The 89,134-nt window shown below is 40.2% G+C and carries 89 protein-coding genes and 3 pseudogenes (1 of these 92 cut by a window edge); all 92 read left to right on the forward strand.

Annotated elements, in window-relative coordinates; translation table 11 throughout:
• On the forward strand, nucleotides 1-1,141 hold the 3' portion of the coding sequence (locus tag K364_RS24045) for a DUF3846 domain-containing protein (protein ID WP_277995584.1). 6,197 nt of this gene lie to the left of the window's left edge; 1,141 of the gene's 7,338 nt are visible here — the last part of the coding sequence; its start codon lies off the left edge, out of view; the stop codon is at nucleotides 1,139-1,141.
• Between the two features lie 55 nt (nucleotides 1,142-1,196).
• Nucleotides 1,197-1,949: an Rpb4 family DNA-directed RNA polymerase subunit gene (locus K364_RS0112940; protein WP_028308368.1), complete on the forward strand. Its 753-nt coding sequence runs from the start codon at nucleotides 1,197-1,199 to the stop codon at nucleotides 1,947-1,949.
• 3 nt (nucleotides 1,950-1,952) lie between these two features.
• On the forward strand, nucleotides 1,953-3,017 hold the full coding sequence (locus K364_RS0112945) for a DUF3991 domain-containing protein (RefSeq protein ID WP_028308369.1): 1,065 nt from the start codon (nucleotides 1,953-1,955) through the stop codon (nucleotides 3,015-3,017).
• 206 nt (nucleotides 3,018-3,223) lie between these two features.
• Nucleotides 3,224-3,724, forward strand: coding sequence for a hypothetical protein (locus K364_RS0112950; protein WP_028308370.1), 501 nt, complete (start codon nucleotides 3,224-3,226; stop codon nucleotides 3,722-3,724).
• Nucleotides 3,705-4,940 (forward strand): MobP3 family relaxase, encoded by a 1,236-nt coding sequence (gene mobP3, locus K364_RS0112955; RefSeq protein WP_028308371.1) that lies wholly within the window; start codon nucleotides 3,705-3,707, stop codon nucleotides 4,938-4,940. Before K364_RS0112950 ends, mobP3 begins: the two co-directional genes overlap by 20 nt.
• A gap of 92 nt (nucleotides 4,941-5,032) precedes the next feature.
• The gene (locus K364_RS0112960; RefSeq protein WP_028308372.1) at nucleotides 5,033-5,716 is read left to right on the forward strand and encodes a hypothetical protein; all 684 of its coding nucleotides are present in this window, start codon (nucleotides 5,033-5,035) and stop codon (nucleotides 5,714-5,716) included.
• A gap of 62 nt (nucleotides 5,717-5,778) precedes the next feature.
• Complete coding sequence (locus tag K364_RS0112965; protein ID WP_156946478.1) at nucleotides 5,779-6,375, forward strand: hypothetical protein; 597 nt, start codon at nucleotides 5,779-5,781, stop codon at nucleotides 6,373-6,375.
• 26 nt (nucleotides 6,376-6,401) lie between these two features.
• Entirely contained in the window at nucleotides 6,402-10,682 is a 4,281-nt protein-coding gene (locus K364_RS0112970; RefSeq protein WP_028308374.1) for an S-layer homology domain-containing protein, read from the forward strand.
• Nucleotides 10,683-10,750: 68 nt separating this feature from the next.
• Entirely contained in the window at nucleotides 10,751-11,428 is a 678-nt protein-coding gene (locus K364_RS0112975; RefSeq protein ID WP_028308375.1) for a hypothetical protein, read from the forward strand.
• A 2-nt stretch (nucleotides 11,429-11,430) separates the two neighbouring features.
• Nucleotides 11,431-11,724 (forward strand): hypothetical protein, encoded by a 294-nt coding sequence (locus tag K364_RS0112980; RefSeq protein WP_028308376.1) that lies wholly within the window; start codon nucleotides 11,431-11,433, stop codon nucleotides 11,722-11,724.
• The gene (locus tag K364_RS0112985; protein WP_028308377.1) at nucleotides 11,705-12,067 is read left to right on the forward strand and encodes a hypothetical protein; all 363 of its coding nucleotides are present in this window, start codon (nucleotides 11,705-11,707) and stop codon (nucleotides 12,065-12,067) included. The genes K364_RS0112980 and K364_RS0112985 overlap by 20 nt, the downstream gene beginning before the upstream one ends.
• Nucleotides 12,068-12,073: 6 nt before the next feature.
• The gene (locus K364_RS25710) at nucleotides 12,074-12,760 is read left to right on the forward strand and encodes a DUF7768 domain-containing protein (RefSeq protein WP_050753488.1); all 687 of its coding nucleotides are present in this window, start codon (nucleotides 12,074-12,076) and stop codon (nucleotides 12,758-12,760) included.
• Entirely contained in the window at nucleotides 12,757-13,212 is a 456-nt protein-coding gene (locus K364_RS0112995) for a hypothetical protein (protein ID WP_028308378.1), read from the forward strand. The genes K364_RS25710 and K364_RS0112995 overlap by 4 nt, the downstream gene beginning before the upstream one ends.
• 77 nt (nucleotides 13,213-13,289) lie before the next feature.
• Nucleotides 13,290-14,819, forward strand: a complete 1,530-nt coding sequence (locus tag K364_RS24055; RefSeq protein ID WP_035269261.1) for a VirD4-like conjugal transfer protein, CD1115 family — start codon at nucleotides 13,290-13,292, stop codon at nucleotides 14,817-14,819.
• A gap of 78 nt (nucleotides 14,820-14,897) precedes the next feature.
• A complete protein-coding gene (locus tag K364_RS0113005; RefSeq protein ID WP_242841711.1) occupies nucleotides 14,898-15,194 on the forward strand; it encodes an Mbov_0395 family pilin-like conjugal transfer protein in 297 nt (98 codons plus the stop codon).
• 76 nt (nucleotides 15,195-15,270) lie between these two features.
• A complete protein-coding gene (locus K364_RS0113010) occupies nucleotides 15,271-15,528 on the forward strand; it encodes a DUF6133 family protein (RefSeq protein WP_028308380.1) in 258 nt (85 codons plus the stop codon).
• Between the two features lie 124 nt (nucleotides 15,529-15,652).
• Complete coding sequence (locus K364_RS0113015; protein ID WP_028308381.1) at nucleotides 15,653-15,883, forward strand: DUF6133 family protein; 231 nt, start codon at nucleotides 15,653-15,655, stop codon at nucleotides 15,881-15,883.
• Between the two features lie 90 nt (nucleotides 15,884-15,973).
• Nucleotides 15,974-17,140 (forward strand): tyrosine-type recombinase/integrase, encoded by a 1,167-nt coding sequence (locus tag K364_RS0113020; RefSeq protein WP_028308382.1) that lies wholly within the window; start codon nucleotides 15,974-15,976, stop codon nucleotides 17,138-17,140.
• Nucleotides 17,133-19,388 (forward strand): site-specific integrase, encoded by a 2,256-nt coding sequence (locus K364_RS0113025; RefSeq protein WP_028308383.1) that lies wholly within the window; start codon nucleotides 17,133-17,135, stop codon nucleotides 19,386-19,388. Before K364_RS0113020 ends, K364_RS0113025 begins: the two co-directional genes overlap by 8 nt.
• Nucleotides 19,385-20,920, forward strand: a complete 1,536-nt coding sequence (locus K364_RS24060) for a site-specific integrase (protein ID WP_035269415.1) — start codon at nucleotides 19,385-19,387, stop codon at nucleotides 20,918-20,920. Before K364_RS0113025 ends, K364_RS24060 begins: the two co-directional genes overlap by 4 nt.
• On the forward strand, nucleotides 20,913-21,308 hold the full coding sequence (locus tag K364_RS0113035; RefSeq protein ID WP_035269263.1) for a DUF6262 family protein: 396 nt from the start codon (nucleotides 20,913-20,915) through the stop codon (nucleotides 21,306-21,308). Before K364_RS24060 ends, K364_RS0113035 begins: the two co-directional genes overlap by 8 nt.
• A gap of 312 nt (nucleotides 21,309-21,620) precedes the next feature.
• Nucleotides 21,621-21,911 (forward strand): SpoVG family protein, encoded by a 291-nt coding sequence (locus K364_RS0113040; protein WP_081927265.1) that lies wholly within the window; start codon nucleotides 21,621-21,623, stop codon nucleotides 21,909-21,911.
• A 62-nt stretch (nucleotides 21,912-21,973) separates the two neighbouring features.
• Nucleotides 21,974-22,807 carry a conjugal transfer protein TrbL family protein gene (locus K364_RS0113045; RefSeq protein ID WP_028308386.1) on the forward strand — a complete coding sequence of 278 codons (834 nt, stop codon included), beginning with the start codon at nucleotides 21,974-21,976 and terminating at the stop codon, nucleotides 22,805-22,807.
• Between the two features lie 67 nt (nucleotides 22,808-22,874).
• Nucleotides 22,875-23,084: a hypothetical protein gene (locus K364_RS0113050; protein ID WP_028308387.1), complete on the forward strand. Its 210-nt coding sequence runs from the start codon at nucleotides 22,875-22,877 to the stop codon at nucleotides 23,082-23,084.
• 6 nt (nucleotides 23,085-23,090) lie between these two features.
• Nucleotides 23,091-23,417, forward strand: coding sequence for a hypothetical protein (locus K364_RS0113055; RefSeq protein WP_028308388.1), 327 nt, complete (start codon nucleotides 23,091-23,093; stop codon nucleotides 23,415-23,417).
• 37 nt (nucleotides 23,418-23,454) lie between these two features.
• Nucleotides 23,455-24,771: a DNA cytosine methyltransferase gene (locus K364_RS24065; protein ID WP_035269267.1), complete on the forward strand. Its 1,317-nt coding sequence runs from the start codon at nucleotides 23,455-23,457 to the stop codon at nucleotides 24,769-24,771.
• On the forward strand, nucleotides 24,761-25,483 hold the full coding sequence (locus K364_RS0113065; RefSeq protein WP_028308389.1) for a DUF3848 domain-containing protein: 723 nt from the start codon (nucleotides 24,761-24,763) through the stop codon (nucleotides 25,481-25,483). The genes K364_RS24065 and K364_RS0113065 overlap by 11 nt, the downstream gene beginning before the upstream one ends.
• On the forward strand, nucleotides 25,477-25,929 hold the full coding sequence (locus K364_RS0113070; protein WP_028308390.1) for a prepilin peptidase: 453 nt from the start codon (nucleotides 25,477-25,479) through the stop codon (nucleotides 25,927-25,929). Before K364_RS0113065 ends, K364_RS0113070 begins: the two co-directional genes overlap by 7 nt.
• Nucleotides 25,930-25,950: 21 nt before the next feature.
• Nucleotides 25,951-26,763: a Flp pilus assembly protein CpaB gene (gene cpaB, locus K364_RS24070; RefSeq protein WP_051534055.1), complete on the forward strand. Its 813-nt coding sequence runs from the start codon at nucleotides 25,951-25,953 to the stop codon at nucleotides 26,761-26,763.
• Entirely contained in the window at nucleotides 26,753-27,505 is a 753-nt protein-coding gene (locus tag K364_RS0113080) for a ParA family protein (protein WP_028308391.1), read from the forward strand. The genes cpaB and K364_RS0113080 overlap by 11 nt, the downstream gene beginning before the upstream one ends.
• Entirely contained in the window at nucleotides 27,498-28,850 is a 1,353-nt protein-coding gene (locus K364_RS0113085) for a CpaF/VirB11 family protein (protein ID WP_028308392.1), read from the forward strand. Before K364_RS0113080 ends, K364_RS0113085 begins: the two co-directional genes overlap by 8 nt.
• Nucleotides 28,847-29,776, forward strand: a complete 930-nt coding sequence (locus tag K364_RS0113090) for a membrane protein (RefSeq protein ID WP_028308393.1) — start codon at nucleotides 28,847-28,849, stop codon at nucleotides 29,774-29,776. Before K364_RS0113085 ends, K364_RS0113090 begins: the two co-directional genes overlap by 4 nt.
• Before the next feature lie 59 nt (nucleotides 29,777-29,835).
• Nucleotides 29,836-30,135: a hypothetical protein gene (locus tag K364_RS0113095; protein ID WP_028308394.1), complete on the forward strand. Its 300-nt coding sequence runs from the start codon at nucleotides 29,836-29,838 to the stop codon at nucleotides 30,133-30,135.
• Nucleotides 30,132-30,914: a JAB domain-containing protein gene (locus tag K364_RS0113100; RefSeq protein ID WP_028308395.1), complete on the forward strand. Its 783-nt coding sequence runs from the start codon at nucleotides 30,132-30,134 to the stop codon at nucleotides 30,912-30,914. The genes K364_RS0113095 and K364_RS0113100 overlap by 4 nt, the downstream gene beginning before the upstream one ends.
• Nucleotides 30,902-31,789: a type II secretion system F family protein gene (locus K364_RS0113105; RefSeq protein ID WP_028308396.1), complete on the forward strand. Its 888-nt coding sequence runs from the start codon at nucleotides 30,902-30,904 to the stop codon at nucleotides 31,787-31,789. The genes K364_RS0113100 and K364_RS0113105 overlap by 13 nt, the downstream gene beginning before the upstream one ends.
• Nucleotides 31,790-31,825: 36 nt before the next feature.
• Complete coding sequence (locus K364_RS0113110; RefSeq protein WP_028308397.1) at nucleotides 31,826-32,221, forward strand: DUF4320 family protein; 396 nt, start codon at nucleotides 31,826-31,828, stop codon at nucleotides 32,219-32,221.
• Entirely contained in the window at nucleotides 32,218-32,763 is a 546-nt protein-coding gene (locus tag K364_RS0113115) for a hypothetical protein (protein ID WP_028308398.1), read from the forward strand. The genes K364_RS0113110 and K364_RS0113115 overlap by 4 nt, the downstream gene beginning before the upstream one ends.
• Before the next feature lie 157 nt (nucleotides 32,764-32,920).
• Nucleotides 32,921-33,490 carry a DUF6550 family protein gene (locus K364_RS25715; protein ID WP_051534056.1) on the forward strand — a complete coding sequence of 190 codons (570 nt, stop codon included), beginning with the start codon at nucleotides 32,921-32,923 and terminating at the stop codon, nucleotides 33,488-33,490.
• A gap of 70 nt (nucleotides 33,491-33,560) precedes the next feature.
• Entirely contained in the window at nucleotides 33,561-35,282 is a 1,722-nt protein-coding gene (locus K364_RS0113125) for a DUF8193 domain-containing protein (protein WP_028308399.1), read from the forward strand.
• A gap of 13 nt (nucleotides 35,283-35,295) precedes the next feature.
• Nucleotides 35,296-35,739, forward strand: coding sequence for a DUF3846 domain-containing protein (locus K364_RS24080; protein ID WP_207640863.1), 444 nt, complete (start codon nucleotides 35,296-35,298; stop codon nucleotides 35,737-35,739).
• A 56-nt stretch (nucleotides 35,740-35,795) separates the two neighbouring features.
• The gene (locus K364_RS0113135; protein ID WP_028308400.1) at nucleotides 35,796-36,389 is read left to right on the forward strand and encodes a hypothetical protein; all 594 of its coding nucleotides are present in this window, start codon (nucleotides 35,796-35,798) and stop codon (nucleotides 36,387-36,389) included.
• On the forward strand, nucleotides 36,386-37,075 hold the full coding sequence (locus tag K364_RS0113140; protein ID WP_028308401.1) for a TraC-like domain-containing protein: 690 nt from the start codon (nucleotides 36,386-36,388) through the stop codon (nucleotides 37,073-37,075). Before K364_RS0113135 ends, K364_RS0113140 begins: the two co-directional genes overlap by 4 nt.
• On the forward strand, nucleotides 37,072-38,910 hold the full coding sequence (locus K364_RS0113145) for a VirB4 family type IV secretion system protein (protein ID WP_084295847.1): 1,839 nt from the start codon (nucleotides 37,072-37,074) through the stop codon (nucleotides 38,908-38,910). Before K364_RS0113140 ends, K364_RS0113145 begins: the two co-directional genes overlap by 4 nt.
• Before the next feature lie 64 nt (nucleotides 38,911-38,974).
• Nucleotides 38,975-39,823: a C39 family peptidase gene (locus K364_RS0113150; protein ID WP_028308403.1), complete on the forward strand. Its 849-nt coding sequence runs from the start codon at nucleotides 38,975-38,977 to the stop codon at nucleotides 39,821-39,823.
• A complete protein-coding gene (locus K364_RS26950) occupies nucleotides 39,820-39,972 on the forward strand; it encodes a hypothetical protein (protein WP_162838933.1) in 153 nt (50 codons plus the stop codon). Before K364_RS0113150 ends, K364_RS26950 begins: the two co-directional genes overlap by 4 nt.
• Nucleotides 39,950-41,014, forward strand: a complete 1,065-nt coding sequence (locus K364_RS0113160; RefSeq protein ID WP_028308404.1) for a hypothetical protein — start codon at nucleotides 39,950-39,952, stop codon at nucleotides 41,012-41,014. The genes K364_RS26950 and K364_RS0113160 overlap by 23 nt, the downstream gene beginning before the upstream one ends.
• 40 nt (nucleotides 41,015-41,054) lie before the next feature.
• Complete coding sequence (locus tag K364_RS26285) at nucleotides 41,055-41,570, forward strand: helix-turn-helix domain-containing protein (RefSeq protein WP_152966023.1); 516 nt, start codon at nucleotides 41,055-41,057, stop codon at nucleotides 41,568-41,570.
• Nucleotides 41,571-41,733: 163 nt separating this feature from the next.
• On the forward strand, nucleotides 41,734-41,943 hold the full coding sequence (locus K364_RS0113170) for a helix-turn-helix domain-containing protein (RefSeq protein ID WP_028308405.1): 210 nt from the start codon (nucleotides 41,734-41,736) through the stop codon (nucleotides 41,941-41,943).
• A gap of 84 nt (nucleotides 41,944-42,027) precedes the next feature.
• Nucleotides 42,028-43,743: a phosphoadenosine phosphosulfate reductase domain-containing protein gene (locus K364_RS0113175; RefSeq protein ID WP_028308406.1), complete on the forward strand. Its 1,716-nt coding sequence runs from the start codon at nucleotides 42,028-42,030 to the stop codon at nucleotides 43,741-43,743.
• Between the two features lie 17 nt (nucleotides 43,744-43,760).
• The gene (locus K364_RS0113180) at nucleotides 43,761-44,645 is read left to right on the forward strand and encodes a DUF4007 family protein (protein WP_028308407.1); all 885 of its coding nucleotides are present in this window, start codon (nucleotides 43,761-43,763) and stop codon (nucleotides 44,643-44,645) included.
• A 27-nt stretch (nucleotides 44,646-44,672) separates the two neighbouring features.
• Nucleotides 44,673-48,305 carry a DUF6079 family protein gene (locus K364_RS0113185; protein WP_035269272.1) on the forward strand — a complete coding sequence of 1,211 codons (3,633 nt, stop codon included), beginning with the start codon at nucleotides 44,673-44,675 and terminating at the stop codon, nucleotides 48,303-48,305.
• Nucleotides 48,306-48,317: 12 nt separating this feature from the next.
• Nucleotides 48,318-49,475 carry an aminotransferase class V-fold PLP-dependent enzyme gene (locus K364_RS0113190; protein WP_028308409.1) on the forward strand — a complete coding sequence of 386 codons (1,158 nt, stop codon included), beginning with the start codon at nucleotides 48,318-48,320 and terminating at the stop codon, nucleotides 49,473-49,475.
• 257 nt (nucleotides 49,476-49,732) lie between these two features.
• A complete protein-coding gene (locus K364_RS0113200) occupies nucleotides 49,733-51,037 on the forward strand; it encodes a transposase (RefSeq protein WP_200769820.1) in 1,305 nt (434 codons plus the stop codon).
• A gap of 195 nt (nucleotides 51,038-51,232) precedes the next feature.
• A pseudogene (gene floA / locus K364_RS24090) lies at nucleotides 51,233-52,048 on the forward strand (flotillin-like protein FloA); the annotation flags it as partial.
• Nucleotides 52,049-52,134: 86 nt separating this feature from the next.
• On the forward strand, nucleotides 52,135-52,638 hold the full coding sequence (locus K364_RS0113210) for a hypothetical protein (protein WP_028308410.1): 504 nt from the start codon (nucleotides 52,135-52,137) through the stop codon (nucleotides 52,636-52,638).
• Nucleotides 52,639-53,216: 578 nt separating this feature from the next.
• Complete coding sequence (locus K364_RS0113215; RefSeq protein WP_028308411.1) at nucleotides 53,217-53,792, forward strand: ANTAR domain-containing response regulator; 576 nt, start codon at nucleotides 53,217-53,219, stop codon at nucleotides 53,790-53,792.
• A 167-nt stretch (nucleotides 53,793-53,959) separates the two neighbouring features.
• Nucleotides 53,960-55,324 carry an ethanolamine ammonia-lyase subunit EutB gene (locus K364_RS0113220; protein ID WP_028308412.1) on the forward strand — a complete coding sequence of 455 codons (1,365 nt, stop codon included), beginning with the start codon at nucleotides 53,960-53,962 and terminating at the stop codon, nucleotides 55,322-55,324.
• A 129-nt stretch (nucleotides 55,325-55,453) separates the two neighbouring features.
• Nucleotides 55,454-56,887, forward strand: a complete 1,434-nt coding sequence (eutA, locus tag K364_RS0113225) for an ethanolamine ammonia-lyase reactivating factor EutA (protein WP_028308413.1) — start codon at nucleotides 55,454-55,456, stop codon at nucleotides 56,885-56,887.
• 214 nt (nucleotides 56,888-57,101) lie between these two features.
• A complete protein-coding gene (locus tag K364_RS0113230) occupies nucleotides 57,102-58,469 on the forward strand; it encodes an ethanolamine ammonia-lyase subunit EutB (protein ID WP_028308414.1) in 1,368 nt (455 codons plus the stop codon).
• A gap of 12 nt (nucleotides 58,470-58,481) precedes the next feature.
• Nucleotides 58,482-59,378: an ethanolamine ammonia-lyase subunit EutC gene (eutC, locus tag K364_RS0113235; protein ID WP_084295848.1), complete on the forward strand. Its 897-nt coding sequence runs from the start codon at nucleotides 58,482-58,484 to the stop codon at nucleotides 59,376-59,378.
• A gap of 105 nt (nucleotides 59,379-59,483) precedes the next feature.
• A complete protein-coding gene (gene eutL / locus K364_RS0113240; RefSeq protein ID WP_028308416.1) occupies nucleotides 59,484-60,137 on the forward strand; it encodes an ethanolamine utilization microcompartment protein EutL in 654 nt (217 codons plus the stop codon).
• A gap of 47 nt (nucleotides 60,138-60,184) precedes the next feature.
• Nucleotides 60,185-60,484 (forward strand): ethanolamine utilization microcompartment protein EutM, encoded by a 300-nt coding sequence (gene eutM / locus K364_RS0113245; RefSeq protein WP_156946479.1) that lies wholly within the window; start codon nucleotides 60,185-60,187, stop codon nucleotides 60,482-60,484.
• A 40-nt stretch (nucleotides 60,485-60,524) separates the two neighbouring features.
• Nucleotides 60,525-60,812, forward strand: coding sequence for a hypothetical protein (locus tag K364_RS0113250; protein ID WP_028308418.1), 288 nt, complete (start codon nucleotides 60,525-60,527; stop codon nucleotides 60,810-60,812).
• A 223-nt stretch (nucleotides 60,813-61,035) separates the two neighbouring features.
• Nucleotides 61,036-62,268 carry an ethanolamine utilization protein EutH gene (gene eutH / locus K364_RS0113255; protein WP_028308419.1) on the forward strand — a complete coding sequence of 411 codons (1,233 nt, stop codon included), beginning with the start codon at nucleotides 61,036-61,038 and terminating at the stop codon, nucleotides 62,266-62,268.
• Nucleotides 62,269-62,570: 302 nt separating this feature from the next.
• Nucleotides 62,571-64,004: a histidine kinase N-terminal domain-containing protein gene (locus K364_RS0113260; protein WP_028308420.1), complete on the forward strand. Its 1,434-nt coding sequence runs from the start codon at nucleotides 62,571-62,573 to the stop codon at nucleotides 64,002-64,004.
• Between the two features lie 56 nt (nucleotides 64,005-64,060).
• Nucleotides 64,061-64,261, forward strand: a pseudogene (gene eutH / locus K364_RS0113265) (ethanolamine utilization protein EutH); the annotation flags it as partial.
• Nucleotides 64,262-64,616: 355 nt separating this feature from the next.
• Nucleotides 64,617-64,913, forward strand: coding sequence for an ethanolamine utilization microcompartment protein EutM (gene eutM, locus K364_RS0113270; protein ID WP_028308422.1), 297 nt, complete (start codon nucleotides 64,617-64,619; stop codon nucleotides 64,911-64,913).
• Between the two features lie 290 nt (nucleotides 64,914-65,203).
• Entirely contained in the window at nucleotides 65,204-65,551 is a 348-nt protein-coding gene (eutS, locus tag K364_RS0113275) for an ethanolamine utilization microcompartment protein EutS (protein ID WP_028308423.1), read from the forward strand.
• Complete coding sequence (locus K364_RS0113280; RefSeq protein ID WP_028308424.1) at nucleotides 65,548-65,991, forward strand: EutP/PduV family microcompartment system protein; 444 nt, start codon at nucleotides 65,548-65,550, stop codon at nucleotides 65,989-65,991. The genes eutS and K364_RS0113280 overlap by 4 nt, the downstream gene beginning before the upstream one ends.
• Nucleotides 65,992-66,014: 23 nt before the next feature.
• Nucleotides 66,015-67,379, forward strand: a complete 1,365-nt coding sequence (locus K364_RS0113285; protein WP_028308425.1) for an ethanolamine ammonia-lyase subunit EutB — start codon at nucleotides 66,015-66,017, stop codon at nucleotides 67,377-67,379.
• A gap of 18 nt (nucleotides 67,380-67,397) precedes the next feature.
• Nucleotides 67,398-68,303: an ethanolamine ammonia-lyase subunit EutC gene (eutC, locus tag K364_RS0113290; protein WP_028308426.1), complete on the forward strand. Its 906-nt coding sequence runs from the start codon at nucleotides 67,398-67,400 to the stop codon at nucleotides 68,301-68,303.
• Nucleotides 68,304-68,336: 33 nt separating this feature from the next.
• Entirely contained in the window at nucleotides 68,337-69,812 is a 1,476-nt protein-coding gene (locus K364_RS0113295; RefSeq protein WP_028308427.1) for an ethanolamine ammonia-lyase reactivating factor EutA, read from the forward strand.
• A 26-nt stretch (nucleotides 69,813-69,838) separates the two neighbouring features.
• Nucleotides 69,839-70,501 carry an ethanolamine utilization microcompartment protein EutL gene (gene eutL / locus K364_RS0113300; RefSeq protein ID WP_028308428.1) on the forward strand — a complete coding sequence of 221 codons (663 nt, stop codon included), beginning with the start codon at nucleotides 69,839-69,841 and terminating at the stop codon, nucleotides 70,499-70,501.
• 40 nt (nucleotides 70,502-70,541) lie between these two features.
• Complete coding sequence (locus tag K364_RS0113305) at nucleotides 70,542-71,300, forward strand: hypothetical protein (RefSeq protein ID WP_028308429.1); 759 nt, start codon at nucleotides 70,542-70,544, stop codon at nucleotides 71,298-71,300.
• A gap of 19 nt (nucleotides 71,301-71,319) precedes the next feature.
• Nucleotides 71,320-72,156 (forward strand): ethanolamine utilization protein EutJ, encoded by an 837-nt coding sequence (eutJ, locus tag K364_RS0113310; RefSeq protein ID WP_028308430.1) that lies wholly within the window; start codon nucleotides 71,320-71,322, stop codon nucleotides 72,154-72,156.
• Between the two features lie 48 nt (nucleotides 72,157-72,204).
• The gene (locus K364_RS0113315) at nucleotides 72,205-72,465 is read left to right on the forward strand and encodes a BMC domain-containing protein (protein WP_051534087.1); all 261 of its coding nucleotides are present in this window, start codon (nucleotides 72,205-72,207) and stop codon (nucleotides 72,463-72,465) included.
• A 33-nt stretch (nucleotides 72,466-72,498) separates the two neighbouring features.
• Nucleotides 72,499-72,777: a EutN/CcmL family microcompartment protein gene (locus K364_RS0113320; RefSeq protein ID WP_028308432.1), complete on the forward strand. Its 279-nt coding sequence runs from the start codon at nucleotides 72,499-72,501 to the stop codon at nucleotides 72,775-72,777.
• Between the two features lie 4 nt (nucleotides 72,778-72,781).
• On the forward strand, nucleotides 72,782-74,122 hold the full coding sequence (locus K364_RS0113325) for a 4Fe-4S dicluster domain-containing protein (protein ID WP_028308433.1): 1,341 nt from the start codon (nucleotides 72,782-72,784) through the stop codon (nucleotides 74,120-74,122).
• Complete coding sequence (locus K364_RS0113330) at nucleotides 74,119-74,667, forward strand: BMC domain-containing protein (protein WP_035269279.1); 549 nt, start codon at nucleotides 74,119-74,121, stop codon at nucleotides 74,665-74,667. Before K364_RS0113325 ends, K364_RS0113330 begins: the two co-directional genes overlap by 4 nt.
• Nucleotides 74,668-74,807: 140 nt before the next feature.
• The gene (locus K364_RS0113335) at nucleotides 74,808-75,482 is read left to right on the forward strand and encodes a cupin domain-containing protein (protein ID WP_028308435.1); all 675 of its coding nucleotides are present in this window, start codon (nucleotides 74,808-74,810) and stop codon (nucleotides 75,480-75,482) included.
• 31 nt (nucleotides 75,483-75,513) lie between these two features.
• Nucleotides 75,514-75,810 carry an ethanolamine utilization microcompartment protein EutM gene (gene eutM, locus K364_RS0113340; RefSeq protein WP_028308436.1) on the forward strand — a complete coding sequence of 99 codons (297 nt, stop codon included), beginning with the start codon at nucleotides 75,514-75,516 and terminating at the stop codon, nucleotides 75,808-75,810.
• A 26-nt stretch (nucleotides 75,811-75,836) separates the two neighbouring features.
• Entirely contained in the window at nucleotides 75,837-76,481 is a 645-nt protein-coding gene (locus K364_RS27945; protein ID WP_028308437.1) for a BMC domain-containing protein, read from the forward strand.
• A 15-nt stretch (nucleotides 76,482-76,496) separates the two neighbouring features.
• Nucleotides 76,497-77,942 carry an acetaldehyde dehydrogenase (acetylating) gene (locus K364_RS24095; RefSeq protein ID WP_073158147.1) on the forward strand — a complete coding sequence of 482 codons (1,446 nt, stop codon included), beginning with the start codon at nucleotides 76,497-76,499 and terminating at the stop codon, nucleotides 77,940-77,942.
• Between the two features lie 88 nt (nucleotides 77,943-78,030).
• The gene (gene pduL, locus K364_RS0113355) at nucleotides 78,031-78,633 is read left to right on the forward strand and encodes a phosphate propanoyltransferase (RefSeq protein WP_051534088.1); all 603 of its coding nucleotides are present in this window, start codon (nucleotides 78,031-78,033) and stop codon (nucleotides 78,631-78,633) included.
• A gap of 28 nt (nucleotides 78,634-78,661) precedes the next feature.
• Nucleotides 78,662-78,868: pseudogene (locus K364_RS27950) on the forward strand (amino acid permease); the annotation flags it as partial.
• A gap of 126 nt (nucleotides 78,869-78,994) precedes the next feature.
• Nucleotides 78,995-80,299 (forward strand): transposase, encoded by a 1,305-nt coding sequence (locus K364_RS0113360; RefSeq protein ID WP_200769820.1) that lies wholly within the window; start codon nucleotides 78,995-78,997, stop codon nucleotides 80,297-80,299.
• A 387-nt stretch (nucleotides 80,300-80,686) separates the two neighbouring features.
• Nucleotides 80,687-82,882: a DEAD/DEAH box helicase family protein gene (locus tag K364_RS0113370; protein WP_028308439.1), complete on the forward strand. Its 2,196-nt coding sequence runs from the start codon at nucleotides 80,687-80,689 to the stop codon at nucleotides 82,880-82,882.
• Entirely contained in the window at nucleotides 82,872-83,051 is a 180-nt protein-coding gene (locus tag K364_RS0113375; RefSeq protein ID WP_028308440.1) for a hypothetical protein, read from the forward strand. The genes K364_RS0113370 and K364_RS0113375 overlap by 11 nt, the downstream gene beginning before the upstream one ends.
• Nucleotides 83,042-85,036: an AAA family ATPase gene (locus tag K364_RS0113380; RefSeq protein WP_028308441.1), complete on the forward strand. Its 1,995-nt coding sequence runs from the start codon at nucleotides 83,042-83,044 to the stop codon at nucleotides 85,034-85,036. Before K364_RS0113375 ends, K364_RS0113380 begins: the two co-directional genes overlap by 10 nt.
• 5 nt (nucleotides 85,037-85,041) lie before the next feature.
• On the forward strand, nucleotides 85,042-85,563 hold the full coding sequence (locus K364_RS0113385) for a hypothetical protein (protein ID WP_028308442.1): 522 nt from the start codon (nucleotides 85,042-85,044) through the stop codon (nucleotides 85,561-85,563).
• A 4-nt stretch (nucleotides 85,564-85,567) separates the two neighbouring features.
• Entirely contained in the window at nucleotides 85,568-86,668 is a 1,101-nt protein-coding gene (locus K364_RS0113390; RefSeq protein WP_028308443.1) for a sigma-70 family RNA polymerase sigma factor, read from the forward strand.
• 389 nt (nucleotides 86,669-87,057) lie between these two features.
• A complete protein-coding gene (locus K364_RS0113395; protein ID WP_028308444.1) occupies nucleotides 87,058-88,887 on the forward strand; it encodes a hypothetical protein in 1,830 nt (609 codons plus the stop codon).
• Nucleotides 88,888-89,134: the final 247 nt, after the last annotated feature.

Consider the following 89,134-nt stretch of genomic DNA (forward strand, 5'->3'; position numbering starts at 1 on the left):
AATAGCTTTCGTTCATGATGCTAAGACCGATGAACAACGTGAAGCACTGTTTGAAAAGGTACGTATGGGTGAGGTGAGAATCTTGCTTGGAAGCACATTAAAACTTGGAACAGGCACAAATGTTCAGGATAAGCTGATAGCTGTCCATCATCTGGACTGTCCTTGGCGCCCAAGTGATATTGAACAGCGCGATGGCCGAATACTGCGTCAAGGTAATGAGAATCCCGTGATAAGTATCTTTCGATATGTCACTAAAGGTACGTTTGATGCTTACTTGTGGCAAATCCAAGAGCAAAAACTGAAATATATCAGTCAAGTCATGACAGGCAAGAGCATTTCTCGTTCATGTGAGGATATGGACGAAACCGTTCTCTCTGCTGCTGAAGTAAAAGCCATAGCAACATCTAATCCACTTCTGGCAGAAAAAATGGAAGTTGATAATGAAGTAGCAAGATTGAAATTGCTCAAAGCTAACTGGAACAATGAAAGGATTATTTTAGAAAGAAACATCGAAAGTCATTATCCAAAAATGATTGCTCATTGTAAGGAAAAAATTGCAGCTCTGGAAAAAGATATTGAGCTGAAAAATCAATCAGTTGGGCAAGAGTTTTCAATGCTTGTTGACGGCAAGACCTTCGATGAAAGGGTAAAAGCCGGTGAAAGGCTTATCATGATGAGTAAGCTCCATGACATTTTTGTAAACGGGGAACCTTTGGAAGTTGGTGCTTATCGCGGGTTTAAACTTTTACTTGCCCGATCTGCATTTGACCAGTTAGAAGTGCAAATCAAAGGAGCATCAACCTATCGTGTTGAACTCGGTGATTCCGAGCTTGGAAGTGTTACAAGGATTGAAAATGCTGTAGAGAAAATCGACAGCATACTGGCACAGACAAAGCAAAAACTTGAGGATGCGATTGTACAACTTTCCGAAGCCAAAAAGGAAGTAGTAAAACCATTTGAATTTGAAGAGCGCTTAGCAGAGTATTCAGCACGTCAGGCAGAGATTAATACAAAATTGGAGTTTAAAGAACTCAGGCAGCAGGAGGAGGTTATTATTGATGAAAACGGACAGGAAAGCGATTCACGGTATTCATCTGATGACAGAGAGCCTGAACATGCAATTGCAGAACGGGATATCTAAGGATGTTATTTTAAAGCCATTTTAAATTACTTTATTTTGAAAGGATGTGATCATAATGCCGATGGTTGCGGTAAAACAGCCCTATGTTTTGTTCGTGGTAAATGATGATACGCCACAGCATCCCCGTGCGGAACAAGATAATCTCGGAACAATGATCTGCTTCCATAGCAGATATAATCTTGGTGACGAACACAGCTTTCATGAGCCGGACGATTTTTTGATGGATCTTTTGGAAAAAAAGCTGGGCGACTATGAAGAAGCCGAGGAAAAATTCGAGGAACTTACAGAGGAGATTGATATTTCTTTGTATCGAAATCGCTATGGTGCATACAGAAAAGCCATCCATGATAATATCTTGGATTATCTTTCGAGCAGTTTCGTTATCGAGCCTATTTATCTTTATGACCACAGTGGAATTACAATCAATACAACCGGTTTTTCCTGTCCTTGGGACAGTGGGCAGGTAGGCTGGATTTATGTTTCATACGATAACATACAAAAGGAATATGGTGTGGTCACTCCTGAAACTATTGAAAAGGCAAGACAGGTTTTAATCAGCGAAGTTAGGGAATATGATTATTACCTTACCGATCAGTGCTACGGATTTAAACTGTATGAAAGCAACGAGGAAATAGCAAGCTGCTGGGGCTTTATGGGTGAAATTCGTGATGTGCAGAATGAAATAAAAGAGTATTTGCCGGATGACTGCAAAGATATTGTTGAATCCCTGGAATATCGATATGACGATGCAGATATTGAAGATATTTTGGAGGAGATAAAGGAACTGGATGAAGAAATGGAGGTATAGCCTATGCAGACGCAAACCCGGAAGGCATATCGCCACTTTACGGAGGAAGAAATACAAAGAGCAAACTGCGTAAGCTTAATTGATCTTGCACGTCAGTATGGTTTTGAACTTGAGAATGGAGGAAGAAAAGCACTTCATGCAAAAAAATCGGGTGGGTTGTACATTTTTAAAGACAGCAACCGTTTTTATCACTGGACTGCCGATGAAAAAGGCGGTCCTATTGATTTTGTGATGAAATACGGCAATATAACCTATCCCGAAGCCGTTGCACAACTGCTTGGTGAACGTTATGAACCTTATATTCAAACTGTAGTACCTTATGAAAAAGAAGAGAAAGGCCCGCTGATTATTCCTGATAAGGCAGAAAATTTTAAAAGAACCTATTGGTATTTAATCTCCATCCGAGGTATTGAACCGGAAATTGTATCCGTACTGATGAATGAAAAGAAAGTTTATCAGGAAGCCCAATATGGAAACTGTGTGTTTGTCGGATACGATGAGAGCGGTATTCCTAAGTACTGTTCCATGCGCGGAACCTATACTGATAAGGCATTTAAAATGGATGCCGTTAATTCCGATAAGAGCTATCCCTTTGTGATCGGAGGGAAGAGCGATATGGTATTTGTTTGCGAAAGTCCCATTGATGCCATGAGCCATGCTACCTTTGCAAAACTCTATGGACATGATTGGAGGCAGGATAACCGCATCTCTCTCGGATGTACCTGGGATGGCGCCCTTGAACGATATTTGCAGTGGCATCCTGAAATCAAAAAAATAGTATTCGCCTTGGACAATGACTACCTTGCTAAAGATAAAGACGGATGTTATAGAAACTGGGGTCAGATGGCTGCAATGAAATGGTGTGATAAATACAGCGAAAAAGGCTACGAAGTAGCAATCCACAGACCGCATCTCAAAGACTTTAACCAGGATCTGATTGAAACCCGGAAAGGAAGAACTGTAGCTGAGCTTGACGCCATGCGTGAAGATGAACTGAAAGCCGAATTTGAAAAGGATGCCGTTGATGAGCCGAATGAGGAACTTGACATGGAGGAGGTTGAACCATGAACTTTCTTTTCATCAGTATGAAATCTTCCCTTTTGGGAAGCCCCGAACCTAAAGGGGAAAGGGTTTAATCCCTTCCCCTTTGAGGTAAGGCAGGAATAGTGGGGTTCCCACCCCACGAGAAAACAGCTTACCGGCAGTGCCGGTAACGAGGTTCTTGCAGCATTTTTAGTCATCCATTGGGGTGACAAGCGGAAAGGAGGGGTTTTGTGAAAGATAGGCCTAAAAGTAACACTCCAAAAACTCAAAAAAGGTCAGTGGTTTTTTCTACCGAAACCTTGGAACAGATTGAAAAGCTGGCAGTAAAGAAGAATGTGTTTGCTTCTGATATTATTAGAGAATTTGTGGAGAAAGGATTGGCTGTCAATGGATACGAAGAAAACATAGACACGATAACAGCCATCATACATCAGGAAATAGAAACTTCAATTAAATCATTGGCTAACCGTCTTGCAGGAATGATTAACAGACTTACAATTATTTCAGCCGCAGGATACTATGCAAATATCGCCATTATATCGGACTTGATTGATAAAGACAGATACTCTTCTTTTGAAAAAATCGAAAAGCTGGCAAGAAAACGTGCTTTAGTTTACGCCAATATGAAAAGTGCTGATGCAATCGCAGTCTTTATGGATGATGAAGAAATGAAGAAAGCAATTGCAGAAGTTAAGGGAGGAACAGCTGCTTATGTCGATTTTGATGTATAAGCAGAGATTTCGTCCTCCAAATTATAAAAAAACACCTAAATGCAATTATGCCCATATCCGATATATTGCTACTCGTCCTGGAGCATCAAAGAATGAGGGTATGCGTCACGGGTTGTTTGGCAAACTTTATCCCGGTAACTTGGTAGAGTTTGAAACCTGGCAAGAGGTAGCAAAAGAAGTGCGGGAGCTGTCATATAAAAAGGTTAATATATTTAGAAGTGTCATTTCATTCACGCCTCAAACAGCAGCCGAATTGCTTTTAAAAGATCATAAGGCATGGGAGGATTACATTGAGAAGCATATTGCGGTTCTTGCTCAAAAAAATGGAATCAGTCTTAAAAATCTGTCCTGGGCTTGTGCACATCACAATGAAGTCAGTCATCCTCATATCCATGTAGTCTTCTGGGACAAAAACCAAAAGACTATGAAGAATTTTGTTAAGCCGGAAGTAGCCGACAGCATTCGTATACAGCTTATAAAGGAAACCTTTGCAGATAAAATTGCGGATTATTGCAGAGCTAAGGAAAACAGTAAATCAGCACTGAAAGAAACTACAGATCAACTGGTAAAAGGCTTTGATGACTATATGAAATCCATTTACCCTAAGGAATATAAATACTTAAAAGAACTTGTAGGGAAAATTGATGAAGATGATTTAGCAGCCATTCCGCTTGATGGAGTATTGAACGGTATCAACCTATCTCCATTATCGGTCCGTCTGTTTCAGCTTAAAGACATAATGCCGAAAAAGGGAAGGCTTTATTATCAACTGCTTCCGGAAGAAGTTAAAGAGGCAATTGATGAACTGATAGCTGATTTAAAACAAAGTGTTCCCTACATTAAAGATTTAATAAATGAATATGCAGAGATAAAGTCAAAGCTTGCCATGCTTTATGATACAGACCCTGAAAACATCAACAAGCACAAAGATAAGGCAGTAGATGAAATGGACAAACTGATTGCCAATAAAGTGCTTGGTGTTGTCAAAACAATATTAAATAAGGAGCGTGAGCTTTCAAATGTAGAATTTACAGAAGCCAGAAAAATTTATTATACCGAACAGATGGTTTATGAAATCTTGATTATGCTGGAACAAAACACATCAGATTTAAACATGGACTATGATGATGCAGAAAAAGCAATGAGTACAGAACTGTCGAAAAGGGCGAAAAAAGAACTATATCTAAAAAACAGGGACAAGAGTATGGAGAAATAAGTTTTCCATATCCTTTTTGATTAACAGGAAAGGAAAATGATAAAATGCCTGACTAAAACAATATCAATATCCTGAATGAAAGGGTGATAATTTTGGTTTCAAAAAAGCAATTATACAGCGAACTTTTTAAGCGGTTAAAAAAGGTACAGCTAACTATTAAAGAACCTGAAATATCCGATGTAACAGCAGAAATTTTTAACGATACCGGAGGGCTGGTAGCCGTTATAACCGCAGATGACAGGCTGATATATAGTGGATGCCAATGTGAAAGTGCCAATATTATAGTGGAAATTGCTTCGGACTTAAAAAAGCAGTTTAATCTTTCCTCAGACTTGCCTGTTAAGCCGATAGGGAATCTGCCAAACGGGTATATGAAGCTTTATGAAGTTGGAGACATTGTAATGGGATGCCGGTTGTCCCCTCTGATTGGTTATGAGTATGCTACATGGAAAAAAGGAATGGACTATGACAAGTCGGAAGTCTATTACTATGCTCGGCAGTTTTTATGTTTTAAAGAAGCACAACAGGATTTTGCAGAAAGATGTGGCTTTATAGAAAAACAGCAAAAAGTCAAAAGGGATAACCTGTTTTCCAATGCCGAACTTTCACTTCTGCTATCTTGCTGTATCGAACGTGTAAAGTTAGATGCTGCACTTACATCAGAGGTAGAGAAAGCTATAGGCGATGTTATCTCCAAAATTGAGCAGATTTTGCCTGCCCCACCGACAGATAGTGAACAGGATGTTGAAAGCGAGAATGTGAGGTGCTTTCGATGAGAAAATTTAGTAACGAATTGTATCGGGCATTTTTAGGACGAGCGTACACACTTGGATATACTGTGGTTGAATTTGAAACTGTCGGCCAACCTGTGGAATTTTACAAAGGCAGAGAATATATTTGTTCTTTGATGCCGGATGGTGAAATTCATTATAAAGATAACACAGCAGTTCGTGATGATGTATTCCGATTATCAGAATTATTTTCTTCCATGAAACATGCTTACGATCTTTATGAAAAAGCTGAAAATCTGCCGTTTGATAGTGTGAAAAATTACAAGGTGCTTTGTGAGTTTGGAAATTTTCTTTTGGCAGCAATGATGGATAATAACGATCAGTTGAGGTTCGTAACGTGGAGGTATTCGTATAACCGTGACAGTGTAGCTTATGGACACTACTTTGACACCGACTATGACGGAGCAAGGCAGGATTTTGCAGTACGTGCCGGTTTGATTGATGAGAAAAAACTGTTCAAAGAAAATGAACTGGTAACTTTATATGAAGCATGTATTTTCAGGGGCAGAAATGACAGAGAAATCAGCTTTGATGATGAAAAGAGGTTGATGAATGTAATGAACAGGATTCAAGAAAATATTCCGAATTTGTCATTGGACTGCCATGAGCAAAATCATGAAGCAGAGAGCGAATTGGATAGATAAATTTAAATAAACGGAGGAAATTGAATATGAAAAATACATTAAAACGGGCGATGGCAATTGTTGCTGCTATCGCTCTTATTTTAACCCTTTTTGGCGGTGCTGCTTATGCTGCTTATGCTGCTTTTAAAGTATTCCCCGATGCAGCGAATCATTGGGCAAGAGAAACAATTGAAAAGCTATCACAGGAAGGCATTGTAAACGGATATCCTGACGGTACGGTTCGCCCGGATGCGACTATTACCCGCAGTGAATTTGTAAGTTTGCTGACATATAGCTTAAAGTTGGAGGGTTATACCCACACCGGCCCCGATACCTTTGATGATACGGACAAACATTGGGCAGAGAGTTTCATTGAAGCTCTTGTCAAAAACAAAGTAATCGCAAAAGAAGATTACGGAAAAGATTTTAAGCCTGACCAGCCTATCAGCCGTATGGAAATGGTCCGCATGATGGTACGTTCCATAGGCAAAGCAGATATGGCTAAGATCATGACAGGAGATACGCCTTTTGTTGATGACGGTCAAATTACTAAAGAAGATAAGGGATATATCAATGTAGCGGAAAAGTATGGTTTGTCCTATGGTTATCCCGATAAGACCGTGCGTCCGATGGCGTACAGTACCAGAGCGGAAGCCTTTGCGATGATTCTGCGTCGCTTTGCGGCTATGGAGCGTATCTCACAAGAACAGGCAGACAACAATAAAGAGCAGGAAAACACCAAGCCGGATGAGAAGTCAAATCGCAGTAATAGCGGTGGTGGCAGCGCAAGCTATCCGGCGGCAAAGGTAGAAATCTCACTGCCCAATTATAGCCATATCGATACACCGTTTGAGGTAAAGACAACTTTAAGCCATGTGAAAAATCTTGAGTGGACAATTCAAAAGAAAGATACAGAGTCACTTGCAACAGATGTTTTGGAAGGAACACTCAACAAGGATGGCGGTAAGATTTGCATTAAAGAGGCGGGAGATTATAAAATAACGGCTACCGCAACCAATTATGGCAATAAAAAATACACTTTCAGCAAGGAAATCAAAATCTATCCTGTACCAGATATAAGCATTGATCTTAACGGTAAGACGCATATCGATAAAGAGGTTGAAGTCAAAGTGGTGGTAAAAGATAACAAAACTGTAACATGGCGTCTTTTTAAGGACGGAAAGCAAGTAAAATGGGGTGAATATATTGAGGGCAATCTGAATAATGATGGAGGTTCTATCAGCTTCAAGGAAAGTGGCAGTTACTCCATTGTTGCAGTCGTCATTGATGAAACGAACCGTGAGTTCACAGGAAAAGCCGATATTCAGGTCTATCCTGTGCCACAGTTGACACTAAATATGATTAAAACAGCACATACCGATTCAACGGTAAACGTAACGGTAGAAAGCAAGGATTTAGGGAATCTGGATATTGTCTGGCAGCTTGTAAAGGATGAGGAACAGGTTAGCTTAAAGGACTGCATCAATGGAAATCTTACCAATGAAGGTGGCAATATTCAATTTAAAGAAAAAGGTTGGTATACTCTTAGAGCTGTTGTCATTGACATAACGGGCAGAAAATTTGAAGCTGCTGCGCAAATTACTGTTTACCCTGTGGCGAGCTTTACCTTTTCCCTGCCTGCAACAACCCATACCGACAAAGAGATTGCCCTAATGGTGACATCCTCCGAAATCGGGGATATGAAAGCAGTATGGAGCATTACCAAAAATGGTAAGGATGCGGCACTTTCAGACTGTATCGACGGATCGCTTTCCAATGAAGGAGGTACTATCCGTTTTAAAGAAAAGGGAGTCTATATCTTAAAAGCTGTGTTGGTTGACTCGACAGGCAGGGTATTTTCTGATGAGGCAAGTACAGTTGTATATCCGGTGGCAGTTACAGGCTTTTATTTGCCGGAAATTGCACATACCGATACCTTTGTAGAAGTCAAAACCTCATTCCTGGAAACACAGGGGCTTGAGGTTCACTGGAGTTTGACGAAAGATGGTAAAGAGATTAATTTGAACGACTGTATTGAAGGAACGCTTAACGATAACGGAGGTACTATCCGCTTTAAGGAAAAGGGGGACTACCATTTAAAGGCTGCGGTGATAGACAGCACCGGACGTAGTTTTGAATACACCTCACCAGTTATGGTTTATCCCGTGATCAACATGGACTTTACAATAGAAAAAACCACTCATACAGATAAGCCAGTCACAGTACAAACACAGCTTATTGAAGCAGGTAAGCTCCCTGTTGTATGGAGTGTTACAAAGGACGGAACGGAAGTTGCTGTTTCCGATTATATCGAAGGCAGTCTCGGAAATGATGGAGGAAATATCCGCTTTACTCAAAAAGGCAGTTATACGCTGACAGCTACTATTTCCGATGAAACGGGCAGAAGTTTCAAAAATAGTAATGAAATCAAGGTATATCCGATTCCGCAGCTTGTATTTACTTTGCCCAAAGCTGCTCATACCGATGATATTATTACCGTCAACATTACAACTGCCGATATGGACGGATTGACAGTTAAATGGTATGTGAACAATATGCAAGGTTTTCAGGATTGGGATACCTATATTGACGGCACACTTGTGAATAATGGTGGAGACATTCGTTTCAAACTTGCGGGAAACTATGGCATTGAAGCAAGTGTGACAGATGAAACCGGAAGAGTATTCCAATTCAATTGTGAAAATAAGATCGAGATTCTCCCTGTCCTCTCCATAGAATTTAATCTTCCTCAGATTGCCCATACAGATACGGATATTGATATTCGCACTACAGGCGATATGGGAGTGCTGCCGATTGAATGGAGTTTAATGAGAAACGGTCAGCCTGCTAAATGGGATGAGTCAGTCAATGGAACGATGAATGAACAAGGTGGAAAAATCCGTCTAATGCAGGAAGGTGAATACCTCCTTACCGCAACAATGACCGATGTTTTAGGCAGAATTTTCAGCTATAGCGCACAAATCAGCGTTTACCCATTGATAAATTGTGATTTCTCGATGCCGAGCAGTGTACGTACAGGAGTACCATTTGAAGTAACAGTCAGTCAGGCTGCAAATCCTGGTGGCAAAAATATTGTTTGGAGCCTTGAAAAAGACGGGCAATCTATACCGTTGGATGGCAATATACAGGGTAATTTGGGAAACCACGGCGGAACTGTGACAATCAGTACACCGGGAAACTATATTTTGAGTGCCACCGTTGTTGATGAGCTTGGCAGAACATTCACCTCAAAACAGAGCGTTGAAGTAATTAATACAGCTCCCGCAAAGCCGGTTGCAAACGCCAATGTAACCCGTACATTTAGTAGTGGTAAATTTCTTGTTGAGATTTATGCCAACAGCAGCGACCCCGATGGAGATGAAATTACTTATGAATATAGTGGAAAGGCTGAAGATAACTATTATACCGTTGGTAATCATACGGTAAGGGTAAGAGCAAAGGATAACTATGGCGATGTTTCCGACTGGACAGACGTAACCTTTACTATCAGCAATGCAGCACCGTCAAAGCCAACTATTGTGGCAAATGTTACACGAAACGCAAAAGACGGGAAATTTCTTGTCAATGTTTCTGTTAATAGTACCGATGCAGATGGTGATGAAATTATCTATGAATACGATGGAAAGGCTCAGGACAATTACTATCCTGTAGGTACTCATACGATAAAAGTAAGAGCAAAAGACAACTATGGCGGTATTTCCGAGTGGTCAGAAGTGACCTTTACTATCCAAAATTCTGCACCTACTGCACCTGTTATTACAAGGACACCAGCCGGCAACAGCGTTGCACCGGGTACACCTGTTAAAATCACAGCAACTTCCAATGATGCAGATGGAGATGCCATTACCTATGTTTGGGAAAACCGTCCTGCTGAAACTTATGTTTATCCACTGGGCAAAAATGTAGTGAAGGTTAAGGCAGTTGACAGTACCGGAGCTGAATCTTCATGGTCGGCTATTGTATTTTTCGTGGCAGATTCCACAAATGGCGGCGGTATGGTGCTTACTGGCCCGGATTCAGTTATCATGGAGAACGGGTTGGAGGGAGCTACTATTACGCAATACACCTTTACTGTACCGCCTGTCAGCGGACATAGCGGAAGTGATTTTGGACGAGTAAGGGGATATAACATTAAAACAAATTCATGGGATCAGCTTGACTATCAAACAACCAAAAATGGTATAACGTTCCAAAGAAATCTACCGACAGGTACTTATTCCAAGCTAGAGTTTTACTACTATACTAACCATGATTGCATGTATAACAAGTCTAACATTACTTATTCTGTAAATTACTATTTTGATTAGATAGAAACATGATGATAACCGCCTTGAAAAATATCAGGGCGGTTATTCTTCTTAATGGAGGTGTATTTATGCGGACTAAAATGGATTTCTACAGATGCTTTTTTGAGCAGCTTGCAAGGCGTGGCTTTGATGTGAAACGGTCAACTTCCTCCGATTATCTTGCTGATATTTATTATAAAAATCAGCTTATAGCATTCTATACCAAAGCTGATATGATCGAGCGAAACCCGTTTGTTTCAGTTAAGGAAAAAGTTTTTAATTTATTGGAGGAAACCGCCAAGAAAACGGCAGTTGAAGCCGGTATATGCACTGAGTGTCCTTATACAGAAAAGGATGAGAAACTCAAAAACGGTTCATATAAGCTGGCTGAATATAACGGTGTAGTTTTAGCCTGTAAGCTGCATCACCTGTTTGGTTATGTATTTTCAACCTATCGCATGGCTCCTGAGAGTGAACAGCCACTACAAAGACAATTTTTCTACAATAAAGAATCAGCCACACAGGATTTTGCCATCCGTTCCGGTTTGGTGGATGAAAAGGCTCTGTTTACCGAAACAGAGCTGATGATTCTTCATTCTAATCTTGTCAAGCTTACGATGCTTGATAATAACCTTTCCAATGACGATATGCTTTCTGTCGGTAGAATGATCGAGAAAATTGAAGACATTGTTCCCGAACTGCAAGGTAGGGATTATGACTTTGACTTTGAAGATGAATTCAGGCAGGACATGGAGATTGGAGGTTAAGCATGGGAAATAAGAGAAATCAAGTAATTGCTATAGCAAGGTTTCTGGCTTATAAGGCAGAGCTAAACAAGCAAATTGAAAATATGTCGGAAGAACAGTATATGCAAAACCCTGTCGGGCTGGATGTTGGGCAGTATGTGGAAGATATGATGAAATATTGTACAGAACATACAGTCGATACTGTATTAAAGAATCAGAATGAAATGATAGCAAGGCTCGGCATGGAATATTTGAGTGCCATTGCCTTTATGCCTTATATAGACGGAGGTGAAACATATGCCGGACAGCAGGCCTAATCCAAACATATGGGGAAACATCATTACCTGTGGAGAGATTGCTATCGGCATTTATGAGATTGTTGGTGAATACAAAAAGGGGCTGATGATGCCAAAGAAAATGGCAGAAGAAATCCTGCCTCAAACTGTTATTGATATGGCTCAGAAAGATGGTGAAAATCTCTGTTTTACTGATGAGCTTTCTTCTTCCATTGTCGCTGATGAACTCATAGAGCAAGGCATTGTAACCGATCCTGAATTTATTGCCAGACAGGAGGCTTTAAAGCAGCTTGATGATGCCGGGATGGACACAGGGTTTGAAACCTTTAATGAGATTGATTTTGAACTTGAGATTGAGAGGTGAAACGGCTTGAAACTGGTATATATCTGTTCCCCGTTAAGGGGAGCTATTGAAGAAAATATCAAAAAAGCGCACCGATACTGTGAGTATGCTGCCGGATGCGGTGTAATACCATTGGCTCCTCATACGATTTTTACAGCCTACCTGCAAGATACCATTCCAGAACAGAGGGCACAGGGCTTAAAAATGGGGTTGGAACTGTTAAAGCGCTGCGATGAAATTTGGGTGTGCGGGGATGAAATATCGCAGGGGATGCAGGGTGAAATTGATTTGGCAGCCAAACTGCATATCCCGACGATTTATGTTCTGGACCATCATTTTGAGGAGGGGTTAAAAATCAGACAGAGCAGCAAGGCACTTGGTATGGATGACTGTATTACTGGAAGTGACAGGGATGACTATGAAAATAAGATTTTGGTGCTGAATCCGGAAGCATTGATTAGTAACTGCCGGACAGCAGAAAATAGTTTGTGGGTTGCTTATAACGGTTTTGGCTGTACTTATGGGGCGAGAGGTCAGGCGGTATATGCCAAAAACCTTTTTGACGGACGGGAGGCACGCTGGGAACGAGCTGACTTCTTGGGCATAGTAAAGCCGGAAAGCCTTAAGAAGTGGCTGGAAAATACGCCGATCAAGAATGAGCTTGCAGAAATGCTTATATTGGAACAGGAGAAAAGTGAGGATTTGGAAAGATGAAAACAAAACCGAAGTTGATCATCTGTTCTATGATTTTCACGGCTGGAGGGTTTATTAACATCTTTTTTTCCACCGCTGTCCATATGTTACTATCAAGGCAGATGACTATATTGAAGCTATTGCCAATCAATGAATGTTTAAAAAGTATATTTATAAGCAGACAGCATTTGATGCTGTTTCTTTGTTTACAGGGATTTGCTTTGGTTATGGCTGTAATGTATTTCTTCACAAATTTACGGCCATACCAATCCGATTTAGTAGAGATAACACCGGATATAAAAACCCCAGTACCAGTCGGACAATATCAGCATGGGTCCGCAAGGTGGCTAAAAGATAAAGAAAAGGATAAAGCCTTTGACAGCTTTATCCTAGACCCGAGCCATCCTCAAATCGTGGAGTTGATTAAGACTGGTTATGATGGATTGGAGTTTATGAAAGAAAAAGAAGGCTAAGCGATTATATTAGTTCATGGATTTAATATAACTGTTTATTCTCAATGATTTGAGTTAGTTGAAAGGAGTTGATGCCTATGAGTGAAATTACCCAGCAAGGAGGTGTTGTCATCGGTGTAAAGAAAGAAGGCAACAAAGAACGCATCTATTTTGTCGGCGAGGACAGCCATCTGCTATGTATTGGTGCTACCCGTTCCGGTAAGTCTCGAAATCTGGTAGTTCAATCTATCTGTACCCTTGGACTTGCAGGGGAATCCATTGTAGTCAGCGATCCAAAGGCTGAGCTGTTTGACTATACATCTGAGTTCCTTAAGAAACTCGGATATGAGGTTCTGGTCTTAGATTTTAAAAATCCTTCGAAAAGCCAACGCTATAATCTACTACAGCCAATCATTAATGCTGTTAATGCAGGTGATGCCGATAAGGCTGAAATGCTCGCATGGGATTTGACAAATAATCTTGTTGGCAAACCGGAAGGTGAAAAGATCTGGACCAATGGTGAATGTTCCATTATTGCTGCATCTATACTCTGTGTGGTATGTGACAACAAGCATCGTCCGGAGTATCAGAACCTTACCAATGTTTATTGGTTTATTGCTGAAATGGTCAAGACAATCGGCAATAAAATGCCACTGCTTGAATATGTTAAAAAGCTTCCACCTGCTCATCCTGCCAAAGCTTTACTATCTATTTCTGATGTTGCACCAAGCAGGACGAGGGGAAGCTTTTATACTTCAGCTTTGACGACACTCCGATTGTTTACGAGTAAATCTATTTATGCCATAACCCACAAGAGCGATTTTCAGCTGCAGGACATCGGTCAGAAAAAGCAAGCACTATTTATTATTCTGCCTGATGAAAAAACCACTTTTTACCCGGTGGCTTCGCTGATAGTATCTCAGCAATATGAATTGCTTGCCAATTTAGCAGATATGAGAGGAGGTCGATTAAAGCAGCGTGTCAATTTCATTTTGGATGAATTCGGAAACTTTACAACCATCACTGATTTCACAAATAAGCTGACAGTCGGCGGTGGCAGGGGTATGCGCTTCAATCTGTTTATTCAGTCCTTTTCACAGCTAAAAGAGAAGTATGATGAAAATACCTCGGACACCATTAAAGCCAACTGCCAAACCTGGGTATATCTACAAGCAGATGATATGGATACTTTGCGTGAGATATCGGAAAAGCTTGGTACTTATACTGTTTCAAGTTATCAATTGTCGTCAAACCACACAAAATATTCCACTCCATCAAGTTCTCATAGTATCAGTTTAGTAGAACGGAAACTCTTGAATGTAGATGAGGTCAGGCGTATTATACGGCCTTATCAGATTGTCACTTCCCGTACGCATCCTGCTATCATGTATTCTCCGGACTTATCAGAGTGGTACTTTAACAGGATGTTAGGGCTTGGCGACAAGGAACACAACCGTAGACTTCGGGAGGAACGGGAGAAAAAGCGCCCTGCAATCACTAACACGAATGAGGAAATCGCATTATGGAATATCTGGATTTACTATCAGAAAGATATTATCAGGAAAATGCAATTACAAGCTCAAAAAGGTAATGGTGGATTTGCCAACAATGAAACTGATTTAGAATAATGAAAGGAGGACAAATTTGTGAACATCAAAACCGTAAAGAAAAAATGCAAAAACCTTTGGAAAACGGCAAGTGCAGGAATGGTTGCACTTGCTGTTTCTTTTATGAGCACAATGCCTGCTTATGCCGACGACATAAAAGACAGCCAGATTGTCAAAGGAACTGAAAAACTGATTGGAGATGTTACTACCTGGCTAATGGTTCTTGCTCCGGTAGTATCAGGACTTCTCATTATCTATTTCTTCATCCGCAGATCAGCTGCAGATGAGATGGATCAGAAAAAGTGGAATAACCGTATTGTCGTTGCTATTGTTTCCTGTATCGGTGCGGTACTCGGTTCGGCAACACTTAATCTCATCGTTGGATATTATAAGTAATTCTAAAAACGTTTTACAGACTGTATAAGAACAGTCTTATTTTTACTAATTCATATTTTAAAGGAGGATTTATTCAATGAAAAACATTCTAAGAAATGCGGAAATCAAAGCTATGGCAACTGTTGGCAATGTAAAATCAACAGTCAATCAAATCTTTGGCAGAGCCAAGAGAGCACTTGCAAATCGTGAAGGGCAGGGCACACTCGATGTTGCAATTACCGTCCTTATTTCCATTGTGCTTGGGGCACTCATTCTTGCCGGACTGTATCTTATTATAAACGGTACAGTGCTGTTTTCTTCACGGTATAAACACGATAGAAAGTGCTACGCTTAAACAGTCTCCTTTCCTTTTGGAAGGAGGGGGAGTTTGGGGGGAGGAAAACTTTTCTCAATAAGGTTTCCTCCCTCTCATCATATGCAAACCAAACCAAAATTCAAATACGAAAGGAAGATCATCCATGAAAAAATTAATCAATTCTATCAAGGGCAAATCCCTTGAGATGGCAGTAAGAACAAGGAGAATATTAATGGATAAACGCGGCGAAGGCTTTGTGGATACGGCAATTAAAATTTTAATTGCTGTTGTCATCGGCGCTCTGCTCCTCGCCGGGCTTTATGCGCTCTTTGGAGAAATGATTATGCCGGAATTACGCGACCGTATTCAAGACATGTTCAACTATGGCGGTTAAGAGCATCCTTTTCCTGTGAAAACACAGGGCATGCTATACTTTTTCTGACCAGGCAAAAAATAATCCGCCTGGTCAGAAAGGGGTCATGTCATGAAAAATGATAAGAAAAGGTTCAAGCTTGTGCGCTTTGCCTTTGAAACACAGTCCGACGGAATGGTTTACAGGTATATGATTACCGACTATCAGATTCCCATGTTTGAGATCAACCAATGGATCGAGAGCAGGAGCCTCCAAAATGCCAACACCGGAAAAGAGTATGCCAAAAAGCTGGTGGTGTACCTGAACTATCTCCATAGTATCGGCGTGGAGTACGATACCGCCACCAACAGGCATGTGAAAAGCTTTATTCACTATCTGCTTTATGGCGGTCTTGAGGAACTCAAGCTGAAATTCCTTGAAACGGAGATCGTCTGCGCCACAGCCGGCAGGTACCTGACAGCCATAACGGAGCTGTACAAATGGCTTGCCAACAATTATGAAACCAACATCACGTTTCAAACAAAAACAGATACATACAGGGCGAGGAAATCCTTCCTGTATGGCCAAATTTATTCCTGCGACTACCAGTACATCCTTGACAGCAGCCTGCCGCGGCAAAAGTCCCGCCGGGAATATATCAAGTGGTATTCGGAGGCGGAAAAGGATGCGCTGTGCAGCCATTTTGAAACGCTGCGGGATGAGGCGGTATTCCGCATTACGCTGGAGGGTTTCCGGATCGATGAAGTGCTGAGTATGCAGCTCCAGCACTATGATCCGGTGGAACAAACCATCCGGCCCTCACGTTCCAAGGGGAAACAAAGCGCCCGGTCAGGCCGGGACAATCCCCTTAGAGTGGTTGCGCTGCCCTCAGAGCTTTGCGAGCTGCTCAACCGGTACATCCAGACCGAGAGAATGATTGCGGAAAACGAGAGCGGCGTCATCAGCGATTTTCTTTTCATCAACCTGCAGCGGGACAGTACACAGGGGAAGCCGCTTCGCTACGGCAATTACTATGCCATCCTGAAAAGATGCGCCCAAAGGGCAGGCCTTGACCCTGAGAAAATACGAACGCACAGCGGACGCAGTACAAAGGTGATGGAGTATCTGGAGCGTCAGGCACTCCATCCGGAGGATGGCATCACCGATGCCGTCATTATGGAGAGCTTCGGCTGGCGCTCTGCCGATTCCATCGTCCACTACCGGAACCACAACAATCAGGTCATAGCCAAAGCGGTTATGGAAAAGCTGCACCGGAAGAAAGGTGGCGCCAATGATTAAACTGCTTGAGATTAAGACTTGTACCGCCTTTTGGGACATAGATGGGACTGTCCTGCGTTTTCAGAGGCGAAAGCGCGTCGATGACGAGCTGACGGGCCGGACGATAGAGCGGTACCGGGAACTGCTGCTGAATGAAACCTACAAAAGCTGCCCGCAAATGCTCCGCGACATTGCCTGCATCTTAACGGACAACATTCTGGCACGAATCGGCATTGAGGTGTATCAAAAGCAATTTTTGAAAATGTTTGAGCACTATTCAAAGCTCTATGTCGAGCAATGGGAACAAGCCGGAAGATGCTTTGTTTCCAACAAAACGGCCATGTTTCCTGTTTTTGAGTTCATGTTCCGAAACAGGCTGGTTGAACAGCCGGATAGTCCGATTACGATCTTGAGAGACATCCCCTGTGACAGCAAGATCTTTTTGAATATCTTTGAGGAATGCTTTTCATCCTTCTGGGCAGACAAGATCAGGGAGAAGGTTCTGAAACAAGAAACACTTGCCCCCATCCGGGAACGGATTGGGCCTCTGAGAACGACACAATACCTTTGTCTTCTGCCGGAGACTGTCATCACAGATTACCTCAAAACCATTGCAGGAAGATTTACGCAGCAGCGCAGGCTCATCACTACGCAAAGCTTCTGCCTCGAACTGCTTGGCAGCGATACATCCATTTCCGGCCCGCGTTTTCATCCAAGGTTTGTAACACTGGTTGCTGCCGCAGTTAGCCGCGAGTTTGAAATCCAGTGCCAAAAATTCATTGCTGAAAACCACCTGCAGTTTGATATGTCCAGTGACAAGTGGACGCTCTTCCATAGGCACGGACCCTCCCTGCACCGGGAAACCATTGATTTTACAGGAATTCATTCACCTTCCCTGCGGCTTGAAATCAAATATTTCATGAAGCACAGATATTACAGCATCACCGCCGACAAAGACCGTTCCATTACTACCTTGGCGTACGCGACCAATCTGCTCACGGATAACAATCCAAACATTCATTTTTTCGCGGATGTGGATGACGTCGATGTCCGGGCGCTGTATATGAGCATGGAGCGCAGATATGGACAGACAACCGGAGGAAAGTCGGTGTCCAATATCATGCGGGTTTTCAGTATTTTATCGGTACTCATGGAATATCTGATGAGCGATCATCGGGATGAAGCAATGCGCAGCCCGGTTCCGCAAGACAACCCCTTTTCCCGTTACCGGTTTCATAACGCAAAGGACTACAAGGTACGGACCGCCGTTATTCCGGAGGCTGTTGCGGAGCAGATCGATGAGCATCTGGATGAGCTTGACCCGGTGCAGGCTCTGCTGTACCGGATTTTCTCCGCCACAGGCATGCGTATGAAGGAGGTGCTTTTTCTGGAGTCGGACTGTCTGGAACCGTCACAGTATGAGGGCGTTGTCCAGCTTAAGTACAAGCAGTATAAAACCCTGACCGCCAGACGGAAGGCTGGTGTGCCGGATTATCACAGAGTGCTCATTTTAAAAGAACTGGCAGACGAAATCTCGGGACAGATTCACAAAACGAAAGAGTGGCGAAAGGAACTTGGCGTGCCGTATCTGTTTGTCAACAAGCGGCCGAATTTTCGGGCAAGCATGATCAGTATGAGCAATTATCTGCTGGTCATCAACAGGCTCATTAAAAAATATGACCTCCGTGATGAAAACGGCCGGCTATGGCATTTTACCAGCAAGCAGCAGCGCAAAACACTGACGGTTACCCTGATTGAAAACGGAGCGTCCGTGGATGAGCTAGCTTACTGGCTCGGACATCTCAGCAGAAGCACTGCCTCAAACTACTATGCCGAAGTCCGGAAAATGAAGCTGGCGGAACTCAATACCAGCTTCTTCCGGGAAAAATTTGATCTTCTGCTGTCGGATGAACAGCTTGCGGAGTACACAGAGGAAGAACGCAGGCTGTTGTATATGGATTTCCGGCTGGAGCAGCGGCGGGTGGAGTTTGGCTTCTGCCTGAAAAAGCTGGCCGATGGCGGCTGTACAAGCAGGAGCAGCCTGATCAACTGTGTAAACTGCAAAAATCTTTGTACAGGACCCAAGTATCTTCCGTACTGGCAGAGTCTCATGAACGGACAGCGCGAGGTTGTGAACAGCCTCCTCGCCGCTTATGCTGAGGCTGGTATTACGGGCTATCAGGAATTCAGGGAATACAGACAGGCAACATACCTTCTTAACTGCTATGAGAACATTGTAAACGCTATAGAAGGAGGTGCCTCGGTATGAATCTTCCGCAATACAAATACATTGAAAACTACGACGAGCAGCAAAAGAGCCGGTATCTTGACCTTTTGCCGCAGCTTGGCAGCAATATTCACTTCGATGAGGACACATGGGTGTGTGACAAACGAATGCGAAGTGCGGCGGAGCCGAAGAATTACAGTAACATCTACTTTTCTGCCGTTCCATCCGCTTACAAAGAACTGGTGAAATACTATTCACTCCTGCGGCTGCTGCATGGTGATACGGTCAGAACGATCCGGTCACGGATAACCCGTCTGGTTCCATTCCTGAAGTTCCTGACTGCAGCCTGCTCGGCCCCCCTGCTTTCGGGCTGTGACATATGGACGGCTTCAAGGCTAAAGGAGCATCTGGATGCATCCAACCTGGCGGACAGTACCATACGGGACATCTGGTGCGAGGCTGGCACTCTGTTTCGCACTATGAACGGGTTTGACGGGGTACCCTGCAAAAATCCTTTTGCCTGCAATCCATATGCGCGAGCTGAAAAGCTAGACTCCAAATATATCCCGGATAAGGTGGCTGAAAAGCTGGACGGTATCTTCCGGCAAGAAGAAATAGATCTGCACATCCGGTGTATTTACTGGCTGTTGCGGCTCATTCCTTCCCGGATATCCGAAGTGCTGGGGATGGCAATCGACTGTGTAAAGCCGTACAACGGGAAATTTGTTCTCTTTATTCCAACATGGAAGCAAAACGGAGGCAATATGGAACCGGTCCTGCGTTCTGTCCACATTGAAGATACGGGAATCGCCGGATATCTTCTCGATTTGCTTCGGGAACAGCAGGCAGCGGCGGCAGAATTGCAGGAGCATTTGCCTGAAAACAAACGCGGTTGTCTTTTTACCTATCGGCGGGTGCTTCATTACAAAAATGGCACGGCATCTCAGCCGGGCAGGGTTCAAAGTGTCTATCCTGACGTTGTGGACTACCATTTCAAAAGAATTTGTGAACAGTACGGTGTCCGGGATGAAAATGGGAAGGTCTACAACCTGACATCCCATCAATTCCGCCATAACGGAATCACCGACAGGCTGGAGGCAGGCTTTACGCTGGAACAGATTGCCGACATGACGGGCCACCACGGAAACGCCATGATATGGAATGCATACTCCCATCTGGATTTAAAACCTCAGACTATCCTGCAAAAGCAGCGGTATGTTTTGAATGAGCCTAAGCCGCCGGATAATCCATATATCCTGTTCGGCGGACGAATTCTCCATATGGAGGAAATGCTTGAAAAGAGGCTGCTTAAAAACCTCCGCGCCCACAGGGTTCCGGGAGGCATCTGTGGCGACGTTACCGGATGCAAAAGCGATATGTGGGATTGTCTTGAGTGCGGGCATTTTATCCCGGACAGAGATCAGCTTTCCTATTTCGAGGAACAAGCGGTCGCATGGCGCAGCAAAGCAGACCGTTTCTCGGATTTCCCGGCCATTCACGCCAATGCGTTGAGAAACGCTGATTTATTTGAGAAGATCGCAGCCAAACTGCTGGGAGGTGAGCAAGATGAATAACAAAGTACCCAAGGAGCTTATTGCGCGGCAGGAGCACCAGCGCCAAACCACGATCAATACCGTAATGAGAGCAATTTCAGAGCTTCGAGCCGAAGGGCACAGGCTGACGATTAAAAACCTTATGGATTATACCGGATTGTCCCGTTCTGTTTTCGGCAAAAAGCATATCCGGGCTGTTTTGGTCAGTCAGGGAATTATAGCCTCAGAAGCTTGCGAGGCAGAGAGCACGCCGCCTGAATCCACTGCAAAGCAGCGAATGAAGCGAAAACTTGAGGAAAATGATCAGCAGATTCGTCGGCTTACTGAAGAAAATACCGCTTTGAAAAGTGAATGCGAAATGCTAAGGGGCAAGCTGTTTCTCCTGATGCAGCGGCAGTCGCTGGAGTAAATAAACGGTTCTATTTACAGCGAAATAATGAACACGATTAAACTGTGAGGTTTGGTCGTGTTTTTTATTTAAAAATCAAAAATGAAAGAAGGGATTTATCTTGAAAAACAAGCAAATTCAGTTCACAACGCTCGCACCACCGACAACCGCATACTTTAATCGTGTCAATCGACCGTGCAGAAAAGTATTGCCGACAATCACAGAACGCATCAAAGAGATGTTTAACTACAAGGGCTAAACGACTCAATCAAAAGCATTGGCGGTGCAAACGGCACCGCCAATGCTTTTTTAAACAAAAATCAGGAGGATTTTATGATGAACATCAAAACAGAAATCAAAAAGACATTCAAGGACAACGGTAAGTTGAAAGCAGTTGTAAATCTAATTATTGATGAAGGTTTTATCATCAAAAACGTGCGGCTGGTAAATGGAGCAAAGGGGCTTTTTGTATCCATGCCAAGCGGCAAGATTAAAGACGGAAGTTATGTTGAAATATGCCATCCGATCAAATCCAATGTAAGAGAGCAGATAGAAAAAAGCGTATTGGAAGCCTATCAAGCGGTTATTACATCAACAGATAGCAATAACGAAAAGCACGAATAGCAGATACGAAATTTCTTTGGGGGTATCATTCAGGTACTCCCCTGGAAAGGAGTGATTGAAATTTGGAAGTCATTTTAGTAATGCTAATCGTTGCTTTGCTCAACGGCTCTATAGCCTATATCAACAATCTCTTAACCGATATAGTGCCTATGACATTGTATGCCGAACAATATATGACTGTTGTATCCGGTGTAAATCTTGCAGAAACTCTGTTTGACATTATATTTGGATTTGGTATTTCTTTGATTATCTTAAAGTTTCTCAAAAAAGGCTTTGAAACTTATGTAATGTGGACAGACGGTGATGCTGATGAAGAACCTCTATATCTGCTCACCAATTTTTTTAGGGCGTTAGCTGTTGCGATATGCTTTCCTACCATCTATGGATGGCTTGGCAGTATAGTGGAGGATATGACCAATAAACTCTTGATAGCCATTAGAGCAGCAACAAGCTACGATTGGCAGGCATGGGTAAATGGTATTTCTTCATTAGGGATAGTAACAGCAATTTTCGGGCTGATTTTTATTATCTGCTACTTCATGCTGTATTTCCAGTTCCTTATGAGGGGACTGGAAATATTGATTTTGAGGATCGGCGTACCTTTAGCCTGTGTTGGACTTCTTGACAATGATAAAGGTGTTTTTAAAACATATATCAATAAGTTTTTTCAGTCAACACTTGCTGTTGTAATACAAATATCTCTTGCAAAATTAGGCGTAGGACTGATGCTGAATATGCATATCTTTTGGGGAGTTGCTTGTATGGTATTGGCAATCAGGACACCGAGATTCCTGCAAGATTTTCTCATCACAACCGGTGGTGGCGGAACCGGTGTAATTAATAATGTATATCACAGCGTAAGGCTTGTCGGTATGGCGAAAAACCTGGCCAAATAGAAGTGGTAAAGATGTTAAATGGTGACATGCAAACTACAATATCTATATGAAAGGCGGTGACTAATCAGTGGTGACAATGGATGACATTTCAAATGCAATCATCAGCCTGGTACGAATAGGTGCAGCGGCAAGATTTATTTATTGTATGGTGCGCTTATCTGCTGCTGAGGAGGAAGCTGCCCAGTATAAGAAACGAGCCAAAAACACCGTAGTTTTCTATATTATTGCCGAAAGCATTTGGCAGATCAAAGACTTGGTGCTTTATTACTATGCTTAAGGGAGGATGAAAATGGATGAAAAGCTATATATACCTATGGGAGTAAAAACCGAAACCGAGATTTTTCCCGGATTTGGAAGAAAACAACTTCTGCAATCTATTGTTGGATCAATCGGTGCAGGAGTTGTTGCTCTTTTTATATGGATACTTTCGCATAATGTTACACCTGCTGTAATTTGTATCCTTACGGGGATTATCGGTTCTGTCATGATGACAACAAAAGACCAGACAAATCTTTCGGTAGTAGATCAGGTTCAAAACATGGTGCGATTTGCGAGAAGCCAAAAATATTATCCATATGCTTATGGAGATGAATGGAGGATGAATAAATAATGAGCCGTACTATTGGGACAAGAAGTGTGATTTGCCTATGGAAATGACCTTCATTGATTTTTTCAGTGGAATTGGCGGTTTTCGGGCAGGCTTGGAAGCTTGTGGGATGAGATGTATCGGACATTGCGAAATAGATAAATTTGCCGATCAAAGCTACCGGGCAATTTTTGATGTAAAGGAGGATGAATGGTTTGCAAAAGATATCACAGCAGTCAGACCAGAAGAAATTCCAAGAGCCGACATCTGGACTGCCGGATTTCCTTGTCAGGATATTTCGGTCGCAGGCAGCCAGCGAGGGCTTAACGGAAAGCGAAGCGGACTCTTTTTTGAAGTTGTTAGACTCATCCAGGGCAAAAATGCCGAAGATAAACCCCAATGGATTATCTTTGAAAATGTTAAAAATCTGTTATCCGTTAATCGAGGATGGGACTTTACAACCATTCTCTATACGCTGGCCACACTCGGCTATGATTGTCAGTACGGACTTCTTAATTCACGCAATTACGGAGTCCCACAAAATCGAGAACGGATCTACATTGTCGCTTATAGACATTCTGGAAACAAAAGTCCCGGAAAAATATTTCCTCTCACCGGAAGCGACGGAAAAACTCTTATCCAACTCATTGGAGGAATGCAGGGACAGAGAGTATACAGTCCCGAAGGTACAAGTGTAACCCTTTCAGCTCAAAGCGGTGGCTGGGGTGGAAAAACAGGGTTGTATTTCATTGACCTAAACAAAAATAGTAAAATAACCGACACGGCTCGCTGTATAAAAGCGAGATATAACGCCGGAATTACCAACCGAGGGGCTGATAATTCCGGCGTTTATTATGCATGTGCGAGAGCTGTCCTGACTCCGAACCGAATAGAAAAAAGGCAAAACGGTCCTCGCTTTAAACCTTGCGGTGAACCGAGTTTTACTTTGACAGCACAAGACCGCCACGGTGTTATGCTCTGTGATTGTGAGAATTGCCAAAAAAGAATCAGAATCAAGGAAGCGACAAAACTGGGGTATGCAGAAGCCGGATGCGGTGACACCATCAACTTTGCTTTTCCTAATAGCAAAACAAGACGAGGGCGAATAGGCAAAGGTGTGGCACAAACGCTGGAAACCGGATGCAACCAAGGAACGGCTTTTATTGGCTGTGGCCGTATCCGCAGATTAACACCGAGAGAATGCTGGCGATTGCAGGGATTTTCTGATGAGATGTTTGATAAAGCAAGGACAATCAACTCTGATAATCAACTGTATAAACAAGCAGGAAACTCAGTAACGGTTACAGTGGTTTTTGCACTTGGGATGAAAATATTGGAAGTTAAACGGGAAATGGAGGATGATGGTTGTGGCAGATAAGGAAGGACTTATTAAAAGAATTGATGAGGAACTGAAAATGTTTGAAGAATCAGTCTCCGTAGCAAAGCGCGACGATATATTCTTTAATGATTTGCAAGTAAAAACTGCTTTTAGAAATGCCTTATATAATACGCCACTGACGGAAAGAATGGCAGGACTGATTGAAAAACTGGATAACATTCTGGACCGTATGCTTGACTATTGGGAAGAACTTGATTTTGAAACCGTGAAATTAGAGCGAAATGACTTCTATGAAGTAACTCATCGTTTTCTTGAGCAATTGGACTATGATGACAGAGATCGTCAGCTTTATGAAAGAGCAAGCAACGAATATGCGGAATTTCTTGAAAATCTGAAAGGAAAAACACCACAGCAAATCATTGATGCGGCTTATGAGATTGTGATGAAAGCAGATATTTTGTCTTTGCTTGAATATCACGATTTGGACAAGAAGCAAATCAATATCCTGCTTACCATGCAAAACCCATTGGACTGCATTTATACCGAATGGCAGCACAGCGATTACTCCTATATGGATATGCTTCGTGACAGCATGAATAGTTTGATTGACACGCAGGAGCATGAACTGACAATTCATAATTATCATTTTAACGGTAAACTTCCTGCCATTATGGAGGACTACTATGCCGAGTACGAAAACGAAGAACAGGAGATTCCCCAAGAAATAGAGGAAGAATTAGAACAATGCTGATTCTGATAATAAAAGGTGGATTGTTTGCCTTGCTACTTGTCTTAGCTGCTGTGTGGGACATACGAAAGCGTGAAATTCCAGATGCTATTTCGTTACTCATAATGATAACAGGATTATTGGCAATTGATACTTGGGATGCACTTTCAGGACTTGTTATGACAGGACTGCCGTATTTTCTTGCGGCAATCCTGATACACAGGGATGACGGCTTTTCAATTGGTGGTGGTGATATAAAGTTGATGGCTTCTTGTGGTTTTGTGCTGGGTGCACCCCTTGGGGCTATGCAAAGCATTATTTCTCTTGTTCTTGCTATGATAGCAGGACTATGTATAAGACTTTCGAGTGAAAGTAAAAAGCTAAACTCAATCGCATTACCTCTTGCACCTTTTTTCTGTGTAGGAGGTATTTTTTCATACTTGGCACTTTTAGTAAGTGCAATCAATTAAAAAACAGGAGGGCTATTGAATATGAATTTGAATATTTTTAAAAACCGAACAGTCATCGGACTGGTATGTATTTTCCTTTCTCTTGTCATCTGCTTTGGGCTTACGCCTTTGATTAACAGTGGATTGCGTGCACAAACGGAAATTGTCAGAGTATCATCGACAGTGAAAAAAGGTGAAGTGCTTACTGCTGACAAGCTGGAAATCGTGAAAGTGGGGGCATATAACCTTCCGGACAACGTTATTAAGAGTAAAGATAGTGCCGTCGGAAAATATATCAATGCTGATTTGCAAAAAGGTGACTATATCCTTGTTTCAAAACTATCTGAAAAGCCACTTGCTGAGTTTGAATACTTAAATGACTTGGATGGGACAAAGGTTGCTATGTCCATTACCATCAAGTCTTTTGCTGCTGGTTTGTCAGGCAAATTGGAAGCCGGTGATATCGTAACCCTTATATCTGCAAATTACGATAACTTGGGAAAAGCAACTATTCCACCTGAACTTCAATATGTAAAAGTTCTGGCAGCAACCGCAGAAACAGGTGATGATAAGGAATATGTGCCACAAAAAGAAACCAGCGGTGAAAACGAAGAAAAGAAATTGCCGGCGACTATAACTTTGCTTGTCAATACAGAACAGGCTAAGATACTTGCAGACCTTGAGCAGAAAGGAAACGTTCATGCCACCTTGGTTTACCGTGGTACTAACGAAAATGCCAACAAGTTTTTAGCTGAACAGGACAAACTCTTTGAGAAAAAGGAGGGCACCCCAAACACAGTTACAAACGTCAAACAGAATGAGCAGAAAGAGGAGGGTAACGCTGATGCCGAATAAAGGAAAACAATTGTTAACAGTATGGGGGAGTCCAGGAAGTGGGAAAACGGTTAGTGCCATAAAACTGGCAAAAGAGCTTGCAGATCAAAAGAAAAATGTGCTGCTCCTGCTGTGTGATGATATTTGTCCCACACTACCCACAATTTTTAAATCCAAAACGCCGATTGATGTTTCAATCGGTGAGGTATTGACAGCTCCTAACATTACACAGGAAGTCATTTTAAGAAACTGTGTTTCTTTTGATAAGAATCCTTATATTAGTTTGCTGGGGTACAAGGCCGGAGAAAATCCATTTTCCTATGCTGAGTACAAGAAAGACCGAGCAGTTGATCTGTTGGTCCTTCTTCGCCATATTGCTGATTATGTGGTTATAGATTGTTCCAGTATGCTAACTGAAAGTATTATTTCAACAGTAGCCTTGGAAGTGGCTGATGGAGTATTAAGGATTGGAAGCTGTGATTTGAAAAGCGTGTCCTATTTCAGGTCCGTATTGCCACTGCTTAGTGAGCCTAAATTCAATGTAGACAAACATATTAAAGTGCTTTCAAATGTAAGGCCGTTGCAGGATGGCGAAGAATATAAGAATGCTTTTGGCGGTGTTTCCTATACTTTGCCCTATGTACAAGCCATTGATGAACAAAATTCTTCTCTCACACTTTTTGATAGTATACCTGGGAAAGCTGCAAAAGCATATGACATGGTCTTAAAGGTAATCGTAAAGGAGGTGTTTGGCGATGAGTAGAAACATCGGCCTGTTCTATAATGTAGCCAAAAACAAAAAGGGATTCTCTGAGGTTCTAAAGGAAATACAGGAATACTTATCAAGTAAATATGCTACCATGATTGCAAATAACCCGGCAGAACAGAAACAACAAATAACAGCATTTATTGCAAAATACCTTACGGATTACAGATTGGGCGTAGAAGGCATGGATGGAGAAGAACTCGTTGAACGCCTGTATACAGAGATGGCAGAGTTCTCTTTTCTAACCCAATATCTTTTTGCAACCAATATTGAGGAGATCAATATCAACAGTTGGAAAGATGTCAAGATAACTTATTCAGATGGAAGGGTTCTCCCTTCCACTGAGAAGTTTAGCAGTCCTGAACACGCCGTTGATGTAGTCCGCAGATTACTTCACAAATCGGGTATGATACTTGATAACTCACAGCCCGGTGTGGTGGGGCATCTTTCCAACAAAATCCGTATTACTGTTTTGGGAAACCCTATCACTGATGCAGATAAGGGTGTGGCTGCTTCAATCCGTATTGTTAATCCTCAAAAACTGAGGAGAAATGATTTTATAAAAAATAATACGGCCACAGCACAAATGTTGGACTTTTTAAGTACCTGTTTGAGATATGGGTTGTCAATGTGTGTAACCGGTAGTACGGGTTCAGGCAAAACCACTTTGATGAGCTGGCTTTTATCTACCGTTCCCGATGAAAAACGTATCTTTACCATTGAGAATGGCTGTCGAGAATTTGACCTTGTAAAAGAGGATGAAAGGGGTAACGTCATCAACAATGTGGTGCATACCGTCACCCGATATTCGGAAGACCCCAAGCAGAATATTGACCAGGAAAAACTTCTGGAGTATGCCCTTACTTGTAACCCTGATGTTATCTGCGTCGGTGAGATGAAATCGGCAGAAGCTTTTGCAGCCCAGGAAGCAGCTCGAACCGGTCATGCCGTTATTACTACAACCCATGCAAACAGTTGTACCGCAACATATCATCGTATGGTAACACTGTGTACCCAGAAATATGATATCAATGATAAGACCTTATATAACCTTGTGACTGAGGCCTTTCCGCTGGTCATGTTTATTAAGAAGTTAGAGGATAACAGCCGTAAAGTCATGGAAATAACAGAGTGTGAGATTTGCGAAGACGGGACACGCAAAATTCACACTCTTTTTCGTTACCATATCACTGAAAATACAGTTGTGGATGGCAAGGTGCAGATTAAGGGTAAATATCAGAAGGTCGGCAATATATCGCAAAGTCTGCAAAAGCGACTTCTTGAAAACGGTATGCCTGTGAGTCTGCTTGAAAAAATCACAGAAGGAGCTGATGTAGCATGACATTATTTATTTTAATTGCCTTTGTAGGTCTGATTGCAGGATTTTTTTTGATTTTAAATTTATCGCCTTTTGAGTTTGCCGAAAATATTGTAAAACCCTTTCAGAACCGCAAAACACCGATTGGAAAGAGAATTGAAGCAATAAAAAATCCAAAGCCTGTTAAGGGAATCAGAAAAACTGTAAGAGATGCCAAAGAGGTTTTATCCCTCATGGGCAAGGAGGGCAAATTCGGAGCAATATGTGCGTTATCCTTTTTTCTCATGGTAATAGGGTTATTTGCTTCTGTTCTCATGGATAACTTTCTAATGGTTCCTGTTGCTTCAATTGGGCTGGCTCTTGTCCCTTTTTGGTATTTAATTTTTACTTCTCATTCCTACAAAAAGCAGATGAATGCAGAAATGGAAACAGCTCTATCAATAATTACCACAAGCTATTTGAGAAATGAGAGTATTATTACTGCTGTTCAGGAGAATATCACCTATCTGAATCCACCAATCTCCAATGTTTTTCAATCATTCTTGACACAGGCAAAAATGATTAATGTTAATGTGAAGCAGGCTCTTTCTGATATGAAACCAAAGCTGAACCATTATGTTTTTAGTGAGTGGGTAGATGCCATGATTGCCTGCCAGGAGGACAAAACACTAAAAACTACATTGTCACCAATCATCTCAAAGCTCTCTGATATGCGAATTGTTTCAGCAGAGCTGGATTATCTGATGTATGAACCGTTGAAAGAGTTTATCACAATGGCTCTGCTTTTGGTGGCAAATATTCCGCTTATTTATTTCTTAAACAGAGACTGGTATTCGGTACTCATGAATACGGCACTTGGTAAGGGAATATTGGCTATATGTGCTTTCGCAATACTTATTTCTTTTGCCGCAGTAATCAGGCTTACCAAACCAATCGAGTATAAGAGGTAGTATCAAATCAAAACCACAGATTACTTAGCGCAAATATAAGCAAGAAAGGAGTTTTTACCATGTTACAAGATAAAACAATTAAACAGAAAGATTATGAAAGGGCTTCCCAACTATTAGGGAAGCTCTTTGAAGTTGATTCGGACATTACAGAACAAATCAGCAGGTGCATCCAGTACTATGGAGCAGGGGGATTTTTCAAGAACCTTGAAACCTTTGATTTTTCAGCAGATGTCTTTGAAAAGTTGAATGCTGTTAGACTCGTGCTGTTTGGTATGGGCGAAGAGGTAATGCCGGAGGTACTGATAGATGAAATAAGAACACAGAAGATTGACAGCACGGAAGGTGGTGCAAAGCAGTGAAGAAAAAGTATGATGAGGCTTATGCATCCAGTTTCATTAAAGGTTTGACAAGGCTTACAGGGATTTCTGAAAGTAAACTCAAAAAATATGCAGCCGAGAACAATCTCTTTAATGTTTTGGAACACCCCAACATTATTGAGCCTAACAAACAGCAGCTTGAAAAGATCTATGTCTTAAATGAGTTTATATCTACCTATAAACTTCTCAAATTACAGGAGAAGGAGAACAAGATTGTATTAAACTCTTCTACGGTAGCAGGGGAGTATTTTGTTTCTTTATTGGGCGGAATTAAAGACAGAGAGAAGTTCATGGCAGCCTTTTTAGATAGCGGCAACAACATCATCGAAACAAGAACATTTTCTGAGGGAAGTATTGGAGAAGCAGTTGTTTATCCAAGGATGATTCTAAAGGCTGCTCTTGACTGTGACTGCAAATCAATCATTTTAGCTCATAATCACCCTGGGGGAAGCCTAAATCCTTCAATCCAAGACCGAGATATCACAGAAAAGTTGGTATCCATCTTTGCACCACTTCAGATCAGTGTGGTAGACCATATTATCGTTGCAAATATCAATTACCACTCCATGGCCGAGAGGGGAAGCATTCCCCATCCATCCCCTCATGTAAGTTATGACGCAATTCCTTTGAGTGATAGAAAGATGGCCAAAGAAGAAATAATGGGCTTCAATGCTGATATGTTGAACAAAGACGATTTAGAACTGGACAGCATGTATTGCTTTGAACAGGATGGCGAGGAGGAAGATGAATGGGAGATTTGATGTTATTCTTCATTTTAACTGCTTCTGGACTGCTGCTGGCAAGTGGTATGTATTTTATCCTTGCTCAGGCACTACACCTGCCGAGAATAGCAACAACCAAAGCAGTCTTAAATGTTGCAAGGCAGGATAAAAAGCAAACAAAAAACATGGAAGTCATTATTTTTGAATTGGCTTCCAAGTTTTCTAAATTTATAAGGATGGACGATTACAAGAAAAGAAAAATGACTGCTACTTTAAAGTCCGCAGGAATCAAACTGACACCTGAAACCTATATTGCAAAAGCTTGGGTTAAATCAGGGCTGATTGCTGCTTTGCTTATACCCATTTTACCCATGCTCCCAATTTTAGCACCGGTTATCATATTATTGGCTATTGCGGTGCTTTTCAAAGAGCTTCGCTTTGCTGATGAAATTTTACGACAAAAGAGAGAAGAAATTGAATATGAATTGCCAAGGTTTGTTTCCACGGTATCACAGTCGTTAAAAGCCACTCGCGATGTTCCGGCGATTTTGCAATCCTATCAAAAAAGTGCAGGAGAAAGTTTCAGACAGGAACTTGAAATAACTATTGCAGACATGAAATCAGGTAACGAAGAAACAGCACTTACAAGGTTGGAATCTCGAATCGGCAGCACCATGCTGTCCGATGTTGTGCGAGGGCTTATATCTGTAAAACGCGGAGATAACGGAGTCATGTATTTTGAAATGCTTAACCATGCTTTTAAGCAAATGGAACTTCAAAAGCTGAAATTGATTGCTATGAAACAGCCTGGAAAGGTTAAGAAATATTCATTTACCATGCTCGGCTGCTTCCTGTTCATGTATCTTGGCATCCTTGGTTATGAGATTATTAATGCACTCGGCAAGATGTTCTAACTGTATTTTTCATGTTCAAGGAAAGGAGGGTCACAATTGATCGAGTTATTTAAAGATAAAAAAGGTGCGAGCTTTGTTGATGCATGTGTTTTGGTTTTGGCGATTGCAATGGTCTTGGCGCTTTTTGTCAAGGTTATGCCTGTATTTATCGCAAAGCAACAATTAGATACATTTGCCACTGAACTTTGCAGGACTGCTGAAATTGCCGGTGGCGTAGGAAGTGCTACCACAGTCAAAGCGGAACAACTTCGTAATCAAACAGGATTAAACCCTACAATACAATGGTCGAGAATGGGCAATATTCAACTCAATGAGGAATTTACCGTTACTTTGACCACTTCCGTAAACATTGGGCTGTTTGGCGAATTTGCTTCATTTCCAATCACATTAACGTCAAAAGCAACGGGTGCATCGGAGGTGTATCATAAGTGACGAAACTGAAAAATGTCCTATCTGATAAAACGGGCAGTTCTACACCTTTAATTATTGCAGTTGTACTTGCTATCATTATTTTGTCCAGTTCTGCCTTTGAGTATATGCGACTGATGATAGTGGCTGTAGGTGTAAGAGATGCTGTCCAATCAGCAGTAATTGATGTAGCTACTGAAAATTGGGATGAAGCTTATAACGGTCTGCGTGAAGGGTACTCAGGAGGATATGTTCTTTCAGGGACATCCTGGAATCAAAATATAACAACCGGCGACGTTTACGGAAGGCTCAAGGATAATCTTGGATTGAAACAAGAAAATGGCAAGTATGTAAAGTATGCCGGCAGTACATTGGAGTATGCAGTTTCGGGATTGTCGGTAAGTGTAACCAATGCTCCTTTGGCTCCGTCAAATATAAACGGAATCAGCCAGCTCACCGTTGAGGGTACAGTTGATATAGCTGTGCCCTTATCTTTTGGATGGGGGCATCTACCGCCGATGCAGATAAAAATGAAACTCAAAGCCGGTTACACACCTAAGTTCTGATAGAGCCTATATGATTTATGTTGATAAAACATCAGAAATGATATGAAACATAGTGCGTAATTATTACTGGACGTTACGCAAGTCCGGTGGTATAATGTAGCCAAGAAGCTGTACAACTTGATATATTGATTTATGCCTTTGAAGGAGGTATGTTGTTATGGAAAAATTAACCCTTAAAATGAAAAAGGGATTTATAATTGCAGGATTGTCTGCTTTGTGTGTTCTGCTCGTTGTAGGGATATTTGCAGTGCTTGGAGAAGGAACGGACAAAACTAAATTACCGGCCACCTCGCAGGATACAAATAATCCTGTATCTGTGGGCGAAATTCAAAATGATAAAGTAAATGAACCAAGTGTTACTGTGCAGGAGGTTACTCCGAAAGAGACACAGGACACAAATACATTAAAACCCAACGATATTCAATTGACGGAAATTCCTGTGAGACCTCAGCCACCTGAAAAGCCTGATACAGCAGTGGATAGCGACAAACCACACGATATCCCTAAAGATACAAACTTGACTAATCCGGACAAAAAACCTACTGTAACGGTCAAACCGGTAGAGCCTACAAAACCCAAAGAGGATAAGCCGACGGGCGGTGAAACCAACAGCAAAGGCGAAGTCTATGTTCCCGGATTTGGCTGGGTCAAGAACAGTGGTTCAAATGAAGAAATCAAAAGCCAATCGGATGGGGACTGGAATAAACAGATTGGTGACATGAATTAACTGAATATAGGCATTTAAGCAGAGGTAAGTCTTAAGGATTTACCTCTTTTAATTTTATGAGGAGGTCAAGATGAAAAGCAAAATATTTTCTGTATTTCTAATCATAGCCCTTTTGTTTACGTCTCCGTTAACAGCTTTTGCAGAAGGAGATGGAAACATAGATAACGGTGGCGGTGGGATGGGAAACGGTACAAGTCAAAACTCCTGGACACCCGGTAATGACGGTGTCAGAGTTACCATCATCGATACACAAACAGGAAAGCCTGTTGGTACGCCTATCGACTATACAAACCAAAGTCCATCGGCCGGTATAGTGCATTTTGGGAAAAACTCAAAGATTCACTATCGAGATGGAAGCCAACTTTCGCCTATTATGGGGAGTTATCAATATCACAACCCGGCTGTATCCTTACCGAGAATTATAAGCAGTGGCAGTGTAAGTGCAAGCATTGAAGCAATAAAAAAATACTTTTGTTCCGATGGTGCTGCTCGAATGATTGCCAATGATTTTGGTATCTCTTTTGAGCAACTTACGAATGGGAATTATAAACTGCTCCTTGAACCAATTGCTTATTTTAAATATCAAGGTATTCAAATGGGCATGACAGCTCATGAAGCTGCTTTGTACGATCAGATACAAAACGGTGATTTGAGGAGTAAGATGGTTAGCCTAACCCATCAAAACTTGCCATTGGCTATGTTTTTGGAACGTTCCGATTTGGGGTTTCCCGCATGGAATGGACCATCGTCTGGAAGGCAATCCAATACCACTATTCTTACTTATTTGGGTTTAGGGATTGTAAGCTATAAGGACACTCCGCCCACTGACCCGGTTGATACGTCAATTGAATATAGAACCAACACTCAGGTGATTACTGCTGTAACACTTAATACGACAAAAGAAATCAATCCCGATAGTCCTGCAACAGTAACGTTTAATGTCGGTGGAAATATATACACCATGAGCAATATTGTAATTCCTGAAGGAGAAAGTCAACTGGTATGGTGCAAATGGATAACGCCATCGACCGAACAGAATGTAACGATAACGGTCAGTACAAACAAAGGTTATCTGAGTGAAAACGTGATAAAAGCCAAAATTGTTGACCTTGACAAAAATCTCCCGCCTGATCCAACTGCAAAAGATAGAAACGATGGGTTTAAAACACCAAGCATTCCAAACAAGAATCAGAAAACTTATGCAACCTGGAGTGTCTGGTGGGCAAAATGGCACCCTTATTGGGTATGGATTTCCGATTGGGACTGGTGCGATCATGGCGAATGGGGGCATTGGGTTGACAACGGCTGGTGGGAAGATCATGGATGGTATGACTTTTTTACTGATGTTTACAGTGCAAGTCTGACAGCATCAAGCAATATTACACCTGATAGCAAGTCACCTACCGCAACAGGTAAAACCATGAAAAGCGGTTACGGTATCAATAACAGGGTCCAAACAAATTTCTCATCTTCTGCGCCAAGCAGCCATGTAACCGGTGCACAAACGGCGGTAAGTTATTTTCCCGAATTTTCCTATGAAACCTATTGGAGGTTACTCGAACGTACTGTGAACGGCTATTCGGCACAGTTTGAATTTAAGGTGAATCCATATAGCACCTATCGTCAAAGATGTCATTTTAGCCCTGTCTGGTATCCGAACGGACAGTATAGAGTCTACACCTATGTTCAGGATGCATGGACACCTGCCGGAATGTTATCAATGAATTTGAACGATTATGTGAATATTTCTGGATCATTATATGATGATTGGCATATTGCCCCAAAACAGTAAAGGAGGATTTTGAATGGACGAAAATACAAACTTGATTCGAGTGCTCATTGTTGAGCCACAAAAACAGCCTTATGTGAAAGATATAGAAAATGATTTTAGGGCTATGCAAGCTGCGGTAGGTGGTCCCATTGAGTACTTATATTTAACAGATGATGCTCACATTTATTGTAATGAAGAAGGAAAATTATTGGGTTTGACCGGTAACCGTAGAATTGATAATGGGGATGTTATTGCCGGTACTTTTTTTATCTGTGGCGATAATGGTTATGGTGAAGACATTTCTTTAACTGATGAGCAGGTAGAGCAATACACAGAACGCTTCAAAGAGCCGGAATACTTCTCTTACAAAGAGATGGACAATATGATATTTGCGAGAGTTAAACCTGCGGTCAACGTTGACGATTTTTTAGCCAAAATGGAATTTGCACAAGATGATGAAGAAGATTTGGAACTGTAATACGACAGGTGTGTCTTTATAAGGCACATCTGGAATTTTTTTGATAGGAGGTGAAGATGGTGGGGCATCGTGGCATTTTTAAGGTGACAGAGAACAATAAAACTACAGGTTACTATACCCATTGGGGTGCAGGAACAGTTTTCAGCGGTTTCTATCGACTGAAAAATGCCTTTGACATCAAAAAAAATCAGTATCCTGAGAAAAGTATTTCCGAGATTTTCGGGCATTTGAGCTATAACGGAGAATATTTAGAAACAGAAGATGTGACAGAACTTGTCTTTGAACCGCTAACCCCGGAGGAAACCGAAAACGAGGACAAGGACTTTGACACACATGGAATGCTTGAAATGCGGGTAACTCTTAACCTTGATGAAAACCATGCATTAGTGGAATACAACCGCTTTTATCATCCCAGAATGGGCAGCTTCACCATACCCATTGATCATGCCCTCCATAATGTAAACTTAACAATTTCCTATACTGAGGAACGAGGTATAACTGATTTTTTTGAAGCTGCGAAAATCTTTGAAAAAGGTTCAGGGGTTTATGACCTGTTATTGCAGTCGGCACAGGTAAAAGAGTTGAATCGGGAACTACAAGAGCCTTATAGAAATATGGAAACCGAAGAATTGGAGGTGGAAGCAGAATGATCTTTCCCATCATTATGATTGTGATATGCGCTGTCCTTGGAGGGGGCGCATTTCTTTTTATCAAGAATTCAGAGAAAAAGAAAAAACAGATACTTCAAGCAGATGAAGAGCAGAAAACAGCCAATGAGTTTGTTAATGTAAAGGACATTAAAGGCAAGTTTCTCTATACAAGAGATGGTCTGATTCTGTGCTACCTGAAAATCAATCCGATCAGCATTGATTTATTCAGCAAAAGCGAAAAAAGCATAATTATCAAGCAGCTTACTGCCAATATGTCGAGCATACAATATCCTTTTAAATTCATTGCTGTCTCAAGGCCGGTAGATATTTCACCGCTTATTGCAGAACTATCAGAGCTGCTTACTACGAGTGACCCGAAGCAAAAAGAGCTTTTAAAGCAGGAAATCCTTGAAATGAGTACCTTTGCTCTGTCCGGTGAAGTGGTGGAACGACAGTTTTATGTAGTTATTTGGGATAAGGCAGAGCAGGGAGCTGAAAAAGATTTACTGGTGAAAGCAAAAGAGTTTGCAAGCAATTTTACGGACAATGGAATCGGCTGCGACATTTTGGAACAGCAGGATATTGTAAGGCTTTGCAATCTTATCAATAATCCTGCCTATATGCACCTGGAGGATACCAGTTTCGAGCGGAGCATTCCAATTTTAAGCGGAGGTGTTGTACTGTGATTGGGGTGAAAAAGCCTAAATCAGATTTTGTTCCCGTAAATGAAGCTCTTTTAAATGTTATTACGCCAATGGGATTAGAAATAAAAAGAAATAGCCTGGTTGTCGGAGAAAATACAGGCAAGATATACGGAGTTGTTAAATATCCGCAAAAGGTTGATGTAGGTTGGCTTTCTAAGATAACCAATATTCCAAGCACCATTGTTTCAATCGGAATTAAACCGATTGACAATGGTGCTTTAATTTCTGCCATTAGTAAGAGCATCATTCAAAACCGTGGAGCTGCAGAAAGCGCAAAAGACCCGTTAACTCGCCAGCGAGCGGAAAAAGCAGCTGAGGATGGAGAGCGTATTATGCTTCAAATCGATCAAAACGGTGAAAAAGTGGCACTGATGAGCCTTTCTATCATGCCGCTTGCCCATGATGAGAAAAACTTTGTAAAAGTGAGCCGAAGGGTGGAAAGTGTCATCAATGTTATGAAATGTAAAGTAAGAACACTTGCTAATTTGCAAAAAGAAGGATTGCAAACCATATCGCCGACCTATCCTACCAACCCGGTAATTGAAAATATCGTACAGCGCATCATTCCCATGAGCACTTTTGTGGGAGGCTTTCCTTTTGCAAGCTCAGGATTTAATGACGGCAATGGCTATTATTTTGCGAAGGATAACAATGGTGGCCTTGTCATCGTGGATACCTGGAAGCGTGGCAATGACCGTACCAACTCCAATATGGTCGTTATGGGTGTTGCGGGAGTAGGCAAGTCAACGGCTGTAAAACACATTATGCTGTCTGAATATATGAAAGGCACAAAGCTTCTAATAATAGACCCTGAATCAGAATATAGAGATTTATGCCTTAATTTAAATGGCGATTGGATTAACGCCGGTGGCGGTATCAATGGCAGAATCAATCCATTGCAAATTCGGCCGGCACCGCGCGACAGTGAAGATGAGCCTGAAGAAAAAGGTGGCAAGCTTTATGATGATACAGATGGTATGAGTGATATGGCACTTCATATCAAGAATCTGGAAATATTCTTTCAGTTATATTTACCGAGCCTTAATGATATGCAAAAAGCAATTCTAAAACAGAGTATCATCGAGCTGTATCATAAATTCGGAATTGATTGGAATACGGACATCTCTGGCTTTACCAATGAGCAGTTTCCGATTTTCAGCGATTTGTACAGTCTGATTGAAGAAAAGATGAAAGCCAATAAAAACGATCAGGTATATCGTGATTTGGCACTGCTCCTTTATGATGTAGCCCATGGCAGTGACAGCTTCTTGTGGAACGGACACAGCAGCATTGAAACCCATACTTGCTGTATTTGTTTGGATACCCACAGTCTGCAAAATACAAGTGACAACATCAAAAGGACACAGTATTTCAATTTGCTTGGCTGGTGTTGGGAACAAATGAGTAAAGACAGGTCCGAAAGAGTATTGTTGATTTGTGATGAAGCCTATCTGATGATTGATCCCCAGGTCCCTCAGAGTCTTGCATTCTTGCGTAATGTAGAAAAGAGAGCAAGAAAGTATGAAGCAGGGTTGATTATTATTTCCCACAGTGTAGTGGACTTCCTTTCACCTGAAATCAAGATGTATGGTCAGGCACTGTTGGATATTCCCTGCATCAAACTGATTATGGGATGCGACGGTCAGAACTTAAAGGAAACAAAAGAGCTTTATAATCTTACCGAGGCTGAGGAGGAACTGTTGGAAAGCAAAAGGCGTGGTCATGCTTTATTTGTCATAGGCTCAAAGCGGCTTCACGTAAATTTTGAAATACCGGAATACAAGTTTAACTACATGGGCAAAGCCGGAGGAAGATAGGAAAATACAAGGTGCAAGCAATGATTTGTTTGCACTTTTAATAATTTTCAAGGGGGTGGAACTATTGGCAATTGATCCGATAACGTCAAAGCTGCTTACACATTTAGCGATAAAAACAGCTACTGATGCGGAAGCGAGGAAAAGACTGCTGATACTTATCCTTACACCGTTAATGGCTGTATTGCTCATTATCACAATGTTTTTTTATATACTTACCCATCCTTTAGAGTTTTTAGGACAATTTTTTAATGGTGAAGCTTTGACAGCAGTTGAGCAGCTTCAAAATGACTTTGGCATGTATCAAAGCATTTTGCAAACCGATCCCGATTATATAGACAATTATGGTAAAAGTTATGAGGGAGTCACAATTTACAATCAGGGAGAGACGCCTGTTGTTTATTATAATCAGCTTGACAGCAGATGGGCGGATAAACCCTACGGAACAGATACTATAGGTGGATATGCTTGCGGCCCAACTTCTATGGCTATGGTAGTATCAAGTCTTACCAATACCATGATAGATCCGGTACAAATGTCAAAATGGTCATATGAGAATGGGTATTGGTGTAAAAGCAGCGGTTCTTACCATGCTTTAATCCCCGGAGCTGCGAAGGCTTTCGGCTTGGATGTGGAAGGCTGTTCGGCAACTGAATCACAACGTATTGTAGATGCTCTTTCGTCAGGCAAAATGGTAGTTGCCATTATGACGAAAGGGCATTTTACATCAAGTGGACATTTTATCGTGCTTCGTGGAGTAACAGAAGAAGGAAAAATATTAGTAGCAGACCCGGCAAGTAATAAAAGAAGCAAACAGGAATGGGACTTGTCTATTATCTTGAACGAAGCCAGCAAGAGTGCAGGAGCAGGAGGCCCGTTTTGGATTATAAGCAGAAGTGCAGGAGGTGGAGTATGAATAGGAAAAAAATGATTGAACTGATTGTTTATATATTGATTGTCATTGTGGGTATAGTTTTGTTAATGACCAATCATTTGAAAGATAAAGAAAAGATAAATGATTTGCATTTTGGAGGTGTGAGCAATGCTGTTATATCTGTCCAGTAGCGGGAAAAGTGATCTTACGGATTTCTTGGAAGAAGAAAATGAGCATGCACAGAGCAATAAAACGGAAGTAGTTATAAAAAAGCTTGTGGGCAGATTTACTTTAAAACAGTTTGTAGTTAAAGATATGAGGAATTATCAGAGCTGCAAGTATTTCATGGTGGATATCGGGTGTATTGAGGATAGTCTCGATGATTTTATCGTCGCCCTGCAATCTTTTCAAATGATGTTTAATGCTCGAATTATTGTTATTTTATCCGGCTGTGATAATGAAAAAGCATATATTGATAAATTACTCGGAATAGGGGTTACCGATATTGTTTCTGCAAGCACTGTGGAGGATTTAGAGTGTGAGATTAGAGAATGTTTGTCTGAAGCCGGTATGCAGAGATATAAGCAGGCTGAGGAATTGACTAAAAAAGAACTAAAAATTGTACCATCTGAAATTAAGGAATCTGTGGAAATCGAAATACCAAGATATAAGTGGAGTGCAAAGAATATAAAGATTGCTGTTGCCGGAGCTGAACGCAGGAATGGTGTTACAGTAACGGCATTTAATTTTGCAAACTGGCTGATTGCAAGGGGGGCTACCGCCTGTTATGTTGAAATGAACATGAACCGACATCTGCATTATTTGATTGAGAGATATACTTATGAGAAGGCAGGAGAACACTATCCTGTTGGCGATGTAGACTGCTTTTTAACCAATGAAATTGATAAGGACTACAATTTTATCATTTATGACTGTGGAGTAATTAAGGAATTAACCAATGCATTCAAGGAAGCAGCCATCAGGCTGGTCTGTGGAAGCCTTTTGCCTTATGAAGAAGCAAATTACTCAAAGTTGCTGCATTTATGCAAGAATTTATCAACTTTTAAGATGGCTTTAAGTGTGCCTTTGGAATTTCAAAGCGACTGTAAGGCTACATTTGGAGCAGATTTGATGATTGCTGACGCTTCTCATGACTTGTTTAACGACAATATCAACGGACATATCTATCATCCTATCGTAAAGGAATATATCATAACGGAAAGAAAGCTGTAAGGAGAGCTTTTTCCGGTAGTAATTGAAACAGGAGGGTATCATGGCAAAAATCGAATATATGACCAATGCATTTCAATCAGATTTGAAACCGAGGGCAAGGCTTGTATTAAACTGTCTTGCCCTCCATTGTAATAAGGACGGACAATGCTTTCCGTCCATTAAAACCATAGCAAAAGAGTGCGGATACAGTGTCAATACAGTAAAAAGAGCTTTAGATGACCTGGTGAAAGCAGGTTTTATTACTAAAGAAGCTCGTTTTGATACAGAACGCAAACATGGGGGACAGACTTCAAACCTCTATACACTGAATATTGTTGAACCAAAGAAAGAAGAATCTAAGTCACCCGAAGTGGAGAGGGAGCAGTCAGAGCAGGTAAAAGAGAATGGTAGTATAAAAAAAGAGCTGGGAGTAAAGGGAGAAGCATGTATCAATCGTGAGCTGGGGGCAGCCCTTTTTGTTCAAGATAAGCCAACTAAGGAAATTAGTACTAACATGGCATATCCGACTTATAACTTTTCGTGGGCTGGGGGGCAGGCCAAAGGCGCATCCCCTTGAAATATACAGGTGAACTAATATCTACAGGTGAAAAAAGAAGTATAAACTAATATGAGTTTATAATGATTAGATATGATAAAAAAATAAGCATATATCTATTTACCGATTGGTAAAATCATGCTAAACTGTATATTGAATTATTATATTACAGGGAGGCGCTGAAATGGCTATACGCTGTAAGCTGTCAACGCTGATGGGGCAAAACCGCTATAATATACAGGATGTTTATGAGAAAACAGGGCTTTCAAGGGCAACAATCTCTAATCTTTATCACGATAAAATGCAGCGTATTGATTATGAAACCCTGAGTAAGTTGTGTAAGTTGTTTGATTGTACTGTGGGAGATTTACTCGAATACTATAAGCCGGAATAATTTTTTCTTCATTAGTGCATAAACAAAGTCCGTTTTTTGGGACAGATGAAATGATACAATATAATAGTGAGGGAGGTGTTTCGTTTGTGGTGCAAAAATTGTAATAGAGAAACAGAGGATGAAAGGTGTGAGCTTTGTGGGAGTGTGACTGAACAGGACATACCCTATGAAGTTTTTTGGTGTGATGAATGTAAAGTGCCGATTATTAAAGCGGCTAACAGTATAGATAAAAATATTTGCCCTCTTTGTAATGGAAACACCACTTATCTTTGTGCTGATTTGCGTCCAGTTTTTCCTGAAGAGAGACTTTTATTAGAAATTATCGGAGCAAAACCGTTTGCTTATCATGACAAGGCTATCTGGGCTTCTAATAACCGTTATTACATCGATGGGAAAGTAAAGCTGATTACCACCAGTTTTTATAAAAAAAATTCGCCTAAGGTCATTAGGGAGTTGCTGGATCAGTATAGCGTTCAAAATGATTATTTATATTTTAATCAGTCTATTGAGAGGTTTATAAAAGCCAATCAGGACAGGCTTAATTACCTGAAAGATGAAGCATTCGCCTTTATTCAATCTGCAGCCGAAAAATACCCTCATGAAAGCATTGTGCTTTCTTTCTCGGGTGGTAAGGATTCAACAGTCACAGCAGATTTGGCAGCGAGAGCATTGAGCGATCCGAGTCTTGTACATATTTTTGGGGATACAACTTTAGAATTCCCGCTTACAATGGAGTATGCACAACGATTCCGAAAGAACAATCCAAAAGCAATTTTTAAGGTAGCTAAAAACAAGGAACAGAATTTTTACAAAGTATGTGAGGATATTGGTCCTCCTGCTCGTATGCTCCGCTGGTGTTGTTCAATGTTCAAGACGGGTCCGATAACCCGTGTTTTAAACAGTATGTATCGAGATAGAGATATTTTGACCTTTTACGGCATCCGCAAATGTGAATCCGTAAGTCGAAGTAAGTATAACCGAATTGAGGATAATGCGGAAGCTGTTAAAATACAAAAACAAAAGGTTGCTTCTCCGATTTTTTATTGGAAAGACATTGATATATGGCTTTATATATTAGGAGAACAGATAGACTTTAACGATGCTTACAGGTTAGGCTATGACCGTGTGGGGTGCTGGTGTTGCCCCAATAATAACGAAAGAGCGCAGTTTCTTTCGCAGATTTATATGCCGGAACAGGCTGAGAGATGGAGAAATTTTCTTGTGGACTTTGCAAAGAGAATTGGAAAGCCTGATGCGGAGGTTTATGTTGATACAGGTAAATGGAAAGCCCGACAAGGCGGAAATGGTGTTGTTGCGGCTGAGGACGTCAAGATAAAATTTACTAACTGTACAGCAGAAGAAAACGCAAAGATTTATAAGCTAAACAAGCCAGTGGACGATAGCTTTATTCAACTTTTTAATCCTTTTGGCAGAATTGCGCCGGAATTAGGTAGAAAGCTTATCAATGAAACCATTGTGATAGATATAAAAACCAATGTGCCGATACTATCTATTCAGCCTTTTTCGCAGGATGGATACGATTTTGCGGTAAAAGTTAAGACATTGAATGTAGCCAAGCACGATGATTTACAGCGTATGGTTGGCTATCAGGTTAGGAAATTCAATGCCTGTAGAAAATGCTTAAAATGTGAATCTCTGTGCAAGTTTGGTGCTATCTCGGTCTATGGTGATACCTATCTTATCAATGAGCAGAAATGCAAGCGGTGTAAGATGTGTGTCACTGCTAAGTATTTAGATGGCGGTTGCTTAATGGATAAATATTTGAAAACCAAAGACTAAGGCTTAGGAGTGAAATAATGAAGTTTAAATTTAGAGCACATGATACATTTTTTATCAGAAAAGGTTGGCTTAATAAAGGAATGAGAAATGTTCAAGATGACCCACAGGTTTTCATGGGTGTTAACGGAAACCCTATGGACATTTTAGGTATAGGTGCAAATATGGTAAAGGCGTTGCGATATTGGCTTCAGGCAGTTGGACTTACTGAGGAACCACCTGCTGGAAGAAAGGTACAGAACTTTACCAATTTTGGTACAGTAGTTTATGAAAACGATCCTTATTTTGAGGAAATGGGTACGTTGTGGCTTCTTCACTATAAACTTGCCACTAACAAAACGGATGCCACTGCTTGGTACTATTTCTTTAACGAATTTAAACTGTCTGAGTTTACAAGAGATGACTTTGTGGTGCAATTAAACAACTATATTCGTATAAATGATGATGAGGTATCGGAGCGTTCATTAGAGGACGATTACAACTGTATCATTAACACCTATGTGCCACGCATTAAATCTAATCCTGAAAAGGTACAGCCGGAAAGTAATATCGATTGTCCTTTAGGTGAGCTTGGACTTATTGACATTGCAAATAAAAAGGAAAAGATATACAAGAAAACCACCCCAAAGAAAGATACCTTGCATCCACTGATATTGCTTGCAGTTATTGTGGATCAGGCTGCGGGTCAGCGTGAAATCAAAATTTCGGCGATTCAAAACAATACTTGTAACGCCGGTAAGGTGTTTAACCTGGATATAATCACACTAACCAATCTGCTTTATAAAATAGAACTTATGGGATATATCAAGGTAGTTCGCACCGCAGGACTTGACGTTGTTCGGATTGAAAGAGAAGTAGACTTTTTGGAGTGTGTAAGAGAATATTACCGAGCAATCAACAACTAAAATAAGACACATGGGAGATACAAAATTATGTTTAACGAAAAGATAAATGTTGCAAAAGGTTTTCAAACCTCAGTCAACATTGCCTATGATTTATACAATGATGAAAAAGTAAGAAACTTTATCCCAACCATGTCGTCCTTTGATGTTATAGAAGATGTGCTCCTTAGCACGACCAAAAGCGCAACTCAAAGGGCAAGGATATTGATTGGAGCCTACGGTAGGGGTAAATCGCACATAATTCTTGTGCTGATGTCACTTCTTTTCAAAAAAGATGTGACTTTATTTGATATGCTCTTAAAGAAAATGAAAATACACAACTCAATGCTTTATGAATTTGCGGTTGATTATATAAAAAGTGATAAGAAACTGCTCCCTATTATTGTCAGCGGAAGCAGTGCAAGCCTTACTCAGTCTTTCCTCAATGCTTTGCAGCAGGCTTTAAGATCGGAAAACTTAGCTGATTTAATGCCTGAAACCAATTTTAAGGCTTCTATCAACACAATAGAGCTTTGGAAGCAAAGCTACCCGGATACCTACGAGAAATTTGCTCAGACCTTAAGTGAGCCAGTGGATAATTTTATCCTCGCATTGAAAGAATATGATGTTAATGCTTATGAACGTTTTGAGAAGTTATATCCTACCCTTACCTCTGGTAGCACCTTTAATCCCTTTCTCGGATTTGATGTTGTAGAACTTTATGAAAAAGTAGTAGATAAGCTTCAGACGAAAGGTTATGATGGTGTTTACATTATATATGACGAGTTTAGTAAATACTTAGAGTCAAGCATCGCGAGTGCTACTATCAGTGACATTAAGCTGTTACAGGATTTTGCTGAGAAGTGTGACCGTAGTGGAAACAAACAAATTCATTTAATGCTTATTTGTCATAAGGATATTGCCAATTATATCGACAACAGCCTACCGAAAGAAAAAGTGGATGGATGGCGTGGTGTGTCTGGTAGATTTAAGCATATTAATCTACATAACAACTTTTCCCAGATGTATGAGATTATTTCTGCTGTTATTAAGAAAGACAAGGCGTTTTGGAATAAGTTTTGCGAGGAAAATAAAGACAGATTTGACGATTTGACTCAACGTTTTACTTTGAACGGAGTATTGGATGAAAAAGACGAAAATATGGTGCAGACAGCAATCAAAGGCTGCTATCCTCTGCATCCTATTTCAACGTTCATATTACCAAGATTATCGGAAAAAGTTGCTCAGAATGAGCGGACCTTGTTTACCTTTCTGTCATCGGATCAGAAGTACACCCTATCTGCGTTTCTGAAAACAGCAGAGGGTGATTTTCCTATGCTTACTCCTGATTACATTTATGACTATTTTGAGCCACTACTTAGAAAAGAGCCTTATACGAGCGAAACGCATAAGCTGTATAAGCTCACTTCTAATGTACTTCGAAAGGTTGAACCGGACTCTCTTGGAGCAAAGATCATTAAGACAATTTCGCTTATTTATATCATCGAGCAGTTTGAAAAACTGCCACCTATTTTTAATATTATCGCTGATACTTTCAAAGATAGTGTTGGAGATACCAAAGAAATTAGTAAAGTATTGTCCGAACTGATTGATAAAGAATGTATCGTTTATCTAAAGCGTAGCAACAATTACTTAAAACTCAAAGAAAGTAGCGGTGTAGATATCCCTGGTGAGATAATAAAGACCATTGAGAAAAATAAAAGTACATTAAGCGTAAAGGAGATTTTGAATAAATCTACCTTTGACAGTTATATGTATCCGACTCGCTACAACGACGAAAATGAGATTACACGTTATTTTGACTTTATTTTTATCGACAGTAATGAATTTTGGGCTGTAGAGAATTGGGAAAGGAAAATCGAAGGAACAGATGCAGACGGAATGGTTTACGCCATAATCCCTAATAGTCAAGAAGAAATAGACATTATTAAAAAAGCGTTATTAAGTGGCCAGCACAACCACAATAGAATTGTCTTTGTTGTCCCAAATATCTATACCGAAATTGAAAAGATTGCCTATGAGTATAGCGCAGTAAAGCAGCTTAAATCTCTTGTGGTAGATGATGACTTGCTTTCTGATGAATACGATATTTATATAGAGGATTTAGAGGAAGTTATAGGTAGTTTTATATTTTCTTACGTAAGACCTGAAACAGGTGGTGCGGAATACTTTTATATGGGTGAAAAAAAGAATTTGTACCGTAAAGCACAGATTTCTGCACTTCTTTCAGATATTTGCGAAAGAATCTATCCTTATACGCCAATAATCAATAATGAGTCCATAAACAAAAACGTTTTGCCTACGGTTGCTATCAATAGCCGTAAGAAGTTAATTTCAGGACTTTTAGAGAACGAATTAGACACGAACTTAGGATTGACGGGGACAGGACAAGATGTATCCATTATGCGAAGTACATTGATTCAAACAGGAATTTTGCAGAATGCAGACAATGTACCTGTTATTAACTTAAATCCTGATGATGCAAATATGCGGAATATGCTGACTACTATACAGAACTTTTTTACAGGTGCTAATGTAGGTGGCGGTCAGAGTTTCCGCGTGCTTTATGATACATTAACTCTTCCACAAAATGGTATTGGATTGAAAAAGGGAGTTATCCCGATTTATATTGCTGTAGTGTTACATCATTGTAAAAAGAACTTGGTTATAAAAAATAAAGGCAACGAGGTAAGAATTACAGCTGATCTTTTAAACAGTATAAATGAAAATCCTGATGAATATTCGGTTTTCTTAGAAGACTGGAACGAGGAAAAAGCAAAGTACATGACGGAACTTGAAAGCATCTTTAGTGAATATGTTATTGAGAAGGAAAAGGCCTATAACAGCTTTTCCTTTATTGTGTTTGCTATGAATCGTTGGTATATGTCGTTACCAAAGTACGTTAAAGAAATGAGTAAAATTTATTGTGGTATCAATAGCAAGGAGTCTAATAAACCTGTTCCGAGAGAACAAAAAAAGTTTATTAATAGCTTAAGACAGATTGATAACAATTCCAGAGAATATCTTTTTGAAAAGATATTTACTTTCTTTGGAATGAATGAGTTTAATCTCATGATTCTTAATCATATAAAAGCAACTAAACAAGCTTTTGATATGGCAAAGGGCAACCTTATCAATGTGCTAATTTCTGATGTGAAAACTATATTTGGAGGACAGAACACGAAAAATGCAAGTCTCACATCTGTTATTAAGGATTGGTATGAATCTCTTGGCGAAAATACCATCAATTATCTGTTTACTAATAACGAAAGCAAAATCCTTGAGCTGATGAAGTCAATTACCAATGATGAAGTAACGTTTATGGAACGCTTAGGCAAAGCTGTCACATCTTTGAGGATTGATGATTGGAATGCAAACACTATAGAAATGTTCTTAAAGGACTTAGCTGCCTTTAAGGAAACTGTAGAGGACTTTGATAAAAATTATGCGGATAGTAACGAAAATGCTTCCGAAATGTACAGGATTGTTTTTGTAGACAAAGATGGTAGCGAGGTAGTTAAGACGTTCAGTAAGACAAAATATAGTGACAGAGCAAAACTGCTCTTGAACGAAATTACAACTTCGCTTGAAGAAATGGGGCAGGCTATTTCTGAACAGGAAAAGCGTCAGGTCCTCATGGAACTGCTTGAAAAGATGTGTTAGGAGGGGTTGACATTGAATAAAACCGTTTACTTTGATAATGCAGCCACAACATTTCCAAAGCCTGAAGAAGTGTACATATTCATGGATAAATTTTACCGTGAGTATGGAGTTAATGTGGGTAGAGGTCAACACAAACTGGCTTTTACCGCAAGTAACCTGATAGCAGAGACAAGGATACTCTTGCAAGATTTGTTTCATTGTCCCAACAAAAAGGTGGTCTTTACCCATACAGCGACAGAGGCTCTAAATATTATTTTACAGGGTTTACCTATTGGTGATAATTATAATATTTATTTATCGCCTTTTGAACACAACGCCGTAACAAGGGTAATAAACTATTTGCAAAGCATTTATAAGCTAAACATCCATACGTTAATGGTGGATAAGACAACTTTTACATATGATTTAGAGAAAATCAAGTACCAGTTTGCAGAGAATAAGCCCAATATAGTTGTAGTAAGCCATGCAAGCAATGTGTGCGGTGTTGTGGCTCCTATTGATGATATTTGTGTTTTATCAAAGGCTTATGATGCTATCAATATTATTGATATGTCTCAAACTGCCGGACTGATAGACACTGATTTAAGCAGTGATGCTTTTGACTTTGCCGTGTTTGCCGGTCATAAAACATTGTACGGTCCATTGGGCATAGCTGGCTTTACTTGCTCAGGTAAAGTGAAGCCAGCACCATTACTTTATGGCGGGACAGGAGTAGATTCTGCAAATCAGAGCCTGCCTGAAACAATACCTGAAAGGTATGAGGTGGCAAGTCCAAACATCATGGCAATTTCAGGATTAAATGCAGCATTAAAATGGATTGATAAAGTTGGTATTAAATCCATTTTCGAAAAGGAAAAGAAAAATCATAAAAGGTTGTTAGAAGTATTAAGGAATTTCGACAATATTAGAATCGTCAGTCCAACTAATGAAGACACAACAATAGGTGTAGTATCCTGTGTATTTGACGGTTACAGTAGTGACAGTATCGGGCAAATTTTAACTGAGCACGATATTGCGGTTAGAACCGGACTACATTGCGCCCCATCTGCACATCAATTTTTAGGCACTTTCCCTTCTGGTACTGTACGGTTTAGTGTTAGCTATTTTAATGATGATAGCGACTTTGAAAAGCTACAAGAAGTGTTAGAGTATATAGAGGATAATGCTTAGAGGTGAGTATATGAGAGAAACTGAATTCGAAAATTTTTTAAATGCCGATTCTAACATTGTCAGCAAAACAAAGGCAGTACGCTCACGGATTAGCAAGGCCAGAATGGTAGAACGTCATTTTAATATCTCACTCAGCTCTGAAGAGTAAAAATTTTTCGGAATAATAATAAACAAAAACACCCCAAAATGTGCTAAATATGAGATAATATAACTATTGAAATGTAGAAAAATAGTACATTTTGGGGGAGATAAGCTTGGTGACCAGAAAAGAAAAAAGAGAGCAGGAAAAAGGCACAAATTATTTTTTCGAGTTTATCAAAATCAAGAAGCATTTTTTCAAAGAGTTTACAGACAGACTTAAAAATATAAAAGACCCCAGAAATCAAAGTTATATAACATACGGCCCGGAAATTATATTATTTACAATGCTATTGAAAAACATGGCAGATTTAAAATCAATGCGGAGCATGAGTAATAGTTTTAATAAAGATGAATGTATCGAAAACATACGGAAGGTATTAGGACTAGAGGTACTGGAAGAATTGCCTCATTATGATACAATAAACGATTTTTTAACAGGATTAGAGTTATCAGAACTGGAAAATATCAGAACATACATGATAAAAGAATTGTTAAAAAAGAGATGTTTTGAGGATTACAGAATAGAGGGGAAGTACTGGGGAGTTATTTTTGATGGAACAGGGCTGTATTCCTTTGACCAGAAGCACTGTGAACATTGTTTAAAGCGAGAATATACGAATAAGGAAACAGGGGAAACAAAAATTATTTATATGCACCATGTACTTGAAGCAAAGCTAGTAGTAGGGGACATGGTTTTTAGTATAGGAACGGAATTTATAGAAAATGAAAATGAAGAAGCAACAAAGCAGGATTGTGAGATAAAAGCATTTTACAGGCTGGCAGAAAAAATAAAGCAAACGTACAAGAGACTGCCTATATGTATATTAGGAGATAGCCTTTATGCATGCGAACCTGTGTTCAGCCGTTGCGATCAATATGATTGGAAATATATTTTCCGGTTTAAGGAAGGGAGAATAAAAAGCATTGCGGAAGAATTTAATGCAATTAAAGAAATAGAAGAAGGTAAAGAACAGGATCTATTTTGGGTAAATGACATAGCATATAACAACAGAACCCTAAACCTAATTGAAGCGAAGATAGATACGGAAGATGGCAAAAGTAAACAGTATTTATTTATAACAAACATTAAAGTAACAAAAAGAAACGCAGAAAGGCTTATTGCTGCCGGGCGGAGCCGGTGGAAAATAGAAAACCAGGGGTTCAATAATCAAAAAAACATACGGTACCATATTGAGCATGCAAATAGTCATAATTATACTGCCATGAAGAATCATTACCTGCTAACACAGATAGCGGACATACTGGTGCAATTGTATGAAAACGGGTCAAAAATATTGAGGGAACTGAAAAAAGCGGCAAAAGAAATATCCTCAAACCTGTTAGAAGCGATTCGCACCCGCACATTAACAGATGAGGATATAGCACTGTTGGCAAAACCCATTCAAATAAGGTTTACCTAACAGTATCATTATAGCAAGGATGTGATGCGAAGGAAAGCAATTTTGAGGTGATCCACAATTAAAAAAATAAATGGGCAATTTTGTGGATTACTCTTTCGGCTAAAAAAACAGGTTTGGCAATTGGAAAATTTTTACATATATGTTTTGAGATATTTTGCTATTTAAGAGAAATCTAATTAAGTTTACTCTTCAGAGCTGAAAGCGGAAAAAGCCGGGTTAAATGTGAGTACCGGCAAACTGGAGGCGCATTATTTAGCCGGCGGTAATGTGGACCGGGTGGTAAATGCCTTAATTGCTGCCGAGCGGGCCAATATTCCCCTGGCTTTTGAACGGGCGGCCGCTATTGATTTGGCCGGGCGTAACGTTTTGGAGGCTGTGCAGATGAGTGTTAATCCTAAAGTCATTGAGACTCCGATCATAGCCGGCGTGGCCAAAGACGGGATTGAGGTAAAAGCAAAAGCAAGGGTCACGGTACGGGCCAATATTGACCGCTTAGTCGGGGGCGCCGGGGAAGAGACCATTATCGCCCGAGTGGGTGAAGGGATTGTGACTACGGTTGGCTCCAGTATATCTCATAAAGAGGTACTGGAAAATCCCGATAGAATATCTCATACGGTGCTGAGCAAAGGTTTGGATGCCGGGACGGCTTTTGAGATTCTTTCCATTGATATTGCCGACGTGGATGTGGGGAGAAACATCGGCGCCCAGCTCCAGACGGATCAGGCGGAGGCGGATAAGAGGATTGCCCAGGCTAAGGCGGAAGAACGCCGGGCCATGGCGGTGGCCAAGGAACAGGAAATGAAGGCTTCGGTTCAGGAGATGCGGGCGAAGGTGGTAGAGGCGGAAGCCCAGGTCCCCGAAGCTTTGGCGGAAGCTTTCCGCAGCGGCCGGCTGGGCGTTATGGATTATTATAATATGCAGAATGTCTTAGCGGATACAAAAATGAGGGAAAGTATCTCCGGTATGGGTAAAGAAGGCGGTTCGGTATTGACCGACCCGACGAAGAAATAAGTGAATAATTTGCAGGTAAAGAAATTTTGAAATCTGTTCGAGGGTGAGGTGAGGGTACCATCGATATATTTGGGATTGCCTTGTTGGTGTTGTTTTGGATTTTATCCAATGCTGCGAAAAAGAAGACTCCTCCCCGGGGTCGTCAACCCTGGGATGAGGCCAGAAGACGACAGCCGGTTCCGCCGACCCAGCCTATGATGGAACCGGAACGGGAAATTCCCCGGCCTATTTTTGAACCCAAAAGGGAAGTTTCTCCACCGTTTAGGCCTTTCCCCAAACTGCAGGATTTAGGAAGAGATCTTAAGGAGGCTCTGGAGGGTGAATTTTTTCCGGAGGAAAAGGCGGCAGAAGAACCGGTTTTTGAAAGAAACGTACCGGCACGAGGAGAAACTTATCGCCTAAAAAAGAAAAATTTTCCGCCACCGGTCATTCCTGAAATTATGGCTGAGGAAACAATACCTTCATTTAATGATAAAAAACCGGTAAATTTAACGGAGTTGTTATCTTTGAGCTCCCAAGGGGTGGTGCAGGGGATAATCATGTCGGAAATCCTCCAGCCGCCTAGATCTAAACGCCCATTAAGGTATTAGCATTTGTAAAATGAAGGGATGTAAAATGAGAAACAATTATTCAAACTGATTATTTAGTGTCAATTTTCAAAGATGATGGAAGAAATTTCTAAATTCTTTGGTAAAGTATTTAATGCAGAAACCCAATAAAATTAAGGATTCTAGCATTCTGCAAATAACTAAAGTATTAACTTTTATAACTAATCTAATGCATGGGTTTATCCGATAGCTAACAGCTACTAATACTTTTGATTCTTTAAGTGAGAGGATAAGCGGCGAAGCTTCTAGATAACATCTTCTAATATTTATATGGCAGTTAAAACCCACTTGAATCAAGTATATTGTTTATTATTAAACTCAGTCGAAAGGATCTAACCGCATATGCGATGTAGCTGCCAATATGTATGGGAGTCAAGCGGGCAAACAGTTATGTAAGGCGTAAAAAAGCTACATTATAAAAGCACTGATGACAATAAGCTTTTACTAAAACGTTTCCAAGTAATGGAAGAAGAGATCCAGGAGATTCTGACTTTTTTGATTGATAGCTTAAAGGTAAAAATTAAAACCTAACTTAATCATACAAGAGGGAGGTTGCTTGATTGAGAAGTTTAAAGGTAATTATTGCCGAGGATGAACCTGTTATTCGTTTAGATATTAAGGAATTGTTGGAAGAGAATGGACATAGAGTTGTTGGAGAAGCTTCTAATGGAAGGGAGGCAATAATAATAAGTAAGACACTAAAACCAGATATTGTTTTAATGGATATAAAAATGCCGATAATGGATGGTATCAGTTCAGCATGGCACTTATATAATCAAAATATTGCACCGGTTATACTTTTAACAGCATATTGTGATAATGAATTTATTGAAAAAGCAAAATATGCGGGTGTTATAGGATATTTAGTTAAACCTGTTAATGAATTAAACTTGTTTCCTGCATTAGAAATTGGATTGACAAGATACAAAAAATATGTTAAAGTTAAAGAAAAGTACAATACAGTAAGTGAGCAATTAAAAAATAGAAAGGTTATTGAAAAAGCTAAGGGTATTTTAATGGAAAAGGAAAATATCAAAGAAAGTGAAGCGTATGATAAGTTAAGGATTATAAGTATGAACAAAGGCAAAAGTTTAATAGATATATCAAATATGATAGTATTAAACAGTAAAGAATAATAATTAACAATAATAAATATACAGACATCTAGAAATTTACTATTGGTGTTTGTAATAGGCAAAGAAGCCTTAACTATCAGGTCTGAGGTGAAACCTGATAATTAAGGCTTTTATTTTTGTAAAAGTCTAAAATACATTAAGTTAAGGAAGGAAAGGAGCGTAATTCGTTGATACTAAAAACAAAATTATTTGGAACAAGTTATCAGTTTAAAACTTTGAAAGAAGTGCTTGCTAAGGCTAATGAAGAAAAGTCAGGAGATAAATTGGCGGGGATAGCTGCGGAAACTGTAAAAGAGCGAATTGCAGCTAAAGTAGTTTTGAGCGAAATGGTTTTAAGTGATTTGAGAAATAATCCTATAATACCATATGAAGATGATGAAGTAACAAGAGTTATACAGGATTCCGTTAATGTTAAAATATATAACCAAATTAAAAATTGGACTGTTAGTGAACTTAGAGAATATATACTTAGTGAAAAATCTACCGGTGAAGATATAAAAAAGGTTAGCAGAGGATTAACTAGTGAAATGATAGCTGCAGTAACTAAATTAATGTCAAATTTGGATTTACTGTATGGAGCTAGTAAAATTAACATCAGTGCCCACTGTAATACTACTATTGGTTTGCCAGGAACTCTTTCTATTAGGCTTCAACCAAATCATCCTACGGATAATATAGAAGGTATTCTAATATCTGTAATGGAAGGGTTGAGTTATGGAGCAGGTGATGCATTAATTGGATTAAATCCTGTAGAAGATGATGTAGATAATGTATTAAAAGTATTAAACGCATTTAATGATTTTATAACTCAGTGGAACATTCCGACGCAACAGTGCGTATTGGCACATATAACTACACAAATGGAAGCAATAAAAAAGGGAGCACCATCTGATTTAATATTTCAAAGCATAGCTGGATCTCAAAAAGGAAATGAAGCCTTTGGAGTAAACGTTGAATTGCTTGATGAGGCAAGAGAGTTAGCACTAAGGGAAGGTACTTCTACCGGACCTAATGTAATGTATTTTGAAACAGGGCAGGGATCGGAGTTATCATCAGAAGCAAATTTTGGAACAGATCAGGTTACTATGGAAGCAAGATGTTATGGATTAGCAAAAAGATATGAACCATTTATGGTAAATACAGTAGTTGGGTTTATAGGACCTGAATATTTGTATGATAGTAAGCAGGTAATAAGAGCGGGCTTGGAAGATCATTTCATGGGCAAACTTACAGGTATACCAATGGGATGTGATTGTTGTTATACAAATCATATGAAAGCAGATCAGAATGATATAGAAAACCTTGCCGTACTTCTTACATCTGCGGGTTGTAATTATTTTATGGGCGTTCCTTTTGGAGATGATGTTATGCTTAATTATCAATGTACAGGATTTCATGAAGCCATATCTTTAAGGAAACTTTTTGGATTGAAGCCTACAAAAGAGTTTGAAATGTGGATGGAAAGTATGGGCTTTATTCGGAACGGTAAACTCAAAAAAAGATTTGGAGACCCATCAGTATTTCTTAAATAAAATGCTGGGAAATAACCCAAAATAAATTAATAATGTATTGCAAACTGTATACTATAAAAAATCTAAATCAAATTAACTTATAGTAGCTAGAAATTAAAAAATCAGAGGTTATAAAGGAAGGCGTTGAAGATGGAGGAAGAAGTTTTAAGTGTAGGTATAGATATAGGAACTTCTACCACTCAATTAGTTTTTAGTAAATTATACATTAAAAATGAAGCTTCAGTAGCATCTGTCCCTAAAATAAATATAGTCGGCAAAGAAATAATTTATAGAAGTGATATATATTTTACACCTTTAATTTCAAATACTGAAATAGATGCGGATAATATTAAAAAAATAATTGAAAATGAGTATGCAAAAGCAGGAATAAACTATGGTGAAATACAGACTGGTGCAGTGATTATTACAGGTGAAACTGCTAGAAAAGAAAATGCAAGTCAAATATTGCATTTATTAAGTAATATAGCAGGAAATTTTGTTGTAGCTACGGCCGGTCCTGCACTTGAATCAATTATTGCGGGAAAAGGTACTGGTGCGGAACAGCTTTCAAAAGTTAATTTTAAAACCGTTGCAAATTTAGATATTGGCGGAGGCACAACAAATATTGCAATATTTAAAGATGGAAATGTTATAGACACTGCTTGTTTGGATGTTGGGGGAAGATTAATTAAGTTTAAGGAAAAGACAAATAAAATTATATATATATCAAAGAAGATTAAATATTTGATTGAGCAGGAAGGAATAAGCTTAAAAGAAGGCATGTTCGCTGACGCAAGTGAACTGGATAAGTTAATGAAAAGAACAACAAGCATAATAGATGAAGTATTAGGGTTTAAACCTATTTCTCCAATGTTGGAAAAGATGTTGGTTGGGAATGACCTAAAAAGGAATTATAAAATAGATTATGTTATTTTTTCTGGAGGGGTTGCAGATTATATATATAACAATGAGAGCGATGACTTGTTTAAATTTAACGATATAGGTCCTTTGTTAGGAATGTGTATAAAAGAGTGTAGTGTAATTAGTAAAGATAAGATAAAAAAAGGCAGTGAGACTATTCGTGCAACAGTTGTTGGGGCAGGGATACATACTACAGAATTAAGTGGGAGTACGATAACATACAGCCCGGGAATACTGCCTTTAAGAAATATACCAATACTAAAATTATTTGGCAATAATCAGGAAGAAGATTATGGAATACTAGATAAAGTCATAGAACAAAAAATTAATTGGTATCTATTGGAAAATGAAATTCAACAATTGGCAATAGCTTTTAAAGGTTTGAAAAATCCGAGTTTTGAAATGGTTCAGTTTATTGCAAAAAAAATAATCAAAGGTATGCATAAATTAATAATTAATAATAAGCTAATAATTGTAGTTATAGAGAATGATTTTGCAAAAGTATTAGGGCAGACGATTTATCGGTTGTTAAACGGCAAATACAAAATAATCTGTATTGATAGCGTTAAATTGGATAACGGTGATTATATAGATATTGGCAAGCCTGTTGCAGACGGTAGAGTGGTACCAATCATTATTAAAACTCTTGTTTTCAATTCATGAATGAAAGATTTGTAGGAGCTTGAGAACAAACAATTTAATTAATGCTATGATTTATTTTATAAAAAAACATGGCCAAATTTTAATTCTGCTATTGGGTTGGGATTTTTATCCTGTAACTGCATAACCCAAACAGCCATAAGGAAATAAAGGAGTGTTATCAAAACATAAATATCTTAAAGAATTGGCAAAAAAATAAGAAAGGGTGGGAAAAGAAGTGAAACTAAAAACACGACTTTTTGGAACAAATTATCAGTTTAAAAGTGTGAAGGAAGTATTAGCAAAGGCTAATGAAGAAAGGTCTGGCGATACCATGCTAGGCATTGGTGCTGCATCAATGAAAGAAAGAGTTGCAGCAAAAGTTGTCTTAAGTGAGTTAACTTTGGAAGACATACGAAAAAATCCAGTAATTCCTTATGAAGAAGATGAAGTAACGAGAGTAATAGAAGATATGGTAAATGAAACAATTTATAATGAGATTAAGAACTGGACAGTAGGTTATTTGAGAGAATGGGTGTTAGATTATAAAACCACCGATGCTGAAATAAAAAGGGTAGCTGCCGGACTTACACCTGAAATGGTAGCGGGGACAGCAAAGCTTATGTCAAATATGGATTTAGTATATGCTCCAAGAAAAATAATAATTGAGACAAAAGCCAATTACACAATAGGTAGACCCGGAACACTATCATTTAGAATTCAACCTAATCATCCAAGCGATAGTGTCGATGGGATTCTTCTTGCTGTAATGGAAGCATTGACATTTGGATGTGGTGATGCCCAAATAGGAGTGAATCCAAACGAAGACACTGTTGAAGTTACCAAAAGATTAATGCATGGAATGCATGATTTTATGATTAAATGGAACATACCGACTCACACATGTATATTGTCGCATATTACAAATCAAATGAGAGCAGTGGAGGAAGGAGCTCCCGTATCACTTTTCTTCCAGAGTATTGCGGGAACGGAGGATGCAAATAAAACATTTGGGCTGAGCATGAAACTTTTAGATGAAGCGACTGAAATAATTAAACACAAAGGGACTGCTGCTGGGCCAAACTTATGGTATTTCGAAACTGGCCAAGGGGCTGAAATGTCATTGGGTACTGATCACGGAGTGGATCAATTAACATTGGAAGCTAGGAAATATGGTTTTGCACGAAGATATGCTCCGTTTAGCATTAATACAGTAACTGGGTTTATAGGTCCTGAGGTAACATATGATGGCAAACAAATGATCAGAGGTGTTTTGGAGGATCATTTTTGTGGCAAAATGTTAGGCATGCCTTTGGGAATGGGATGTGTTTATACAAATCATGCTAAATTAGATATTAATGATCAGGAAACCGCTACAATGCTTACAAATTTAGCGGGAGCAAATTATTTTATAGGTGTCCCTATGGGAGACGACGTAATGTTAAGTTACCAGGATACAAGCTATCATGATAATGCTACATTGAGAGAGATGCTGGGACGTAAACCTGCAAAAGAGTTTCATCAATGGATGATAGAAATGGGTTTTATGGATGAAGATGGTCATTTAACTTCTAAGGCTGGAGATCCGTCAGTATTTATAAAATAAGGAGGGAGAGCAATGTTGTCCGAAAATTTAATCCAAGAAGTAGTTGAAAAAGTTCTAATGGAAATAAAAAAGAATAATGGTGAACAAAGTAGTTGTGAAGCGTGTAAAGCAAGTGAGATACGTGAGACGTCATGCAATTTGGAAGATGCTTATATTGAAGACATTACTGAAATTGATATAAAGGGACAGATTCTTATACCTAATCCCGAAAATCTTGAAGGATTAAGAAAAATGAAAGAAACTACTCCTGCAAGAATTGGAGTATGGAGAGCTGGTCCCAGGTATAAAACCCAACCATTATTAAGAGTAAGAGCCGATCATGCAGCAGCTATGGACGCAGTATTTGCTGACGTAGATGAAAAGTGGGTAAAAGAAATGCAGATGTTTTCAGTAACCACACTTTGCAAAGATAAAGACGAGTTTTTGACCCGACCGGATTACGGTAAAAATTTCTCGCCCGAAACTATAGAATTAATCAAAAGTAAATGTAAATTAAAGCCTCAGGTTCAAATAATTATTGGAGACGGTTTGAGTTCTAGCGCAATAGAGGCTAATGCTAAAGATACAATGGCTGCTATGATACAAGGATTAGAAGGATTCAGAATAGATATTGGAACTCCGTTTTTTATAAAGTATGCAAGAGTCCCTTCAATGGAACCTATTAGTGAAGCATTACAAGCAGATGTTATGTGTTTGCTAATAGGCGAAAGGCCAGGTCTTGTAACTTCAGAAAGCATGAGCTGTTATATGGCATATAAAGCTTATATCGGAATGCCAGAAGCAAAGCGAACTGTTATTGCAAATATTCATAAGGGTGGGACACAAGCGTCTGAGGCTGGAGCTTATATTGCAGAAGTATTGAAAAAAATGCTGGATAATAAAGCCAGTGGGTTGGACCTAAAATTATAAATTGTAAAAAGCAATTAATAAAATGAGTTAATAATCAGTTATCGAAAAAGCACAAATAAATTTTGATAAAGAGTATTCTTGAGAATTCGAGAAGGAGGTAAAAATATGAAAGGGGATTTAATTCGAACTAAGATACTTAGTGCTAAATTAATTCCTAATGTAGACATTGATATTCTTAAAGAATTAAAGCTACCTGATAACCACAGGAGTATTGGCATGATTACATGTGATGGTGATGATGTTGGTTATACTATTTTAGATGAAGCTACAAAAAAAGCAGATGTGAAAGTTGTATATGCTACTTCAATGTATGGTGGTGCAGCTAATGCAACAACACTAATTGCTGGAGAATTTATTGGTATAATTTCTGGTCCAAATCCCGCAGAGGTAAGAAGTGGATTAAATGTTGCAATAGAATTTGCTAAAACTGGTCCTTGCTATTACAGTGCAAATGATAATGATTCAATTATATATTATGCATATTGCATCTCAAGGACGGGATCTTATTTATCTGAATTAGCGAATATTAAGGAAGGAGAGCCATTGTCTTATTTAATAGCACCTCCCATAGAATCAGTATACGCTATGGATGCAGCATTAAAGGCCGCTGATGTTAAAATGGTATCTTTTTTTGGACCTCCATCACCCACTAACTATGGAGGAGCGTTATTGACAGGAAGTCAGTCTGCCTGTAAGGCTGCTTGTGATGCATTTGCCGATGCAGTAATATATGTTGCTGCGAACCCACTTAAATTTTAATCAGACTGGTGTTAAAAGATATTTATTTATATTAAGGAGGATTTATTATTATGACTAATGCTTTAGGTATGATAGAAACCAAAGGTTTAGTAGGTTCCATTGAGGCATCAGACGCGATGGTAAAAGCTGCTAACGTTTACTTAATTGGAAAGGTTCATGTAGGAGGCGGACTTGTAACTGTTATGGTGCGTGGAGACGTCGGAGCAGTTAAAGCTGCCACAGACGCGGGTGCTGCTGCTGCCCAGAGAGTTGGCGAACTTATTTCCGTACACGTTATTCCTAGACCGCATAGTGATGTCGAAATGATTCTTCCTGATGATTACAAAAAAATGGCTAAGAACGAGTAAGAGAAATTAAATTACAGTTTTTAATCATGGAGGTAAAGATGTGAAAACATTAATTTCTGTTGCTGAGATTAAGAGCATTGCAGGTGCTGGTAAGAGAATTCTTTATGTGAGACCTAACACGCTTATAACACCTGCAGCTAAAGACGCTGCTATTGAATGTAAAATTGAAATAAAAAATGAATATGTTCCTCAGGATGAAACCATGGAGGGGAAAAAAATGCCGGAATGTTGCGGAATTCCGGCCGTTAGTTCTGAACTGATTTCTAAAATTATTGTGGAGGTAATGGCAAATCTTTCTCAAGTATGTTCCAAAAAACATGTTGAATGAATATCGGAATACTATTACCAACCAGTAATAGGAAGTATATTACTGCATAATTGGTTATTTTCTTGCTGAATAATAATTATGATTCTGCTGCAAAAAGTACCAATTTGCAATTTCGTAGTGGATCTTTTAAGTTGCTCTACTATATGTATCATGGCAAAGGCCAAAATAGGGGTTTCTGCAGCAAAATCAATTATAAATTAATTTAAAAAATGGAGGATATGCAATGGAAAAAATTGGAGCATGTGTAATATATCTAATTATGGCCTGCGCGGTAGCGGGTGCATTTGCATCCATTCGCAACGATGAAGAAGGTTTAGGAGCGGAATTTTTGGCAGGATTGCATGCAATTGGATATTGCTTTATTCCAGTATCGGGGGTTATGGCATCACTTCCTTATCTAACCAAGTTTGTAGCCAATATATTTGGACCTACTTTTGCTTTAATTGGTGCTGACCCTGCTATAGCAGCCACTACTTTTATTGCTGTAGATATGGGCGGTTATCAACTTGCTGATGCTTTAGCACAAACGAGGGAAAGCTGGATTATGGCTATGATAACAGGATACTTGGCAGGAGCAACCATCGTATTTAGCATCCCTGTAGGATTAGCAATGATTCCTAAACGAGATCATAAGTTTATGGCACTCGGTATAATGTCAGGTATTCTTGCCGTGCCGATAGCAGTATTTGTTAGCAGTATAATTATAGCATTAACAAAGCCCTATGTTAGAGAAGTTATCTCAACAGATGCGGAAGCATCTTACCAGCTTATTCTTAGTTTTGGAACAATAATGATGAATTTAATACCATTAATAGTTATTTGTGTTGCGATTGCTATTGGACTAAGATTTGTTCCTAATACTATGATTAAAGGTTTTTTGTGGTTTGGTAAAATTTTGGATAGTGGTGTTAAGTTAGTATTGGTATTTTCAATAGTTGAGTATTTCACAGGTGCATTTTCTACAATTTTTGGTTCCTGGGGATTCGATCCTATTATTGCAGATAGTGAGGACCAGGTTCGAGCCTTAGAAGTCGTTGGTTATGTCGGAATAATGTTGTCAGGTGCATTTCCGATGGTATACCTAATTTCAAAATACCTTGCTAAACCATTAGAAGCCATTGGAAGTAGATTTGGAATTACTTCTGCATGTAGTGCTGGATTACTGGCAGCTGCTGCAAATGCCATTGCGTTATTTCGTATGATTCCAAATATGCCTGCCAAAGAAAAGGTGATATGTATTTCTTTTGCAGTTTGTTCAGCATTTTTGCTTGGTGACCATTTAGCTTTTACTGCAAACTTTCAGCCTACAATAATTGTTCCGGTTATGCTAGGAAAGATTATAGGTGGTATAGCTGGTGTTGTTTTGGCCTTATGGCTTTCTGTACCAAGAGCTATAGAATTAGAAAAGGAAGAAGGCACAGTAGCTACTACATGCACGAATTGTACAACCGTTTAGTAAACATGCTGTAACACAACCATTTGTATAATATGTCTTTGTAGTTGCTTCTGGGGGGTATAATATTTTTGAAGAGCTAGCTAAATGAAAATGCAATGTTGGACATAGAAAGGCCATTGCTATATCATTAAGAAATGAGATTTTAAGATTTTGGATAGTTGTTGAAAAGGGGCTCTGCACTGATTAAATCAGTGCAGAGCCAGGGATTGATTTGGCACATACTTTAAAAAAAGACTATTTTATGAAGTTCCTGAAGTTCCTGTAAGATCATTATTATGGTTTAAGAAAAGAGGAATTTCTAAATGAGTTTAAATGAACTATGTAAGAATTTAACAAATTTATCTAAAGATGATATTGCTATTCTGGAACATTATGATTCAATTATTCAGTCTATTGCTGATTTAAATGTATCAAATATATTTGTTGATTGTCTTCTAAAAAACAAAACAGATTTTGCTGTAGTGGTAAGTGAGGCTAAACCGAGAGATGTAAGCTCTTATAACTATGTTAATTGGGTAGGTAAAATCATTAAACGTAAAGATGAACCAGGAGTTTTTGAAACCTTAATAAAAGGTAAACCAACATACAATATATTAGGAATAGCAACTTTAAAAGAATTAGGAAATGTAAAAGAAAAAATTCAGATTTACTCAAGCACTGTCCCCATAAAGAATCCAGAAAATAAAATTATTGGCTGTTTAATAATGGAAAAAAACATGTTTGAAGATGTTGAAAAAAAATATCGCTTTGATAGTTTTTCAGAAAGTAGTGAGAAATTTTCTGAAATATTGTTTGATGTTACGACAAAAGATGGTGTTTTTACCAATATTATGGATGAAGGATTTATTATTTTAAATTATGATGGGGAAATTACTTATTCTAATCCAAAAGCAAATGATTTATTTCTCAAATTGAATAATTATGAAAGTATAAATAATATATCACAAACATTATTTTATGAGAAGGTTGATTTTAAGAAGATTGCAAAAGATAGTTATTCTCGTATATATGAGTTTAGATGCAACAATATGGAGTTACAGTTAAAAACTATTCCTGTAAGGAATAGTAATAGTTTTAAGGGGGCCATTGGTGTTATAAAGGATATTACAGATATAAAGGAAAAAGAAAAGGAAATAATATTAAAATCTGCAATGCTGCAAGAAATGCATCATAGAGTAAAAAATAACCTTCAAACCGTGGCGAGTTTGCTTAGATTACAATTAAGAAGGATTGATAGTATTGAAGCAAAGAAGGTAATAAATGAAAGTATCAATAGAATAATGAGTATTGCGGTAATTCATGAAATTTTATCCCTTAATGTGGACGAAAAGATTAACTTAACCAGTTTAGTGGAGTCTATTTTAATTGTAAATAATAAAAATTCTTTCTATAGTTCAAACAATATTGAATGGGCCGTTTCGGGTGAAATATTTTTATTAAAGTGCGATACAGCTATTACTTTGGCACTTGTAATTAATGAATTAGTACAAAATGCTTTGGAACATGCATTTATAAACAGGGACAAGGGGATGTTAAGTATCCATATCCTAAGCTCTGAAGAGGGATATTTAAAAATAATTTTTAAAGATAATGGTGTAGGATTTGACGAAAAGAGTTTAGCTCAAAAAGGGTTAGGTCTACAAATTATTAAAATGTTAATAAAAGAGAAACTTAGAGGGACTATTGAATTTAAGAACGATAACGGTTCTTGTGTTATGATCTCATTTAAGGAATAGGTTTTTTATAAATTGCTTTAAAAGTTATATAGCAAAAATGAGAATGGATGTCTGCAGACAAAGTAAAATATATTGCTTTTGCTGTATGCTCGGCTTTTCTTTTTGGCGATCACTTAGCATTTACAGCCAATTTCCAACCTACCAGGATTGTTCCTGTTATGGCAGGCAAGCTTTTTGCGGGACTTACTGCTGTCGGGTTAACCATTTGGCTGTCTGTGCCAATGGCTATTAAAATTGAACAAGAAATGCAAGGATAATATTGATTGCTTCCGAACCAAGAGGGGTGTCATATTTTTGAAGAAAAAGTATATATTAATGTGATAGCTAATTTCCAAGATTTTTTTGTATGATTTTTGCTTAGTCCCTTTTATAATTAAGTATAACTAGGGAAGTAAGGTATTAATACTCATTCAAGTCATTATTGACTTAATATGAACTGTAGTTTGAAAAACTAGATATCCCGGGGCTAGGAATGGTAAGTGTTTTAAAAATGGCATGGTTTTTGCAATATATATTTAGGGAAGATTTGAATCGAAACACATGGATGGACCGAGCTCTGAAGTAGAAATTTTCCATATTTGATCCTACAAGCAACTAGAGGAGGATGATGCGATGACTAATGCATTAGGAATGATTGAGACCAAAGGTCTGGTTGGTTCCATTGAAGCAGCCGATGCCATGGTTAAAGCCGCGAATGTTTATTTAATCGGTAAAGTACATGTGGGAAGTGGACTTGTCACAGTAATGGTAAGAGGAGATGTTGGTGCTGTTAAAGCTGCCACCGACGCCGGAGCTGCCGCAGCTCAGAGAGTGGGAGAGTTGATATCTGTACATGTTATTCCTCGGCCTCATGCTGATGTGGAAATGATTCTTCCTGACAATTATAAGAAATTTGTCAAAGCCGAGTAGTAAATAGAAGACGGGGTTTGCAGTCAGGAAGGCAGCAGGCCCCGTAAGAATTTCGAAGAAAAGCGCAGGGCCTCTACTGTGGAATAGCTTCCTCCAAATGATGCGGTGCTCCCGGATATGATCTTTATTATTTTATGACTTAAAGAAGTCAAAGATGACTTACTGGTGTAAGGTGCCACTGATCTTGGAGGGGTTGCGATTTAGGTTTGGGGGCATGTCCTTTGTGGCAAGAAACAAAATGTGCCCTGATGGTTTATGATTTCTAATGGTCATAAGGAGTTGAGTACCTGATGGACGAGAATGAAAAAAAACAGCGCATGATTCAAGAATATGTTCCTGGCAAGCAGGTAACCCTTGCCCACGTCATTGCCCATCCGGTGCAGGAGATTTATGAAAAGATGGGCCTTCCCGAACGGGGGGCAATTGGGATTTTAACTCTTACCCCTGGAGAGACGGCAATAATCGCCGCAGATATTGCTACCAAGGCAGCAGAGGTGGAAATCGGTTTTCTGGACCGGTTTACCGGGGCCTTGGTGATTGTGGGGGATGTGGCCAGTGTGGAGACGGCCTTAAAAGAAGTAAACAATTTTTTGGAAAGCCATTTGAATTACGCACCGGCGAGGATGACGAAGTCATGAAAAAAATTACCCGGGTGATGTTGGTAGGGGCTGTGGGAAGCGGGAAGACCACATTGGCCAGAGTACTAAACAAAGAAGAGACGGAGACGGTTACCAAGACCCAGTCCTTGGAGTATTCCGCATGCTCCATTGATACCCCTGGCGAGTTTGTGGAGAATCCTTTCTACTACCGGGCTTTGTTTGCCACCTCTTTAGAAGCGGATGCGGTGGTTTTCATTCAAGATGCCACCAGGAACAGGTCCATTTTCCCCCCCGGTTTTGCCGCTGCTTTTTCCAAGCGGACCATCGGGGTAGTGACAAAAATTGATCATCCTCAAGCGGATGGGGAAAGAGCTAAGAGTTTTTTGAAAAGCCTGGGCCTTAATGGATCTATTGCTGTGGTATCCGCCTTCACAGGAGAAGGAATCGAAGAAATCAGGAAAATCTTAAATTGGGATTAATCTTTCGAGGGGAGGTAATTATTTTGAATTTATCAGCGAAGGTTTATAATAAGTCGTTTACCTTCAAAAGTGTGAAAGAAGTTTTAGCCAAAGCCAATGAAGAGAAGTCAGGTGATATGCTGGCCGGAATTGGTGCGGAATCTGCGTCGGAACGGGTGGCAGCTAAATTAGTGCTGAGCCGGTTGACTCTGGAAGATATTTATAATAATCCGGTGATTCCCTATGAAATTGATGAGGTGACCCGGGTGATCTATGACGGTTTAAATATTGCTATTTACAACAAATTTAAAAACTATACCTTGGGTCAATTGCGGGATTATATTTTAGACAGTGACACTACTAATGAGGACTTAAAGCAATTAGGTCGCGGTTTAACCAGCGAGATGATTGCGGGGGTCGCGAAAATCATGTCCAATCTGGACCTGGTCTATGCGGCGAAAAAAATGAGAATTCAAGCCCATTGCAATACTACCATCGGTGTCCCGGGGACCTTAGCTTTCAGAAATCAGCCTAATCATCCCACAGACAGTGTCCCAGGGATTATGGCATCCATTAAAGAAGGTTTATCCTTTGGTTCCGGTGATGCGGTGATCGGCATCAATCCGGTGGAAGATAATGCGGAAACCGTAAAAAGACAATTGGAAGCTGTAAAAGAATTTATGCATAAGTGGGAAATTCCTACCCAGGCATGTGTACTGGCTCATGTGACCACTCAGATGAAAGCCGTTGAATTGGGCGCGCCGGCCGATCTCATCTTCCAAAGCATTGCCGGGACACAAGCGGCAAATGACGCTTTCGGGGTGACGGCGGAAATTTTAACGGAGGCTTATGCTTTAGCGGAACGGAAAGGTACCGGTACCGGACCAAACCTTTTGTACTTTGAGACAGGACAAGGCTCCGAAATTTCCCTGGAATGCCACCACGGGGTGGATGAAATGACCTTGGAAGCACGAACCTACGGGTTTGGACGTAAATTTAAACCCTTCATGGTGAACAACGTATCCGGCTTTATTGGACCGGAAACCATTTATGATGGGCGGGAAGTAATCCGGGCCGACATGGAAGACTTATTTATGGGTAAACTCCATGGACTGCCCATGGGTATTGCTCCTTGTTATACCAATCATATGAAAGCTGATCAAAATGACCAGGAGATCGGCACCATGTTATGTGCGATGGCGGGGGCCAACTATTTCATGGGAGTTCCGGGCGGAGACGACGTGATGCTCAGCTATCAGGATACCAGTTATCATGACGACGCCAGTGTCCGGGAGATTTTGGGACTGAGGCCGCTGCCGGAATTTGAGAAATGGCTGGAGAAAATGGGCATTATGGAAGACGGCCGTCTCACCAAGATGGCGGGAGATCCGTCCATCTTTGACAAATAATTTGGGAGGTGACATGAAATGGGAAGAGATGATCAAATGGAGAAATTAATCATCGAAAATGTGATGAAGGAATTGGCCAAAAGAGGACTGTTTGGCAGCGAAGCAGAGAAAGTTTGCCATGAAGCGGTAAAAGCGGCGGGAGCATCTGGCGCATCAGTATGCTGCCAGGAAGCGCCGATTGAAGTACCGGATATCAGTGGGGTATGGGTACCAAATCCGGTGAACTTAGAGGCCATTAAAGCGATGAAAGAAACTACACCGGCGAGAATCGGCTTGTTCCGGGCCGGAGCACGGCCCAAGACCGATGCCATGCTGAAATTTTTGGCAGATCATGCTCAAGCAATAGACGCTGTATTCCTGGATGTTGCCGACGAGTTTTTAAACAAGATGAATCTTTTTAGTGTTCAGACTGCCGCCGGTGATAAAGATGAATTCCTGAAGAAGCCTGATTTGGGGAGAAAGCTATCTGACGCAGGCAAGAAAATGGTTGTAGAAAAATGCCAGAAGAACCCTCAGGTTCAGATTCTCGTCGTAGACGGGTTAAGTTCGTCAGCGATTGAAGCCAACATTCCGGACGTTCTTCCTGTTTTAACTCAGGGCTTGACCGCAGCCGGCATTAAAGTGGGAACTCCCTTCTTTATTAAATACGGCCGGGTAGGGATACAGGATGAAGTAGGGATGCTGTTAAATGCGGATGTGGTAATTTCTCTGATTGGGGAGCGGCCAGGATTGGTAACTGCAGACAGCATGAGTGCTTATATGATTTACAAACCAAATGAAAACACCGTTGAAGCTGATCGGACGATGATTTCCAATATCCACAAAGGAGGTACTCCTCCTGCTGAGGCAGGCGCCCTTCTGGTGGATATTATCAAGCAGATCCTGGCTGCCAAATGCAGTGGAATGAAGTTGAACCTTCAGTAAACGGTGACGGCCTTTTTGAAGGTGGTGAGTTAAATTAGCAGTTCCAGTAATCAAAGCATAATCAGTGTGGGAATAGACATCGGGACCACTACCACCCAATTGGTGATCAGCCGTTTAACCATTAAAAACATTGCTCCCGGCTCGGCAGTGCCGCGCATGGAGATAACGGATAAGGAAGTGCTCCACCGGAGCGATATTCACTTCACGCCATTAAAAGATCATGATCTCATTGATGCTGTTGCCGTAGCCCGAATTGTGGAAACCGAGTATAAAACAGCCGGCCTGACTCCGGAAGGAATTGATACCGGAGCGGTCATTATTACCGGAGAAACGGCAAAGAAGGAAAACGCGAAAAATATCCTGGAATCCATGGCCGGTTTAGCCGGCGATTTCGTGGTGGCTACAGCAGGAGTGAACCTGGAATCAATTTTGGCGGGCAAGGGATCAGGCGCGGCAGGCTATTCCAAGGAAAAACACCGGGTGACGGTAAACGTAGATATTGGAGGAGGAACCTCTAATATCGGGGTGTTCCGGGAGGGACGTACCATTGACACAGCCTGTCTCAATATCGGAGGACATCTGATCGAAATTGAGCGGAACAGTGACAAGATCCTCTATATTGCTGAACCGGCAAGGGCAGTGCTGCGGGAATGCGGGATGCCTCTAGTTGTGGGAGACAGGGTTCATTTGTCTGAGTTAAAAACAATAACCAGAACTATGGCGAAAAGCGTGATAGAGTCAATTACCAGTCTCGCTTTGGCAGATGTGACCCGGGAATTATTGATGACACCTCCTTTACGGCTGGATTATCCGGTGGAAAGAGTAATGATTTCCGGCGGGGTAGCCGACTACGTGTATAGTGATTTTAATCCCATGTCGGTAGCTCAGGTTTCTCAATACGGGGATATTGGCCCCTTGTTAGGTTGGGCTGTCCGGGAAGAACTCTCCTCGGCCGGAATTGATCCGGTTAAGCCGGGAGAAACCATCAGAGCTACCGTAATTGGCGCCGGAACCCATTCCGTGAACTTAAGCGGCAGCACCATTACCGTGAGAGAAGAAAGTCTGCCCTTGAAAAATGTGTCGGTTATTTCTCCCTTTCCGGAAGGGATTCCTGAATCAGCAGAACTCATTGCGGAGTGTGTGCAAAGAGTTGTTGAGCGAGTGGTATCGGACGGTTCTACTCAGTACGTGGCCCTGGCCATGGACGGTCCGGAAGTGGTCACCTTTACGGCCATCCAAACCTTAGCCGATGGTTTGATTAAAGGAATGGCAGAATATCTTGGGGAAGGTAAACCGTTAATTATTGTGTTACAGAAAGACTGTGCCAAGGTTTTGGGGCAAACACTGCAAATCCGTATGGGACAATCCGCGGAGATTGTGTGTATCGACCAGGTGCGGGTAGACGAAGGAGATTATATTGATTTAGGAAAGCCCCTCATGGGGGGAAGAGTGGTTCCGGTAGTGGTAAAAACCTTAGTATTCGAAAGTTCAAATAACATCAAGAATTAAAGATATTCATAAAGGAGGTTAATTTAATGGCGATTTTGGAGCCAGTAAAGGCGAAGGTTCTGTCAGTTAAGTTTATTCCCAATGTTTCAGCAGGCCTGGCAGAAAGTATGAAACTTAAGCCCAATCAAAACAGCATCGGCTTCTTTTCCTGTGATATTGACGATGTGGCTTATACTGCAATAGACGAGGCCACGAAAAAAGCTGATGTTGAGGTGGTATATGCCGACTCTTTTTATGCCGGTGCAGCAAATGCTTCCACCCCGTTAGCAGGTGAATTTATCGGTGTTTTGGCCGGCCCGGATCCGGCGGAAGTTAGAGCAGGAATTGAAGCCGCTGTTCGTTTAGTTCAAGAAGAAGCATTCTTCTATACTGCCAATGAGGAAGGCACCATCAGCTTTTATGCTTACACCATTTCCCGGACCGGATCTTATCTTTCCAAGATGGCCGGTGTCAATGAGGGAGACCCTATTTGCTATCTGATTGCTCCTCCGGTGGAATCCACATTTGGCGTAGATGCTGCTCTGAAAGCGGCGGATGTCAAAATGGGCGCCTGGTTTGGACCGCCGACCAGGACAAACTTTGGGGGTGCACTGCTTTCAGGGTCCCAAAGTGCCTGTAAAGCTGCTGCCGACGCATTCCGCGATGCAGTACTCAATGTGGCACGTAGTCCTTTGGACTATCTAGGCTAATGAAAAGTCCCGCGAGGGTAGACCGAGGAGGTCGAGAAAGATGAGAGCAATTACGGAAACAGAACTCAGAGATGAGTTTAGAAAATCTGAGTTCACTTCCTATACTCTCCCGGAAGGCTGCCGGCTGACTCCTGCTGCAGCCCAATTCTTAAGTGAACGGAGAATTCCTGTTCACACCGCATCTCTGCAAACGGGGAGGGGCAAGGGACAAAGCAAGCCTCTTCAAACAGGTGGAACCGAAGGCCGCAAAACTTATTCTGTGAATGATTTTAAAGGAGTCAAACCGGAGCATATGACCCATATCAATGGCAACACTCTGGTTCTGAAAAATCATCCCAGGATTAAATTCCGGGGCAAACTTGATACCTTTGAAGCCTTAGTGATTAACGCCATCGTTGATATTGAAGGAGTTGGGTATCAGGAGTTAGGAAGAGATCTGCGGGAAATATTGGATTTTGTCAGGCAGATACTTCGAGCCGAGGTAAAAGATGAGCCCTTGGAAGCCATCAGTTTTCACGGATGGTCTCCCGAGGAAATCAGGGATCGGTCTCATTATCCCCAAAAGTATTTTGGTGTAAATCACCTGCTCCCGAGTCCCGGACAGGGTGCTTTGATGGCAAAGCTAAACTACCTGAGAACCCAGGTACGGGAACTGGAATTGGCTGCCATGGATGCCTTTGCCGTTACTCCGGAACAGGTGGAACGGGAAGACATTCTTCAAGGCTTGAACAGGTTAAGCAGTCTGATTTATATTATGATGGTTCAACTAATATCCGGTCATTACCGGGTAGGTTGTTGATTAGATAGGAGATAGAGACATGGACTTCTTAAAGGATGCCAACCAGCTGATTAAAAGGTTTGAAGATACTATTACCCACCCTGGAGAGGTGAAAAAAGGGACGAAGCTTTATACAGGAGTGGACTTAGGTACGGCTTATATCGTACTTGCGGTAGTAGACGATAACGGTCAACCGGTTACCGGTGCCATGCGGTATGCTGAAGTAGTTAAAGATGGATTAGTCGTAGATTTCGTGGGAGCATCGAGAATTGTCAAAGAACTAAAAGCCGGAATTGAAGAAAAGCTGGGAAGGGAACTTGAAACAGCAGCGGCGGCCTATCCACCAGGTACGGCCGGTGGTGATCAAAAAGCCATTAAATATGTGGCGGAAGGAGCCGGTTTTGATGTTGCTGCCTTAGTTGATGAACCGACTGCTGCCAACCAGGTCTTAGGGATCAAGGACGGAGCAGTAGTAGATATCGGCGGTGGGACCACCGGAGTTGCCGTGTTGAAGGACGGGGAAGTGATTTATGTAGCGGATGAACCTACAGGAGGAACCCACTTCAGCCTGGTGGTTGCCGGAGCCTACGGCATATCCTTTAGTGAAGCCGAAAAATTAAAGACTAACCCGGAACGGCAAAAGGAATTGTTTCCGGTGTTAAAGCCGGTAATGGAAAAGGTAGCATCAATTATTGGCAGGCATATTCAGAAGTTTCATGTTGACAATGTGTATCTTGCAGGCGGGACCAGCTGTTTTCCGGGAATAGAAACGATTGTGGAAAAAGAAATAGGGGTATCTACCTGGAAACCGGATAATCCTTTCTTGGTAACTCCTATGGGTATTGCACTTAGTGCGCTAAAGAGTCGGGAGGTTTAAACCGTGGCGGTAAAAATCCAGTTTATCAAATCCCCTTCTCCCGGGACCATGGCCATTCTGGCCCGGAGGAGAACAGGAAACCCTGATGCTCTGCCCAACCCAGGCGCCGTGGGACTAGTACAGGGGGCCCTGGCAGATATGATTACCGCAGCAGATGTGGCCGAAAAAGCAGCCCAGGTTGAGGTCGAGGAAATACGCGGTGTTTGCCCCCAACACGTAACCTTGATTGCAATTTTTGGTGATATCGCTGATGTAGACGCTGCTCTAAAAGCCGTAACCGAATTTTTTGCTTCCGATAACAAAGAGTAAGGCGTTTGCCGAGGAAAAGCGGGGTGATTATTGATGATAATCGGCAGAGTGATCAACAGCATTTGGTCTACCCGGAAGGATGAATCCTTAGTGGGAGCTAAGCTGATGATTGTCCAGCTTCTGGATACGCCGGAAGAAGGAAAAGGAAAAATTATTGTCGCTGTGGATATGATTGGCGCCGGCATAGGGGAAAGAGTACTGATCACTCAGGGTAGTTCCGCCAGAAGGATAGCCGGATTTGAGGATGCCCCTATTGATTCGGTAATTGTGGGAATTATTGATGAGAACCAGCCGGAAGTCTCGTTGAGGTGATGTTATGCATGAGGAAATTGTAAGACAAATAAAGGATGCAGGAGTAGTTGGGGCAGGGGGAGCAGGCTTTCCCACCCATATAAAAGTCAATGCTTCTGCAGACCATGTGATCGTAAATGGAGCGGAATGTGAACCTCTCCTCAGGGTAGACCAACAATTAATGGCTGCAATGGCCGACCGTTTGGTCAAAGGGATTGAAGCAGCGATGAAGGCCACCGGTGCACACTTAGGAACTATTGCTCTAAAAGGAAAATATCATGATGCCATTGAAGCTTTGGAAAAAGCAATTGCAGGTAAACCTATCAAGTTGTTTATTTTAGGAGACTTCTACCCCGCAGGTGATGAGCATGTTACGGTTTATGAGGTAGTAGGAAAGATTATTCCGGAGGGCGGCATTCCTCTGAAAGTTGGCTGTGTTGTCAACAATGTAGAAACGTTAATCAATGTGGCTGATGCTCTGGAAGGATGCCCTGTTACGGATACCTATCTCACGATTACGGGAGAGGTACCAAAACCTATTACCGTAAAACTGCCTATTGGTACTCCCATTGCCGAGGCCCTTGCTCTGGCGGGACAAACAAATATGGGCGGCAAACTTCTGGTGGAAGGCGGACCAATGATGGGTAAGGTGGTAGAAGATTTTTCCCAACCTATCACCAAAACTACCAAGGGACTGATTGTTCTGGCAGAAGACCATCCGATGATTCAAAAACGGAATATGTCTATGGCACACATTATTAAGCAGGCGAAAGCTGCCTGTATTCAGTGTATGCGATGCACGGATATGTGTCCCAGGCATATGCTGGGCCACCGGTTGAGCCCACACAGGATCATGAGGGGGCTGAATTATTTTGAAGGTGACCAGGATGTAATGAAAATGGCATTAAGCTGTACCGAATGCGGGGCATGCGAATATGCGTGCAATATGATGCTGCTTTCACCCCGCCGGGTAAATGGATTGCTTAAGCAAGAATTCGGCAAGAAGGGGATTAAGCCCACTCCTCCTTCTAAGCCGGAAGCAGCTGTTCCATCCCGGGAATTTATGAAGATTCCTGTAAAACGTTTGGTTTCTTCTTTGGGATTGGCGACGTATAATGTAGCCGCCCCACTGGTGGAAACAGGTTTTACTCCTAAAAAGGTTTTCATACCCCTCCGGCAGCACATTGGGGCACCTGCTCAACCTATCGTGAAAGTAGGGCAGCGGGTAGAACGAGGATCCTTAATCGGGGCAATTCCTGAGGGAGCCATGGGTGCCAACGTTCATGCCAGTATCAGCGGCATAGTACGGGAAATTTCCCAAAATATTGTGATTGAAGCAGACGGGGATGGAGGTGGAAAACAATGATTCGAGCCATTGGATTAGTAGAGTTTAACAGTGTTGCCAAAGGAATTGAAAGCGCAGATGCCATGCTCAAAACCGGCCAGGTGAACATCATTGTCAGCCGTCCTATTTGTCCAGGAAAGTATATAACGCTGGTCTGGGGAGATGTGGCTGCAGTGGAAAGTGCGGTTAAAGCCGGTATTGCGAAAGGTGATGTAAACGTGGTAGATGACTTTATCCTGCCGAATGTACATCCTCAGGTGATTCCCGCTTGCTCTGCAGGAAATCCCGTTGTTGAGGTTCAATCCTTAGGGATTATCGAAACTTTCTCCGTTGCGGCGATGATCGTAGCGGCAGACGCGGCAGTAAAAGCCGGGGAAGTTGACCTCATTGAAATTCGCTTAGGTATGGGTCTTGGCGGAAAGAGCTTTACTACTTTAACCGGTGATGTAGCCGCGGTGAAATCGGCTGTCGAGGCCGGCGCCAAAACGGCATCCGATAAAGGACTGCTTGTTCAGCAGGTAGTAATCCCCTCCCCCCATAAAAATTTGATTCCAAGTATTGTTTAAAAGCAATTGACAATGAACAATTGACAATTGACTAATGGATGGAATCATGTATGATCCTTGTTTTACGTGTCCACGTGTCCACGTGTCCACGGCTCTTTGATTTCCAGCATTGTATAAAATTTTATCAAGGAGGTGAAAAAGTGAAGACATTGATTTCGGTGAATGAAATTAAGAGTCTCGCTGGTGCGGGAAAAAAGGTTCTTTATTTGGAACCGGGCACTATAATCACACCTGCGGCCAGAGATGCCGCAAATGAATGGGGAATCACCATTAAAAACGGTCCGGCTCCCCAGGAACCGGAAGTTTGTTGTCAGCCGGTTAAGGAGGAAACAACTTTGGCAAGTGAACCTGTCGTTTCATCGGTCAGCCCGGAGATGATCTCAAGAATTGTGATGGAAGTAATGGCAAAGCTCCCCCAATTTTGTATGCCGGAAATAGTAAAGGAAGTGGACCCCAAGAGCGGTTTTTGCCTGGTTAAAGGAAATACGGTAGCATGTGACACCTTTGACACCGGCAATCCAAAGGATAAAGTGGGAATTAAAGAGATCCTTACCCGAAGAGAAAGTCCCAATATGGCCACCGGTTTTATGACCATGGAAAAGTCATCTTTTGACTGGCACCTGGGGTATGAAGAAATTGATTATGTTGTGGAAGGTACTCTGGAGTTTATTGTTAACGGCAAAAAGTTTACCGGACATGCCGGAGATGTTTTCTACATTCCTGCAGGTACCGACGTGACTTTCACCACACCTGACAAATGTAAATTCTTTTTTGTTACCTATCCGGCCAACTGGGCCGATTTATCCGGAAAATAACATTTAAAAAATTTAAGGAGGAATTTTTATTATGACAAGTGCATTAGGAATGATCGAAACCAAAGGTTTAGTAGGAGCAATTGAAGCAGCAGATGCCATGGTAAAAGCGGCTAACGTTTATTTAATCGGTAAGGTACACGTAGGTGGCGGACTTGTTACTGTTATGGTTCGGGGAGATGTTGGCGCTGTTAAAGCTGCTACCGATGCAGGTGCTGCTGCAGCTCAAAGAGTAGGAGAGCTGATCTCCGTCCACGTAATTCCCAGGCCCCATGCTGATGTAGAAATGATTCTTCCTGATGATTACAAAAAGTACGTTAAGGCTGAATAAGACCGGCCAACAAAGGGGTTGAGCAGATGAAGCAGCAAGCGCTGGGGATGATTGAAACAAGGGGTTTGGTTCCTGCTATCGAAGCAGCGGATGCAGGTGTGAAAGCCGCTAATGTGAAATTGGTAGGATATGAAATAGTCCAAGGCGGTTTAGTTATGGTTGCTTTTGTCGGTGATGTGGCCGCCGTACAGGCAAGTGTTAGTGCGGGCAGTGCCGCTGCCGGTAAAATTGGTACTGTCATCAGTGAACATGTTATCCCCAGGCCGGAAGCTGACCTCAGGATGGTATTCAAAGGGAAATCTGTAAAACCGGAAAATGATCCTCCCCGGCCGGATCCGGAAGGTGACGAACCGGGAGGCAAAAATGATGATGGGGAAACAGTTTCTGACTCTCAGGCAGATGTGGAACAAACAGGATTGATTTTGGGCCAGGAAGATTCGGAACCTGGCCCGGGACCCTCCTCAGGGAAAGAAGAAAATGAAGAAAACGAATCCACCGGAGGTCAAGAAAGTACCGGAGATCCAACCGATTTGGACTCAATGACAGTTGGGGAGCTCAGGAGATTGGCCAGGAAAACTCCGGGTATTGCCATACATGGCCGAGAAATTTCCCGGGCGAATAAAGAACAGTTAATCAGAGAAATTCTTCGGGCACGAGGCGGGAAGGATTAAGAAAGGAGCATGAAAATGGCGCTGGACTATGATCTTAGTTCCATCCAGGAAGCCAGGGATTTGGCCCGAAAAGCCAAAGAAGCCCAGCGGGTTTTGGCCGGCTACTCGCAGCAGCAGATTGACCGGATAGTAGCCGCCATGAGTGAAGCGGCAGCAGCAAATGCTGAATGGCTGGCCCGGATGGCAGTTGACGAAACCAAATTTGGTATTTTTCAAGACAAAGTAAAGAAAAACCTTTTTGCCGCGAAAAATGTTTATGAATATATCAAAGACATGAAAACCGTGGGGATTCTGCATGAAGATCCCCAAAACAAGGTGATTGAAGCCGGGGTTCCCATGGGAGTAGTGATGGGAATCATTCCTTCCACCAATCCTACATCGACTACTATTTATAAGGCTTTAGTATCCCTTAAAGCAGGTAATGGAATTGTTTTTGCTCCCCACCCCAATGCCTGCCGGTGCATTAACGCTGCTGCTCAGGTAATGCATGAAGCGGCAGTAAAAGCCGGGGCTCCCGAGGGGATTATCGGATGCTTAACAAAAGTAACCATGGCTGCAACAGATGAGTTGATGAAACATGATGACATATCCGTAATTTTGGCTACCGGAGGACCTGGCCTGGTGAAAGCGGCGTACAGCGCCGGAAAACCGGCCTATGGAGTTGGCGCGGGAAATGCTCCGGTCTTTATTGAGCGCAGCGCCGATATTAAAAAAGCCGTGTCTGACATCATTACCGGAAAAACTTTTGATAACGGAGTAATCTGTGCTTCTGAAAATTCGGTTCTCATTGATGAGCCAATCAAGGACAAGGTGATTGCGGAATTTGAAGCACAAGGGGCGTACTTCCTTTCTAAAGAAGAAGTGGAGAAAGTGAGCCGTGTGGTCATGACCCCTAAGGGCGGAATGAATTCAGCTTTGGTAGGCAAAGGACCTAAAGTCATTGCTGACAAAGCCGGAATTGCCATTCCGGAGGGTACCCGGATTCTCATTGCTCCCCTGGAAGGATACGGCCCCGGATTCCCTCTGTCTTACGAAAAGCTGACCACCGTATTAGCCTGTTATGTGGTCAAGGATTGGGAAGAAGCATGCCACCTTGCTATTGAACTTTTGAACCTAATGGGTGCCGGCCATACCTTTGCCATTCACTCACAGAATGATGAAATTATCAGGGAATTTATCAGAAAGCCTGTGTCCCGGATTTTGGTAAACACTCCTTCTTCCCTTGGGGGAATTGGGTATACAACCGGCTTAGCCCCGTCTTTAACCCTGGGATGTGGTACTATCGCAGGCAGCAGCACTTCCGATAACGTGACCCCAATGCATTTAATCAACATTAAAAGGTTGGCGTACGAAACAAGCAGAGTGGAAACCCGGCCTAAAGCCGATTGCCTGGCAAGCAGTATTTCCGCAGATGATATCGCTGAAGTAGTGAAAAAAGTTATTGCTGAATTAAAGCGGTAAACAGCGGCAATGAAAAAGGTAGGTGAGCCGGTTGGATAAAGAACAATTGGAACAGATTATCAGAGAAGTGTTAACTCAACAGTTAGGAATGAAATGTAAGCAAAATCAGCGGGAAGAGGACGAGAAAAAAATCCCCATTGGCATCTCCAACCGCCATGTCCATCTTTCGGCCCATGACCTGGAGATTCTGTTTGGGCGGGATGCCAAACTTACAATATTCAAGGATCTTTCCCAACCTGGACAGTATGCCTGTGAGGAGAAAGTAACCTTAGTAGGACCTAAAGGAGTCATAGAAAACGTGCGCATATTGGGGCCTACGCGTAAACAAACTCAAGTTGAAATCTCCGTTTCCGATTGCTTTAAGCTGGGAGTAAGAGCACCCATTAGAGACTCCGGGGATTTGGAAGGATCCGCGGGATTAACCCTGGTAGGTCCGGCAGGATCTGTCACCGTTCCCCAGGGGTGTATTATTGCGGCACGGCATATTCATATGCATCCCAAAGATGCCGAGGGTTTTGGAGTGAAAGATGGAGACCGGGTTGACGTGCAGTGTTACGGTCCCCGCGGCGTAGTTTTTTGTGAAGTTTTGGCCCGGGTTAACGAAAATTACAGGTTGGAAATGCATGTCGATATGGATGAAGCAAATGCCGCTTCACTGAAGAATGGAGATTTTGTCAAGATTGTGAGTTAGTCAAACTGGCTCCGCACAAACTGAAAGATACCGGGCTATCCTGTTCCTCCTGCCCATATCCATCGCCTTCGGCTTTACCGGGCTTTTGGATCAGGTAATCACCTTCTCCATTCTCTCGGCCCTTTTGGTATATGTACTGACAGCATACATGATGTTCAAATTCCGGGCCATGTATCCTTTAGGTACCATTGAACGGGGATATACCGCACCCTGGCATTCTATTCCCGCAGTGGTGCCAGCTCTGAAGAGTAAAAATTTTTCGGAATAATAATAAACAAAAACACCCCAAAATGTGCTAAATATGAGATAATATAACTATTGAAATGTAGAAAAATAGTACATTTTGGGGGAGATAAGCTTGGTGACCAGAAAAGAAAAAAGAGAGCAGGAAAAAGGCACAAATTATTTTTTCGAGTTCATAAAAATCAAGAAGCATTTTTTCAAAGAATTTACAGACAGACTTAAAAATATAAAAGACCCCAGAAATCAAAGTTATATAACATACGGCCCGGAAATTATATTATTTACAATGCTATTGAAAAACATGGCAGATTTAAAATCAATGCGGAGCATGAGTAATAGTTTTAATAAAGATGAATGTATCGAAAACATACGGAAGGTATTAGGACTAGAGGTACTGGAAGAATTGCCTCATTATGATACAATAAACGACTTTTTAACAGGATTAGAGTTATCAGAACTGGAAAATATCAGAACATACATGATAAAAGAATTGTTAAAAAAGAGATGTTTTGAGGATTACAGAATAGAGGGGAAGTACTGGGGAGTTATTTTTGATGGAACAGGGCTGTATTCCTTTGACCAGAAGCACTGTGAACATTGTTTAAAGCGAGAATATACGAATAAGGAAACAGGGGAAACAAAAATTATTTATATGCACCATGTACTTGAAGCAAAGCTAGTAGTAGGGGACATGGTTTTTAGTATAGGAACGGAATTTATAGAAAATGAAAATGAAGAAGCAACAAAGCAGGATTGTGAGATAAAAGCATTTTACAGGCTGGCAGAAAAAATAAAGCAAACGTACAAGAGACTGCCTATATGTATATTAGGAGATAGCCTTTATGCATGCGAACCTGTGTTCAGCCGTTGCGATCAATATGATTGGAAATATATTTTCCGGTTTAAGGAAGGGAGAATAAAAAGCATTGCGGAAGAATTTAATGCAATTAAAGAAATAGAAGAAGGTAAAGAACAGGATCTATTTTGGGTAAATGACATAGCATATAACAACAGAACCCTAAACCTAATTGAAGCGAAGATAGATACGGAAGATGGCAAAAGTAAACAGTATTTATTTATAACAAACATTAAAGTAACAAAAAGAAACGCAGAAAGGCTTATTGCTGCCGGGCGGAGCCGGTGGAAAATAGAAAACCAGGGGTTCAATAATCAAAAAAACATACGGTACCATATTGAGCATGCAAATAGTCATAATTATACTGCCATGAAGAATCATTACCTGCTAACACAGATAGCGGACATACTGGTGCAATTGTATGAAAACGGGTCAAAAATATTGAGGGAACTGAAAAAAGCGGCAAAAGAAATATCCTCAAACCTGTTAGAAGCGATTCGCACCCGCACATTAACAGATGAGGATATAGCACTGTTGGCAAAACCCATTCAAATAAGGTTTACCTAACAGTATCATTATAGCAAGGATGTGATGCGAAGGAAAGCAATTTTGAGGTGATCCACAATTAAAAAAATAAATGGGCAATTTTGTGGATTACTCTTTCGGCTAAAAAAACAGGTTTGGCAATTGGAAAATTTTTACATATATGTTTTGAGATATTTTGCTATTTAAGAGAAATCTAATTAAGTTTACTCTTCAGAGCTGTATCTCACTTGATGCTATCGTAAGCGATAACGATAAAATGTATAATATATTGGTGCGAATCAAGCAGGAGATGAAAGATACTAACGGAAACATCTCAAACGCTTTAAGAAAATATTATCAGTTTGTCAATGGGAGAGTTTTTCCAGCTCTTTCACAATATCAGAGGGATGTTGAAACAGAGGTGAAACAATGAGCTTACAGGATATAGAAATTAAAAGTGAATATCGCTCACTGCTTGATAATGTGGCTAAGGATTTTTATATTCCTTTGTTACAACAAGCCGTATCATATAAAAGAGCTGTTGGATTTTTCTCGTCCTCAGCGCTTGTTGAAATATCTAAAGGCATATCAGCACTTGTGAAAAATGGCGGAAAAATCCTGTTAGTAGCTTCCCCATATTTATCAGCAGAAGATGTGGAAGCAATACGTAAAGGATATGAATTAAGAGATAACATAATCAAAAAAGCTTTAGTACGTGAACTGAAAGAAGCGAAAGATGTCTATGAGAAGGATAGGCTTAATCTTTTAGCAAATCTTATATCGGATGGGATATTAGACATCAAAATAGCCTTTACCGAAGATGAAAATAAAATGGGAATGTACCATGAAAAGATGGGTATTATCAGTGACGATTTTGGTAACAAAGTTGCTTTTTCTGGTTCAATGAATGAGTCAGCAGCGGCTATGACATTAAATTATGAAACTATAGATGTCTTTTGCTCATGGAAAGGTGAACAAGATCGAGTAGCCGCAAAGGAAAATGCGTTTGCTTCTATTTGGAATGACTGTGAACCTAACATTCGGATTATTGATTTTCCAAATCTAAAACAAGAAATTATTGATAGATATAAAAAAGCAACTCCTAATTATGATATAGATAAGCATGAGTTTGGAGAAAGAATATATGTATTAGAGGAAGCAACAAAATATCGTTTAGGACCTGATATTCCACGGAATGTCCAGTTACATGACTACCAAATTAAGGCTATTGATGAATGGGAAAAGCGTGATTATAGAGGCATCTTTGATATGGCTACTGGAACAGGTAAGACCTTTACTGGTCTTGGTGCGATAGCAAGATTATCTGAAAGGGTATCAGACAAACTTGCCGTGATTATCGTTTGTCCATATCAGCATTTGGTTGAGCAATGGGTTGAAGATATTGTAAAATTTAACATGAACCCGATTATTGGTTATAGTGCGTCCTCACAAAAGGATTGGAAACGCCGATTGGAGGATGCTATAAGAGATCAAAAACTGAAGGTAAGAAACAAAGAATTTTTCTGCTTCATCTGTACAAATGCAACATTTTCATCGGATTTTGTACAGACTCAAATTAATAAGATAAGAGGCAATGCTTTATTAGTGGTAGATGAGGCTCATAATTTTGGGGCAGAGTATTTAAGTAAGTTATTGAGCGAAAAGTTTACATATAGACTTGCATTATCTGCAACGCTTGAAAGACATAACGATGAAGAAGGAACTGCAAAATTATTTTCGTATTTCGGAGAAAAGTGCATCGAATACTCTCTGGATAGAGCAATAGAAGAAAAGAAACTAACCAGATATAAATATTATCCCATCATCGTTACTCTAAATGATGATGAACTTCGACGATATTCAGAGCTTACCTATGAGATAGGGAAATGCTTAATAAAAGGGAAAAATGGGAAAGTAAAGTTGAGCGAAAAGGGTAAAATTCTTGCGTTGGCAAGGGCAAGGTTAGTTGCTGGTGCTGAGGATAAAATTACAAAATTAGAGGAATATATTAGGCCATATCTTCATGACAGACATATTTTGGTTTACTGTGGTGCAACAAAACTACTCCGTGAAAACCAAGACTTTACTACGGTAGATGATGAAGATTTAAGACAAATTGATGTAGTCACTGATTTGCTTGGAAATAAACTCAATATGAAAGTATCTCAGTTTACATCTAAAGAAGATGTTGAAGAGCGAGAGATATTAAAAAGAGAGTTTGCAGATGGTGATACTCTTCAAGCCTTAATTGCGATTAAATGTCTTGACGAGGGTGTAAATATTCCCAAAATAAAAGTCGCATTTATATTAGCAAGTACTACTAACCCAAAAGAATACATTCAAAGGCGAGGCCGTGTGCTGAGATTAGCTGAGGGTAAGGAATATGCGGAAATTTATGACTTTATCGCCCTTCCTCGTCCTCTTGATGATGTACCTTCACTCACAGTGGAGCAAATGAAAAAGGAATTGTCTTTAGTAAAGAACGAGTTGTGCAGAGCTGAGGAATTTGCTCGAATTGCTATGAATATGGTTGAGGCTGAGTCAGTTTTAGATGAAATCAAAGAGGCTTACTCTATTAACGATAACCTGATTACTTTCGAGGAGGATTTTGATTATGGACAATAGTAATCCAACAATTATCAATGGTATTGAAATTGATACCGAAAAGGCACAAAAAATGCTGACAAAATTGATTATGAGAGAAAAGAAGAACATCAAAACAAAGCAGTATAATGATGGCGAAATGGTAAAGATGATTAAGAAGATGATTGAGGAGGAAGTGCAATGCTATTAAGAACATTAAAGCTGAAAAACTTCCGACAGTTTAAAGGCGAACAGACTATATCTTTTGCTACTGACCCTGTAAAAAACGTTACAGTGATTATGGGTGAAAATGGATCGGGTAAAACTACTCTTGCACAGGCTTTTACCTGGTGCTTATATAGTGATACTGATTTTGACGATAAATCGATGCTTTGTAAAGCTACTGCACAAGCAATGCTTCCGAATACAGAAGAAACCGTTAGAGTAGAATTGAGTTTAATGCATAGTGGTATAGAATACACTCTTATTCGTGAACAACGTTATACAAAAGACGGAACCGGAAATTTAAAGCGACCTAATAATACTATATTTAAGATAGCCTATAAAAATAGTGATGGTCAGCGTGAATTTGTAAGAGATTTAGAAACCGATATACGAATGAAAGAAATCTTGCCTAAAGAGCTTTCTAAATATTTCTTTTTCGATGGTGAACGTATCGGGAATATGAGTAAGGAAATTCGAAAAGGTAAGAGTCAAGAATTTGCCCAAGCAGTTAGGGGGTTATTAGGGCTAAGTGCGTTTACTGCCGCGTTAGATCATTTGAAAGGGCGTGCTCCTAAAGTATCTGTTATTCGTAGTTATGATGAGAGCTATGACTCTAAAAGCGATAGTAAGATTGCCCAATACACAAAAGAAATTGAAGAATGCGACGAGAAAATTGCAGGTATTGAAAAACGGTTAGAAGAAATCGAAAATGAAGAAAGCATTGCCCAAGAGAAATGTAACGATTTGAGTGAAAAAATTAAGGCCAATGCAGATAGTGAGCGCTTAGCCAAAGAAAAAGAGCGCCTACGTCAAAAATTACAAGGGTTAGTGCAGTCTAAGGTCTCAAACACTGCTTCACTCCTAAAATCTTTTAATAAAGATGCGTCTGCTTATTTTGCTAAGAAGCTAATGAAAGATGCTCTGCAGCAGCTATCGGAAGCAGATAAATTGGACAAGGGTATCCCTGATATTCATGCAAGAACTATTGAATTTTTAATTAAACGTGGAATATGTCTTTGTGGAAGTAAAATTGAGGTGGGTAATGACGCCTATAAGGAATTAAACAAGGTGTTGGAGTTTATACCGCCACAATCAATTGGTGCTTTGATAGGTCAGTTTGTAAGAGAATGTGAGTTAAAATGCAAAAGTTCAGATAGTATGTTTGATGATGTTTCTGATAAATATTCTATGATCAGAGACTTTGAGAACACCTATGCAGAAGTTGAAAATGAAATCAAGCTCATTGAAGAGAAACTACAAGGAATGGAAAAAGTGGGAGAACTTCAAAAAGACTTAATGAAATATGAAAAAGCATTAAGGCAACTTCGTGAAGAAAGGGATAATTTAAATCGTCAAAAAGGCAGTTTCGAAACATCAAGAGATCGGCGCATTACAGAAAGAAATGAGTTGACTCTGAAAGATGAAAATAATAGAAAAATAGAAGTTTACAAAGCTTACGCCCAATATATGTATGATGTATTAGACACGCTTTATAAGGAAAAAGAAGCTGAGACAAGAGCAGAGCTTGAGAAAACTGTAAATGAAATCTTTAGAAGCATTTATAACGGTGGATTTTCGCTTTCAATTGATGAAAAATACAATATTCAAATTGTTGTCAACGATTTTGAGGGTTTTAATGAAGATATTGAAACATCGACGGCACAAAGTATCTCAGTTATTTTTGCTTTCATTTCAGGAGTCATAAAAATGGCCCGTCAAAGCAGAAATCCCGAAAATGAGATGTTGGTTTCTGAACCGTACCCTCTGGTTATGGATGCCCCTTTGTCTGCATTTGATAAGACAAGGATCAAGACTGTTTGTGATGCACTACCCAAAGTCGCTGAACAGGTTATTATCTTTATTAAAGATACAGACGGTGAAATTGCTGAAACAAACATGGGTGAAAAAGTTGGTATGCGGTACTTATTTGACAAAAAGAATGAGTTTGAAACATATTTAGTGACGAGGTGATAGAAATGTTTGATAAAGAATATTCTTTCAGAGGTATACACGCCGAAAGAGTAATTAAACTTACAGCTAAATTTGATAGAGATAATCAATTATTTGCAAGGAACCTTGATGTTTACATGGTTGCGCCCATTATAGGATTTTTATATGGTCGCAAAGCTGATTTAGACAAAGGTACAGAAACCACCAAAATATTTCCGGATATTCTAATACGTGAACAGCCAAATCTCAAGTTTAATTATAGGCTGATAATGCTTTTAGATAAGGAAAATGAGCCGAATTTTGACGAACGTATGAATAAGGCGTTTCGATATTATGGTAGTGAAAAGGCGCAGTGCGATGAGCAATTATATGAACAGTATGTACGTGGCGGTGTTGATGTATTATATGAAAAACTCATTGAAACTGCCAGTAACAGTGATGATTACCTAAAAAATCTCTATGATTTTTTGGAAGAATTTGATGAGCGTTATAACCAAGCTATTAGCACTGATAGTATCTTGGATTTATGCCGTTTAGCAAGAAGTTAAAGCTATGGCAAGTATATCTGTGCATCAGGAGATAATTGAAAAACTACATAGAGCCTATAAAATCAAAGGATACGTTACTGAGGAAAGTGTTTTTGATGCAATTATAGAGCATGATTTACCTTTGGATGAAGTGGATTATGTATGTGATCATCTTCTTTCTATGGGTGTGATAATACGTGATGCTTCTATTGAAAATTCGGATGATGACGAAGATGATTATGATCGTAGCCAAACCGATTACGATAAGCTATTTCAAGAGGTTGTGGAGATTGATAAGAGTTTAGCTCCTTTTATTGATGAGATACGTCAAATAAAACCTCCACAACATCGGGAATGGCAGAATTTGATGCCACAAGCTAAGAGTGATAATCTTTATGCAAAGCAGCGCATTATTGAAATGTATTTACGAACTGTTGTCAAAATCGCTTTGTGGCATCATCAAAAGTATAAAATCCCTTTGGCTGAGACAATACAAGATGGATGTGTAGGTTTAGTCATTGCTTTAGATAAGTATGAGGTTGGCAGGCAAGATAAATTTTCAACTTATGCTCCCTGGTGGATAAGGCAAAATATAATTCGAGCAGCTCCGGCATTAAATCCGCTGATGTACATACCTGTTCATGTAAAGGACAAATTGTTCAGTATATATGACATACTTGAACAGTGTTATCACTGCAATCAATGTGACTGTAATAAGATTTGTTCAGAGGTGTTAAAGGCAGTATCAGAAAAACTGGGTTGCAGTGAAGATGAAGCGGAAGAATATATTAATTATCTTAATACCTTTGAGAGTATTGAGGAACTGATAGAAAAAGATGAATCTTTTTTCTATGATGGTTGTGCTGCCGAGGAACAAATATTTATCAATTTAAATAAAAAAGAATTGAAAAGTACCGTTGCGAAAATATTGCAAACGTTAAAACCTCGTGAAGAAAAAGTTATTTTACTGCGGTTTGGATTTATTGACGGAAAAGAATGGACATTGGAGGAAGTCGGAAATGAGTTTGGATTGACACGAGAGCGCATTAGACAAATTGAAAAAAAGGCTTTTGGGAAACTACGGCATGCAAGCAGAAGTAAAATACTAAAATGGTTTGTGGAATAGATCAGGGGTTGAAAACACAATCCGTTTTATTGGACACCTCTTGTGATATTATGGTATCATTAGAGGTGTAATTATTTGGAATAATGTTGTAATTATAGGGGGCAGCTATGGCAAAAAGCTCTAACCAGAAGTTGAAAATAATCTACTTCTCAATATAGCACTTTCATTGGTGTAAGTGGTTTATCTTGTAATGTAAGGAAAATGGGTCTGTGTGCAAAAAAGTGGAAAATTTGCACGATTGGGACAAAATGCAGTTCTCCAGTTAAGGGCCTATCAACAACCACCAAGGGTTTTGTGTTTTGAATTTTCTAAAGCAGAGGCATTAGGAACGTGATTATTGCGGTTTGTTGCAAGCTGAATGAGCTTGCTGTATAGGGAGGCAAGGTAAATTGGGTAAGGAGAGTCTTGTTAAGAAGATTAAATCTGCAATTTCTAATGAGAATATAGATGACCTTGAAAATTTATTTAGTCAAGTAAGCTCAATGAAAGATGTTAAACTAATAAATTCAAATAAAATATTCATTAAAATTCTTCAAAATCAAAACCTTAGTTATTACTTTACAAGGTTTACAGGAACATATTTAATGGCTATAAATAAATTTTCTAAAAAAGATTCTGTTCACCAAATGATGTTTATAGAATTTGTTATAAAAGTATTTGAAATTTCAAAAGCTATAAATAATATTTTTACGGATATAATGAGGTCTTCTTTTAATAGCTCTCTTAGTTGTTTTGTAGTATCGTTATCACTTTGGAGAGATAAGGCTGAATCAAACTTTGCAGTTAATAATGAGAGTTTATCAAATTTTATGGAATCAAGAGGAAGGTTAATTGATTTTGAATTTTTTATAGATTATATGTTTGAAATAGCATATATTCACCTTTGCAATGATTTATATGATGATCATATCAAGGAAAAAGCTATTTACTGGAATGAAAAGAATTATGATGAAAGAACAATGAATAAACTATATAACTTTGCCGCGACATATCATTCTTTATATAATCTATTTGATAAGGTGTCTTTTGGAGAGTATGAAATACAAAGTTTATCCTTTGACGAAGATAATGATTGTCTAAATATTAGATTGCAATATGCCGATAAGCAATTTCTGAAAGTAAAATACGCCGGATTAAGGCAAGGAGTAATTTCACAACCCCATATACCTTCTCTATTTAGTCCAATAATTGAGATGATAAAAGATTCTGTTTATCCATTAGGAAAAGAGAGGGGTTTAACAAAAAAACAAATAGATAACATAGTTGAATTGATATCTCTACAGTTATCATTTGATGTCGATGAATTACTATTAACAGCACAATCTGTAAGTTTTCAAAAATCTTTGTATGTTTTATCGTTAATAACGATGTTTTGTTTTATAGAAAGAGAAAGGGCAAAATTAAGTAATTGCATCTTTGATAAATACTATACTATTATTGATTGTAACATAATAAAAAGGTACTTTTCTGACATAGGATTTATTTCGGAAGAAGAATTCCAACAAATTTTTAATGGAATAGTTACTATAAATAATAAGCAACCTACAATATATAGCAAACTAATTTCACTTTCTTTATTAAATACTGGAGACGGTAATTGTATATATTTACATCCAATAAAACTTAGTTTGACTGGCTTCTATAATCCAATATTTAACTACGCTACACAACGTTATTCAAAGAAAAAGAATAGTAATTCAGGAGAAATCGTACAACAATTCGGCCAAGAATATAATAATTTGATAAAACAGATTGCTGAGAATAATGAATTTAAAATATTAGAATGTGACTATAAAATAAAAGAAAATCATCATGTTAAAACGGATGTAGACATAATTGCAAAATATTTAGATGTTCTGTTTTTATTACAAGTAAAATCAGTAATATCTTCTATTGATATTTATTCTCATTTTAAGGCTAAAATGAGAATTGAAGAGGGCATTGACCAAGCTGATATATCTTTAAGATACATTAATTTGAATTCTAACATTTTTCGTAATTTAATGCACAAGCATGAAATAAAGGAGAACGAAATTAATCATGTAATATCAATTGTAGTAACCAATAATAAGTTATTTAATGGCTGGTTTAAGAATAATACTATTGTAATATCAGCTGAACAATGGAGTTACTTTTGTTCTGAAGCGAAAAAATTTACTGAAAGTAGTAAAGTTCTGGAGTTGCTTAAAAAACCTGTGGCATTGTATAGACATGTGTAGTGCGACAAGCTAATCTGCAGTGACTTCGACAAGCTAGCCTGCAGGAGAAAGCATAAACCATCATAGCTATATGTAAGACACCCTAAACTGCAGGACAAGAAAAAGTGCAGTACGACAAGTAAAATAACAGGCCCAGCCAGTGGGCCCTAATATTAAATTCTAATCTGAAAACCTTCAAGCATGATATTAACAAGCTCAAGTCTCTTTTTGCCTATCCGGCTAGTAACTGTTGGATTAATCCCATTTG

This window comes from Desulfitibacter alkalitolerans DSM 16504, from assembly GCF_000620305.1.
GTDB classification, from domain to species: Bacteria; Bacillota; DSM-16504; order Desulfitibacterales; family Desulfitibacteraceae; genus Desulfitibacter; species Desulfitibacter alkalitolerans.

Bases quoted from the DNA above. Each gene is read 5' to 3' on its own strand.
- K364_RS0112940 (WP_028308368.1), top strand. From the start codon at position 1,197: ATGCCGATGGTTGCGGTAAAACAGCCCTATGTTTTGTTCGTGGTAAAT.
- K364_RS0112945 (WP_028308369.1), top strand. From the start codon at position 1,953: ATGCAGACGCAAACCCGGAAGGCATATCGCCACTTTACGGAGGAAGAA.
- mobP3 (WP_028308371.1), top strand. From the start codon at position 3,705: ATGTCGATTTTGATGTATAAGCAGAGATTTCGTCCTCCAAATTATAAA.
- K364_RS0112970 (WP_028308374.1), top strand. From the start codon at position 6,402: ATGAAAAATACATTAAAACGGGCGATGGCAATTGTTGCTGCTATCGCT.
- K364_RS0112975 (WP_028308375.1), top strand. From the start codon at position 10,751: ATGCGGACTAAAATGGATTTCTACAGATGCTTTTTTGAGCAGCTTGCA.
- K364_RS0112980 (WP_028308376.1), top strand. From the start codon at position 11,431: ATGGGAAATAAGAGAAATCAAGTAATTGCTATAGCAAGGTTTCTGGCT.
- K364_RS0112985 (WP_028308377.1), top strand. From the start codon at position 11,705: ATGCCGGACAGCAGGCCTAATCCAAACATATGGGGAAACATCATTACC.
- K364_RS0112995 (WP_028308378.1), top strand. From the start codon at position 12,757: ATGAAAACAAAACCGAAGTTGATCATCTGTTCTATGATTTTCACGGCT.
- K364_RS24055 (WP_035269261.1), top strand. From the start codon at position 13,290: ATGAGTGAAATTACCCAGCAAGGAGGTGTTGTCATCGGTGTAAAGAAA.
- K364_RS0113005 (WP_242841711.1), top strand. From the start codon at position 14,898: ATGGTTGCACTTGCTGTTTCTTTTATGAGCACAATGCCTGCTTATGCC.
- K364_RS0113010 (WP_028308380.1), top strand. From the start codon at position 15,271: ATGAAAAACATTCTAAGAAATGCGGAAATCAAAGCTATGGCAACTGTT.
- K364_RS0113015 (WP_028308381.1), top strand. From the start codon at position 15,653: ATGAAAAAATTAATCAATTCTATCAAGGGCAAATCCCTTGAGATGGCA.
- K364_RS0113020 (WP_028308382.1), top strand. From the start codon at position 15,974: ATGAAAAATGATAAGAAAAGGTTCAAGCTTGTGCGCTTTGCCTTTGAA.
- K364_RS0113025 (WP_028308383.1), top strand. From the start codon at position 17,133: ATGATTAAACTGCTTGAGATTAAGACTTGTACCGCCTTTTGGGACATA.
- K364_RS24060 (WP_035269415.1), top strand. From the start codon at position 19,385: ATGAATCTTCCGCAATACAAATACATTGAAAACTACGACGAGCAGCAA.
- K364_RS0113035 (WP_035269263.1), top strand. From the start codon at position 20,913: ATGAATAACAAAGTACCCAAGGAGCTTATTGCGCGGCAGGAGCACCAG.
- K364_RS0113040 (WP_081927265.1), top strand. From the start codon at position 21,621: ATGATGAACATCAAAACAGAAATCAAAAAGACATTCAAGGACAACGGT.
- K364_RS0113055 (WP_028308388.1), top strand. From the start codon at position 23,091: ATGAAAATGGATGAAAAGCTATATATACCTATGGGAGTAAAAACCGAA.
- K364_RS24065 (WP_035269267.1), top strand. From the start codon at position 23,455: ATGGAAATGACCTTCATTGATTTTTTCAGTGGAATTGGCGGTTTTCGG.
- K364_RS0113070 (WP_028308390.1), top strand. From the start codon at position 25,477: ATGCTGATTCTGATAATAAAAGGTGGATTGTTTGCCTTGCTACTTGTC.
- cpaB (WP_051534055.1), top strand. From the start codon at position 25,951: ATGAATTTGAATATTTTTAAAAACCGAACAGTCATCGGACTGGTATGT.
- K364_RS0113080 (WP_028308391.1), top strand. From the start codon at position 26,753: ATGCCGAATAAAGGAAAACAATTGTTAACAGTATGGGGGAGTCCAGGA.
- K364_RS0113085 (WP_028308392.1), top strand. From the start codon at position 27,498: ATGAGTAGAAACATCGGCCTGTTCTATAATGTAGCCAAAAACAAAAAG.
- K364_RS0113090 (WP_028308393.1), top strand. From the start codon at position 28,847: ATGACATTATTTATTTTAATTGCCTTTGTAGGTCTGATTGCAGGATTT.
- K364_RS0113095 (WP_028308394.1), top strand. From the start codon at position 29,836: ATGTTACAAGATAAAACAATTAAACAGAAAGATTATGAAAGGGCTTCC.
- K364_RS0113105 (WP_028308396.1), top strand. From the start codon at position 30,902: ATGGGAGATTTGATGTTATTCTTCATTTTAACTGCTTCTGGACTGCTG.
- K364_RS25715 (WP_051534056.1), top strand. From the start codon at position 32,921: ATGGAAAAATTAACCCTTAAAATGAAAAAGGGATTTATAATTGCAGGA.
- K364_RS0113125 (WP_028308399.1), top strand. From the start codon at position 33,561: ATGAAAAGCAAAATATTTTCTGTATTTCTAATCATAGCCCTTTTGTTT.
- K364_RS24080 (WP_207640863.1), top strand. From the start codon at position 35,296: ATGGACGAAAATACAAACTTGATTCGAGTGCTCATTGTTGAGCCACAA.
- K364_RS0113135 (WP_028308400.1), top strand. From the start codon at position 35,796: ATGGTGGGGCATCGTGGCATTTTTAAGGTGACAGAGAACAATAAAACT.
- K364_RS0113140 (WP_028308401.1), top strand. From the start codon at position 36,386: ATGATCTTTCCCATCATTATGATTGTGATATGCGCTGTCCTTGGAGGG.
- K364_RS26950 (WP_162838933.1), top strand. From the start codon at position 39,820: ATGAATAGGAAAAAAATGATTGAACTGATTGTTTATATATTGATTGTC.
- K364_RS0113160 (WP_028308404.1), top strand. From the start codon at position 39,950: ATGCTGTTATATCTGTCCAGTAGCGGGAAAAGTGATCTTACGGATTTC.
- K364_RS26285 (WP_152966023.1), top strand. From the start codon at position 41,055: ATGGCAAAAATCGAATATATGACCAATGCATTTCAATCAGATTTGAAA.
- K364_RS0113170 (WP_028308405.1), top strand. From the start codon at position 41,734: ATGGCTATACGCTGTAAGCTGTCAACGCTGATGGGGCAAAACCGCTAT.
- K364_RS0113180 (WP_028308407.1), top strand. From the start codon at position 43,761: ATGAAGTTTAAATTTAGAGCACATGATACATTTTTTATCAGAAAAGGT.
- K364_RS0113185 (WP_035269272.1), top strand. From the start codon at position 44,673: ATGTTTAACGAAAAGATAAATGTTGCAAAAGGTTTTCAAACCTCAGTC.
- eutA (WP_028308413.1), top strand. From the start codon at position 55,454: ATGGAGGAAGAAGTTTTAAGTGTAGGTATAGATATAGGAACTTCTACC.
- eutC (WP_084295848.1), top strand. From the start codon at position 58,482: ATGTTGTCCGAAAATTTAATCCAAGAAGTAGTTGAAAAAGTTCTAATG.
- eutL (WP_028308416.1), top strand. From the start codon at position 59,484: ATGAAAGGGGATTTAATTCGAACTAAGATACTTAGTGCTAAATTAATT.
- eutH (WP_028308419.1), top strand. From the start codon at position 61,036: ATGGAAAAAATTGGAGCATGTGTAATATATCTAATTATGGCCTGCGCG.
- K364_RS0113260 (WP_028308420.1), top strand. From the start codon at position 62,571: ATGAGTTTAAATGAACTATGTAAGAATTTAACAAATTTATCTAAAGAT.
- eutM (WP_028308422.1), top strand. From the start codon at position 64,617: ATGACTAATGCATTAGGAATGATTGAGACCAAAGGTCTGGTTGGTTCC.
- eutS (WP_028308423.1), top strand. From the start codon at position 65,204: ATGGACGAGAATGAAAAAAAACAGCGCATGATTCAAGAATATGTTCCT.
- K364_RS0113280 (WP_028308424.1), top strand. From the start codon at position 65,548: ATGAAAAAAATTACCCGGGTGATGTTGGTAGGGGCTGTGGGAAGCGGG.
- eutC (WP_028308426.1), top strand. From the start codon at position 67,398: ATGGGAAGAGATGATCAAATGGAGAAATTAATCATCGAAAATGTGATG.
- eutL (WP_028308428.1), top strand. From the start codon at position 69,839: ATGGCGATTTTGGAGCCAGTAAAGGCGAAGGTTCTGTCAGTTAAGTTT.
- K364_RS0113305 (WP_028308429.1), top strand. From the start codon at position 70,542: ATGAGAGCAATTACGGAAACAGAACTCAGAGATGAGTTTAGAAAATCT.
- eutJ (WP_028308430.1), top strand. From the start codon at position 71,320: ATGGACTTCTTAAAGGATGCCAACCAGCTGATTAAAAGGTTTGAAGAT.
- K364_RS0113315 (WP_051534087.1), top strand. From the start codon at position 72,205: ATGGCCATTCTGGCCCGGAGGAGAACAGGAAACCCTGATGCTCTGCCC.
- K364_RS0113320 (WP_028308432.1), top strand. From the start codon at position 72,499: ATGATAATCGGCAGAGTGATCAACAGCATTTGGTCTACCCGGAAGGAT.
- K364_RS0113325 (WP_028308433.1), top strand. From the start codon at position 72,782: ATGCATGAGGAAATTGTAAGACAAATAAAGGATGCAGGAGTAGTTGGG.
- K364_RS0113330 (WP_035269279.1), top strand. From the start codon at position 74,119: ATGATTCGAGCCATTGGATTAGTAGAGTTTAACAGTGTTGCCAAAGGA.
- eutM (WP_028308436.1), top strand. From the start codon at position 75,514: ATGACAAGTGCATTAGGAATGATCGAAACCAAAGGTTTAGTAGGAGCA.
- K364_RS27945 (WP_028308437.1), top strand. From the start codon at position 75,837: ATGAAGCAGCAAGCGCTGGGGATGATTGAAACAAGGGGTTTGGTTCCT.
- K364_RS24095 (WP_073158147.1), top strand. From the start codon at position 76,497: ATGGCGCTGGACTATGATCTTAGTTCCATCCAGGAAGCCAGGGATTTG.
- pduL (WP_051534088.1), top strand. From the start codon at position 78,031: ATGAAATGTAAGCAAAATCAGCGGGAAGAGGACGAGAAAAAAATCCCC.
- K364_RS0113370 (WP_028308439.1), top strand. From the start codon at position 80,687: ATGAGCTTACAGGATATAGAAATTAAAAGTGAATATCGCTCACTGCTT.
- K364_RS0113375 (WP_028308440.1), top strand. From the start codon at position 82,872: ATGGACAATAGTAATCCAACAATTATCAATGGTATTGAAATTGATACC.
- K364_RS0113380 (WP_028308441.1), top strand. From the start codon at position 83,042: ATGCTATTAAGAACATTAAAGCTGAAAAACTTCCGACAGTTTAAAGGC.
- K364_RS0113385 (WP_028308442.1), top strand. From the start codon at position 85,042: ATGTTTGATAAAGAATATTCTTTCAGAGGTATACACGCCGAAAGAGTA.
- K364_RS0113390 (WP_028308443.1), top strand. From the start codon at position 85,568: ATGGCAAGTATATCTGTGCATCAGGAGATAATTGAAAAACTACATAGA.